Genomic DNA, 115,343 nt, shown 5'->3' on the forward strand with positions numbered 1-115,343 from the left:
CTGCGGGTAAATGGCAAAAAGCTTGTGATAAAATTAAAGTGATGGATAAAAGTTGTTTGACCGAAATTTCTGAATTAATGTGCGCAACTGGAGGAAAAATAACGATTCTGAAACATGGACAGCAAAGTGAAATTGGTAAAAAAAATGTAGAAAATGCGAGTTCTTTTGAGCAACAAATCTATAATCCCGTGATTGATTTTGATGAGTTTAAAGATCAAATTGTTCAGCAAAATGTAGATTATTATTAACGGTTTTACTATGAAGATAATAGGAGAGAAAAAGCCAATTGTAGGTGTTACAGAAATGTATTCGGTAATAGATTCGGACGGAGTTTTGTTCACAAATAATACGAACAATGTGACTTATGCATGGTATATTTTTAAGAAATATAAGAATGGTGCTTTTGTGAATGTTACAAAAAATAATGTTCCGAAAATAGGACAAACTGTTCCTTACTCGCTTGGCTATAATGTAGAGTATCGTTTGGATGTTTATAAGTTAGAGAAAGAATTATTGTCACAAAAAGATAAAGCAAGTTTTGTTGCGAGTTATTTTGTAACTCCAACTAAAAAAGGAAGTAAATCTGAAATAAAAAAAGTTGTTCTTTACAATAAAGGTGCAAAAAATGTAGATTTAGCAGGTATTGGCAATTCGTTGACGGTACGAGTAGAATGTATCAATATGATAAACAAACAAGTGAAAGTACATGTTTGGAATGTTGAGAATAAAAGCGAATCTAATTTTATAAATGCAGATATTAAAAGTGAACCTAATTTGATGAATTCTAGATTAATCGATATTAATGAAAAAGGAATTGGATTAACACAGTTTAATGTGATGCAATTATTATCGCCAACAGATAGTATGGATTTGATGATAGGTAATAAAAAAGCAATAGGATTCTACGTGACTGCAACCTATGAAGAACAATCTGTTACCAATAAAACAGCTGTCGTTGTAGTTTCTCAATATCAATCTATTGCTGATATTTTTGAGAATGCAAGGTCTATGTCTTCTTATAATGATATTGAAACTCCTGCACCTGAGAAACCTAAAGAAAAAAAATGTTTCTGTAATAGAGATTTTAAAGAATCGGATGTTAAAGAACTTGTTAAATTCTTAAAAGGAAGAGAAGCTATTTGGGAAGGTTATAAAAATGCTCCTTGTACTATTGATGACAAATCTTTTGCAACACTTACAAAAGAATTGAATGCAATGTTCAAGAAATATAAGATAAATCATTGTGCACAAAAGCTACATTTTTTGGCACAAGCTTGCCACGAAACAGATACGTTTACCTTGTCTGAAGAAACTAAAAGTAATCATGCCTCTAGTCAGAGTATTTACAAAGGGAGAGGGATTTTACAACTAACAGGAGTGAGAAAAAATGGTGAAAATTATTATGATTTACCAGGACCATATGAAACATATAGTGATTATATAGGGATAAATGCTATTAGAAAACCTCAGATTATAGCCGAGCAAATAAAATATTGTTTAGATAGTGGCGGATGGATGTTTAGTGTTTTCAAGAAAATGCCTAATGCTCCTTCTCAAGCAGTAGATAGATGGGGAATAGAAACTGCAGGTAAATCACTAAATGAGCTTGCTTTGGATGGAGATAAATATTTAGAACTAATTTCTGCTTTACTAAATGGTCGTCCTAAACCAGAAGCAATGCCCAATGGATGGAACAAAAGAAAAATGAATTATGATTTGCTAAAAACAGGATTTTTTAATTACGACTTTTTCCATAACAATGCTAAGCAAAAAACAGAAGTTACTGATGATGTTGTTACATACCATATTTACGCAAATGGAGAAATAGAACGACATATTCCCAAAACAATAAAAAGTGGTTATGAAGATAAATACAAATATGTGTATCATGACAAGGATGATAAGAAATACACTATTTGTACAGTGAAATGGCATGCCACAGGAAGAAAAGAAACAGGTAAAAATGAAGGAAAAGTTATGCCAACACACAGTAAAATTATTTCTGATGAAAAAGTTTCTGAAGGACAAACAACTAGAAAAGTAATATATGAAAATGGAGACGTTGCCGAATATGGATATAACAAAGGAATTTATTTTTGGAATTTATATAAATCACTGAAAGGTAAGATTGAATTAGTTAAAATGCCTAATGAATTGAATTATAATTACTCTGGTGTTGTCGTGAAGTATTCTTTTTCAAATACACAAAGACGATATACTAGCCCTAATGCATTAGCTGGTTTTATTGGGGCGTTGGCTGAAACTGGATTTACTAATATAATAACAACAGGAAGTTGTTTTGCAGAAGGTACTTGTTTTCCTAGTGTTGCACATGTTAATGGAAAAAGTATTGATACCTTGTATATAGATAGAGCTAATCAAACCGAATTTATCACAGCTATGAATAAATTTGGTTTTAATGATCAAATAACAGGAAATGATGGAACTCATACATATAAGGGAACAAAAAATAAATCAGATCATAATGATCATCTTCATTCAGGTTTTGATGAAAGCAAAATAAAGTTAATTAAACAATAATTTCATATGTTAAAAAATATAATTATAATACTAGTAATATCAATTTTCACTACAGTTTCTTGTCAAGAAAAGAGAAAAATACATGAACCAATAAATATAGTAAATGAACCAATTGAAAAAATAAATGATAGTTTATTGATAGGGTATTCTAAAATTTCAGATATAAAATTTATAGAAAATATCCATGATGGGGGATTTAAATATTTTGATATATATGAGGAGATACTACAAAATATGAATAAAAAATTTATAAATTTTCAAAAAGAAGATACAATTGTAGAAGAGAAACTAAATAATATTGTTTTAAGATTAGTTAAAAAAACTATAAAAGAAGATCATATAGAAATTGAATTACAAACTTTTAAGAGTAATAAAAAAATAGCTTCAATTCTATTTTATAAATATCAATGGGATGAAAATGTTCCTGATAATAAGCAAAGACTAGAATGTTTATCTTATATTAATAGTGATATGATTTTATGGCATTTAGAGACTTTTACTAATCATAGCGAAGATGCTTTAGGAATAGATGGATGGAATAAATATAAAATTAATCTAGAAACTGGCGATATAAAATTTATAGAAAAATTAGAGTATTGAAATCAAATTTTTAAAAAAAATCAACAAAATCAGCAGGTCATCACCATCACTTACATATAAGAAAAGAAGGGTATAACCCTAAATACAAAGAAATAATAGAATAAAAAATGACTCAATGTTAGTAAAATCTGTATCTAGTGCTAATTGTGATTATTTTGAAGACCATAAAGAAGAAACTAAATGGATTAAATGGAAAAATAATAAATGTAAAGAAATTGAATTAAGTTTTTGTTATTAAAGGGTGAAATCATTGCAGCTCTAATTGGCGCTTTAGCCAAGGGTAATTTCACCATTATTTCTGGAGGTGCTGCAGAAAGATGGAACATGTTTCCCTAGTGTAAGTCATGTTAATGGTCAAAGTATAGATACTGAATATTTATCTGGAAGTAAAACACAAGAATTTATTGATGCCTTAGCTTATTTCGGTTTTAATAGTTTCTATTACAGTGCTAATATGAAATTAATTCAACCCAAAAATGCTATAACATTTAAAGGAGAAGGTGGACATAAACATCATTTACATGCTGGTGCAGAAACAATAAAAGTAAAAGAAAAAACCTATAACAATATGAAACATCTATTCATTATTTTCACTATACTATTATCATTTTCTTGTAAAGAGAGTAAAGAAAATACAGTAATCGAAAAAGTAACTAACAATAAGATTGAACCTAATTTTGACAGTATTAAAATATCATCCTTGCCTTTTGGAAATAAAATATTAATTGATAATTTTAAAAAAATATTTGAATGATAAATTTGATGAATGGTATGGAGAAAAACCAGAAAAATTACTTGGATCAGGTTCTTATTGGCAAGAAAACAACTATTATGGTCTACCAAAACTAGAAGAATATGTTCGTGATTTTATTATAACTCATCATTGGACTCAATATTAATGAAAAAAAATTAAACAAAAGCTCGAGAAAATTCTCGAGCTTTTGTTTAATTATAATCTCCTATATGTTCCATTTCACTTTCGAAACTTAGTACTTTAGTCGCATATTTTTGCAAACATTTTTGCTTGATTTCTGATAAAAAATTATTCTTGAATTTATCTAAAGTCAATTCATCATTCACAAATAATTGCAACGAATAAGAAACTGCACCTGGTTCTACATGAGAAGTTATTTTTCCTAAACGAGCTCCAATAAAACAATTTGATTTCAAATAATCATTAATATGCTCTTTCTGAATCCACTCAAACCAATCGTCATGCACCTCTTGTTCAACAATAAAAGTTGTATTATATAATATCATTGTCTAATTTTTTGCAAAGATACAAAGGTTTTCGCATTATATTTTTCTTGAAAAAGAAAGTCTAATCAAGATTTTATTTTTAAATTTACCTATTATTCATAACAAACAAAGATGAACAATACGCAACAATTTATACAAGAGAATAAACAACGTTTTCTTGATGAATTAATCGAATTACTTAAAATTCCTTCAGTTAGTGCTGATCCAGCCTACACACAAGACGTAAATGATGCTGCCGAAATGGTTGCAAAATATTTAAAAGAAGCAGGTGCTGATAATGTTGAAGTATGCGAAACAGAAGGTTTTCCTGTTGTTTACGGAGAAAAAATAGTTGACGCTTCAAAACCTACTGTTTTAGTTTACGGACATTACGATGTACAACCAGCTGATCCTTTAGAATTATGGGAATCTGGACCATACGAGCCAGTAATCAAAAAGACAGAAATTCATCCTGACGGAGCAATTTTTGCTCGTGGTTCTGCTGATGATAAAGGTCAAATGTTTATGCACGTTAAAGCTTTTGAGGCTTTAAACAAATCAAACGAATTACCTTGTAACGTTAAATTTATGATCGAAGGTGAAGAAGAAGTTGGTTCTCCTTCATTAGTAAATTTCGTTAAAAACAATAAAGAGAAATTAAAGAATGATGTAATTTTGATTTCTGATACTTCTATGATTTCAAACGAACAACCTTCTATATCAGTTGGTTTACGTGGTTTATCTTATGTAGAAGTTGAGGTAAAAGGAGCTAATCGCGATATGCACTCTGGTGTTTATGGTGGGGCTGTTCCAAATCCGATTAATGTTTTAGCAACAATGATTGGAAAATTAATTAATGAAAAAGGTCACATTACAATTCCAGGTTTTTACGAGCCAATTCTTGAATTAACAGAAGATGAAAGAGCAGATTTAGCAAAAATTCCATTTGATGTTGAAGAATACAAAAAATCTATTGGTATCGCTGATATCCAAGGAGAAGAAGGTTTTTCTACAATCGAGAGAGCGTCTATTCGTCCTACTTTAGATGTAAACGGAATTTGGGGAGGATACATTGGTGAAGGTGCTAAAACAGTTATTCCTTCTCATGCATATGCTAAAATCTCGATGCGTTTAGTTCCAGGACAAGATCCAGAAGTTGTAACAAAACAATTTGCAGATTATTTCCCAACGTTAGCGCCATCTTCTGTAGAAGTTAAAGTAAAGCCACATCACGGAGGTAAACCTTATATTTTACCAACTAATCACCCAGGTTTTATCGCTGCTAAAAAAGCATTAGCTGAAACTTTTGAGAAAGAAGCGTTAGCTGAAAGAGCTGGAGGATCTATTCCAATTGTTGCTTTATTCGAAGAAGAATTAGGAACAAAATCTGTTTTAATGGGATTCGGATTAAACTCTGACGTTATCCACTCTCCTAACGAACATTATGGTTTATTCAATTTCTATAAAGGAATTGAAACTATTCCATATTTCTACAAATATTTTAACGAACAATAATTTTCGACAAAATAACTTAAGAAAAGCGAATCAATTTGATTCGCTTTTCTTTTTGGTTTATAGTAGAATGATTAATTTTGAACTTTATTTTTATCAATGAGTAAAAAATTTTTAATCGCTGGTGCAGGAATTGCAGGTTTAACTTTAGCAAAAGCTTTGCAAGATTTAAATTATGACTACGAAATCTTCGAAGCTTCGTCAGAAGTTCGTGGAATTGGTGCTGGTTTTGGTTTGGCTTCTAATGCAATGAAAGCATTTGAGATTCTTGGTTTAGCGGAAGAAGTTGTGCCTTTGGGACATATGTTAGAGGATTTTGAAATTCAAGACTGGAAAGAAAAAACAATTCTAAAAGCAGATACAGAACGATTAAGAAAAAACTATAACAACGGAAATTTTGCTATTCATCGAGCAGATTTACATCACTTTTTAGTTTCAAAAATTGATTCCAATAAAATTAAAACGTCAAAAAAAATAAAATTATTTGAACAATCTTTTGAGAAAGTTGTGCTTCATTTTGAAGATGGAACTTCTACCGAAGGTGATTATTTAATTGGTGCTGATGGGATAAATTCTACAATTCGTCAACAATTGTTAAAACATTCAACACCTCGTTATGCAGGATATAATTGTTGGCGTGCCATTGTGGAAGATAAATCTTACAACTCAAAGAAAAGTATCGAAACTTGGGGACCGAATGGTCGATTTGGTTTGACACCATTAATTAATAATCAAATTTATTGGTATGCTTGTGTCAATACAAAACTAAATTCTGAAGTCTACAACTACACTTTAAGTGATATTAAAAATCAGTTCAAAGATTATTCGGGACAAATCAGAAATACTTTACAAAAAACAAATCCAGAAAGCATCATAGCAACACCAATTATGGATATTAAACCGATTAATAATTATGCATTTAATCGTGTCTTATTAATTGGAGATGCAGCACATGCAACCACACCAAACATGGGACAGGGCGCATGTATGGCAGTGGAAGATGTTTGTGTTTTGTATGATGAACTAATCAAAAAAGATACTGATGTTTTATTAGCTTTTGAACATTATAATTTACGTCGTTTGAAACGTACACATTATATTATCGATACTTCTCGTTTAGCTGGAAAAGTTGCTCAAGTTGATAATAAATTCTTAATGAATTTCCGAAATTTTGCTTTCCGAAATTTACCACAATCTTTGATGCAAAGTCCATTAGAAGACTTGTTGGAAGAAGATTTCATGAAGATTTAGTTTATTCCATTATTAATTTATCTAATAATTTTTTCATTATTTCTGTTCCGTTTTCTTGGTAAATAAAACCATGATTACCCTTTTCTAATGATTCTAAATGCCAATTTTTGTTATGTTCTTTTAAATAAATTGATTCCACTTCCTCAAATTTAAAAACGTTATCATCTTTAGTATTTAACATATAAAAAGGTTTTTTGATTTTCGAAAAGTTAATCTCTTCGATTTTTAGTTTTGGATCTGCAGAAAAAGCATAAAAACCTTTAAACAAATTTGAATGATTTGTAGCAAACCAAAATGTTGCTGAACCGCCATTTGACATTCCTCCAAGATAAATTTCTTTCTTGTTTATAGAATATTTTTTTTCAACTTCTTTTACAATCGATAAGACATTTTCAAAAGCTCTTTCTTGATTTACCCATCCGAAATCTTTTTTTCCAAATGGATACAGAATAATAGCATTGTATTCATCTGCCAAAGAAAATATAGGTTCTTGCTGTATTTGATAATTATTATGAGTAAAATTTTCTGTACTCACCACTCCTCCATGCAAATAAACAATCACTCTTGAAGGCTTTTTAGACGAATAACTTTTAGGAATTAAAACTAAATAAGGAACTTTGATAGAATCTACATTGTTTGTATATAAAGCAAATCCTGCATTTGGCTGATCTGTTTTATTTTTTACTCGATTGTTAGTTATACTTTTTAACCAATCTGCATTTAATTTTTCTTCACGAAGTTCTTTTTCTTTTAATTTCTCTTTCATAACAGAAACTAAATTATTCCATTTTGAATCAGAAAAAATTTTAGAAAAATTTTCATCATTAGAAAGATAATCAACTTCTTCTTTGGTAGAACCTAAACCTTTTTGAACTGCCATTTCTAACCAATCTAATGCTTGAGTTGGTTTATTACAATTTACGGAAGAGATTGCTCCATAATAAAAATCATAAGGGTTTCGATTTTCATTATTCAGAATTTGTTCAAAAATTTTATGTGCTTCACAATATTTTTTATCTTTTAACAATTCTTGAAGTATAATTGTTTTTTCCTCATAAGATTGAGCATTAAGAAAAGTAATAAAAAAGAATATAATTAGTAAGAATATTTTTTTCATAATCATGTTTTTTTAGTGATGTTATTTATAATTCAAAATCAATAGAATTAATCCAAACTTGTTCTTTGTCAATGTTTTTATTGAAATTTTCTTTCATAAAAAATGAATTATAATCTACTTTTTGATTGTATATCAATTTATTATTTGCATAAATTTTCAATTTCTTACTTAGATTAATCATCTCAGGAGAAATATATAATCGAAATGATTTTACAGAAGATGTTTCAATATCAAATCTATTTTTTGAATAAATTGCTTTGATTAAACCTGATTTACGAGGAAAATTAAAAGCCATTTTATCCACATCTTTTATTTGTAGACTATCATTATTATCATATTCTAACCATTTAGTTATTTTGAAATTATAATTTTTTTGCCACTCTTTTTTAGTTGAAATTGTATCCAGTTTTGTGATCTCTATCCAATCTACTTTTCCATATTTCACATCATCTGTTTCCCAAATTAATTTCTTCGGAAATGGATTTCTTTTTCTATTCATTAAATCATCAAATAATATTTTATACGCAGCTTCTGAACCATTAAATTCTGGAAACCAATGTGGATAACCATTATATCGATAATCTTTATAATCAATATTTAATGATTGCATCAATGCAGTTAAATCATCGTTTGCTTGTGGTGGAAAATAATAATCTAAATCTGTAGAGAAATTTATATAAGAACGATTCAATATATTTTGAACAAACGTTCCTCCTGTTCTAACAATTGGCTGCGTATTAAAGCCATAAAAACCTGCAAAAGAAGTGGGTTGTTTTACTAAATAATTAAAAGAACCACTTGCTCCATTAGAATGTCCCGTTAAAAATACTTTATTATCATCTACATTAATTGTTGATTTTATTTGACGAATTATTTCTGGAATCATGTAGAATCCTTTATCTGAAGTTAACCAGTTGTAATTTTTATCAGCTTGAGGAAATACTAAAATAACATCATGTTTATTAGCATATTTTGTATAAAATCTATTCCAACCTTTTAAATTATCATCTGTAGAAAATGTTCTCAACTCATTATAATTTACAGCTCCATGAAGAAAAATAAGCATTGTATATTTCTTATTTGGATTATAATTTTTAGGTAAATGAATAAAATAAGAAGATTTTAAAGTGTCATTGATAGGAAAAAAAATAGAATAATTTTGTTCTTTCTTCGATAAATAAGATGAAGAATTTCTTAAACTTTTATAAAGTTTTTCCTTATCATTAATATCTACATTACTTGATTTCTTAGTTCTAAAAAATTCATCATTTGTCAATTGAATACTATCATAAAATTTTTTAGATATTTTATTTGAAGTTTCTACTAAATTCAACCAACGGTTATCTTTTAATAAGTTTTTAAACTTTATTCTAGAATCTTTATCTAAAATAAAATACCAACCAGGAAAAGGTTTAGAATTTTTCTTAACTAACTTTTCTAAAAAATCAAAACATTGAGTAGCTTGATTAACTTCGTTAGAAAGTTCCGCAGCATCATATAAATCGAAACTATTAATACTGTCTTTATGTAGATTAAATGCTTTTGTATAGTAATCTAAGGCTAAATCCTTTTTGTCTTCTTCAATTAGATTTTCAGCTTTTGAAATTAAATTTGAATAAGTTTCTTGGCTAAAAATCTGTGTGGATAGAAATGTAATAATTATAAAGATATAATTTTTCATGGGTTGAATTTTGTATAAAAATAGAATCAACAAACATAAAAAACTTGTAAAATTGGGACATTTTTAATCTTTATAGAATCTCCAAAAAGTATCTTGCTCCCCTATTAGTTGTCCATTTTTATAAAATTGATTGGGTGATTCTGAAACAAATTTTTTATACAATCTATTAAAATGAGATTGATCCGTAAAATTTAATTTATGTGCAATCGACGTAAATGTCTCATCAGGATTATGTAACAATTTCTCTTCAATAGTTTTTCTAAATAAAACTATTTCATGAAAATTTTTAATGGAAACTCCAATATTTTCTTTGAAAACTCTATTGATATGTTTTCGACTAAAACCTAAATAATCAGCAAGTTGATTAACTGTAAAATCATCATAATGTTTAAAAATATAATCTATTGAATTTTCTATAATTACATTTTCAATTCTAGTTATTTTATTCAATAAAATAGTCTCAATTATTGAAATAAATTCTTCAGATTTTATGTGATTAAACAAATGATTGCATTCATCTTCATTGAAAAAATCTAAATCATCTATAATACTTGAGAAATCTATATTAGTCAGAAATTGATTGATTCCAAAAGGTTTAAAAACCATTACAAACCGTTCAACTGAACCAATTTGCTGAATGTGTAAAACATCTGATCGTAGAGGAGTAAAAATTTGAAGAGGAATGCCATTTTGTTTGTAAACCGTATTTTCTTCTATATATTCATGCGATTTGTAAACAGAAATCGTATTATTATAATGTGGAAAACAATCATATACAGTTAATGTATTATCATGTTTAATATCAACATAATAATAATCAATATACTTTTTTAGTAGTTTGTTATTAGGTTTAAATGTTGTGAACATTAATAATTTTTAATCTAGATATTTATTTAGCAGTTATGCAAAACAAATTTTACATTACTTCTTAACGTATATTTCTTGTTGATATAAGAAGTTAACAAATCTCCAAAACTCATATCAAGAGTTTCTCTTTGATTAGTTGAAAATAATTTCACAATCTTAATCAAATATTTATTTAGGTTAATCAGATCAAAAGTAAATTCTTTTATTAACCAAAACAGAGAATATAACGGAAGAAAAACCATATTGAAGAGAACTTGGAATCCATTCGCTAATTCTCCTTCTGACAAAAAATGTTTTGAATAATCAAATTTAGAAAAATCAATATCATATTTTTCTATAAACGCTATCAAAAGTGATTCATTATCTAATCCTGATAAAAATAAATCTTCCTCAATCAGAATATCAACATTTTCAACTTTTTCTTTTGTTGTTTTTTCTAGAAAATTTTTAACTTCTATATACGATTGTCTTAAAGTTGCGAAATCTACATATAAAATCTGTTTTTCTTCCATAATCACTTACTTCAACAGTACATTATCTTCTAATTCTTGCTTCGAAATCTGAAAATGTTTGACAAATTCTTGCTCAAAAGATTCTAAATCCATTGTAATTTCCCAATCACCAAATTCATTTTCGAACAAATCAATCATATGTTCTTTTAAATCATCTAATTTTTGTTGAATAAATTCATTTTGCTGAATATCTTCTGCATCTTTCTTATCTAATACAACTTGTTGATTGATTTTTCTCAGAATTAAAGCATTGATAAATTCTTCATGCATATTCATAAAATCCTCAATCGTACCTGTAAATTGTGTCATTTTTAATATTTTTTCCTACCACTTTTCGAGAATAAATATAGAACTATTTTATTAACAAACAATTAAATTTAAGATTTCTATAAATGAGTTTTAACATAAGAATTAACGTCTACTAATTATTGAAATTGGTTGTTTTGAGATAAATTTGAATATATAAATATTGAAAAAATGGAAAACTTTAAACTATCAAATGGAATCGAAATTCCTGCAATCGGATTTGGAACATGGTTATTAGAAGGTGAAAAAGTTACAGAACCTCTAAAAATAGCGCTAAAAAAAGGATATACTCATATTGACACAGCAGCAATCTACAAAAATGAAAAAGAAATTGGCGCTGTTCTCAAAGCTGAAAATGTAGATCGTAGCAAATTATTTATAACATCTAAATGTTGGAATTCTGAGCGTGGATACGAAAAAGCAATGGGTGCATTTGAGCAAACTTTAGCTGATTTACAGACTGACTATTTGGATTTATATTTGATTCATTGGCCTGCAAATGAAACACAATTTCCTGATAATTGGGCAGAATTGAATGCTGAAACTTGGCGAGCTTTTGAGGAAATTTACAAATCTGGAAAAGCAAAAGCTATTGGTGTAAGTAATTTCAATATCAATCATTTGGAAGCTTTATTTGAAACAGCTAAAATCAAACCAATGGTTAATCAAATTGAGATTCATCCAGGTCATTCGCAACCAGAATTAGTCAATTTTTGTAAACAACACGATTTGTTGGTTGAAGCATGGAGTCCACTAGGTTCAGGAAGAATTTTAGAGAACGAATTAATTGTTTCTTTGGCGGAAAAAAACAATGTTTCGGTTGGTCAAATTTGTATTAATTATTGTTTGGCGAAAGAAATTTTACCACTTCCTCGCTCCTCTTCAGAAAAAAACATTGAAGCAAATTTAACTTCTAATAGTTTTAAATTGAGCGCAGAAGATGTAAAAGCGATTGATGAAATGTCAGCTGATGGTTTTTCTGGATTGAATCCTTCAATGGTTGAATTTTAACAAGTTAAACAAATTCACTAAAATAAATTTCAAAAACCTCTGTAAAACAGAGGTTTTTTCGTTTTAAATCTTCAAAAAATCAATACTTTTACTTTTTTAAATGATAAAATAAAATTATTCGATATGAGCCAAAATCCTGAAAATCCATTCAAAACTTATTTTGATCAAACCCTTGAAAGATGTGGTTTTGATGAAGATTTGAAAGCTGGTATTTTATTTTTTTTAGGTGAAAGTATTATTGCTGCGAACACCAATCAATTGATGAATATGTTTACGGAAGAAGAAAAGATTCAGCAAGAATTTCGTCGTTTGTTTACGTTGTATGCTACGCCAAATGCTGACATTAATCCTCTTGAAGCTTTAGACACAGCTCCAATCAAGCAAATTATTTATACATACAATGAAATTTATGTAAATTCAATTAGAAATAAATCATTTGATTTTGATAAGGTTATCAATGATAATTTAAAGTCAGAGTTTAAATTAGATTTTATCGAAGAATTTAAAAATAAACAATATAAATTAGTTACAAATCATAACTTAAATACTTCTTTTTTCAAACAAATTGGATCATATCTTAATCAATTTGAATTGAGCTATGAGGATATTTATTTGACTGGAATTAATTATTATCAAACAAATCAGAAAATAGATTTTGAAGGGATAAATGTATTGAATTTGAACATTATTGATAGTTTTTCGCCTTTGTATACAACATTGTTTCATTATCCATTATTGTACACATATTATCCTGCGAATCTGAATGCAAATCATTTGTTTAGTTCGATTTTGCAGTTTCTATATTTACATACCAACACGGATATTGCGAAACATATTCACGCTTTCCACAACCATATTTTTTATGAAAATAATCCGAGAAAAGTTCGTAAAGGTTGGGAATTCGAAGAATTGGAGCGTGGTATTTTGATTTCGCAAACTTTCCATAATGCATTAAACATTCGTAAATCTCCTATTTTTGGAACTCGTGCAGACTTTTTAGCTTCGGATAATTATTTATTAAATGAACTGAAAGATCAAAATATTCCGTTGGAGAATTTTAAAGCCTTAATGACCAAAACAATTGAAGAATATTACGAGGCAGATATTGATGAAGTGGTTGCTGGAAAGCTAAATCATGCTGAATTTTTACAACTTTTAGCAATTATTTTCTACGAAACTTCTGCAAATACAATGATTGTAAAAGGATGGAAAAACTAACTATTAATCAAGAAAATCGAATCAAATTAGAAGAACATTTTGACGAACTTTTGCCAAGATTACCTTTTGAAATGGTTTCATTTTACGAATCGAGTAATTCTTGGGAAGGACAAATTGAATATAATTTGAATTTGGAAACGGGAGAATTGACGTATAATACCATTGAAAATGTAAAACATCAAATCGAAATTTCGCCTGAAATGATACAACGCATCGAAAGTGAAATGATCTTGATGTTGGAGAATTTATAGATATTAAATAAAAAGCCACTTCGTTTGAAGTGGCTTTTTATGCTATTAAAAATTATAATTACTGGGCTTGAGTAAACTCTAAATTCACCAATAATTTTACTTTATCCGAAACAACTAATCCTCCTGCTTCTGTTACTTGGCTCCATCCTAATCCGTAATCTTTACGATTGATTTCTCCTGAAAATTCGAAACCAGCTCTTTCTAATCCCCATGGATCAGTGATAACTCCACCAAAATCTGCATTCAAAGTGATTGGTTTTTTCTCTCCACGGATTTCTAAAGTTCCGTCAATTTTTCCATTTTGAATACCTGAAGTACTTTCAAATTTCATTTCTGGAAATTGTTCAGCAGCAAAAAAATCAGCTGATTTTAAATGTCCATCACGGTCTGAATTTTTTGTATTAATTGAATCTACTTTTGCATCAAATTCAAATTTTGCATCAGAAAAATCGTTGCTATTACTTTCTACACCAGCATTGAAATGATCAAAATTTCCTGTTACTGTAGAAATTACCATATGTTTTACTTTAAATTGAACTTCTGAATGAGAAGGGTCTAAATTCCATTTTGTTACCATAATGTTTTGTTTTTATTTATTATTTAAATTGATTTTTATCCTATTTTGAATGATAACATTCCTAATGATCCGTAAATTAGTTTATCATTAAAAATTGTTATTTCTTCTTCTTTTCCTTGTAATGCTAATGCGTAAATAGATGGTAAATAATGTTCCATAGATGGTACAGCAAGATTAAAAGCACTGCCTTTTTGTACAAAATTGAACAATTCGTCATGATTGCCTATCTGTACAATATTCTTGAAGGTATCATTTACTTCGTAAGCCCAATCGTAACCAGCATTTGGCTCGTTCCAATTTAATGCTCTCAAATTGTGTACAACATTTCCACTTCCTACTATTAATACACCTTTATTACGCAAAACGTCTAATTCCTTCGCTAATTCGTAATGTTCTTTAGGCGTTTTATAAACATCTAAACTCAGTTCTATCATCGGAACATCTGCTTCTGGATACAAAAATTTAATCACACTCCAAGAACCATGGTCAAATCCCCACATTTTATCTAAATCGACATCTGTTGTTTTAATTAAATTTTTGATCTCTATAGCCAATTCCGGACTTCCTGGTGCTGGATATTCAACATTGAATAAAGCTTGCGGAAAACCATAAAAATCGTGAATCGTTTTGGGTTGTTCTAAAGCTGTAACTTTAGTTCCTTTCGTTTCCCAATGTGCCGAAATACAAACAATTGCGTTTGGTTTTGGAATTGTTTTTCCAATATTCTTCCAACCTTCTACAAAAATATTTTCTTCAATTGCGTTCATCGGAGAGCCATGTCCTAAAAATAACACTGGCATTTTATCAGTTGTAGAAAAACTTGAAGTTATTGATTTTAATGTATTGAAATTCACGATTTTTATAGTAAATTTTATTTATTATTATTTAGCTTTTGGAGCTGCAAATTCTAAGTTTGATATTAATGTAACAACATCACCTACAACAGCTTCTGGGAAATTACCACCGATATTAAAATCACTTCTTTTTACATCTCCTTTTACTGTAAATCCATACGTTTTAACTCCGTTATTGTTGATACTTCCGTTATAAACTAATTTTAATGCAACTGGTTTAGTTACTCCGTTTAATGTTAAATCACCAACCATTTTAAATTGATTTCCTTTAACACGTGTAATTCCTTTTGAAGAGAATTCTAGTTTTGAATTTTTTGCTGCATTGAAAAAATCTGGTGATTTTAAATGATTATCACGTGCCTCAACTCCTGTATTGATTGAATTGATATCTGCAACTACATGAAATTTTGCATCGCTTAAATCTTCTTTTGTAAAGTTTAAATGAACATCAAAATTTTGAAATTGACCTTCAACATCAGAAATAGTCATATGAGATACCGAAAAGCCTAATTTTGAATGCGCTTTATCATTAGTATAATTTTGAGCGAATGCAGACATTGAAGCTGCTGATAACATTAACGTGAATAATAATTTTTTCATAACGAATGATTATTTGATTGTTTTTAATTAATTATTTTGATAAGACAAATTTAGCTCAGTCATCAACTAGATTTCATTGACATAAGATAAGAAATCAAAAAACATGATTTTTTCAACTAAAAAACATTCAAATTGTATCAATTAATATTCCAAAAAGTAAAGATTTTGAATTCGTTAACAATAAAAAAACACTTCAATAGAAGTGTTTAATATTATTTCACTGGACTGAAATACCAGTAGGTAGATGTTTTTTTATTTTCAATTTCCAAATATTCTGGAAATGCTTGCGGTAATAAATGTAATTCTTCCGATTTTTTCAAATCTGTTAGAATTTGACGCAAAGGATATCCTTTTTTTCGATCGTGAGGAAAATATCCTTTTTCAATTAAGAAAGGCATCATATCCTTCGTTTTTACACGTTCCAACTTATTTTCTGTTAAATAAGCCTGAATATCTTCGCTCATTTTTTTGACCACTTCTCGGTCTACTTTAATATATTCGTTTCTCTTCATATAATTTTACCAATTACCATTCATGTGCGTCAAAATCATAGGACCTTCTGAAGTAACCAAAACAGTATGTTCGTGTTGTGCAAAAACACCAGGAGCATTTCCTATCATTGTCCAACCATCAGCTTGTTCAATTGCTTCATAAGAATTTTCTGAGATAAAAGTTTCCAACGCAATCACAGAATTTTTACGGAATCGACGTTTATCATCTGGATCTCTGAAGTTCATCAAATCTAACGGTTCTTCATGTAAAGAACGACCAACTCCATGTCCTGTTAAGTTTTCGATCACATGATAATGATGTTTTTTTGCTTCTTTTTCTATAATTCCACCAATATCAGCAATTTTAACACCAGATTTTACAGCTCCAATAGCTTTTTGTAAAGCAGAAATAGATGCATCAACAATTTTTTGATACCCATTTGCATCTTCTCCAACAACAATAGACCCCCCATTGTCTGCCCAAAAACCTCCTAATTCTCCAGAAACATCAATATTAATCACATCCCCGTCTTTCAAAATTTTATCGGTTCTTGGAATTCCGTGACAAATTTCTTCATTCACGCTTAAGCAAGTATAACCAGGAAATTGATATGTTTCGAAAGGAGCCGATTTGCAACCAAATTTGTGCATAATCTTCGCACCAAAATCGTCCAATTCTTTTGTTGACATTCCAGGTCTTACATAATCTTTCATCTCTTTAAGAGTAACGGCCACAGCTTCGCTGACTTTTTTCATTCCGATTAACTCTTCTTCTGTCTCTATAATCATCGCTTAAATTCTTTTGATTTCAAAAAATTGAAATCGTGTACAAAAGTACAACATCTTTAAATAGATTTTTAAATCCTAAGGCTGTATTTTGAAATGATTCTAAAAGTATGATAACAAATACCGAAAAACTAAATGATTTGCATCTGAGAGTTGTGAATGGTTACTTATAAATTTTCAAAAAATTCTAAAAAAAGATAATATTTACCTTTTGGAAGTGATTCTCCTTCCATTATTAATTCACGAGATTGGATATTATAACTTAAAACATTATTCACTATACGTGTACTTTCTTGATGAATTAATCGTGCATTAATTATCTTTGGATTAGATGATAAATCAATATCTTTTGGAATAATAAAACGATTAATAGAATTATCAAGTATTACTTCAATCGTAGCTTCTTTAATTGAAGCTCCATTAATCCATTTTTTTTCAGTATCCTGAACTTGATTAGAATAATTTAGCTTGTTATTTCTTAACTCACTTACATTTTTCCATTCTAATTGGGTATAAGAAGCTCCTGTAGGTATTTCTCCTACACTAAGAACTTGTCCTTTTGTTCCTATTGTACGAGGAAACATATAACTATCTGTATTCACTTCGTTTCCAGAAGCTCCATTTGTATTAAAATTAAACTTAATTCCTCTTGCTCCATCCAAAATGATTTCAGATTTAAAATGATTACCTGTGAGTATTGGAGAACTTGATGCAATTGAATATAATGTTATTTCTTTACTTGATGGATTAAGACTTATATTAAGTAAAGACCTCAGTGCTCCCATTACATCATTATTAGCTCCTATACTCAAACGATTATTTAATATATTTACAGATGAATTTAAAATAGAACTACGACCGCTTCTCAGATTAATATTACTTGTGCTCATATCAATAGTTGAACCCAATCCAGCGGTTTGAGTATTTTTATTATACAAACTTATTAATTGAGTTCCTGTTGAAAAACCTGAAGTTTCAATCCCTACATTTTGTGCTGATTGACTAAATGCAGCTTTGAAATCTCCTTTAACTTCAAATTTCTTTGAAGATTCTAAATCATTAGATTTAAATCCTATAGCAACATTTCCTTCTTGATAAATGGAATTTAAATTTGAAATAGCAGGTATTTGAGTTCCTTGTATATTCCATGGTTCTTCTAAGTTATTACTTAATCTAACCCACTCTCCTGTATTGTCAGTCTTTTTTGACCAATAATAATATCCAGGTGAAACTGCATTTCTTCCTAAACCATTATTAGATAAATTGAAAATCAGCAATGAATTTTCAGGATTATTAATAGGTGATGGTAAATTAGTAGCTAATAAATTAACCCTAGGAATTAGAACTCCTGTATTTTGACTAGAAATATCTAAAGAAGAAGAAATATTTGGAGATTCAGTCCCTATTCCCACTTGAGCTTTAACATTATTAAATGAACAAATTACACAAATAGCAATTACATTTCTGGCATATAAATTCATCATAATAAGGAGCTTATAAATTAACAAAAATAAGATTATAGTTTATTTCTTCTTTAATTTTTTATAAATAATCTTTAATTAAACTAAAAGTTAATCTGCATCATATATTAATACTCGTTTTGCTAATTTATTTGGACCATTCAAAAACTCGATATGTTGTGGATGTTTTTGATATGTTTCAAATTGATCCATTGTTTCGAAAGCTGCAAACAAAGAAAACGTATACGAAGCGTCTATAACATCTCTTTCTATATTTGCTGGTGTTCCAACATGAAAAAATGCTGAAGGAGCAATTGGTTCTAAATCTTTCAAAGCTTGGTGAAAAGTATGTACTTCAGCTTCTGTAGCGTCGTCTTTTAACCAAAATAATACGTGGTGTGCTAACATAAAATTCTATTTTAGTATGCAATTTGCATTTTTACTTTCTTATTTTTTACTTTTTGACCGTTCAATTTTTTCAATAAATCTGGAACTTTTTTACGGTTAATCGCAACATACGAAGTGGTATCTTTTACTTCAATAATTCCGACATCGTTTTTTTCTAAATCTCCTTTTTTGAACAAAAATCCAACAATATCAACTTTGTTTACTTTGTCTTTTTTTCCTGCAGAAATATAAATCGTTTGGTAAGGTGTACGTTCTGGAATTTTATATGTTCCACCTAAATTTTCGATCGGTAAATTTTCATTTACAAATGGAAAATGTTCTTCATTACTGATAATTAAATACACAAAACCTTTCGCGTTCATACGTGCTGTACGACCATTACGGTGAATAAAAGCAGCTTCTTTTGCAGGTAATTGATAATGAATAATCGAATCTACTTCTGGAATATCCAAACCACGCGCAGCCAAATCTGTTGTAATTAAAACTCGAACCGAATCATTTCTGAATTTCAGTAACGCACGTTCACGTTCGTCTTGTTCCATTCCTCCATGAAAACTTTCGCGCGCAATTCCTTTTTCATGCAACAAATTACTTATACGGTCAACAGCATCGCGGTGATTACAGAAAATCAACATACGTTTGCTTCCAATTTTACAAATCAAATTGAATAATGTATCCAATTTTTCTTCTGAAATGGTATTCACCACTTTCATATGTAAATCTGGTTTTACCTCGATTTGTTTTAGATAACTCACAATTTTTTCATCATTCAAACCTACAAATTCTGGAATGTTTTCCATTTCTGTAGCAGAAGTCAAAATACGTTGTTTCAAGCCAGAAAGTTGCTCAACAATAAAACTCATGTCTTCTTGAAAACCTAATTCTAACGCTTTATCAAACTCGTCTAAAATTAAAGTCTGAACAGTTGAAGGATCAAAATTTTCGTTACGTAAATGATACGCAATACGTCCTGGAGTCCCTATTAATACAGCCGGAGCTTCTAACAAAGTATTTTGCTCAACTTTTGTATTGTGTCCACCATAACAACACGTTACTTTATAATCAGATTTCATCGATTTGAAAACTGATTCGATTTGTAAAGCTAATTCACGAGCAGGAACTAAAATTAAGGTTTGAACACCTTTTACATCTGGATTTAAATCTCTTAAAGTCGGAAATAAAAACGCCAATGTTTTACCAGAACCTGTTGGTGATAATAGAATTAAATCTCGTTGATTTTCGGACATTTTGAATGCTGAACGTTGCATTGCATTCATATCTTTAATGCCCAAATTTTTATAAAGTAAATCGATCTGCATGCTGCAAAAATAGTCTATTCTTTCGAATTAATCATTTTTTGACGTTGTAGAAATCTTATAATCTTCTATAAATTCATCAAAAAGATTCATAACTTCAAAGTGATTTTTATCTAATGTATTTGCATCAAACGAAACAACAGCACCATACATTTTATTCCAAAATCTCATGCGTGCTTGTAAGATTTTTTGTGTTTCGTTATTTATAAACTTATCTGCATCAACAACTTTTATATTAATGACACGTTGACGAGGTAATTTCAGCTCTTCAATTTCCAAAATTTTTCCCCATTCAATATAATTCAATTCATCAGAAGGTTTGTAAACGATTCCTTTTTTATCAATCAATAAAATCAATTGTTTTTTCATCAACTTTTTGATTGAAATTATGATAAATAGTAAACTTGGAACAAATAAAATTCCACTTAAAACTTTTGCAGTTTGCGGAGAATTAACTTGATTGGCGTTTAAAAATAAATAAATTGAACAAGCAAAAAATAAAAGACTACCGAATAATAATCCCCAATTGCTTGTTTGTTTTGCATAAACTTTAACTGAATTCAATTGATTTTGTTTTTACAAAAATATAGATTTTAATCCTAATTAAAGGTTATAAAAAAGAGCCTCAAAAACTGAGACTCTTTTTAATTATCCAAAAATTTCTTGATATTGTTTTTTATATTTTTCTAAATTAATTTTTCGTTTAAACTTTAGTGTTGGTGTCAATTCACCACCTTCTACAGTCATTTCATTTGGAATAATTGCAATCTTTTTGATTTGCTCCCAATGTCCAAAATTAGTATTCAGTTGATTGATTTCTTCTTCTAATTTCTTTTTGACAACATCATTTTTCTGAAAATCATCATGAGAAAAATTTACAATTTCTGGAGCATTTGACTCCGCCCATTTTTTGAGATTTGTATAACTCGGAACCACGAAAGCACCAGGAAACTTCTCACCTTCTCCAACAACCATCAATTGCTCGATGAATGGCGATTCTACCATTTTCATTTCTATTTGTTGCGGAACAATATATTTTCCTCCCGAAGTTTTGTACATTTCTTTTTTACGGTCAACAATTTTCAAGAATTTATTGTCAACCCATTCTCCAATATCCCCAGTATATAGCCAACCATCTCTAATTTCTTCAGCAGTTTTTTTTGGCAAATTATGATAACCCATCATCACAATATCACCTTTTACTAAAATTTCGCCATCATCGGCCAATTTTACTTCAACACCTTTCAGCGGAGGTCCAACAGTTCCAATCTTTTTCCCTCGACGAAAACAATTCACCGCAATTACTGGCGAAGCTTCTGTCAATCCATAACCTTCATAAATTGGAATTTCGGCGGCTAAAAATACCCGAACAATTCGTTGTTGAATTGCTGCACTTCCCGTTACAATGGCTTTTAATTCGCCTCCAAGACCATCATACCATTTGTGTAAAACTAATTTTCGAGCAATTGCTAATTTCAAATTATAAATTGCAGAACGCTGATTATCTTCTAATACAAACTCATCACCAACTTTTACAGCCCAATCAAAAATAGACTTCTTAAAACCTGATAATTGTGCTCCCGTTTGCATGATTTTTTCGTACACTTTTTCAATCACACGAGGAACTGCCGTAATCATATGCGGTTTGATTTCTTTTAAATTATCGCCAATCTTCTCCATCGATTCTGCAAAATATATCGAAATTCCCATGTATACATACAAATACTGAATCGTTCGTTCATATGCATGACAAGCTGGAAGAAAGGTCAAAGCACGATCGTAAGGATTAAGCGGTGTTGAATATTCGCAAGCAATAACATCTGCAATAATGTTTTTATGCGACAACATCACACCTTTCGGATTTCCTGTTGTTCCTGACGTATAGATTAAGAAAGCTAAATCTTCGTGCTTTACATTTGTGGCACGTTTATCTATTTCTTCTTGTTGAATTGTTTTTCCTTTTTCGATCAAAACATTCCAACTTTCTGTATTTTCAAATTCATCAATCGAGTATAATTGCTCTAACGAAGGCAACTTTGTTTTGAGTTGATTGATTCGCGTGTACAAATCGAGGTTACTTGTAAAACACAATTTTATAGCAGAATCGCTAAAAATATATTCGTAATCGTTGTCAGAAATATTCGGATAAATCGCTACCACAACAGCTCCGATTTGTTGTATCGCATAATCTATCATATTCCATTCGACACGATTTTCTGAGATTAATCCCACTTTTTCACCTGGTTGAACTCCACAAGCGATTAATCCTTTTGAGATTGCATCAACATGATCTAAAAAAGTTGTGGTTTTCATTGGTTTCCATTCTCCATTTTGTTTGGATACAAACATGGATAAATTAGGAAACTTATCCAGCTGACGTTTTGGTAAATCAAAAATTCTGGTTGCTTCCATAGCGCACTTATAGTTTTGTAATTTTGAAAAGAATTTGTCGAAAATAGCGTAAAATGATGAGTTTTTCAAAAATTTATTTCATCAAATCAATAAAAACTAAAATCCCTCAATTCATGATGAGTTGAGGGATTTTTTTATTTATAAATTTCTTCGAATTCTTTCTGATATTTCTTTAGAATAACTTTACGTTTTAATTTCAAAGTTGGAGTTAATTCTTCACCTTCAATCGTAAATTCGTGCGCTAAAATTGCTGGTTTCTTAATCTGTTCCCAATTTCCAAAAAACTGATTTGCTTTACGAACTTCTTGATTAATTACTTTATGAACTTCTGTAGATGCTATGAATTCATCACGAGAAAGATTACTAATTTCAGGTGCATTTTCTTTTGCCCATTCTTTCAGATTTACATAATTCGGAACAATAAAAGCTGAAGCAAATTTTTGCTCATCACCAACAACCATTGCTTGCTCAATAAAATTTGATTCGACAAGTTTTGTTTCGATTGGTTGAGGAACCACATATTTTCCTCCAGAAATTTTGAACATTTCCTTTTTACGATCAATAATTTTCAAGAAATGACCTTCTCCTTCTTCCCAAACTCCAATATCACCTGTGTGCAACCATCTATCAATAATGACCTCATCAGTCGCTTTCTGATTTTTATAATAACCCATCATCACATTAGGACCTTGAACCAAAATTTCGCCATCTTCGGCTAATTTTACTTTGACATCTTTTATTGGCGAACCCACAGTTCCGATACGAACACCTAATTTGTGCGGATTATTTACGGTAATTAAAGGCGAAGTTTCCGTCATTCCATATCCTTCAAAAAATGGTAAACCAGCCGCCATAAAAACTCGCGCAATTTTACCTTGCAACGAAGCACTTCCCGAAATAATATATTTGAAATTACCTCCTAACGCTTCATAAAATTTATTCAAAACTAATTTTCGAGCTAACGCTAATTTCACATTATACACCAAAGATCGTTTCTTCGCATCAGGCTCATATTGAGAAGCAATATCAATTGCCCAATCAAAAACTTTTCGCTTTTTTCCTGTTAAAGTACTACCTGTTTTCAGAATTTTCTCATAAACTTTTTCCATTACACGAGGAACAGCAGTCATGATATGAGGTTTTACTTCATTGATATTATCACCAATTTTTTCAAAACCTTCGGCGAAATAAACCGTTACACCAATATACAAATAGGTATAGATTACAGTTCTTTCGTATGTATGACAAGGCGGTAAAAAAGTCAAACTTCTTGTTCCTTCTTCTAACACAACAATTTCTTTTGCTGCAATAAAATTCGAAACCAAATTATTATGAGACAACATTACACCTTTCGGTTTTCCTGTTGTACCAGAGGTATAAATTAAAGTTGCTAAATCTGAATTTCTAACAATTGAGCTAAGATTATTTACATATTCGTCTGTAATATCTTTTCCAATTTCTTTTAATTCTGACCAATTTCTAGAATCTGGAAACTCATTAATCGCAAAAACATATTCTAAACTATAAATTGTTCCAAACATACTATTAATACGTTCATACAAATTTTTTGTACTTACAATACACAATTGTATTTCTGCATCATTGAAAATAAATTGATATTCAAAATCTGTAATATTTGGATAAATCGCTACCACAACAGCGCCAATTTGCTGAATTGCAAAATCAATCACATGCCATTCATAGCGGCTTTCACATACAAGTCCTACTCGATCGCCAGGTTTAACTCCCAAAGCCAATAAACCTTTAGAAATTTCTCTTGTTTGCGCAATAAATTCGGCTGGTCTTGTAAACTTCCATTCGCCATCAATTTTACTTGCAAACATATTATGATTGGGGTAAAGTTCTTGTTGACGATAAGCTAAGTCAAAAATTCGTGTAGGATTATTCATCTTCTAAATGCTAAACTTTATAAAAAAGAGTGCAAATTTGGTGTAAAATTTTTATAAATCAGTTTTATTTCAAGAAAAAAGCAAGGTTTTTATTAATCTTGCTTCATTGTTTTTCAAAAAATTGATGTTTTTATTGATAAATTCCGTCAATTTCTTTTTTATATTTTTCTGAAATGATTTTACGTTTCATTTTCAAAGTTGGTGTTAATTCTCCAGCTTCAATTGTGAATTCATAAGGTAATAAATGAAATTTTTTAATCTTTTCCCAATTTCCAAAATTGACATTTAATTTATTGATTTCATTTCCTATCAATTCATAAATTTTTGGATGCGTTAAAAACTCTTCACGAGGTAAATTAATTAATGAAGATTCATTTGCTTTTCCCCAATCAATGCAGTTATCATACGAAGGAATAACCAAAGCAGCAGGGAATTTTCGTCCTTCTCCAACCACCATAATTTGTTCGATATAATTAGATTCAGAAAGAATTTTCTCAATTTGTTGTGGCACAACATATTTTCCTCCAGAAGTTTTGAACATTTCTTTTTTACGATCGATAATTTTTAAAAATTTATTATCAACCCATTCGCCAATATCGCCCGTATACAACCAACCATCTCTCAAAACTTCAGCAGTCGCTACAGGATTTTTATAATATCCTTGCATGATATTTTTTCCTTTTGCTAAGATTTCTCCATCTTCAGCTAATTTAATTTCAATATCAATCAAAGGAATCCCTACAGTTCCGATTTTCATTCCACGTTTGATACAATTTACAGATAAACAAGGTCCGGCTTCTGTTAAACCATAACCTTCGTAAATTGGAATTCCGGCAGCTAAATACAATTTCAATAAACGAGTTTGTAAAGTTGCACTTCCCGAAGCAATTCCTTTTACATTACCACCAAGCGCTGCTTTCCATTTCGAAAAAATTAATTTTCGAGCAATGTTTAATTGAAATTTATACCAAGCAGAAAGCTTCGATTCGTCTAAATCATACTGTTCTCCTAACGAAATTGCCCAAAAGAATAAAGCTCTTTTAACTCCTGTTAATTGTTCACCAGTCGCCATAATTTTATCGTAAACTTTTTCTAAAACACGTGGAACAGCCGAAAAAATATGCGGTTGAACTTCTTTCATATCTTGCCCAATCGAATCCATTGATTGCGCAAAATAAATTGGTAAGCCCATTTTAATGTACACATATTGAAAAACGCGTTCATACGCATGACAAGCAGGTAAAAAAGACAACGCTTTATCATACGCTTTTACAGGAAAAGAATATTCGGAACTATTAACATCAGCCAATAAATTTTCGTGAGAAAGCATCACACCTTTCGGATTTCCAGTTGTTCCAGAAGTATAAATAAGAGTTGCTAAATCAGTTGGTTTTACATTATCCATATTTGTTTGTAAAACCTCATCAGAAATAGAAATACCTTTCGAAATTAACTCAATCCAATTTGGGGTATGCGGATAAGTATTAAATGTATAAACTTGTTCAAGATTTGGAATACGATCTTTGATTCCTAATAATCGTTGATATAAAGCATCATTACTCACAAAACAAAGTTTGATTTCGGCATCATTTAGGATAAATTCGTAATCATTGTCCGAAATATTGGGATAAATTGCCACAACGACAGCTCCAATTTGCTGAATTGCAAAATCTATTAAATTCCATTCCAAACGATTTTCGCTAATCAACGCAACTTTATCATTTGGTTGAACACCATTTGCAATCAAACCTTTCGAAATATTATTTACTCGATTGATAAAATCTGTTGTCGAAATTCCCTTCCATTCTCCTTTTTCTTTGTAATTAAAAATAGAAATGTTAGGTGTATTTTTTTCTTGAAATCGAGGTAAATCGAATACTCTTTGTGGTTGTTTCATATTCTTGAAATAAGGATACAAATTTCTGCTAATTCTTTCTACTTTAGAAATTATTTGCTCATTCTTTTCTCAAAAAAATTAAGTTTATTATCAATAAAAATCATTTTACTTTTTTGCAATAATTATACTATACTCTCTTTCAACTTTTTCGCCAGCTTTGCTAATCACACTTTCCGAAAATGTTTTTGTATCTTCAATAGAAAATTTAGCAGATTTCAATAGTTTTATCACTTCATCTTCTGTGTACAAATTAAAGCCAAATTGTGTAAAAGGTAAGGTTTGCATAAATTCCTTTTTAGCAAAAGCAAGTGCAAATTTTCCTTCGAATTTCAAGACTCTATAAATTTCGCTCAAGAAAAGTTTAGGATTTTTCCAAAAATAGATTGTATTCACAGTGAAAATTTTATCAAAGCGTTTTTCATAAAAATGAATTCTTTCATCCATAATTATTTCAAATCTAATATTTGCATTCAAATAATCAGAATTGTTCATGATAGCACTATTTTTCATGACCTGTGAAAGCTCTAAACCAATATATTCTAAACTCTTTGCTTGATTCAATACATATGGTAAATGCTTACAATTTCCATGACCTAACTCCAAAATTTGTTCTTGATTTTGCAACTGTAAATGATCTATTGTCATTTTTGTCATTCCAAAATTACTTTCACTCATTTGCTCACCAACTTCAATTCCTTCGTCTCCATTTGGACAACTCAATTGCTCTGCAAGACTTTGTAAATCAATATTATTTTTCATTAAATTTATTTATATAGAATAATTCTAAATTAATAAATATTAATCATTATACGCGTGATTTTAATCATTTAAAAATTACATCTTACCTTTGAAAAATAGTAAAATAGATGAAGGATATTATACGAACTGAAGACGAAGATGATTTCAAACTGTTTTGTTTGGAATCTGTAGCAGATATTGAAGAGCAAAATGATTCGCAATTATTGGAATTTTTGGAACATTTGGCGCGAGAATTTCAGATTACAAATGTTTATAAAACGACTGATAGCTTTGAAGGTTTCGAGGAAAGTTTGACCAATCTTCTTTATCATGATAAATATTTTAGAGATTATAAAATCATTTATTTAGTTTTTGAAGGACAAGGAAATCAAATTCAAATTGATGATTATTACTATAGTTTGGAAGAAGTAGCAGAAGTTTTTCAAGGAAAACTAACTGATAAAATTGTTCATTTTGCTAATACAATGAATTTGGATTTGGAAGACGAAAGTTTTCAATATTTTATTGATGTTACAGGAGCAAAAGCCTTATCGGGATATGTAAATTCTTCTCCAATTTTGAGTACGATTTTGGATCAATATTATTTTTGTTTAGCGAAAGAAATTGATGACGAAGAAGAGCTTGTACATGCGTTGTTTGATAAACATGCAAACATCTGCATGAAATTAGGTTTTAGATTGTATCATTAATAAGATTTAACAATAAGCTAAAATACTTCTCAGAAATAATCTATTCATTTACAAAAACAATAAAATGGATAGACGTAAATTTCTTAGAGGATCGGCATTAGTTTCTACTGCTTTAATTCTAAATCCTTTCGATTTATTTGCTCAAAATAAAATCAAACCAAATCTTTCTACAAATTCTGCAAAGAATATTATTTTTATGATAAGCGATGGAATGAGTTCTGGGACTCTTGCTATGGCTAATTTATACAACAAACAATTACACGGAAAAAATGGTAATTGGATTAATCTTTATGAAGAAAATAAAGTAAAAAGAGCTTTGATGGACACTGCTTCTGCAAGTTCTATTGTTACCGATTCTGCGGCTGCAAGTTCTGCTTTTGGAGGCGGAATTCGTGTAAAAAATGGTGTATTGAACATTGGTGCGAATGGAGAACATCATGTTCCAATTTGGCAAAAATTCAAAAAAGCTGGTAAAAGAACGGGGTGTGTGACAACGGTTACAATTACTCATGCAACTCCTGCTGGTTTTTGCGTAAATTCTGCTAGTAGAAATGCTGAGCCAGGGATTGCTGAAAAATATGCCGAAATTGGTATTGATGTTTTATTAGGTGGCGGTGACGAATTTTTTAATTCAGCCAAAAGAGAAGACAAGAAAGATCTGTATGCGGTTTATAAGAAAAAAGGTTATCAAATTGCGAAAACAAAGGAAGAATTAGCAAAATCTCAAAACAATAAATCTTTATTGGGAATTTTCAATACTGGAGCAATTCCTTATACAATTGACCATAAAAATCTCTCAAAAAATAAATCTATTCCTACGCTTGCAGAAATGACTAAGGTTGCGATTGATAATTTGAAAGATCATCAAAATGGTTTTGTATTGCAAGTAGAAGCGGGAAAAGTAGATTGGGCAGCACATGCGAATGATGTTGCAGGATTAATTAATGATCAACTTGCATTTGATGAAACTATCAAAACTGTAATGGATTTTGCTGAAAAGGATGGAAATACATTAGTTATCATCACAACTGATCACGGAAATGCAAATCCAGGAACAATTTATGGAGCTGATGTAAACAAAAATTTTGAAAGTATTCTTAATTATAAATATACCAACGAACATATTTTGAATGAAATTCACGAAGATTTTAATTTACAAGAAATCAAAGATTGGATTGTTGAAACAAATGGTTTTAGTTTGACTGATGATGAAGCAAAACATATGTTAGATTTTTACAAAGGTTTGGATAAGGAAGAAGGATTGTATAATTTCAAAAAACTTCCATTCAAATTTTTCTCTGAAATTCAGAAAAAACACAACAATGTTGGTTGGATAAGTATGGATCACTCGGGCGATTACGTAGAATTGGCAATGTATGGACCTGGAAGTGATTTGTTAAAGCCATTTGTAAAAAATACAGATCTTCATAAACTTATGTTACAAGCAACAAACGTAAATGTATAAACAGAAACCTCTCAAAGTTGAGAGGTTTTTTGTTATTTTTCTATCTTAATAATTACATCGAATGCGCTTTATTCCCTTCAAAATGAATCATCCAAGGTGTTCCAAATTGATCAATAAAAGACGCATAAAGTTCAGCAAAAAACTGTTCGGCTAAAGGCATTTCTAATGATTTTGCATTTACCGAAAGACGATCATATAATTGATGCGCTTCTGCGGGATTATCAACATCAAGCATAATGTAATTGTTATTTCCAGCCTTGTATTGATGTCCAAATTCTTCAATAATATCAGAACCCATTAACATTGTTGTTTCATTAATAAACAATGCCACATGCGAAACTTTATCCTTTGCACTATCTGGAATCTGAAATTCTGGACTTGGCGGCATATCACCCATTTTATACATCCCAATATTCTGCGTTTCAAAAACAGTTTCATAAAACTGAAATGCCTTTTCGCAATCTCCGTTAAAATTTAAGTAAGCGTGTACTTTAGCCATAATATTGTATTTTTTGTGATTATTTTTTTAGTATAATGGTTGACCATTTTCATCGGTTGTTAGAACCTCGGTCATATAATCTAAAAATGGTTGAAGAACTTGAATTGATTTTGCCACTTTCTGTGGAAAATCTTTTGCTAAAACTTCTTCATCCGTAAAATTCTTGATGAATAAATATTGCTTTTTACGTAATAATTCAATTCGTTCATGATCTTTAGAAAAACCTTTCGGTGCAGATTTCACTTCATCTCCTTGCATTTCTCCAAATTCTTTCTGAATCATTCTTGATTGCAAAATCTTTGCTAATTCATCCGAAACTTCAATATCTTTTCTGATACGAAGCAAATCATCCCGCTCTGGTCCCCAAAAACCAACACCAATAAAATTATGATTCGGTTGAATATGAAAATAATATCCACCTCTATTAAGTGGTTTTTTACGACCTGTTTGCGCAGAAAAATGAGTTTTATAAGGAGTTTTATCGTGAGAAAAACGAACATCTCTGTAAATTCTATAAATTTTGAGCGGTTCTAATTCTTCCTTTTTAGTTAATTCTTGGTAAATCGCATTGAAAATTGAATCTGCTTCCGCTTTTGCTGTATCAAATTCAACTTTGTGCTCCGTAAACCATTCGCGGTTATTATTTTTTTCTAATTTTTTTAAAAATTTATCGATTTGTGACATGATTTATTTTTTTCGATTAAGTAGAACTTTTTCATAATTTTCTATCCATTGTTGTGGCGTAATTTTTTGCGCTAATTCTCCGATTAATTCGAACGGAATATCATCCACTTTTTTGAAGCGAATACAACTTTTTCCCATATCTAATTTACGTTTCGAGTATTTTGGATATTCACCAACAAACCAATTCAGCAATTTGTTGTCCATATAAATTCCCATGTGATATAACGCAATAAAATTCTTTTGAGAAGCGATATTGATAAACGGCAACGGCGATTTCGGATCGCAATGATAACCATTCGGATAAAGTGAATGCGGCACAACAAACCCAAGATGACCATAGCTCAACTGCAACTCGAAACCAACGGGTAAATTATCTGCCAAAATTTTAATTAATTTCTCAATAGCTTCTTTTCTTTCTACAGGAATTGACGTTAAATATTCTTCTAAATTTGCGACTTCGTATTGCATTATTTTCGGTATTTATCATTCAAACCTTTGCCTTCCATAATCATAGGTTTTATTTTTTCGATGCGAGAAATTTTCGTTTTCTCTTGTTTTGCTCCATCAATATATTCGATGTATTCTTTTTGTTTTCCAGTAGTTAAAGCTTTAAATGAAGTAAACAATTTATTATCTTGATTTAGAGTTTCTTTCAAAATTTCATTAACTTCTTTAGGCGCAGATTTTTGAGGTTTAATTTCCTTTCCATCTTTCACCAATTGAATCGCTTCTAAGACATATTCTCTTACTTTTTCGACATCAATTTCATCGGAAAAATTAAATCTCCATTGACGCAAAGCTTTCGTTTTTTCCTCATTTGCATTTACCAAAACTTTGTATGGATCTTTCAAGAAAACACCATTATGAAACCACAACGCAAAATGATTTTTGAAGCCACTAAACGCCAACACATTTTTCTTATTGAACGTGTAAATATCTCCACCCCATTTAAACTCTTTTACCAATTCTGTTTCATTTACAACTTGTTGAATTTTCTCATTCGCTTCCGCCCAATTTTCATTGTATTTTGTCCATTCACCAGTTTTTTGATCTTTCATCAAATTAACTTTATACAACACAATTTCCTTCAATAATTTCTTTGGTAAAGCTTTATCCAAAGGAAGTTGTATTGCACCTTTTGATGTTTTATAATCGGTTAAATCATTTTTAAAATGTTCGATTGTTTCTGCTCCAGGATAAATTCCAACATGATTTTTGAACATCGCAAAATGAATCACATTTCCATTTAATCGGAAAGTAGGCATTTTATAATTAATCGTTTCTGTTGCTTGTGGTACAACTTCGTAAATAATTTTTCTTACGTTTTCTAAAATATCTTGTTTGGCTTGATCAAACCCAAGAATATATTCATTAATAGTTGTAAAATTATCTGTCATCATCATTAATCCTCGCAAATCTCTTTCAGCTTGCGTAGTGCATTTATCCACATTTCTCTGACTTGAGTTTCTGGAAAAACCTGATCATCTATTTCTACCGAACAAGTTAATCGTGTATGACCTTCAACATCTTCCATTTTATACGTTTCTTCTGTATTTTTCCATGCATCAATTTCTGGTCCATCAAAAATCTCTTGACCATCTTCGTTCAGCTTTCCGATGTGACGCATTTTGATTGATTTACCAATAATATTTTCCTCTATTGTAGCAATCATCGCAGCAGAACCTTTCTCGGTTTCATAAGTGAAATAAACGTGAGAACCTTCGGACCAATCTCCTTTAAAATCTGAAGTTTCACTAAAAGGTTTCGTCCAAATTTTATACAAATCTGGCGCAATCATTACTTTATGCACATGCTTAGGCTGCGCATAAATAACTTCTGTAAACGATACTTTTTTCATATTTTAAGCATTTGCTAATCCAAAAACAGCTCCAGCAGGATCTTCTACAATTGCAAATTGAAGATTTCCTTCTTTATTTTTAATCTCATGAATAGATTTCCCTCCCATTTCCAACGCTTTTTGCAAACTTTCCGCAACATTTTCTACACTAATGTACATAATCCATTGTGAAGGAATTCCTTTATTCATACCTCGTTTCGTACAAACTCCACCAGCTGCATTTTCAGGAGAAGACATCATTGCATAATCATTGTATTCCTCTTCGCCATCTTTCATCACAACATTTTTGACTTCCCAACCAATTACTTCTTTGTAAAAATCTTTTAATTCAGTCGAATTTTCAACAGTTAAATCAGCCCAAACCATTTGACCAATTTTCGATTTATTTTCATCCATCTTCAACTATTTTTAGCTTTTCGATTCAACATAATTCTTGAAACTATTCAAAATAGCTTGCCAACCTTGTTGCTGCATTTCAGTAGGATTTTGACTTTCTGGTTCAAATTTTTCTGTGATTTTGGTTAAATTATTCTCTTCATGAAAATTAATTTCAACCTTGCGACCATCTGCGATATAATAACGAATAAATTTATTTGGAATGATTTCGTCATATTTAGCTTCAAACTCGAATTGAAAACTGCCATCTTTCGCAGCCATTGTGCTGTTTAATTTTCCACCAACTTGCAAATCATTTTCTGCTTTCGGACAATGCCAATCATCAGAAGCTTGGTTCCATTTTACAATATCTTCAGGAGAATTAAAAGCTTTCCAAACTTGATCTATTGGAGCATTTATTATTGTTTCGATTGTGATCATACGTATAGTTTTTTTGTTGATTTTTAAGGTTTCATAAAATCAAAAGCACCTTTGCGCAAATTAATTCCGTATTCGAGATAAGCTTTCAGACACGCCAAAAAATTTGCCCAACCTTCTGTTTGTCCCATCAATTGCTTAATTCCAGCTTCATCATCATTCATTTCATGTTCAATGACTTTAACAATTGTCGAATCATTTTCTCCTTTTTCGAGAAAAATCTCTACCAACATATCATCAACTCCACCGCTCCAATCAAAAGAAATGTATTCATCTTGTTTTAAATCACCTCCCATTACAGGAAAAATATCATCAAATTCAGGAAATTTCCATTCAACAATTTTTCCAGTTTCGATAGCTCCTGATGAAGAAGCAATAAAATATTGATTCATTTTATTTGGATTAACAATCGCATCAAAAACTTCATTTTTAGGTTTCTGAATTTGAATTGTTGCTTTTGCAGTTAACTTCATATCAATTGATTTTGGCTAACTAATTTAATCAAAAAAAGTATTCAAATTTTCGAATTCATAAAAAATAATTAAACTTTATGGATATTGAAATCATCTGTTGAAAATAATTCAATTTATTTCAATAAAAGTCAAAACTTCTTTACATTTATAGTATTGTAAAATTGATACACACGTGAAAAAACTTACTCAAAAAGCAACTCTACTTAGTCTTATTTTGATGAGTGGAATTAGCTATGCACAAGATGCAAAAGCAGATTCTGCCTATGTTAGAGAGCATTATGAAAAGACCGAACAATTGATTCCTATGCGAGATGGAACGAAATTGTTTACGGCTATTTATACGCCAAAAGATCAAACCAAGAAATATCCTGTTTTACTTAATCGAACGCCTTATACAGTGGCGCCTTACGGAGCAAATAAGTATAAAAAATCGCTTGGAAATTTCCCTGCAGAAATGCGCGAAGGATTTATTTTCGTGTACCAAGATGTGAGAGGAAAATGGATGAGCGAGGGCGAATTTGAAGATGTACGACCAGTTAATAAAACGAAAAATAAAAAGGCAATAGACGAAAGTACAGACACATACGATACGTTGGAATGGTTGGCAAAAAACATGAAAAATTACAACCAAAAGGCTGGAATATATGGAATTTCTTATCCAGGTTTTTATTCGACAATGAGTTTGATTAATTCACATCCAACGCTAAAAGCTGTTTCGCCACAAGCACCAGTTACGAATTGGTTTTTAGGCGACGATTTTCATCACAATGGTGTTCTATTTCTGAATGATTCTTTCAAATTTATGTCGTCATTTGGTGTAAAACGACCACAACCAATTACGCCAGATAAAGGTCCAAAATCATTAGAATATCCAATAAAAGATAATTACCGTTTTTATTTGGAAGGAGAATCTGTAAAGGAATTGAAGGATAAATATTTCCAAGATAATATCAAATTCTACAATGATTTGTTTGCGCATCCTGATTATGATCAGTTTTGGCAAGATCGAAACCCTTTGCCGCATCTTACCAATGTGAAACCTGCCGTGATGACGGTTGGTGGTTTCTTTGATGCAGAAGATGTTTATGGTGCTTTTGAAACGTATAAAGCAATTGAAAAGCAAAATCCGAATGCGACAAATATTTTGGTTGCTGGACCATGGTTTCATGGTGGTTGGGTTCGCTCTAAAGCTGATACATTTGGTGATATGCAGTTTGGAACGCCAACAGGAGAATATTATCAGCAACAAATTGAGTTGCCTTTTTTCAATTATTATTTAAAAGACAAAGGAAATTTCAAACCGACAGAAGCGCAAATTTTTATCACAGGTTCTAATGAATGGAAACAGTTTGATAATTGGCCTCCAAAGAATGTGACAACGCAGAAAATGTATTTACAAGCTAACGGAAAAATATCTTTTCAACAGACTAATAATGCAAGTTTTGATGAATATGTAGCAGATCCAAATAATCCAGTACCGTATCAAGGTGGTGTCTTAGAAAGTCGTCCGCGAGAATATATGGTCGATGATCAACGATTTGCGTCAACTCGTCCTGATGTTATGGTTTATCAAACTGATATTTTAACTGAAGATATGACGATTACAGGTCCAATTATCAATCACTTATTTGTTTCATCAACGGGAACAGATGCTGATTATGTAGTAAAATTGATAGATGTTTTTCCTGAAGACACACCAAAATATAATGAAAAATTGATGGCTGGGTATCAAAATTTGATTCGTGCCGAAATTATGCGAGGAAAGTACCGCAATAGTTTTGAAAAACCCGAAGCAATGGTTCCTAATCAGAAAACAAATGTGACGTATTCTATGCCAGATGTTGGGCATACTTTCAAGAAAGGACATCGTATTATGATTCAAGTTCAGAATACATGGTTTCCTTTAGCCGACCGCAATCCACAACAATTTATGAATGTATACGAAGCAACTGCGAAAGATTTCTTGAAACAAACTCAACGAATTTATCACGATTCTTACATCGAAATTCCTGTTTTGAAATAACAAAAAAATCCAACAAGTTCCTTTTGTTGGATTTTTTATTTTTGAACCCAACAATTATTAAACTAAAACTGCCGAAACCAATACTTTTTCGAAACTAAATGAAACACTTATGGGACAAGTTTCTTCTGCTTCTTTTGCTATTTTCTGAAATTCTTCATCTGTAATTGAAGGAATTTTTGCTGTTAAACTTAATTCTGAGCGAACAACTTTCCCTCCTTCAAAAACAATTTTACAATCGGTTTCTAATTTTTCTGCTGTATATCCTGCTTCTCCTAATAAACCTGATGTTTTCATTGTAAAACAACCTGCATGAGCCGCTGCCAAAAGTTCTTCAGGGTTTGTTCCTACTCCTTCTTCAAATCGACTTTTGAACGAATATTGCGTATTATCTAATACTGTACTTTGTGTGGTTAATGTTCCTGATCCTTCTGTGACCGAACCATTCCAAACTGCTTTTGCACTTCTTTTCATTTTGAATATTTTTTTAGATTGAATTTTATTAAAGTTAAAGATTATGAAATCATAAGAATAATTAATTCTCAACTTTAAGAATAATTTTAACGAAAAAAGTTCAGATAAAAAGATTATCTAAACTTTTACTTAAAAAAACTACTAACCAACCTTTACTATGAAATGTATTAGGTTATTCAAATTTACAAAGAAACTAGTCATTTATAAAATTGAAAATCAATTTCTAATCTAATTTTAATTTTAGAAAATCTTTATAACGTAACTTTTCCAATCTTTCCTTTATTTCCCACCAAAATCACATATTTCTTATCTGGCGAAACTGTACACGTATTGTAACTATCTTTTGTGATATTTGTCCAATTATGTCCTCCATCTGCTGAATAATCCACTCCAGAATAGCCACAAACCAAGACTTTATCTTTTGAAATAATTGTTACACCAGATTTATATCCTGCTGGATATTTCCAAGAATCTTGAAAGGTTATTTTACCATTTAATAGTTTAAATTTATAGAAATTAAAGCTCGAATTTTCAGGTTTTGTAAAATCTCCACCAACCAAATAACCAACATTATTCGTTGCGTCATAAGCCATTCCATTAATTCCAGAAGTAGAACTTTTTGTCTTTTCTAACGCATACATTTGTCCACCTTTTGGTGTATAATAGTATAAATTCGACAATTCTCCTCCTGTAACAATCAAGGTTTGTTTCGCATCTACATACAAATTACTTCCACTTGAAGCAAAAAAAGCTTCTTTCGGATTTTTTAGACGTAAAGGTTGACCATGAAGCGATTTTGCAACTTCCCATTTTGAAGGATTAGTGATCGAAGAAGTTAATACAAATGGTTTGTCTGGTGACATTGGATCGCCCAAAACAGTAATTTTCTTTGAGGTTTTATCCACATAAATTGCATCTAAAAAAATACCTTTTTCACTATTCTCGTATACTTTATTCCATGATTTTCCGCCATCTTTCGTTTGCAAAATATAAGCAGGAGAATCAATTCCTAAAGCTAAATAGTTATCTTTTCCTAAAACTTCTACATCTCTAAAATCTCTATTTTCAATAACTTTCGGATTAATCCAACTAAATGTTTTTCCTCCATCTGTCGTTTTACCAATTGTATTTTTTGAGCCCGAAACAATAAACGTTTTTGCATCCTGAAAAGACAAACCTCGGTAACTAACAGACGAATTTTCTTCATTAATCACTTGATAGGTTTGCGCAAAAGACAAACTCGATAACAATAGGACGAAATATTTCATTTTTTTATAAATTTTAGATTCTACATTTTATATAAAACTATTTTATCTCGACGAATCAACCAAATATTTTTTAAGTTTGTGTTTTACATCAAATAAAATGAAACGATATACATTTTCAACATTACTATTAAGCCTTACCTTAACGTGTTTTAATCCAATCAATCATACGGTTTATGGACAGAATACATCAAAAAATAGTTCGAAAAGCTTACAGATTAATGAAAAAACATTAAGCGATATTTTGGAGAAAAATAAAGCTTTTTACAAAGAAGGAAAAGTTGCCGATTATATTCCAGAATTAGGAAAAATGCAGGCAGATAAAATTGCTTTTTCTGTGGTTAATGAAAATGGTAAAGTGATAAATGTTGGCGATGTCAACCAAAAATTTACGATTCAAAGTATCTCAAAAATCATTGCATTAATGATTGCTGTTACGGAAAAAGGAGAAAAAAATGTATTTTCTAAAATGGGTTATTTCGGGACAGATAAACCATTTAATCATTATGCGAATCTTGAAACAACAGGAAAACCTCTTAATCCGATGATGAATGCTGGTGCGATTTTAACAACTTCTATGATTGAGGGTGAAGGTGACATTCCTTTCAAAAAAATTCTTGAAATGGTTCGTTATATCACTAAAAATAATTCAATAGATTATAGTAAATCGGTTTATAATTCTGAAAAAGAAACGGGAAACAAAAATCGTGGAATGTTTTATTTGATGAAAAATAATGGCTTGATTGAAGGTGATGAAGAAAAGTTGAACAACTATTTTAAACAATGTTCTATCGAAGTAACTGCCGAAGATTTAGCTAAAATTGGTTATTTCTTCGCGCATCAATGCACACGTTTTGATGGTGATACAACGTATAAAAACGCCGAAATCTCACAATTAATTCAATCGCAAATGTTGACTGCCGGAATGTATGAATTTAGTGGCGAATATTCTCGCACCGTTGGTTTACCAAGTAAATCTGGCGTTGGTGGCGGAATTACAGTTTCCGTTGCAAATAAAATTGGTATCGGCGTTTTCAGTCCTGCACTTGACGAACATGGGAATTCTGCGGCTGGATATCATATGATTTTGGATTTGGTAAAGCAATATAATTTAAGTTTATTTCAATAATTTCTTATGTTTGATTTTAGATTAAAAGTTTTTGATACGGTTGCTAAACGATTGAATTTCACGAAAGCAGCAAATGAATTAAATATAACACAACCAGCTGTTACAAAACATATTAAAGAAATCGAATCAAATCTTAACATTAAGTTATTCGAACGAAATGGAACGAAAATAAAATTAACCAAAGCTGGTGAGATTTTATTAAAATATACAGAGGAAATTTTTTCTGTTTATCAAAAAATGGAATTTGAAATTGGACAATTGCAAGAAAAACAAAAAGGAACTTTGCGTTTGGGTGCAAGTACGACGATTGCGCAATATGTGTTACCTCCAATTTTAGCAGAATTTCGAAAAAGATTTCCTGAAATTCAGTTGAGTTTAGTGATTCAAAATTCTGAAAAAATTGAAGATTTATTAGCAAATCATAAAATTGATGTCGGTTTAATTGAAGCTCAAATCAAAAATAGAACGTTTCATTATTTTCCTTTTATGAAAGATGAAATTGTGTTAGTTTCTCGTCAAAATCATTCTATTTCTACCAAAAATAGCATTAAAATTGATGATTTAAAGAATATTCCGTTGATTTTTCGCGAACCTGGTTCTGGAACTTTAGAAACCATAGATTTAGCTTTAAAATCGAAAAATATGAAGCTAAATGAGTTAAATATCGAAATTCAATTGGGAAGCACAGAAAGTATCAAATCGTATCTGTTACATTCTGATTCGTTGGCTTTTTTATCGATTCAATCTATTTTACAAGAACTTAAAAATCAAACTTTAACTATTATTGACGTTAAAAACCTTGTGATAGAACGTCATTTTAATTTTATTGTTCCAGAAGGTGAACAATCTAAATTGGTCAATTTATTTATTGAATTTTGCAATCGCTATAACTTAAAGTAATAATAGATTACTTTTTATTATTTCTTTTTGAATAATAAGTACAAGAAATTTGTACCATAAAATTATTCAAAATCATGAAAATTATACATTCAGAAAAAGGCTTATTTCAACAATTCACAACACAAAAAGTTATCTTTTTAATATGTGCATTTCTATGTTTAATGCCTTTTATAAGCTCTCCTATCGCATTAGTTTTAGGATTTGCTGTTGCACAAATATTTGGAAATCCATACGAAATACAATCACGAAAAGTATCAAACATTTTACTAAAAGTTGCTGTGGTAGGTTTAGGATTCGGAATGAATATTTTTTCGGCTATACAAGCAGGAAAAGAAGGAATTGTATTCACTGTTGTGAGTATTTCTACGTTGATGATTTTAGGATTTTTATTTACCAAAATCTTCAAAATTGAAAAAGCTACAGGCTACCTAATTTCTGCAGGAACAGCAATTTGCGGAGGAAGTGCAATCGCAGCAATCGCGCCAATTACAAAAGCAAAACCCAACCAAATTTCGGTTGCTTTAGCAGTGGTTTTTACTTTAAACTCGATTGCCTTATTGATTTTTCCACCACTTGGTCATTTATTCAACTTATCTCAACATGAATTTGGCTTATGGTGCGCCATCGCAATTCACGACACAAGCTCAGTCGTTGGAGCAGCAAGTAAATACGGTGAAGAAGCTTTACAAGTCGCTACAACAGTAAAATTAGCACGTGCACTTTGGATTATTCCATTGTCATTTTTAACCTTATTGTTTTTCAAAAACACCACATCAAAAATTAATATTCCGTGGTTTATTGGATTGTTTTTAATTGCCATTTGTGTGAATACCTATATACCTTTTGTTCATCAATTTAGCCCAATTATTATCGATTTATCAAAAGCTGCACTTACGCTTACATTATTCTTAATCGGAACAAGTTTATCATTTAAAATGATGAAAAATATTGGTTACAAACCACTGTTAATGGCGGTTATTTTATGGATAATTATTGGAGTTGGAAGTTTAATTATGATTATGAATTTAGCTTAAAATCATTCAGATTTCTATATTTGTTGCTATCTTTAGAACAAGAAAATTTACAATGAATCATAGATTATTAAAAAATATTGCACTCGGAATTGGATTTTCAATTTCGAGTTTTGTTTCTGCACAAACTTATACTTTAAAATTCAAAACGAATTACGGAAAATTTGATGTGATGCTATACGATTTCACACCAAAACATCGCGATTTGATTTTGAGTGAAATTAATAAAGGAACTTATACAAATGCACAATTTAACAGAGTTGTAAAAGATTTTGTGATTCAAGGAGGTGAATTGGATGATCCTATTTTGGCGCGTGAAGCTGAACATCCAGAGCAAAAACCGATTCGTTTAGCACCAGAATTTAATCCGAAAGCTTTTCATAAAATGGGTGCTTTAGGCGCTGGTCGAGATGGAAATAAAGAGAAAGCATCGTATTACAATCAAATTTATTTTGTTGTTGGAAAGAAAATTACAGCAGAAGAATTAGATAACTTAGAAGCTAAAAAAGGAATCAAATTTACAGCAGAACAACGAGCTGAGTATTTGAAAAATGGTGGGCAGCCTCGTTTAGATCATGATTTTACAGTTTTTGGAGAAATTACAAAAGGGTTGAATAAAGTCATGAAAATTAGTAATGTTGAAACGAAGAACGAATTACCGTTAAAACCTGTTATTTTTTCAATCAAAGTAAAAAAGAAAAAAACGACTACGAAATATAACAAAACAAGTGTTTCTTTGGGCGGCACAGCGATTGGTTTTTAATTATTATTTTTACAAATCAATTACAAATTATGCAACCATCAATTCTATTAACGACTTTAAACGCAAAATATATTCATCTCAATTTGGCGATTCGTATTTTGTACGATTTAAATCATCATCGTGGAAATATTTTTTGGAAAGAATTCACGATTAAATCTGACTTTGATGAAGTTGCAGAAAAATGCGCTAAATACGATATTATCTGTTTTAGTTGTTATATTTGGAATATTACTCAGACGTTAGAAGTTTGTAAACGTATCAAACAAATTTCTCTCGAAACTAAAATTTTGTTGGGTGGACCAGAAGTTAGTTACGAATATGATGATATTATTGCAAATGATTATATCGACTATATCATTGTAGGTGAAGGAGAAATTCCGTTCGAAGAATTTGCTGCGAATTATCCAGCAATAGAAAATGTACCAAATTTAGTTTACAAAAAAGAGAACGAAGTTGTTTTCAATGCACAAAATATTCAGTTTGATATCAATCGATTAGAAGGTCGAAATCCTTATCAATACGATAATCCAGTGGATTTAGAGAAAAAGGTTTGTTACATCGAAACTTCTCGTGGATGTCCCTATAAATGCGAGTTTTGTTTGGCAAGTTTAGACAATAAAATGCGCTATTTACCAATGGAAACTATCAAAGAGAATTTGTTGTATTTAATGAAATATGGGAAAACGATTAAGTTTTTGGATCGTACATTTAACATCAAACGCGATTTTACGATAGAATTGTTTCAATTTATTTTGGATCATTACCGTGAAGGAAATGTTTTTCAGTTCGAGATTACAGCCGATATTGTGCATCCTGATATCATCAAATTCATCAACGAAAAAGTTCCAAAAAATCTTTTCCGTTTCGAAATTGGAATTCAAACTGTTAATCAACAAAGTAATCGAGAAGTTTCTCGCAAGCAAAATTTTGAAAAAACGTCAAATGTTATCAATCAATTGAAAGATCGAATTGAAATGCATTTAGATTTGATTGTTGGTTTACCATTGGAATATATTGATGATTTGAAGTTTAGCTTCGAAGAAACCTTCAAGCTTTATCCACCCGAATTACAATTAGGTTTTTTGAAATTTTTGAAAGGTACACCAGTTCGTCAAAAATACGAGAATTATGGCTATCATTTTGATCAGTTGCCTCCGTATCAAATTATAAAAAGTGATTTTTTAAGTGAAAAAGATTTAGAAAATATTACAGCTTTAGAAAATGCGTTGGAGATTTATTGGAACAAACCGCGAACGCCTGAAACGTTGAAATATATTGCACAAAAGTATTCTATTTTTGATTTTTTAATGGGATTAGGACAATATTTTGAGCAACATCATTTGTTCCATAAACATACATTGAATGATGTTTTCCAGACGATATTTGATTTTGCAAAAACATTTACAAACGATAAAATTGTGTTAGAATTAATTGCGATTGATTATTATAGTTTCCATAAGTCGAAGCCAAAAGATTTGTTTGAAATGGAACAACAAATAGAGGAAGATTTGAGTGAACTTGCCTCGCATCCGAAAAGTAAATTCGTTTCGATTCCGATTTCATTTGATTATCAAATTTGGAAAGACGAAGATCGAATCGAAAAAACAACAGAAAATTGGTTAATAGAATTTGTAGGAACTTCACACAATATTATTCATTGTGAAGTTTTAGAATAAAATAAAAATGATGTCTTTATAGACATCATTTTTATTTTATAAAATTCCCATCAATTCTACTTCGAAAATCATGGTAGAATAAGGTCCTAATTCTTTTGAAATTTCGCGATCTTTGTAACCTATTTCTGGTTTTACAACAAATCTAAATTTACTTCCAACTGACATTAATTGTACTCCTTCTGCCCAACCTTTTATTACATTTTCCAAAGGAAAAGCAGCAGGTTTCTTGCGTAGAACCGAACTATCAAAAACTTCTCCATTGATATTTGTTCCATGATAATGACACAAAACTGTGTCAGATAAAGTTGGCTTCACTCCTTCTCCCAATGTGATTACTTCATACAACAATCCACTTTCGGTCTCAGTTACACCTTCTTTCAATTTATATTCTTCTCGAAAAGCTAAACCTTCAGTTTTGTTTTTTTCGATCAATTCTTGCTTGCGTTTTAATAATAATTCAGCTACTCCCATGACGCAAATTTAAAAGGAAAAATTTTAATATCAGAATATTAATCATTTCTACAAATTAGTTTACTTTTAATGAAACAATACAACTAAATGAAAAAGATAATATTTTCGTTACTTTTTACTATTATTTCAATTACTATTTTCGGTCAGAATATGGTGAAAGAAATACCTTTTCGATTAACTAAATACAACAATATTTTAGTACCGGTTGTTGTCAATCAAAAAGATACGGTGCAATTGATGTTACACACAGGCTCTGATTATATTACGATTATTGAAGATTCGTACAAAATGATGAAATCAATTTCGATTTCTGATACCTTAAACAATGTGACATCTTGGGCTGGATATTCGGATATGAAAATGAGTCAAAACAATGTGATTAAATTTGGTGATGAAAAATTCAATAAAATTCCAATTTTTATTGACAAACAATCTGGACATGAAAGTGACGGAAAAATTGGTTTGAAGTTTTTCGAAGGAAAATATTTAGAAATCAATTTTGATGAGAATAAATTATATGTTTATGATAAAGCTCCTACCAAACTAAAAAAGTATACAAAATTAAATTCGAGATATTCTCAAGAAACGCTATATGTAAAAGCTTTTCCATTCATTGACAAAAAACCGATTGAAACAGAATTTATGATTCACACAGGTTTTTCTGGTGCATTGATGATTTCAGATGATTTTGCAAAAGAATATAAATTATTGGAAAAATTTGAAATTATTGGAGAATCAAAACTAAGTGATGCTGCTGGAAATGTAATACTTTCCAAAAAATCAATTCTACCTGATTTTGAATTAGCAAATCAAACATTCAAAAATGTACCAATGTCATTTTTTGATAGTACAATAAAAATTCAATACAAAAATATTATGGGAGGAGATTTGATCAAACGTTTCAATCTAATTCTCAATCCAGAAAAAGATATTTTATATGTAAAGAAAAGTAAATATTATAAAGACGAGTATTTTAAATTATAAAAAAATCCACTTCAGATGAAGTGGATTTCTTATATAAACTATAGTTGTCTTTTATTTTGCTTTGAATTGATTAATCGCGTTAATCGTAAATTCTGATAAAACTAATTCACCCGAAATTTTGGCACGCTCAATTAATAACTCATCCCAATTTTCTGTTCCTTCCCAAGAAACACGTTTTAAATGTTTCATTGCTTCTGGATTAGAATTAGCTAACCTTTCAGCTAAAATATGAATTCCTTTATCCATTTCTTCTGCATTTGCATAAACTTCTGCATACAAGCCTTTTTCTTTCGCCCATTCAGCCGACTGAAATTCAGTTGCATTAATCGCCATTTGTGTAAAAGCAGAATTTCCAACTTTACGTTCTACAGCAGGTCCAACTACAAATGGTCCGATACCTACAGCCAATTCTGATAATTTTACAGATGCAAATTCTGTTGCAAAAGTATAATCTGCTGCTGATGCAATTCCAACTCCACCGCCAACTGCTTTACCTTGAATACGTGCTAAAACAAATTTTGGTGCCTTGCGAATCGCATTGATTACATGTGCAAATCCAGAGAAAAACTCTAGACCAGTTTCACGGTCTTTGATTGAAATTAATTCGTCAAAAGATGCACCAGCACAAAATGTTCTGTCTCCAGCACTTTTTAAAACAATAACTTTTACTTCGTCTTCGTTTCCTAATTTCTCGATTTCAGTTGCCAAGTTTCTTAATTGAGAACCTGGCATTGAATTACTTTGAGGATGAAAGAATTCAATTGTACCAATTCCGTTTTGTATGTCTGATTTTACGTATGCTTCCATAGTAATTTGAATATATGTTAATGTGAGAATTTGAAAATTATTAGCTAATTAACGAATTATCACATTATCTAAATAAATTAATCTTGATTTAATTTTTTAACCATTGTTAAAATTGTTGCGATACCAACTGTTTCTCCTGTTTCGTCATAAATATCAACCAACCAACGGACAATTCCTTTTGCCACATCATTTTCATCTTTTTTCTCTTGATCGATTTTTTCTTTACATGTAAAACGAACTCCGATTGTAGATCCTGGATAAACAGGCTTCACAAAACGACATTCATCTAAACCATAGTTTAATAAAACTGGACCTTTTTTCGCTAAAACAAATAAACCAGCCGCTTTTGACAATAAATAGTATCCGTGAGCAACATTACGCTCGAAAATAGTCCCTTCTAAAGAAGTTGCATCAACGTGTGCATAGAAATTATCGCCAGATAAAGCCGCAAATGCATTAATATCTGATTGTTGAATCGTATGTTTTGCTGTAATTAACGTATCTCCAACTTTTACTTCTTCAAAATGTTTTGCAAATGGATGTTTATCTTCTTCAATATAATCTGCTCCGTATTGATATTGTTGCGTAACTGCTGTTAATTTATTTGGAGAACCTTGGATTGCTGTACGTTGCATATAGTGTAACACTCCACGTTTACCACCCATTTCTTCTCCTCCACCCGCACGACCTGGACCTCCGTGTACTAATAAAGGAAGTGGTGAACCATGTCCTGTAGATTCTTTGATACATTCAGCATCTAAAATAACGATTCGTCCGTGTAAAGAACCTGCATTCAATACAAATTCTGTTGCTATATCATTATCCGCAGTAACAATCGAACAAACTAATGAACCTTTACCCATACGAACTAACTCAATTGCTTCGGCAGTTCCGTTGTAAGGAATAATCGTAGAAACCGGTCCAAAAGCTTCGATATTGTGAACATCAGTTTTATTAAATGGATCGTTGTTTAAAAATAAAATTGGAGAAATGAAAGAACCTTTGTTTTTATCAGCTCCTTTCACTTCAAAATTATCTAAGTTTCCAAAAATAATTTCTTGCGATTTCGCTAATTCTTCTACTTTCTCACGAACTTCTTTCACTTGTGCAGCACCTGCTAAAGCTCCCATACGAACACCTTCCACATTTGGGTCTCCAATTGTAGTAGTTGATAAACGTTGTCCTAAAGCAATTTGAACATCCTCAACTAAATGAGCTGGAACTAACGCACGACGAACTGCAGTACATTTTTGTCCTGCTTTAGTTGTCATCTCACGAGTTACCTCTTTAATGAAAATATCAAATTCTTCTGAACCAACTTGTACATCTTCTCCTAAAACACAAGCATTTAAAGAGTCAGCTTCTAAGTTGAATGGAACACCTTCTGATGTAATTCTCGGATGCGCTTTTAACATTTGTCCTGTCCAAGCAGAACCTGTAAATGTTACTACATCTTCTGACTCTACATTATCTAAAATTCCGTTTGCAGAACCTGTGATTAATTGTAAAGCACCGTCAGGTAAAATTCCAGATTCGATGATTGCACGAACAACAGTTTCCGTTAAGAAAGATGTAATTGTAGCAGGTTTTACGATAGCTGGAACTCCAGCCAATAAGTTAACTGCAACTTTTTCTAACATTCCCCAAACTGGAAAATTGAATGCATTAATATGAATTGCAACACCTCGTTTTGGAGTTAAAATATGTGAACCTAAGAATGTTCCGTTTTTTGATAATTTATGCGTTTCTCCTTCCACATAAAATGGTTGATCTCCGAATTGACGACGTAAAGATGCATTGGCAAATAAGTTTCCAATTCCACCCTCAATATCAACCCAAGAATCTGCACGTGTTGCTCCTGTTGCCCAAGATACTGTGTAAAATTCTTCTTTACGATCCATTAAGTATAAGGCTAATTTTTTCAACATTAAACCTCTTTCTTGGAACGTCATTTTACGTAAAACTGGTCCACCAACTGTACGTGCATAATCCATCATCGCGCCAAAATCTAATCCAGCTGATGATGCAGTTCCAATTTCTTCGCCATTGATGGCGTTATATAACATTTGCCCTTCAGACGAACCTTTTGTCCATTGTCCTAAAGCATAATTTTCTAATTGTTTAGCCATTTTTATGTTGTTTGTGTATTTTTATTAGTATTGAGATGATAGATTTTAGTAATTAGATTTCTAACCGTCATTTCGAGTAAATGTTTAATTTTTTAAATTGAACATTTGTATCGAGAAATAAGATGGTTTTACAAATTCTTTCGTCTAAGTTCTCGATACAATTTTTAGATAAACTAAAAATCACTCGAACTGACGAAATTTATTACTCACAACTTTTTACTTTGTTTCGTTCCACGTTTTATAATTATTCGCCATTGACTCGTAATAATAATCTGGAACTTCGGTTAATGGTTCACAAGGTTTTAAACTTTCATGACAATCACTTGGTAATTGCATATATTGTTGAGTACCTTGATCTTTCCATTCTATCATTTGATCCGAAACTTGTTTTACGATTTTGGCAGGATTTCCAACCACTACACTTCTTGTCGGAATATGTGTATCAGCTTTTACAAAAGCTAAAGCTCCAACAATACATTCGTCTTCTACCACAACATTATCCATTACAACTGCATTCATCCCAACCATACAATTGCGACCAATTGTTGCTCCGTGAATAATTGCTCCATGACCGATATGCGCTTTTTCTTTTAATCGTACAGTAGTTCCTGGAAACATATGAATCGTACAGTTTTCTTGTACGTTACAATTATCTTCGATAATAATTTGTCCCCAATCACCACGCAACGCACAACCCGGACCGATGTAAACATCTTTCCCGATAATCACATTTCCTGTCACCACCGCCTGTGGATGAATAAATGATGTTGGATGAACAACTGGTTTATATCCTTTGAATTCGTAAATCATATTTGTTAGATATTAGTAATTAGATTTTAGTAATTAGATTTTAAAAACTGTCATTTCGAGTGAATGTTTAATCTATAAATTGAACACTTTTATCGAGAAATAAGATGGTTTTATAATTCCTTTCATCTAACTTCTCGATACAATTTTTAGATGAACTAAAAATCACTCGAATTGACGAAAAGATAATCTCAATACTAAAATCTATTTTTATGCTCTTTCAATAATTACAGCGTAACCTTGTCCTAAACCTATACACATTGTAACTAATGCATAACGTTTTCCTGTAGCTTGTAACTCGTATGCAGCAGAATTTAAGATACGCGCTCCTGACATTCCAAGTGGATGACCTAAAGCAATTGCTCCACCATTTGGATTGATACGAGAATCCTTATCTACTAAACCTAATGCACGCGTACATGCCAAAGATTGCGCTGCAAATGCTTCATTTAATTCAATTACATCAATATCATTCATTGTTAAACCAGCTTTTTCTAATGCAATTTTCGTTGCATTCACTGGTCCAATTCCCATGATACGAGGCTCAACACCTGCAACACCAGAAGAAACAATACGAGCCATTGGTGTTAAACCAAAATCTTTGATTGCTTGTTCAGAAGCTAAAATATTAGCAGCAGCCCCATCATTCAAACCAGAAGCATTACCAGCAGTTACTGTACCATCTGCTTTGAAAGCTGGACGTAACTTCGATAAAATTTCCATTGTTGTATTATTCTTTGGGAATTCATCAGTATCAAAAATGATTGCATCACCTTTACGTTGTGGAATAACAACAGGAACAATCTCTTTCGCTAAACGACCATTAGCTTGCGCAGCAGCCGTTTTTTGTTGTGACCAAACCGCAAATAAATCTTGATCTTCGCGTGAAATATTATCACGTTCCGCTAAGTTTTCTGCAGTATTTCCCATTCCATCAACACCCCACATTTCTTTCATTTTAGGGTTGATAAAACGCCAACCAAAAGTTGAATCATAAATCTGAGCATCACCACCAAATGGAGAAGCCGATTTAGAAATTACTAAAGGCGCACGAGTCATCGATTCTGCTCCACCAGAAATCATTAATTGTGCATCTCCTACTTGAATTGCTCTTGAAGCAGCAATTGCAGCTGATAATCCAGAAGCACATAAACGGTTCACTGTTTCACCTGGAACTGTGTAAGGTAAACCAGATAATAAAGCCGACATACGAGCTATATTACGGTTATCCTCTCCTGCTTGATTTGCATTTCCTAAAATTACATCGTAAAATGTAGCAGGATCGATTGATGGATTTCTTTTTAATAATTCGGCGATTACCATTGCACCCATATCATCTGGACGAACAGCAGATAATCCACCTTTTAATTTACCAATTGGAGTTCTAACTCCATCTATAATATATGTTTGGTTCATTTTTATACGTTTTACGTGATACGTTTTACGCTTAACGTTCAAAAAACTTAGAACTTACAACGTAGAACTTATAACATTTTACTCTTGAATTAAAGGTTTACTTGTTCTGAAACAAGTTCCTTTAAATAAAGCAATTAACTCATTGTTTTGATTTTTAACTTTGATATCGTAAATACCTGTTCTTTTTGTCGAAGAAACTTCTTGCGATTCGATTGTAAAAATATCTCCTTCATATCCAGCTTTCGTAAATGAAATATGAACATCTAAAGCAACTGAAATATTATTGTACATATTACATGAAAAAGCAAATGCAGAATCTGCCATCGCAAATGTCACTCCTCCGTGAACAGAGCCTACTCCGTTCATCATTTCTGGACGAATTGCTGCTTGTAATTTTGCATATCCTTCTCTAACTTCAATTACTTCTAAACCTAACCATTCACTAAATTTATCGTGGTCAAGCATTTTATTTAATAACTTTTGTGGTTCCATGTTTTGATATTTTTTTAGTAGAATGTTTTGTTCTCTTTGACGAAATTTCTGATAATTGGACTTAAACGGTAACGATCTTCGTGATAATAATTGTACAATTCATCTAAATCGTTTTGTACATTTTCTAATCCATATTCATCTGCCCATTTCAATAATCCTTTAGGATAATTTACCCCTTTTGTCATCGCTGTATCTAAATCCTCACGATTCGCAATGTTTAAAAATAAAGCATCAGCTGCTTCGTTGATTAACATCACTAAAACACGTTTGTAGATTTTTTCTAATAAAGCTTGATCTTGAGATGGTGCTTTTTTCTCCACTCCTTCTGCATAATTGTAAAATCCGCGACCAGATTTACGACCGTAATATCCAGCTTCGAATAAACGTTTTTGAGAAAAAGATGGTTTGAAACGAGGATCATAAAAGAATGATTCGAAAACAGATTCAGTTACACGATAATTCACATCATGTCCAATAAAATCCATTAATTCGAAAGGTCCCATACGGAAACCTCCAACAGAAGTCATCGCAAAATCGATAGTTTCTGCATCGGCTTCGCCTTCTTCTAGTAAACGAATTGATTCACTGTAGAATGGACGAGCCACACGATTTACAATAAATCCTGGTGTATCTTTCGTAATGACAGGTAATTTACCAACTGATTGAATCAATGCTTTTACTTCATCTGCTAATCCTTCGCGTGTTTGTACGGCTGGAATAATTTCTACCAAAGCCATTAATGGAGCTGGATTGAAAAAATGAATTCCAATTACACGCTCCGGTTTTGAACACGCAGATGCTATTGATGCAATAGATAATGAAGAAGTGTTTGACGCTAAAATACATTCGTCAGAAACGATTTCTTCCACTTGTTTGAAAACTGATTTTTTTATATCTAAGTTTTCAATAATTGCTTCAATCATCAAATCGATAGATGCAAAAGCTGATAAGCTATCTGCATATTCGATATTATTTTGAATTTCTTGTGATTTTTCAGCAGTATATTTTTCTTTCGCTACTAACTTCTCGAAAGTCCTTGCTAGGTTTTGTTTAGAACGATCTAAAGCTTCTTTATTTGTGTCATATAAAACAACAGGATGACCAGATTGAGCAAAAACTTGCGCAATTCCAGAGCCCATTGCTCCTCCACCAATAATTCCTATTTTTTTCATTTCTTACTCGCCTTTAAAAACAGGATTTCTTTTCTCGATAAATGCATCTACACCTTCTTGATAATCTGATGTATTCCCTGATTTAGCTTGAAATAATCCTTCTTGAATTAATTGTTCTTCGATTGAATTATTAAATGTTTGATTCAATAATTTCTTTGTATAAGCCAAACCTTTTGTTGGAAGATTTGCTAATTTATCAGCAATTTTTGCAACTTCAGTATCGAAAATATCATCAGCAAAAAACTCATAAATCATTCCGATTTCTTTTGCTTGATGCGCCGAAACTTTATCCGCCAGCATCATTAAAGCAGTTGCTTTTTGAAGTCCAATTAAACGAGGTAAGAAATAAGTTCCTCCACAATCTGGGATTAAACCAATTTTAGAAAAAGCTTGAATAAAATTTGTCGATTCTTTCGCGACAACAATGTCACAAGCCAAAGCTAAATTTGCTCCCGCTCCGGCAGCAACACCGTTTACAGCAGCAACAACTGGTTTGTCCATGTTTCTAATTTTAAGAACCAATGGATTGTAATTTTCTTGAACGATTTTATTAAAGTCGATTTCTTTTTCTTCTAAAACTTCGCCTAAATCTTGACCAGCGCAGAATGCTTTCCCCGTTCCAGTTAAAACCACTGCACGAACAGAAACATCTTGAGCTGCAACATCCAAGTGATGTTGAAGAGCTTTAATCATTTGCTGATTAAAACTATTAAAAACAGAAGGACGATTCAACGTAATCGTAGCAATTCCTCCCTCTTGTGTGTATAGGATTGATGTTGAATTTTCCATAATTTTTTAGTGATGACATTTGAAATAATCAAATGGTTCGTGGCAACTATTACATTGATACATAGCTTTGCAGGCCGTAGAACCAAATTGACTGATAAGACGAGTATTATGTGAGCCACATTGCGGACACTCAATATTTTGCTCATCTGAAAAGAGCTCATCGCTCGAAGGGTTTTTAGTTGGAGGCGCAATTCCATACGCTTTCATTTTTTGTTTCCCTTCTTCAGTCATCCAATCAGTAGTCCAAGAAGGACTTAACTGATTGATGACATTAATATTTTTTAATCCTTTTTCGATTAATTTTAATCGAATAGAAATTGAAATAGCATTCATTGCAGGACAGCCTGAATAAGTTGGTGTAATCGTTACATTAATTTTTTCATTATCTGTAATTTCAACGTTACGAACTACTCCTAAATCCAAAACACTAATTACTGGTATTTCAGGATCTGGAACTTCCTCCAAATATTGCCATATTTCTTTTTCTGTTACCATTGTAAATTAGGGTAAGTTCTTTGCATATATTGCAACTCTGATAAAATGAATCCCATATGTTCTGTATGCACTCCTTGTTTTCCTCCTTTTTGAACAAATGTATTTTCTATATCAGCCTTCAAAGTTGCTTCTTCTAATATTTCATTTACTTTCGCCATCCATTCAGATTTAAAATCATTAGGGTTATCAATTAAACCTTCTTCAATTAAAACATTTTGGTAATCTGCTGTAGCAAACATTTCTCCTACATAAGGTAAAATTTCATTGACAGCTTCCTGAATTTTATCATGAGATTCTTGTGTTCCATCTCCTAAACGAATCATCCATTCTGATGACCATTTTAAATGATATTTCACTTCTTTCAAAGATTTTTCAGCAATAGATTGTAGTTTTAAATCTTTCACTTTTAAAAATTGTTCTAATAATAAAACATGGTAAGAATCGTAAAAGAATTGACGCACAACTGTATTTCCAAAATGACCATTTGGCAATTCACTTAATAATAAATTTTTATAATCACGTTCTTCACGAGTCATAGCCAAAGTATCTTCAGTTGCCCCATTTCCAATCATTTCGGCCGCATAGTTGTAATAGTTTGAAGTCTGTCCTAACAAATCTAATGCAATATTTGATAATGCAATATCTTGTTCTAGTATAGGACCATGACCACACCATTCACAAAGACGTTGTGCCAAGATCAAATTAGTATCCCCCATATGAAGAATAAAATCAATGTAATTCTGATTATTTTGATAAGCTGTAGCTGTCATAAATTACATATTTTTGATTTCTTCTGGTACTGTATAAAAAGTTGGATGACGATATACTTTATCTTCAGCCGGATCAAAGAATTCTCCTTGTTCTTCTGGATTAGTTGCATGAATATTTTTTGATTCTACAACCCAGATACTCACTCCTTCCAAACGACGTGTATAAACATCACGTGCATTTTGTAAAGCCATTTCTGAATCAGATGCATGAAGACTTCCCACATGTTTGTGGTCTAATCCTTGTCTACTTCTGATAAATACTTCCCATAAAGGCCAATCTTTATTTTCCATCTTTTTATGCGTTTTTTAGTTGTACTTGTTCTTGTTGTCTTTGTTTTCTTTTCTCATGATAAGCTGTCGCAGCTTCTCTTACCCAAGCTCCTTCGTTATGAGCATCGCGTCGTGCATCTAAACGTTGTTTATTACATTTACCGTTTCCTTTCACTACATTCCAGAATTCTTCCCAATCAATTTCTCCAAATTCATAATGTCCAGTTTCTTCATTCCATTTTAAATCTGGATCAGGAATTGTTAATCCTAAATATTCAGCTTGAGGTATAGATATATCAACAAAACGTTGACGTAATTCGTCATTCGAGAAACGTTTGATTCTCCATTTCATTGATAATTCAGAGTTAGATGAATCTTCGTCTTTTGGTCCAAACATCATTAATGTTGGCCACCACCAACGATTCATTGCGTCTTGTAACATTGCTTTTTGCTCTGGAGATCCTTTAGAAAGAACAACTAAAGCTTCGTATCCTTGTCTTTGGTGGAATGATTCTTCTTTACATACTCTTACCATTGCACGCGCATAAGGTCCATATGAAGTACGACACAATGGAACTTGATTTAGAATAGCAGCACCATCCACTAACCAACCAACTATTCCAATATCAGCCCAAGTTAAGGTTGGATAATTAAAAATACTTGAATATTTTGCTTTTCCTGAATGTAAATCATTTAACATCTCAATACGCGAAACTCCTAAAGTTTCAGCTGCACAATAAAGATACAATCCATGTCCTCCTTCATCTTGAACTTTAGCTAACAAAATTTTCTTTCTATTTAAAGAAGGAGCTCTCGTTAACCAATTTGCTTCTGGTAACATTCCTACTATTTCAGAGTGGGCATGTTGAGAAATTTGTCTAATTAATGTTTTTCGGTATGCATCAGGCATCCAATCTTTTGGTTCGATACGAACCTCATTTTCAATCTTATCATCAAAGACTTCTTGAAAATTAATTTCTTTTGCACTCATTTAACTTGTTTTTTTACAGTTTTTACTTGGCATCAAAATCTACTACAACTTCTTCAGATCTAGGATGTGATTGGCAAGCCAATACAAAACCTCTTTCTATTTCATCTGGTTCTAGTGAATAATTGATATCCATTTCTACTTCACCTTTTAACACCTTACATTTGCATGTGGCACAAACACCACCTTTACAAGCATAAGGCAAATCGGCACCGTTTTGCAAAGCCGCATCCAAGATTGTATCTCCATTATAGCCTAAATCGATTTGAAGAGAAGTTGCATCCAATTGGATTGTCACCTTACTAATAGTATCATCAGATTTAATAGCTGCATTTTGACGTTCAACCTTTTTAGCTTCTGCTGTTTCACTAAAGAATAATTCGAAGTGTAATTTTTTCGAATCTACTCCAGCTTCAATAAAAGCTTCACGACTACTTAAAATCATTTCTTCCGGTCCGCATAGAAAAACTTCTCCAACTTGTTTTGGATCGATAATATTCTCCAAGAAATATTGGATTTTTTCTTTATCAATACGTCCACTTAAAATTTCAGCATCTGCCGTTTCACGACTCAAAATATTGTACACACTCAAACGTTCCATGTATGTATTTTTCATTGCTTCAATTTCTTCTTTGAAGATAATAGATCCTTTATTACGGTTTCCGTATAACAGTACAAATTGACTGTTAGGCTCTGCTTTAAGTACTGTTTTTACAATCGAAAGTACAGGTGTAATTCCAGATCCGGCTACAATACCTACATATATTTTTTTATTGTTTTCATCTAATTCTGTAAAGAAATTTCCTTGAGGAGTCATTACTTCTAAGATATCTCCAGCTTTCACTAGATCATTCATATAAGTAGAAAAAATCCCATCCTCTATCTTCTTTACAGCAACTCTTAACTCATTATCCAATGGACTTGAGCATATTGAATATGAACGTCTAATCTCTTCATTGTTATGAAAATTTTTAAACGTTAAATATTGCCCATGTTTGAATTTAAATTCATTATTTAATTCTTCCGGCACATCAAATGTAACTGAAACACAATCTGCTGTTTCTCTTTTTACATTTTTAACTCGTAAAGGGTGAAAATTTATTGCCATATTATTTTTGAAATCCGTTAATTAATAGTGTCATCAAATCATCTTCTAGTTGTTCTGGAGAAATCTCTCTCCCTGGTTTATACCACAATTCTATCCAACGTAATGATGATAATAAAGTAAATAGAGCAACTGATACATTTAAATCTTTGAATTCTCCAGCTACAATTCCTGCTTTTATTAGATTTGCGATTCTTTTTTCATAACCTTTACGGATTGTTTTATACAATTCCTTCTTAGTTTCTGATAGATTCTTCCAATCATTATTTGCTACAGAGACTTCATTTGGCTCATTAATAATCATTCGAACGTGCAGCTGAATAAGTTCTCTTAATTTTTGTATATTAGATTCTTTCGTATCCTCTATTGTACTTATATGAGAAACATATTGGTTTGCAACTTTAAAACATATCTCTTCTAAAATTTCGTCTTTAGATCGAATATGATTATATAAACTTGCAGCTTCCATTCCAACTTTTTCTGCTAATTCTCGCATCGATGTTGCTGAATAACCTTTTTGCTTAAAAATTATAGCAGCTTCTTTAATAATCAGTTCTTTTTTACTTTGTTTAGGCATCTTTTTTAGTCATGTCTATGATCAACAATACGGTTTAATTTTCCTCCTTCACTTTTTGGAAGACCGTCTGCTTGATATAATTTGACATTCATACCTAATCCAATATTATCTCTAATTTTCTTTTGAATATTTGAAATTAAATGATCTATATCAGCATTTGCCTCTGCACACAAATTATCACAAGCTATTCCTTTTTCAAGGAAATAAGTTGGATTAATCTCAAATCCGACTTCCACGGCATCCATATTTTTCGGTTTTGTCAAAACTACTTGATAATTTGGAGATAATTGTGGAAATTCTGGAATAAAATCAGCAATTTGTGTATGAAAGAAGTTTACACCACGTATAATCATCATATCATCAGCTCGTCCAATGATTGGTCCCATTTTAATATGAGTTCTCTTTCCAGAGTGTTCATAAGTTAAAGTAGTGATATCACCAGTCCAATAACGAACCAATGGTAACGCTTCTTTTGTTAAAGTTGTTATTACTAACACACCGGGTTGTCCGTATGGTACAGGCTCACCTGTTTTTTCATCTACTATTTCTGGAAAGAAATGATCTTCCCAAATATATGACCCTGTTCCTTGTTCTTCAAAATCTTCATTTGAAACTCCAGGACCAATAATTTCACTTAATCCATAAATATTTGATGCTTTAATATTTAAATTACTTTCCACTTCTTGACGCAATGCTTCCGACCAAGGCTCAGATCCTAAAATGGCAAATTTTAAATTAAAATCATCTAAAGACTCACCTCTTTTTCTTATCTCTTCTGCTACAGTTAGAGCGTACGAAGGTGTTGCACAAATTGCATCAGCTTGAAAGTCTTTTAAAAGCATAATCTGCTTTTCAGTATTACCTCCTGAAATAGGAACTACTGTCATTCCTAATTTTTCCGCTCCATAGTGTAATCCTAACCCTCCTGTAAATAAACCATAACCATATGCATTCTGCAATGTCATTCCTGGTTCACATCCTGAAGCAGCTAAAGATCTTGCTACAACTTCTGAAAATAAATTAATATCATTTCTTGTGTAACCTACAACAGTTGGTTTTCCTGTTGTACCACTTGAACAATGTAATCTTATTACATCACTTTTTGACTCTGCAAATAATCCAAATGGATAATTTTCTCTTAAATGCGTTTTTTTAGTAAAAGGTAATTTGTTTAGATCTTCTACGCTTTTAATATCCTCTGGTTTTACGCCTGCCTTATCAAAAGCATCTTTATAAAACGGTACTTTCGCATACACTTTTTGCAGCATTTTTTGTAGTCTCTCACTTTGAAGCACGCGCAATTTGTCAATTGGCATTTGCTCAATATCAGGATTAAATATCATAACTTTTGCAGATTTTGATTTTTGATTATAACAAATATAATTAAAAAAAATAAAAAAACTAACGTTTGTTAGTTTTTTTGGTGTAAAATGTACAATTATTATTAATCACCATCTCTTTAATAGGTTAAAACACTATTAATCAATGCTTTTAATTTTTCTGAATTAGGTAACATTTCTGCTTCTAAAGTGGAATTTAATGGAATTGCTGGCATATCCTGTGCTCCTAACACACGAATTGGCGCATCTAAGTACTCAAAACACTCTTCATTAATTAAGCCTGCAACACTCTGTGCAAAAGAGTTCTGCTTCGCTTCTTCTGTCAAAACAATACAACGATTGTGTTTTTTTACACTATTAAAGATTGTTTCTTTATCTAACGGAACTAATGTTCTTAAATCGATAATTTCGACTTGATTAGGAAAATCCTTAGCCGCTTGCTTCGCCCAATACACACCCATTCCATAAGTAATAATCGTTACAGAATTATGATTTTGAGAAGATTCAACCATTAAAACTTCACGTGCTTTACCAAAAGGCAATACATAATCTTCATCTGGCTCAACTGTCGCCGCATCTTCTGTTCCTTTTATTTTACTCCAGTACAAACCTTTGTGTTCTAACATCACCACAGGATTTGGATCATAATAAGCTGCTTTCATCAAACCTTTTAAATCTGCTCCAGTAGATGGATAAGCAATTTTGATTCCTTTAATATTCGTCAAAACACTCTCAACCGAACTAGAATGATAAGGACCTCCGCTTCCGTACGCACCAATTGGCACACGTAAAATCATCGAAACTGGCCATTTACCATTTGATAAATAATTAGAACGTGCCACTTCTGTAAATAATTGATTAAGACCTGGCCAAATATAATCGGCAAATTGCACCTCAACTATTGGTTTTAAACCTACTGCAGACATTCCAACTGTAGATCCGATTATAAATGCTTCTTGAATTGGTGTATTAAATACACGATTTTTGCCATATTGTTTTGCTAAAGTTGCTGCTTCACGAAAAACTCCTCCTAAACGCAACCCAACATCTTGTCCATATAATAAAGCTTCTGGATGTTCAGCCATCAATTCACGAATCGCAAACAATGCAGAATCTACCATCACTGTTTTTTCTTTTCCTTTTGGAGAACGATTTCCTTTTTCTTCAGTAATCGGTGTTGGCGCAAAAACATGCGTATATAAATCTTCAGAACGAGGATCTTCTGCTTTTAACGCTTCTTGATATTCAGCCTGAACTTGTTCTTTTATCTTATTCTCAATTTCGATTAAATCATTTTCTTCGAAACCTTCATTTAATAATGTATTCTTTAATTTATCGTAAGGATCACGAGATTGCGCTTCTTCCAAATCATCTCTGTACCATTCTTTGCGAACACCAGATGTATGATGATTCAATAAAGGAACTTTTGCATGAACCAAAATCGGACGACGTTCTGTGCGAATAATTTCAATTGCACGTTGAATAGTTTCATAAGAAGCTAAAAAATCCGTTCCATCAACCACAAAAACTTCCAAACCATTGAAACCTTTTGCATAATGAGCGATATCTTGTGCACGAATTTCATCCGCCGAAGCAGAAATATCCCATTCATTATCTTGAACCAAATATAAAATCGGTAATTGTTTCAAAGCTGCCATTTGGAAAGCTTCCGCCACTTCGCCTTCTGTACAAGACGCATCTCCTAACGAGCAAACTGCGATTGGCTTCACTTCTTCGTCACAAAGACCTTCTAACTCTTTGTATTGCATTCCCATCGCAATTCCTGTTGTTGGAATTGCTTGCATTCCTGTCGCACTACTCTGATGTGGAATTTTCGGCATATTATCACGGCGCAAACTTGGATGAGAATAATAAGTTCTTCCTCCTGAAAAAATATCGTCGCGTTTTGCTAACAATTGCAACATCAATTCATAAGGTGTAATTCCTATCGATAGTAACATTGCATCGTCTCGGTAATATGCGCTTAAATAATCTTGTGGTAATAATTGTAATCCTGTTGCAATTTGAATTGCTTCGTGTCCACGCGCTGTTGCATGCACGTATTTACTTGTTACAGATTTATTTTCTTCGTATAATTCGGTTAAAGATTTTGCTGTAACCAATAATTTATATGCTTGTTTAAGTAATGTTGTTGTTGATAATGTGGTTTCCATTTTAATTAAATTTGTGTATTAACATCCCAATTCTCCATATAATCTGAAATTCGTTTCAAGAAAACTCCTCCCAAAGACCCGTCTATCACACGATGATCAAACGAAAGTGACAAATACATAAATTGTCTTGCTACGATAATATCTCCAAATTCAGTTTCCAAAACTGCTGGTTTTTTCTTGATTACACCAGTCGCTAAAATTGCCACTTCGGGTTGATTAATAATTGGCGTTCCCATCAAATTACCGAAAGTTCCCACATTACTTATTGTGAACGTTCCACCACGAACATCATCTGGAGAAAGTTTATTATTTCTTGCTTTATCTACAATTGAATTTACACCTTTTGCTAAACCTTCTAAATTCAATTCATTGGCTTGACGAATTACAGGCACAATCAAATTATTATTTGGTAAAGCAGTTGCTATCCCAATATTTATCTCATTGTGTTTGATAATTTTAGTCTCAGTATCATCAACTGATACATTAATCATTGGGAAATCTTTAATTGCACGAACAACACAATCTACAATTAACGGCGTAAAAGTTAATTTTTGTTTGTATTTTCCTTCAAAAGCAGCTTTATTTTGTTCGCGCCATTTCACAAAATTCGTAACATCAGGTTCTACATAAGCAGTCACATGAGGCGAGGTTTGTTTACTTTTCTTCATGTGTTTCGAAATCAATTGACGCATTTTATCCATCTCAATGATTTCATCTTTAGCTCCAAAAGAAGAACTTGAAACTATATTATTTTCAGTTAAAGTATCACTTAAGTTATCATTCGTAAATGATTTATTTTGAATATAATTCAACACATCATTCTTAGAAATTCGACCATCACGACCAGAACCTTTTATTTGTGAAATATCAGTTGATTGAAGGTTTTCTTTTTGTATGATACTTTTTACTAAAGGTGATAAAAATTGATTTGTATCGATTGAATTTACAGTTTGCGAAGTAGTGACATTTTCAATCTTTTTTTCTTCAATATTTTCAGTTTTTTGAGCTGAATGTTGTTGATTTTCTGAAGGCTCAATTAAAGCGAAAACTTCTCCTATTTTTATTTCATCTCCTTCATTAAATCTAAACTCAATAATCTTTCCAGCAATTGTAGAAGGCACATCAGAATCTACTTTATCCGTCGAAACTTCGGCAATTACCTCATCCTCTTGAATGAAATCACCAACGTTTTTTGTAAAACGAACCAATTGTACAGACTCAACACTTTCTCCCAATTTTGGAATTGTTACTTCTATATTCTTCATTTTATTTTTTTGCAGTTTTTTGAGCGTTGAAGATAATGAATTTTTATAAAAACTAATGAATGTTAGTTAAAATATTCATTAGTTTTTAACTTTTTAATGTAGCTATTACATTATCAACGATAAAAAACTCAATTATATTAAAACCTCATCACCAAACCAACTCCCGCTTGATTATTTTGATAAACAGGGAAAACCATTGTCGCTATTTTTGATTCTTTATTCTTTGGGGAAAACCAATTGTTAATCGTAGGAAATAGCCAATATGCCAATTCCGTCGATAAAATTCCTATTCCCGCTCCTGCAACAACATCTCCAACCCAATGACGATTATTGATAACACGATAAACACCTGTAAAAGCAGCCAAAGGACACCCAGCCAAACTCAACCAAAAATTAGAATCTTGGTATTCTCGAAACATAAATTGAGCCGTAGAAAACGCGTTCGCAGTATGTCCAGAAGGAAAAGAAAGATTATTTGTACCATCGGGTCTTTCCTCTTGTACAGTGTGTTTTAATCCCATCACCAAACCTGTATTGATTATTTGAGATGTTGCAAAAATTATTGTACGATCTCGTAAATCATGTTTCCCTTGAACGCCAGCTAAATTCAATCCATAGACCGCTGCTGCAGGTAAATATTGTGTATAATTATCAAATTTATTTCCTTTTGTTTTATCTTCTAAAATTTCGTTTTGAGTAGATTTATTCAAATTATCCAACGCTGGAATTGCTAAACTCAAACTTCCATACGTAATTAAAGTCGCAGGAATAATTAACTTTTTAGCATTAAAATGATAAACTTTATCTTCGGGATTAAATGTTTGCTTTGGAATAGAATCAAGTTGAATTGAATCCGTTTTAGTTTGCTGAATCGTATCTTGTGCATTTCCTTTTATCGAAAACATTGAAAGTAATACATAATTCATTAGTATCGTTTTTGTTTTAATTTGGTTCATTTTCACATTCATTTTATTGAACAAATGTATTTGAAACCTCCTTACACAAAACTTAAGATTTGATTAAGAAAAAAGCCATTAGAAATAATCCAATGGCTTTTAAAAAATATTTATTTATAAATTTCCTCGACGTTCTTGCTCTCTTTCTAATGCTTCGAACAATGCTTTGAAATTCCCTGCCCCAAACGATTGTGCTCCATGACGCTCGATAATTTCATAGAATAATGTTGGACGGTCTTCAACTGGTTTTGTAAAAATTTGTAACAAATAACCTTCTTCATCACAATCAACCAAAATTCCTAAATCTTGTAACTTCTTGATATCCTCATCAATTTCACCCACACGTTCTGGAATCATATCGTAATAAGCCTCTGGTGGCGCAGATAAAAACTCAACTCCGCGAGATTTAAGTTCTGTCACAGTTTTTACAATATCCTTAGTTGCAACTGCAATATGTTGCACACCTTCTCCTTCGTAAAAATCTAAATATTCCTCAACTTGAGATTTCTTTTGACCTTCTGCAGGCTCATTAATTGGAAATTTTGAATAACCATTCCCGTTACTCATCACTTTCGACATTAATGCCGAATATTCTGTATTAATTTGTTTATCATCAAACGATAAAATATTTACAAATCCCATTACATCCTGATACCAAGCTACACACTCATTCATACGATTCCAACCTACATTACCAACGCAATGATCCACATACAATAAACCACAATCTGTTGGTTGATATGTTGATTCAGATTTCACATAACCGGGCATAAAAGGACCTTCATAATTTTTACGCTCAATAAACATATGAATCGTTTCACCATATGTATAAATTCCAGACATTTTTACTTCACCAAACTCATCTGTAATCGTAGTTGGCTCCATATATGGTTTCCCTCCACGTTTCGTTGTTTGTTCAAAAGCATCGTACGCATCGTCCACCCAAAGTGCCAAAATTTTAACTCCATCACCATGTTTCATTGCATGTTGACAAATTGGAGAATCTGATTTTAAACCAGAAGTTAAAACTAAACGAATCTTTCCTTGTTGTAAAACATAAGAAGCTCTATCTCTCACTCCTGTTTCTGGGCCAGCATATGCAACTTCCTGAAACCCAAAAGCTGTTTTGTAATAATGTGCAGATTGTTTTGCATTACCAACATAAAACTCGATATAATCTGTTCCATTTATTGGAAGAAAATCTTGTGCTAATGCTATTTTTTCTGCAAATGTTTGTGTACTCATTTTTATTGTGTTTTTATTTTTATGTATTATGTAAAAAGTAAAATGTATTAAGTTTTACTATAATTATTTAGATTCTTCGACAAGCTCAGAATGACAACGAACTTAGAACTTAGAACTTAGAACTTAGAACTTAGAACTTAGAACTTAGAACTTAGAACTTAGAACAAAATTAAAATCTCTTAATAAAGCCAAGATTTATAATAATCTGGATCTTCAATTTCTAACGCTTGCTCTGTTAACATCAAAGGTCTGAAAGGATCAATCATCACAGCTAATTCATGTGTTTCTTTTGCTCCAATCGATTTTTCAACTGTACCAGGATGTGGACCATGAGGAATTCCTGCTGGATGCAACGTAATTTGTCCTTTCTCAACCGATTTTCTTGACATAAAATCTCCATCAACATAATATAAAATCTCATCAGAATCTACATTACTATGATTATAAGGTGCGGGAATCGCATTTGGATGATAATCGAATAAGCGAGGAACGAAACTACAAATCACAAAACCTGCACCTTCGAAAGTCTGATGAACAGGTGGCGGCTGATGAATACGTCCTGTAATTGGTTCGAAATTATGAATAGAAAAAGCCCATGGATAATGATAACCATCCCAACCTACAAAATCGAAAGGATGAGTTCCATAGACGTAAGGATAAATTAATCCTTCTTTTTTAATCATAATCTTGAAATCTCCGTGTTCATCATTGGTTTCAAGATTTTGAGGACGTTTAATATCGCGCTCACAAAAAGGTGAATGTTCCATTAACTGTCCAAAATGATTTCGATAACGACGAGGCGTTTCAACTGGACTAAAAGATTCTGTAATAAACAATCGGTTATTAGAATCATTAAAATGAAGTTGATAAATAATTCCGCGTGGAATCACTAAATAATCTCCATATCCAAATTCAATTTGTCCATAACCTGTTTTTAAAACTCCTGAACCTTCATGAATAAAAATTACTTCATCTGCCATAGAGTTTTTGTAGAAATAATCAGTCATCGACTCTTGCGGTGCAGCTAACGAAATATGTAAATCATTGTTTACCAAAACTGGTACACGCGATTCTAAATAATCTTTTGTTGGTTTTACTTTAAATCCTTTTAAAGATGTATGTTTTAAATGTTTTGCGCGAGCAATTTTTGGTTCCACCGAATAAGGGTCGTTAATTGCTTTTACCAATGTTGGTGGATAACAATGATAAACATTAGAATACGTACTCGAAAATCCATGTGTAGAAACTAATTCTTCTGCATATAATTCTCCATTTGGTTTTCGAAATACCGTATGTCGCTTTTGTGGGAATTCTCCCAAATGATGATAAAGTGGCATATCGTACTTTGTTTGTTGTTTTAATGAAAAAGGTAGAATAGATGACAAAATCTGTCAACAAATAATCTGCAATATTCTAATGTGAATATTGTGCAAATACAATTTTGGAAAGTAAAGCAGAAGTTTGCTTCAACATTCCAACAAATAAAGGTTTTATATTTTCTTTAATTGTTTGCATTTTTTTCTGTGGTTATTCCAAATGTATGAAGTTTTTTTTATTGTAACAAATACACTATTCATTTTTGTTTAAGATTTTGATTTGTATAATTATTAATTAAATAATACTTAACCATTTCCTAAAACAAAAATCATTTATTAGTTTAAAAACAATTAGTAATTTACAGAATATTTAACACAAACCTTAAACATGAAATTACAAAAAGGAATTACAGGCTTTGAAGCTAAACCAGTTTATACAACAGATGATCTATCAGAAATTCTAAAAAGAATAAGATTTCCTTATACAAAAACAGAAGTTATTCTAAAGCCTATTGATTCTTCAAATTTTTATCAAGTAAAAATAAAAAATGAGAAGACAAAACAAGAATTTTATTTAATTATAAATTCTACATACTTAATCTTCTCTTGTATTGAAAAAAATAGATGTTTTGATCTTAAATTTATTGAGTTTCCTATTGATTTAATTACACAATTAAAAAACCACGTAAATTCTAGTTTAATTCTTCTAAATCCTAAAGAATTAAATAAAAAGGTAGACGCTAATGATCTAGAATTATTAGGAGAGATCGAATTAAAACAAATTAATTATTGGAAAACTAAAACATTAGGAGAAATTGTATTCAATTGTTTTGATTAAATTTTTCTTTTAATAATTTTATTACGTTTTCTTTTTTTAAAAATAATTCGAATTAAACGATATCCATAAGTTATTTTTTTGTTCTTCGTAATTATAGGAAAAGCCATTGTACACATTAAAGCGATACATGCTGTCGTTCCTAAAGCTCCTCCATAACCATTAAATATTTTACTTGTATAATGTAATAAGACAGCAAATAATATAGGAGAAAAAATCAACGAAAAGTAACTAATATTTATTGTTGAAGAAACCATCCCAATGAATGTTCCTCCGATTACATAAAGAGGAATATTTTTTGAATAGAATTCAGATAAAATTGTAGGAAAAAAATAAAAAAAACCTCCAACAATCATTGCGATCATTGCAGAAGCTCGAACTGGCCCTTGCTTGAAACGAATGTTTAGTTCATAAGTTGTAAGAGAAGATACTATTGAACATATCATTAAAATTAAAAACTCAATAATCATTAGCTGATAATTAATTTAAACAATAACATGCTTAACAAAACGCCAATAAATGCTAAGGTTCCAAGTTTTCCTCCAACTCCTACAAATAATGTCTTAGTAGCAAAAAATAACAAAGCTGTAAAAACTCCAGCTGTAATTATCATCCAATAGACATATTGAAAGTCAAGTGAAGTCATACCAATGAAAGCACCACAATAAATAGGTCCAGCAATTTGTTTTAGATATTCTGATCTAGAATTAAATTTAGTTAAAAATGAACCTAAAGTTCCAATTATTCCGGCTGAAAAAACACCTCCCAAACCAAGTTGATTATTAATTAAATAAGTAATTATTGCCGCAATAGGAATCCATAAAACCAATGTTTTTCGATCAAAAGAATATTCATGATGATGCAAAGGAAACTTTCGGTAAACGACTAATAATAAAGCACAAATCATAATAATAATGTATGGCACAAGATAATGTTCTATTCGCTCGTTCATTATTGCAAATAGAAACAAAAACTGAATAACAAAAATAATCAGTATTGTAACAAATTTTATGATGCGTTTGCTTTGCACAGTTAATTTTTGATGTTGCAAAGTTAATGACTCATTCTAACAAAATAGAATAATTTTTATCATTAAAGTTGTAGAATTTATTCATAAAAACATTTTCATCGAACATCAAAAGTAATCTATCTTTGTCAAACATTTTCTAACACATGAAATACATCAATTATTTTCTATTATTTACATCTAGTATTATCAGTATTTTTCTATTTTTTATAAGCGCCAATCAAATTGAACTTGTTCCGAATAAAAATGAAGGATATAAAAGAGAACAAATTATGCTGATTGAGAAATCGAACGATATACTATTTGTAAAAAATATGGCTGAAATTTCAATTGAAAAGTACGATTTGTTATACAATCAATTATCAGATTTTGCTGCTAAAATAAATACATGGATTATTTTATTGTTTATCATACAATTAATAATGGGATTACTTTTCTTTCTTCAATTTCGAAAAAGTAAAATGAAAAATCCCAATTCAATACAAGATTGAATCGGGATTATATTGACTTAAATTATCACAAAAAATAAGTCATTCTACCTAAAAAACTTTATTCCTTAATTAATTCAGCTTCAAAACCTACTTCTTCAATTGTATCAATAATTTCTTCATCTGTTGCTTGAGAAATCTTTACTGATAAAACTTTATCAGGATTTTCAGTATCTACTTCCCATGCTTCCAAACCTTCTAATTTATCTAAAAAAGGTTTTACTTTACTCACGCAACCACTACAATTTATATTTGTTTTGAATTTCAATTCTTTTGTTTCCATGATTCATTGATTTTGTATTACAAATTTCGTTATAAAAACTTCTCTTATTTTATATAATTAGCATTTACTTTTATAAGATTATATCATCCGTATATCTATGGTAATCTACCATTCATCAAATTGAATTTTTACATCAAAAACTTCCTCGTTGTTTTGTCTCTGAAATTTAAAAATTCGTATAATGAAAAAACAAATTGTTCTATTCAGTTTACTATTGTCTTGTATCTCTTGCTCAATAAATGTGAAGGCTCAGACATCATTACCAATCCATTTGGGTATAAAGGCTGGTGGAAATTTAACCAACATTTCTTCTACACAAAGTTTTGAAGGAAAATACAGTTTTGGTTATCAAGCTGGTGCAATAGCTAGATTAGATTTAGGAAGTGCTTATCTACAAGGAGAAACGTTGTTTAATAAAAGAAAAACTAGTTTTGAAGGAGAGTCTGAAAGCTCGAAATTAAGTTGGAATTCTATTGATATTCCTGTCACAATAGGGTATAAAATTGTAAATACAAACGAATTTAATTTACGTGCTTTTACAGGTGGACTTTATAGTTATTCTTTCGGAAAAGAAATTACTGGTGCAGATGACATCAAACAAGCTTTTTCAAAATTTGATAAATCGTCTATTAGTTTAATCGCAGGATTAGGATTCGATATTCAGCGATTATCAATTGATTTTAGCTATGAAAATAGCTTATCCAATGTGAGTAAGAACTTCAAATCAAAACCTAAAAGTTTTTCTATTGGAATTGGCTACTTTTTGTTTTAATTCGGATAACAATACTTAATTTTAGAAACTACAATAGATATTGTGGTTTCTTTTATTTTTTTAATTTACTTTAATACAATGAATTTTAAATTCTTTAAAAAACATCTTTTCATTACCATTTTTTGGATTGTTTTAGGCATTACACTTTGGCTTAACTTCCAAGCAAATGATTCAAAATATGATGCTTTACTACAAACTATTGCAATATTATTTTATTCAATTATATTAACCTATTATCTTACAGAAAAATTACTTCCAAAAGCATTGCAAAAGAAGAAAATGAAACAGTTTTTAATTCTCTCAATTTTCTTTATTTTGACATTGTCTATTTTTAACTCTTTTGTTTTTACCTATATCAGTGTTAGCTCAAAAAAGCCTTTACCAGTTCATTTTTCTGATCAAATTCCTATATTGTGGAAAGGATTTTATCTTTCTATACCTGCATCTTTATTAATAATTGGTACAGCTTGTGGAATTCGTTTTTATCAAGAACATGGAAAAATTGAGCGTGATCATATATTACTTCAACAAGATCATTTAGAAAATCAACTCAAATTATTACAAGATCAGGTTAATCCTCATGTGATGTTTAACATATTGAATCATATTCATATTTTATTGAAAAAGGATACCGAACTAGCTTCATTCTTACTACTCAAATTCTCGGATATTTTACGTTATCAACTTTATGAATGCAACAAAAACGAAGTCATATTAGAAAATGAAATTCAGTATTTAAAAGATTTGATTGATGTAGAAAAATTACGATGGGGAAATGAAATTGATGTTTCCACTTCATTCGCTATAATGAATAAAAAAGCGATGATTGCTCCTTTGTTATTGGTTCCTTTTATAGAAAATGCTTTTAAATATGTAAGTAGAGTTCCCGATTATAAAGGATTTATCAAAATAAATTGCAGCGAAAATAACAATCAAATTCATTTGAGTATCGAAAATACATATGCTAAAATTCCTATTCAATCTAAACATGTAGGTGGAATTGGATTACAAAATGTAAAAAAGCGACTAAATTTAATTTATCCTGCTGCTCATCAATTAAATATTACAGAAAATGGACAATTATATAAAGTCGATTTAACTATTAATTTATCTTCAACATGATTACAACACCTCTAATTTCAAGAAAAATGAAATGTTTGATTATTGATGATGAACCTTTGGCTCGTCAGCATATCAAAGATATGGCAGAACAAATTGATTTTCTAGAAATTATACAAACATGTTCAACAGCTCTAGAAGCAAATAAATATGTTACAGAAAGCACAATTGATCTAATTTTTTTAGATATTAATATGCCCTATCTTTCTGGTCTCGAATTTTTGGAACAAATCGAAAATCCACCACTTTGTATTTTCACTACCGCTTATTCCGAATATGCTCTTGAAGGATTTCGATTACAAGCTGTTGATTATTTACTAAAACCAATTGCATTCAACCGATTCTATCAAGCTGTTAATAAAGCTTATCAAACATTTTTACTTAACGAAAAAATAAAACATGGGACTATTGTCAATGATCCCTTTCTATATGTACGACAAGGAGATGCTTTTACCAAAATTTCTTGGGTAGATATTTTATATATTGAAAGTATGCAAAATTACGTAAAACTACATTTCAAAGATAAATCGATTCTAATTCACCAAACCATGAAAGTATTAGAAGAATCTTTACCAATGAATCATTTTTTTCGAATACACAAATCTTTCTTAGTGAATGTAACACATATAGAAATAATTTCTGGAGGTCGAATTTATATTGGCAAACATGAACTCCCTATTTCTAGAAATAAAAAGGATGAGTTACTTAATCAAGTAGTCTATAAAAAATTAATTAGTAAATAAAAATAGCCTCAATATTTATTGAGGCTATTTCATGTGATTAAGGTAAGTTCCAACGTAAACTCAGAGCTGAATAAAAGGTTGTTGAAAAACGAGGATCTGCAATTTCCTTTTTTCTAAAAAGACTCTTTAAACTTCTTTCATTTTCGGAAAAAGATCGTACCAAAGTCGTTCCTCCTGTTAATTGGATTTTCATCGAATTACTCAATTTTATTTCTGGACGTAAACCAGCTACAACTTGCTGATAACCTACTAATAATGATTTACCTTCTTTAGATCTTTCAGCAACCATCCCACTAAGATTTACAACACCTTTCAAAGCAAAGTTTGTTGTCATTTGGTAACCTGCTTCTACTCCTTCTGGAAAATTAATTTTCACATTGAATTTGTCACCTCCAGTTTTCCAATCAAAATAAATTCCTGGCATTACCATAGGAACTCCAAAGTTATTCGATAATACAGGTCCTATTCCTAAAGCTAATTTTGGATTAAAATGTTTAATAAATAAAACACCTCCTTGCCCCAAAATATCATCGGCAGATATATTTTCCATATCAGTGTAAATACCTACTGAAGCCATTGTCAAAATAGACCATGAAGAGCTAATAGGTGAAAAATATTGAAACCCAATTTGAGTATTCAACATTTCTGATGGAAATAATTGTTCTTCATAATTTTTATTGTTCATTCTTGCATACACAGTACTAAATAGCAAAGACCAGTTACTGTATTTTCCATTTTTCAATTCTTTTGTATATAAAGGAATTTTCAAACTTACTTCTGCTTTTTTGAAATCGCTTTTCGAATCCGTTTTTAAACTATCTATCGGGCGTATATAATTGGAAAATGGAATATATTCCATTTTTAATTGACCTCCAATTTTATTTTGTGCATTCAAGAAAGTCGTTAATAAACTAAGTACAGAAATTAAAATGTTTTTATTCATCTTTTTTTATCAAAGGGAAGAGTTTTAATAGTAAAAAAATAAATTAATTGATGAATTGCTATTCTTGGTTGATATATGGTGATAGAAGAACGATATCTTAATTTATATCTAAAACTAATTGATATATATTTAGATTCAATTACTTTTGTATTCAAACAAAACAATTTTCAATTTCTTTTTAAAATGAGTCAACAAAATGACCAAAATATTGTACTAGCTATCGATGAAAAACCGAAGTTAGGACAAGGTATACTATTAAGTATACAACATCTTTTTGCTATGTTTGGAGCAACAGTTTTAGTTCCTGCTTTAACAGGAATGTCACCAGCAATTGCATTAATTTCTAGTGGAATCGGAACCTTAGTTTTCATCTTAATTACCCGAGGAAAAGTCCCTTCTTACCTTGGTTCTTCATTTGCTTTTATCAATCCAATCATCGCAATGAAAGCTTTAGAAGCAAACCCAGAAAGTGGAATTGCTACAGGAAGCTTTTTAGTTGGAAGTTTTTTAGTTGGAGTTACCTATTCATTGGTTGCACTACTTATCGCAACAGCTGGAACAAAATGGTTAATGAAGCTTCTTCCTCCTATCGTTGTTGGACCAGTAATTATGGTAATTGGCTTAGGATTAGCCTCTACAGCAATCAAAATGGTTACAAATAATCCATCTAATGAATATGATTTAACTTATGTCACAATTGGTTTTGTAACGTTAATCATCACAATAATTACAGCGATTTTCAGTAAAGGTTTTTTGAGTGTAATTCCAGTTTTAGTCGGAATTATTGGTGGATATATTTTTGCAATTACAATGGGAGTTGTAGATCTAAATCCTGTCATAGAAGCTAAATGGTTTGTTGTTCCAGATTTTACGGTTCCTTTTGTAGATTACAAACCTACGTTATCTTGGTATGTTATTTTCTTAATGATTCCGGTTGCAATTGTACCAATAGCAGAACACATTGGACATCAATTAGTTTTGAGTAAAGTCGTAAACAAAGATTTGATCGAAGACCCTGGTCTAGATCGATCTATGTTAGGAGATGGAGTTGCAACAATGATTGCGGCTTGCTTAGGTGGACCTCCAAATACAACGTATGGCGAAAATATTGGAGTTTTAGCCATTACAAGAGCTTTTAGTATTTATGTATTTATTGGAGCAGCTTGTTTTGCTATTTTATTTGGGTTTTGTGGTAAAGTTTCAGCATTATTAAGTACAATTCCAACACCAGTTATGGGTGGCGTTTCTATTTTATTATTTGGAATTATTGCTTCGAGCGGATTAAGAATGCTAATCGAAAATAAAGTAGATTTTAAGATTAAGAGAAACTTAATCATTTCATCAGTCATTCTTATCATTGGAATTGGTGGTGCTGCAATCCATATTGGAGATTTATTTTCTTTAGAAGGAATGGCTTTAGCTTCTATAATTGGAGTTGTTTTAAATCTGATACTTCCGGGTAGAGAATTTGTATCGTTCAAGGAAATGTTCGATGAAGAAAATTAAAATAGGTTATCTTAAAAGATAACCTATTTTGTTATGACAATTTTATATACTATAAATTTCTTCTTTCAAAATTCCAGACTCTACTTCAATTGGTTGTTCATTTTGTCTAAATATTCGTGCAGATAATTCGCCTTTCAATTCTACTATTCCTTTTTCCACTCTCAACCAACTACCTTCTCTTAAGCCAATCACAACCTGACGATTAAATTTATGAAACTCATTAATCCTTGTCTCTCTTGTTTCTCCTTTATGTGTAGAGCTTGGATCTGGATCTAAATAATGTGGATTAATATTAAATGGTAGAAATTGTAATGCATTAAAACTTGGAGGATAAACGATAGGCATATCATTCGTTGTACCAATCGTTAAACCTGTTAAATTACTTCCTGCACTTGTACCAATATATGGAGTTCCGTTATGTACAGCACTTCTTAATTCTTCTACTAAGCCTTGTTCATATAAAGTTTTAAGTAATAAAAACGTATTCCCTCCTCCAATAAAAATTGCTTTTGCATGTAAAATTGCTTCTTTTTTATTTTCAAAGGTATGTAACCCTTTAACCGAAATTCCTACAGTTTGTAAAGCATCCTTTACATTCTGCGTATAATCATCATAAGAAATTCCTGATGGACGAGCATAAGGTACAAACACTATCTCATCTGAATTGACAAATTCTTTAATTTCTTCTTTGATATATTCTAAAAAACTATAGCCATGAATTGTACTTGTACTAATTACCAATAGTCTATCATTCGGGTTTATCATATTGCTGTATTTTTATCAAAAGTAAGTCAAAAAACATAAAAAAATCTTCTATTTTATAATCTTTTAATCAGCTTTCATTACAAATAGATTCATTTATAATTTAATTAAAGTAAAATAGAGGTTTTTATAAACCTATGCGACTTTTACCTAAAACCTAGTTAGGTTTCAATCAAAAGCTGCGCGGCTTTCACTTAAAACCTGCGCAGGTTTTGTTTGATTACTGCTTAGGTTTCTAAATACAGCTAATTATCTTTGAGTTAATTCATAACAAAAGCCTCCCAAATGGGAGGCTTATTATTTCTAAATTCTATTCACTAAAGTAGTGTAACTAAATATAAAACCGCGAGATTATTGTTTATACAATACCTCGGGGTTTTATTAATTGAATGATTAATAAAACTAATTCTTATAATTAATCCATTTAATCATTTCTTTTACAGTCGGTTTTTTGCCATAAATCAAAATTCCAATTCTGTATATCTTTCCTGCAATATAAACCATAAATATGGTACTAATTAACAATAAAGATAAGGATAATGCTAATTGCCAAATTGGAACATCAAACGGAATCCTTGTAATCATTGAGATTGGTGATGTTAAAGGAATCATTGATAACCAAAATGCAACTGGTCCATCTGGATTTTCGAATGTTGTCATACTTCCATATAAACCAATCATCATTGGAACCAAAGGGAAATATGTAAATTGCTGTGTATCTGTATCATTATCTACTGCAGAACCTATTGCAGCGAAAACAGAACTATAGAATAAGTATCCTAATATAAAATAAGCAATGAAAGTAAAAATAATTAAAGGATAATTAAATGTCAATAACACTTCGCTAATTTCTGTTACTTTTTGCATCATATCAGGATTAGATTCAACTAATTGAGTTTGATTCATCATTTGTTGAGACATATCCATTCTTGATGCTGCAATTGTGGGAAATAGAATCAAGAGAGCCATTGTCATTCCAATCCAAATTGCGAATTGAGTTACAGCGACCATTGTTGTTCCTAAAATTTTTCCCATCATTAATTCGAAAGGTTTTACAGAAGATATTATAATTTCAACAACCCTATTATTTTTTTCTTCTACAACAGAACGCATTACTTTTACTCCATAAATCATTACAAACATGAAAATTATATAGGTTAAGAACATTGATAAACCAATCTTTAGTTCCATTCCCTTATCCTCTTTTCCATCTGATACATTGAAAACATTCAAGCTTACTTTGGCTTTAGAAGATTCTAAGGCTGCTTCATCAATTCCAGACTTAGCTTGTTTTTCTTTTTCAATTTTATCACTAATCGTTCTCGAGAGTTTTTCACGATCGGTAATTCCAAGATTACCATTTGTGATTAATTCTGTATTTTTTTCAATGTTTTGATACTTTCCATCAGTATTTTTAGGAATATGGAGAATTGCATTCAAGTATTCACTTCCCTTCAACGTATCTTTTATGGATTGCAATTCTTGAGGTGTATAAATACTAAACATCATTTGTTTAGTCGATTTAAACGAGGTTACAAACTCTGAACTTTCATCAACAATAGCAATATTTTTTACTTCAGAATTATTAGCTGAACTTAAGAAAAAAATCACTGCTCCTGCACCAACAATTAATAATGGTGAGAGAAAAGTCATTACAATAAACGCTTTGTTTTTTACTTGAGAAAAGAACTCACGTTGCGCAACTAAAAATATATTTTTCATTTAATTTATCTTAAAGATTAGGATTTGAACTTTGTTTAACGGCTTCTAAAAACACGTCATTCATCGAAGGAATAATTTCTTTGAATTGATGAACTTGTCCAACTTGCATTAATTTTTGTAGAATTTCATTTGTTGGAGTTTCTTTATTATAAAGAAGATTAAATTCAGTTCTTTGATTAAAGTTTCTTATATCAGAAATATCAAATTCATTTGCTAGGTTCTGAAGGTTATCTACAGGAATTTCATCTAATTGAATCGCGAATTTACCTGTTTTAAATTGATTTCTTACTTCTTCTATCGTTCCATCTAAAACTTTATTCGATTGATTAATCAACGCAACATGATCACACATTTCCTCAACGGATTCCATTCTATGCGTAGAAAAAATAATTGTTGTACCCTTCTCTCTTAATTCTAAAATTTCATTTGCGATAATTTGAGCATTAACAGGATCAAAGCCACTAAAAGGTTCATCAAAAATCAACAAAGAAGGGTTATGAATTACGGTAATAACGAATTGAACTTTTTGCCCCATTCCTTTTGATAACTCACTTAATTTCTTGTTCCACCAAGACATCATTCCAAGTTTATCAAACCAATACTCTGTACGTTTTCTTGCTTCAGCAGAAGAAAGTCCTTTCAATTTAGCAAAATACAATGCTTGTTCTCCAACCTTCATATTTTTGTACAAGCCACGTTCTTCTGGCATGTAACCAACTTGACCGATTGATTTTTTTGTTAAAGGTTCTCCATTCAACAAAATAGTTCCACTATCTGGAGCCGTAATTTGATTGACAATACGAATAAAAGTTGTTTTCCCTGCTCCATTAGGCCCTAAAAGTCCATAAATAGATCCTTGTGGTATATTGATACTAAAGTCGTTAAGCGCAACTTTATCTTTATATTTTCTTGTTAAACCTTTGGCTTGCAATAAAAATTCCATTTTCTATATCATTTGATTTGTAAAATTAGTAAGAAGAAAGTAGATTTTGTTACAGTTTTTAATGAGATTCATTTGGATCCCAAACAATTTTTTTGAAATTTATTACTTTATCATCTTTTATTTCCACTCCTTCATTTTCTAATAATTGTTGCATTAGACTTGATGGATTAAAATGATGCTTTCCTGTCAACAAACCATTTCTATTTACAACTCTATGAGCAGGAATATCTTCTTCTAAAAAAGCATTATTTAAAGCATAACCAACAACACGAGCAGAAAACTTTTCTCCTATAGATTTAGCTATTAATCCGTAAGTTGAAACCCTACCTTCAGGAATCATTCGTACGATTTCATATATTCTCTGATAAGTATCAGAAATGATTTTTGTCATAATCTAAACATTTGTTGTAAATTTAAAGAAAAGTAAAATATTATGAATCAAAAAGTTCCTATTAAATCTCTTTTGAGTCGACCTCGTTTTAAAGTTTTTACTCATTTATCAAAACAAGAATTTATTGATTTGATTAAAAAACATTTAGAAAATAATTCTCATGAATATGGTGGATATGCTAATACAGAAGTTGCAATGATTCGTGTACGAAAAGATAAAGACAAATATTGGCATCCGCAATTGCAAATTCGCATTGAAGAAGATGAAGACCATTCTAATTATTTGGTTGTAAGAGGTATTATAGGTCCTAAACCAAGTATTTGGACATTTTTTGCTTTTTTATATGGCTTAAGCGGAGCAATTATTCTAACACTAGGCTTATATGCTATTTCTGAATATATTGTAAAAGGTGAAAGTACTTGGGTTTGGAGTATTCCTGGTGCAATATTATTAGCTCTTGGAACATATTTAGCTAGTTTATATGGACATTATTTAGCTAAATTTCAATTAGGTAGATTATTCCATTTTGTAAATAGTTTGCTAAATGATGCAGAATTTTATGAAAATAATGAGAATATTAAATAAAAAAAAGCGACCTAAATTAGTCGCTTTACAAGAAATATGTTGAGATAATATATTCTTAAATTACTTTCACATTAATGGCATTAATACCTTTTTTTCCTTGTTCAAGATCAAATGATACTTTATCATTTTGAGCTACTTTGTCTGTTAAACCAGAAACGTGTACAAAGTACTCTTTTCCTGATTCGTCATCTTTAATAAATCCGTATCCTTTTTCTTCATTAAAGAATTTTACAGTTCCTTTATTCATAGTATTTTATTTACGACGATAAAGATATAAGATTTATTTACAAAACCAATACTAATTCTTATTATTTTTTTAGATTTTTTTAATTTGTATTTTTTTAGATTATATATTCAAGCTAATTTTGCTTTAAACAGATAGAATTTTGGCAGGAATTTATATTCATATCCCCTTTTGTAAACAAAAATGTAGTTATTGTGACTTTCACTTTTCAACAAATCTTCAATCAAAATCTACTTTGATTGAAGCAATTAATAAAGAATTAGAAATACGTAAAAATGAAATCAACCAACCGCTTGAAACTATCTATTTTGGAGGTGGAACTCCTTCTATTTTAACAGAAAATGAATTAGATAGTATTTTTAATACGATTTCAAAAAATTATGTAACTTCTTCTATCAAAGAAGTTACATTAGAAGCTAATCCTGATGATTTAAATAAAGAAAAACTAAATTTCTTAAAATCAACTCCGATTAATCGTTTTTCTATTGGTGTACAATCATTTTTCGAAGAAGATTTGAGATTAATGAATCGCGCACATAATGCACTAGAAGCTGAAAGTTCGATAAAATTAGTACAAGATTTTGGTTTCGAGAATATCACAATTGATTTGATTTATGGCTCTACAACCACAACCAACGAAATGTGGAAGCAAAATTTGCAAAAAGCAATCGAACTAAATGTTCCACATATTTCTTCTTATGCATTGACAGTCGAAGAAAAAACAATTTTAGATCATCAGATCAAAAAAGGTGTCACAAAACCAGTTGATGAAGATCGTCAAAACGAACAATTTCAACTTTTAGTTGATACCTTAACTGCGAATGATTTTATTCAATATGAAATCTCCAATTTCGGAAAAGAAAATTATTTTTCTTTACACAATTCTAATTATTGGAAAGGAATTCATTATTTAGGAATTGGACCTTCTGCTCATTCTTATAATGGAAAAAAACGCGCTTGGAACATTGCAAATAATTCAAAATATATACAAGCAATTCAAGAAAATAATCTACCTCAAGAAATTGAAGTTTTAAATGAAATAGAACAATTTAATGAAATGATAATGATAGGCTTAAGAACAATTTACGGAATAGATTTAAATCGAATTAATTCTGAATTCTCTCAACCTTTAGTCGATTATTTTCATCATGAACTTAACCAATTAATTAAAGAAAATCTAGTTGCGCAACTAGAAAATAAAATCATTTTGAAACCAGAAGCAAAATTTTTTGCAGACGGAATTGCTTCAAGACTATTTTACATCGATTAATTTGTTAAATTTGCGATATGAATGATAACAGACCAATTGGTGTTTTCGACTCTGGAGTTGGCGGTTTGACGTTTGCAAAAGAAATAAAACGTCTACTACCAAACGAAAGTTTAATCTATTTTGGCGATACTCAAAATTTGCCTTATGGAGAAAAATCGAAAGAAGCGATAACACAATTTTCGGTAGACATTACTAATTTTTTAAAAAATAATGATTGTAAAGCGATTTTAGTTGCATGTAATTCTGCAACTGCCAATTCGTTGAAAGAAATTAGAGAAGCTGCAGGAAAAGACATTCCTGTTATTGATGTTATTTCTCCTGTTGCAGAAAAAGTTTCGTTCGAATTAAGAGAAAAAATTGGTGTTATTGCAACAAAAGCAACTGTAAATTCAGGCGCCTACAAAAAAGCAATTCGTCGTCGAAATAAACATATTACGGTTATTGAAATGGCTACTCCGCTCTTAGTTCCTGTTATTGAAGAAGGTTTTACAAATTCGAATATATCCAAAGCTGTTTTAGAAACGTATTTGTTAAACAAAAAATTAGAAGGAATTGATTCGATTATTTTGGGATGTACGCATTATACGCATCTAGAAAAAGAAATCAATCAAGTATTTGAAGGAAAGATTGATATCGTAAATTCACCTTTAATTGTTGTTAATCAAGTGATTTATCAATTAGCAAAAGAAGGGAAATTAGCGTCCAAAGATGCAACTGCAAACTATACTTTTTATATTTCTGATAATACAGATAATATTATAAAAGTTGCGAAAAAATTCTTTGGAAAAGATATTCAATTAATTGAGAAAAATTTAGAAATAAAATAGAACCGACCATTATTTGTCGGTTTTTTTATAAAATATTACAAATAAGCAAAAACAAATCATTACATGGGAAAATCAGCAGAATTAATTGCATTAGAAGAAAAATACGGTGCACATAACTATCATCCACTTCCAGTTGTATTAGAAAAAGGTGAAGGTATTTACGTTTGGGATATTGACGGAAAAAAATATTTCGATTTTTTATCAGCTTATTCAGCTGTTAATCAAGGCCATTGTCACCCTCGAATTATTAAAGCTTTAAAAGATCAAGCTGAAAAATTAACTTTAACTTCTCGTGCTTTTTATAATGCAGAGTTAGGAAAATACGAAAAATTTATCACAGAATTATTCGGTTTCGATAAAGTATTACCTATGAATACTGGAGCAGAAGCGGTAGAAACAGCGCTAAAAATTGCTCGCAAATGGGGTTACGAAAAGAAAGAAATTCCTGCAGGAGAAGCGATAATTGTGGTATGTAAAGACAATTTCCATGGTCGTACAACTACCATTATTTCTTTCTCAAATGATGAAGATGCACGAAAAAACTTTAATCCTTACACAAGTGGTTTCGAAGCTGTAGAATACAATGATGTTGAAGCTTTGAAACAGTTATTTGCAGACAAAGCAGACAAAATTTGTGGATTCTTGGTAGAACCAATTCAAGGGGAAGCTGGTGTTAATGTACCTTCTGAAGGATATTTAAAAGCTTGTGAAGAATTATGTAAACAACATAATGTTTTATTTATAGCTGACGAAATTCAAACAGGAATCGCTCGTACAGGAAAAATGTTGGCAATTGATCACGAAAATATTGATGCTGATGTTTTAATCTTAGGTAAAGCTGTTTCAGGTGGAGCTTATCCAGTTTCTGCGGTTTTAGCAAATGATGAAGTAATGAATGTTATAAAACCAGGTCAACATGGATCTACTTATGGAGGAAATCCATTGGCTGCAGCTGTTGCTATGGAAGCTTTGCAAGTTGTTTTGGATGAAAAGTTAGCTGATAATTCTGAAAAATTAGGTCAAATCTTTAGAGCAGAAATCACTAAAATGGCAGAAGAATTTCCATTATTCAAATCAGTTCGCGGAAAAGGTTTATTAAATGCAATTTTAATAAACGATACACCTGAATCTGAAACTGCTTGGAATTTCTGTGTTGCAATGAAAGATAACGGATTATTAGCAAAACCTACACACGGTAATATTATTCGTTTCGCTCCACCATTAGTAATGAATGAAGAGCAACTAAACGAATGTTTAGCTATCATTCGTAAAACTGCTGAAGAGTTTCAAAAATAATTTATTATATAATTATTGTTAAATAAAAAAAAACAGATTAGATGAATATCTAATCTGTTTTTTTTTTATACAAACTCTATAGTTGTTTTAACTTCATGACCTTTTTCTAGTACTTTATGTACTGGGCATGAATTTGCAACTTTTAATAATCTTGTTTGTTGTTTTTCATCAAAATTTCCTTCGATAATAACATGACGATTAAATTTTATTGATTCTGTAGTTACCACATCAAAATTAACATCTACTTCAACCTTTTTATATGGAAACTCTTTATGATTCATATACATTTGCAAAGTAATTGATGTGCAAGAGGCCAAAGAAGCTCCTAATAGTTCACTTGGTTTTGGTGCAGTATCTAAACCTCCTTTATCAATTGGTTCATCTACAATAAATTCGTGTTTACCAGCCTTTATATTTGAAATATAATTTTTATCCGTCGATGTTGACGTTACATTTACATCACTCATTATTCTTTATTTTTGGTTTCCTTTTACTTTAGAATTTATTTGTGCTTGAGGCATTGGAACATAATCATTATCTCCAGGAACTTTTGGAAAACGATGATTTACCCAATCTTCTTTTGCTTTTTCAATAGTTTCTCTTGAAGAACTTACAAAGTTCCAAAAAATAAAATGTTCTTCTGGTAACTCTTCTCCACCAAAAATATAAACTGTAGAACCAGCAGCTATTTCAAACTCACATAATTTTGCATCTTTTGCTACTAATAATTGTTTTGTTCCATAAGTTTCTTCACCATCTTTTATAGAACCTTCTAACACATATAATGCTGATTCTCCATATAAATCTTTTCCTAAAGATACTTTGAAATCATTTTTAGCTTTAATTTCAATAAAATACAATGGAGAATAAACAGGAACTCCAGAAGTGTATTCTTTAAATTTTCCAGCAATTAATCTATAATCTGCATTGCCATCAGACCAATGTGGTAATTTTTCTGCTTCTACATGTACAAAACTTGGTTCCATTTCTTCTAGCTCCTTAGGTAACGCAACCCAAATTTGAAGACCATGAAGTGTTTTATCTGTTGTTCTTAAATATTCAGGTGTTCGCTCTGAGTGTACCACGCCTTTACCTGCTGTCATCCAATTAACTGCACCAGGTTTTATTTCAAGTTCTGTTCCTAGACTATCTCTGTGCATAATTGCTCCTTCAAACAGATAAGTTAAGGTTGATAAACCAATATGGGGATGTGGGCCGACATCAAGATTTTGATAATCTTTTAGTTTTGTTGGTCCCATATGATCAATAAATACAAATGGACCAACATGTCTTTTTTGACGAAAAGGTAATAATCTACCCACTAAAAAGTTACCAATATCTGCTGCTTTTTCTTCTAAAATTAATCCAACGTTAGACATAGTTATTTGTTTTTTATTTTTGTAAAGTTAGTTTTATTCATTTTTTAAAATCTTGATTTAAGTTAATAAATAAAAAAAGGTTAACCAAAGGCTAACCTAATTTATAACTTTATATTAACGATTCTTAATAATCGTAACTATTCTGAGTTTCACCTCCAAAGTTCCATGCTATTCCAAAACGTAATGTATTTTCTAAAGCATTATTTGTATTTGACATTGGAATTAAATAAGATGCATTAAATGCAAATGCGTTATATTTAAGTCCTAAACCTAAAGTAAGATGTTGACGGTCTCCTTTCATAGGGCTTTCATGAAAATAACCTGCTCGAATAAATAAAGCATCATTATAAGAATATTCAGCACCTACTGAGTATGTTATTTCTTTTAACTCTTCTTTTCCTCCGCCTGGAGCATCACCAAAAGAACTAAACATACTTCCCATAACACCTTTATTAGGAGTTTCTCTTACAATATCATATCTTGTTTGTCCACTAGCATCAGTATATTCTTCTATTCTAACATCTGGTGTAGGAACTAATAATTTAGAAAATTCTGTTGTAATTCCAACTTTATTATAATCATCAAACTTGAAATCATATCCAACTCCTAAACGTAATGTAGTAGGCAAATAAGACGCATTATCTTCAGAATTTGAATAGTCTAGTTTTGGTCCTATATTAGAAATTTGAAAACCTCCGCGTAATTTTCCTTCAAAATGATTTGTACTCATTGTTTCTGATTGATAGTAACCTGCCAAATCTACTGCAAATGTATTTGCTGGTTGAACCGTTCCATCATTTACTCCATTAAATATATCCGAACGTATAAATCGTCCTGTTACAGCCATTGAGTAATTATCTGTTAATCTTAATCCATATGATAAATCAATAGAAAATTCGTTTGGTTTTGATGTTCCCATAGGATAGATTGTACCTCCATGATCTTCATTCAGCTCAATATCTCCCATTTTGAAATAGTAAATACTAGCCGCTAAAGTACTACGTTCTTCAGAACCTAAAAATGTGTAATAACTTGCATTTAGCAAAAACACATCGTTTGTTAAAGAACTCATATATGGAGTATATGTGAAGGCTACTCCAGAATAGTCTTGAGCAAAAGCAAATTTTGCAGCATTCCAATATTGAGAATAATTATCTGCAGAAGTTGCAACACCTTGATCTCCTAAACCTCCAGCACGAGCATCTGGAGGAATCCTTAAGAAGGGTGCTCCTGTCAAAATTGGATTAGGTTGTTTTAATTCTTGTTTTAATGCATTTTCTGCATCAGGTAAATTGTCAAATGATTGAGCAAAAGTAAATCCTGATGCTAAAATCAATAAGCTTGCAGTTATTTTTTTCATTCGTGTTATTATTGATTATATTTTTTTTTCATTGTTATTTTAATATGACAAGTTTTTCAACTGCTGTTGCTGATCCTTTACAAATCGTACCATCAACACCTTTTACATTGACCTTGTAAATATAAACACCTTTTCCTATTTTATCTCCAAAATCATCCAATCCGTCCCATTCTATTGCATATTTTCCTGTACGATAACCTTCTCGAAAAGGTTCTGCAGAAACAGTTTGACGGATTGTCTTAACTAATTTTCCTGAAATTGTAAAAATTTGTACCATTACATCTAGTTCAGAATCACAATTATGCTCAAAATGAAAATAAGTGTTTTTTGTGAATGGATTTGGCCAGTTCAACAGTTTATCGATATGCAATTGCCCAGTTCCATTTTCCATTACTACAAAGTCTAACGTTGCAGTATTCGAATTATTGTTAATATCCCAAAATTTAAGATTTACGGTATGTTGGCCAAGTTCTAAATTCTTTAGTTGATACATTACTTGTCCTTTCTGATAGTCTTCAAAATCTTTGTTAATACAAGGATTAGAATCTCCACCATCATAATAATCATTCAATACATAAGCCTCTTGAACTTTTCCATCGATTGTTGCTACGATATCATGTCCAATACTAGATCCAGTTGCATTAATTCCTGTATTATCTGTTAGACATCCTACCAAATAAGGTGAACGATCTGTAATTCCACCATTTGCAAAATGAAGATTATTCATATATAGTTTTCCTTGTGGACGTTCGTCGTCATTAAGACCTTCTTCATTTATTCCTTCTATTGCAATAGTTCTTAATGCTGAAGCATCTTTTCCATCTTTTTCATCCCAAGCATAAAACTTCATTTTACGATCTCCTAACTCATAATTAATATCTTTAGGAACATAAAATTGGATCGTAAATTCTCCATTTTCTACTTTTCCTGTTCCTTTATAAATCGTTTTATCTTCAGTTTCGAAAGTTTTTCCAGTATTACTACCTTCATTTAAAAGTGTTTTTATTTCTTTCTTCTCAAAAAGATTTACAGCTATTTTACCTGAAAAAGTATTATCTATAGATAATGACGATAATTGATTAACTTTTCCTTTAATCGTCACAAAATCTAAAGCTTGTAATTTACCTCCATTTAAAATATCTATGCCTTTTTTATTTTCAATACTTAAAATGTCAATTTCTTGCTGTGGACGATGTGCTGCTAACATTGGATCTCCTAAGATACTAACACTCTTGTTATTTTCATGAGATGGCCAATAGTTAATTTTAGCTTGATTCAAAGCTCTACCAATTGTTTGATTTTCGGGTCCTTCTTTCTTGAAAAATTCTTGAATTAAATACTGATTCATTGTATCACCATATCCAGTACCAATTGGACGATTTGTTGTAATCATTGATAAAGCCCCACCATTTGAATTTTTTAACATCATTTCTCCTGCTGAATTATATTGTGGTAAATCCCATATTGTAAAATCACACGTAACAGTAGCTACAATAGGTAAACGAGAATAAGCAGCATTAAAATTTGATAAACCTGTTAATTCTTCGGCTGTTAAAATACGTTCTTGCGCCCAACTACGAGGTCCTCCATGGCCATAATACATCAAAAAATTAGAACCTAATTCGATACTATTCAAAATTGCTTGGTTTACAGTTGGGTATCTAACACCAGCAGAGGTACTTTCTGGTTGATGAGCTCCAGAGTATATCTTATTTATTGTATAAATTTGATTTTCAGGTTTAATAAACTCATTATCAATAGAAGTGTCAAAGTTTGGTGTTTTAACATTATCATCATTATCAGTAACCGCAACAATTTTTGTTCGCCAATCACCATAAGATGTTCCTTTTCCTTGAACTTTATCGTAATATGAAATTATTTTATCAACCAAAACTTTTGCTTCAGTAGAATTAGAAGCAGGAATACGACCTACAGCAATGTCAAACCAATTTGCATTATAAGCATATCCTCCTTCTACACTATTACCTAACATTTTTACATTATTATCTAACATAGCAAAATAATCATCTGTAGCAATTGAACCATCTATATTTGCTGAAGGTTCATCGGTAAAAGTTGGAATATAACTTGTAAAATCTTTAATTCTATTCTTAGGATCATAAGTTGTTGCTCCAAACAAAACAGCATATTCCAAATTAGGACTTTGTCCATCTTTTAAGAATTTGAAGAAATCACGAATCGCAATAGGATCCTGACTCCCAGATGAAAAATCATTGTAAACCTGATTCGTTGTTACAACAGCTACATTTATTTTATCATGCTCTTTTCTGAAATTTGCCAAACGTGTAGCTTGATCTAAAAATTTTGGGTGCGTAACTACTATATAATTTATATCTATTAAACTTCGTATATCTTGGTTTATTACTCGTCCAACAAATTTTGCATCCGTAAAAACTTTATCATCTTTAAAGGCTACAAACTGATTAAGATTTGTTGTTTGAAATTTATATAAATTATTCTCAGGAATGATTGCGGAAACTCCATGAATATCTGAAATATTCCAAACTGAAACATTAGAAGAATTACTTAATGAAAAAGCATTCACACTATTATCATTAATATTCTCTAAAAACTGAAATGTAAACTGTTCATTATTATAAGTTAGACCATCTTTGAAACGCAATTGTAAATAATCCAAATATGCTAATCCAGAAGGATTTGTTCCATTTGAATTAACAGTAATATCTATATTATTTGAATTTAGCGAAATTGGTTTATCTTGAGGATTTCTATCAAAAGCCGAATTCCCAAAATTATTTGAAAAAGTTTGTCCATTTACATTAACATTATACGATATATTGTTTGCATTTTTCCCTACAATAGCATAACGTAAATAAGCCTCTCCTCCATTTACGATTGAATTAGCTTTGAATGTTTTTTTAAAACCATCTTTCAAACCAATATTTTCTCCAACCCAAATTTGTCCAAGACTATTTAAATTAATCGAATCTTTTTCGTGAAACTGTAAATTATCAAAAGTAGAAAATGTTCTAATTGGATTACCAGCAATCGATGCTTGTTCTTTTACTCGTTTTCCGTCTTCACCATTAAAACTGATAAAATAATAGGCTGCTTCATCATATAAATTATAACGTACTTTTGCATCTTGCAATGTTGTGGTATTATTTCTATACCATTGATGTGGCCCTTTTGCATAAAACAATACATAATCACCATTATCAAAATTCCCATCATCACCTCCTACAAATTTAATTGGAATTTCATTTAAAGCACCTTTTCTATCTTCTGTCAAATTTTCCATCAAACGACCTTCGCCATTTCCATAAATTTTAAGCGATTTTGGATTAAAGTTAGTTGGAATTCCATTTTTTGTAAAAAAACTTTTATCTAATTTGAAGATACCATCTTTTGAAACTTTAATCTTATACCAATCTCCCGACTTTAAGACACTTGTTGTAGAATTATCAATTAACTTTCTACTAGAACTTCGTTGATGACTTACTTGTTTTGGAACAATAGAAAATGATTCAATTCTTAGAAATTTATCATTCTGTCTAATAAAGGGTAAAACTTTGACAATTAGTTTTTGTTGTCCATTTTTATCAATAATGTTATATGAAGAAAAATTGATTCTATCCGAAATAGAAGATGTATTCAAATCAATTAATTCGTTTTGAACTTCTTTATATTGAATATTTGTTAAATCAACATCTTGACTAGATGAATTTAATTCAACAACAAATTCAGGAAGAAAGTATCCTCCAATGAAATAATTATCTTTATTTGAAAAATAAGGTACATTTACTTTATTTCCATTCGTCAAAGAAATTGTTTGATTATTCTCCCAATTTATTTTGTAATTTTGACCATATAAATGAGAGAATTGAAGCAAAGTTGCAACTAAAATAAAATATTTCTTCATCTTTGTTTAACGCTATTTTAGCAAATATATTTTCAATCGTAAAATAAAAAAATAATTCTCACGTTAGATACAAGAAATAAAGCATTTTTTCGTTGTAAGATTAATGTCAAATGCTTTTATTTGCATTAAATTTAATATTTGAAAACCAGAAATATTCTATGAAAATGAATAAAGGACGTATTTTTTCTCTTGCGCTTGCAGCCGTTACAATGAGTGTATTTATAGGCTGTGCAAGTAGCTCAGGTAAGAAAAAAGGAGGTGGAACAAAAAATTTCACAAGTCGTACAGGTTGGAAACCAAACTCTCCTAATGGTTGGTTTTTTTCAGGTAAAAAGAAAGAAAACATCAAAGCATGGCCTGGAATGGTTTTCATCGAAGGTGGATCTTTTACTATGGGAATCACTAAAGATGATGTACTTCACGATTGGAATAACTCTCCTGTTCGTATGCAGGTAAAATCTTTCTTTATTGGCGAAACTGAGGTTACAAACTACGAATACAAAGAATACTTAACTTGGTTGAAAGTTGTTTTCCCTCCAGAAGACACTCAATACAAGGATATTTATAATGGAGCTTTACCTGACGAAACTGTATTTAATAATCAATTATCAAGAGATGATTTCTCTACAGAAAATTATTTATTTTCTCCTGAGTTTAGTTATTATCCAGTTGTTGGTATTTCATGGCTACAAGCGGTTAACTATTGTGATTGGTTAACTGATCGTGCGAATGAAAAAGCCTTAATGAATAAAGGAATCTTATCAAAAGATTACTATAATAATGAGGAATATAATTACGGGAATAAAACATTTAATGCCGAACAATATAAGTTAGGTGATACAAATGTAAATGAAGCAATTGATTCAACTAAGATTATGAGAGCGAATCAAATCAAAACTCAAAATGCCCGTATTTTAAAAGCTAACCGTGCAACAGGTTCATTAGAAGTTCAACCATTCCGTCTACCAACGGAAGCTGAGTGGGAATATGCAGCTTTAGCTTTACCAGGTAATCGTGAATACAATGAATACAAAGGTAAAAATGTTGCTCAAAATAACTTAAGAACTTTAAAAGGAGCTCAAAGAGGACAATATTTAGATAATTTCAAACAAGGTCGTGGAGATTATTCTGGTATTGGAGGATTTGGTAACGATGGTTCTGCAATTACAAGTGATGTTCGTAAATATCCATCAAATGATTTTGGTCTTTATGGAATGTTAGGAAATGTTGCTGAATGGGTTTCTGATGTTTATCGTCCTATTATTGATGAAGAAGCGAATGATTTCAACTATTATCGTGGTAATATTTTAAAAACAAATATTGATAATGGTGCAGGAGGTTTTGAAAAATATGATGAAACTAATGTAGAATACGACACATTGGATAATGGTAAATTGGTTTATAGAGGTTTACCTGGTTCTTATAAAAAACAAACAGAATACGACTTAACTAATTATCGTGATGGGGATCCAAATTCTTCTTTAAACCCTAGAATTGAAGAAGGAAAATCTGCTGATCAAGCAACAGAAGATATGTACAATTCTCCTCAGCGTAAATTTAGAGTTGACGAAAAAGGACGTGTAATCTTAGAAAGAGATACAACCAAACGTACTTCTGACATATCTGATGAAACTCGTGTTGTAAAAGGTGGTTCTTGGAAGGATCCTATATATTGGATTGATGCTGGGCAAAGACGTTACCTACATCAAGCAAGCGCAACAAATTGGATTGGTTTCCGTGTAGCTCAAGAATATTCTGGTAGTTTCGAATCAAAACGTAAGCGTAGAGGATAATTAATAATATCCTTTCATAATAAAAAAACTCGGTAATAATTATTACCGAGTTTTTTTATTTTTAATATTTCTACTATTGAAGTAATGACCAATATGTAAATTCCTTATACTCAAAAACCTTTTCAAAACCTAACTTCTTCAATAAATTAACTGATTTAAAATTATCAGAATAAGATTTAGCCGTAATTTCTTTAACAATTCCTTGATCAAAAGCCCATTTTATAAGCTCTCTACAAGCTTCTTCAGCAAATCCTTTTCTTCTCTCCTCCTTAATTATTCCATAACCAATATCTACACTTTCTTCTTCGGCATTAAAACCTTTAAAACCTACATCTCCTATTATTTCTTTCGTGTCTTTTTTAATAATCATCCACGATTCAAACCCTGTAACATAATTATGAATTAATAATTTCTGAATAATTTTTGGTATTGTATCCATCATATCTTTATCTGGCCACTCCTTCCCTCTTGCAAAACCTTTTTCATCTAAAATACGATAATCGTTGTACAACATGTCTTCGCAAATATCAATTGTAAAAGGAACAAGAATCAATCGTTCAGTTTCTAATTCATTAATGGTAATTTCGTTTATTTTCATTCTTTTTTTTATAAAATCAAAGAGATAATTTCTTAATATAATAAATAAAACAGATTAACAAACTATGTAAAGATTTATCTCATAAAATATTTTGCAATAATCGTAAAATACTTCCTTTAAATCACAAAAAGGATTCAATATATTTTATATTTGTACGAAATAATAATAATCATTTCTTTATATTTTTATTTAAAGATAATTTTCATCTATTTTATTTAGATAACATGAATACATCAGAAATATTTGAGCAATTTCTAAAATCGAAAAATGTTACAACAGATACGCGTAACATTACAGAAGATTGTATCTTTTTTGCTTTAAAAGGAGCAAATTTTAACGGAAACACATTTGCACAAGAGGCTATTAATCAAGGAGCAATGCTAGCAATTGTAGATGAAAAAGAATATGAAAATACAAATCAAAACATCTTCCTTGTTAACAATACTTTAGAAACATTACAAGACTTAGCAAGAATCTATAGAAATTACCTAAAAATTCCATTTATTGGCTTAACAGGCTCTAATGGAAAAACAACTACAAAAGAATTAATCTCAGCTATTTTAAAAGAAAAATTTAAAACACATTATACTTTTGGAAACCTAAATAATCATATTGGAGTTCCTTTAACAATACTCTCAATTCCTGCTGATACAGAAATTGCAGTTATTGAAATGGGCGCTAATCATCAAAAAGAAATTGAATTATTAGCTTCTATTTCTCAACCAGATTTTGGATATATTACAAACTTTGGAAAAGCTCATTTAGAAGGCTTTGGAGGTATTGAAGGTGTTATAAAAGGAAAATCTGAATTATATGATTTTCTTCAAACAAATAATAAGACAGCTTTTGTTAATTTAAACGATTCAATTCAAGCCGAAAAGACTATTGGTATTAATCGAATTACATTTTCTGATAAAAATAATGCTGATGTTCAAATTGAATTAATTGAAAACGAAACTGAATATTTAACTGTAAAATACAACGATTTAATTATACATTCTCATCTAACAGGAAACTATAATTTTAGTAATATTTCTTGTGCTATTACAATTGGACAACATTTTGGAATTAGTGCTGAATTGATTCAACATGGAATAGAAAGTTATTTTCCTTCAAATAATCGTTCTCAAATTATAAATAAAGAGAGTTATAAAATAGTGATGGATGCTTATAATGCTAATCCTAGCAGCATGGAAGCCTCATTAAATAATTTCGTGAAATTTGAAGGTTCTAAAACAATTATAATTGGTGATATGTTTGAATTAGGCGAAGAATCTAAAACTGAACATCAACGTATTTTAAATTTGGCAGAAAGTTTAAACTTTGATCAAATTTTCATTTTAGGTCATAATTTTAATGAAGCAATTACAACCAATTCTAAAGTCCAAAAGTTTGAAGATCGCACTTCCTTTGAAGTATATTTAGAAGAAAATCCGATTAAGACTCAAAATATTTTAATAAAGGGCTCTCATGGTATGAGACTTGATTTATTAGAAAATCATTTAATATAAAATTTTAAAAATCAATGTTAAAATCAGTTTTCTTATTTTTCATTTGTTCATTCTCTTTTGCCCAATCTCAATCTATAATTCATTGGAAAAAAGATTTTAGATTGAATTACGAAAATTTCAAAAAACAACCTAACCAAACAAAAATTCCTCAAGGATTTTTAGATTCTAAATTAGGATGGCAAATTGCTGAAATAGAAGGAGAAATCCCAGAGCTTAAAGTTTTTAATAAATTTGATGAAAATAATTCTTGGATTTCAATGAAACATTCTGGAATTTTAAATGAAATGCAATTACAATTTGATTTATCTGAATTATATGCACGAAAAATAAGAAAAGATTTTGAAAATCTTAGATTACAAAAAATAGTAAATAAAGAAGCTTATCAAGCTAGATTTGCATTAGGATCAAAAAATTTTCAAAAAAAATTAAAATCAATTGCAGGAGTTTCTCTCAATCAACCTGATTTATATAAATTACTGAATAAACAAATTCAAGATTCATTAGTAATTTATCAAGCTTATATATTAAATTAATTTAACAATATATAAACTTTTATTTTTTTAATTTTGAAAACAATATAAGCTGTGATTTTTCACAGCTTTTTTAAACATATTTAGTTTATGAAAAAATTTTTATATTCTTTAAGTTTTTGTGCTTTGGGTGTTATTGCTCTAGCACAAGCTCCAAGCGGTTATTATAATACAGCTACAGGCTCTGGTTATGGATTAAAAACTGAGTTATATAACATTATTAAAGGTCACAATACAAAAAGTTACGATGCTTTAAAAAGTTTATACAGACAATCAGATGCGGATAATGGTTTTCAAGATAAATATTATGAGAAAGATAATACAATCTTAGATATATATTCTGAAATTGCTGCAGCAAAAGATCCATATAATTTTACGCCTGGTCAGAAAGAGTGCGGTAGTTACAAAAATGAAGGAGATTGCTATAATAGAGAACACTTAATTCCTCAAAGTGTTTTTAATAAAAACTCTCCTATGGTTTCAGATCCATTCCATATTTGGCCTACAGATGGTAAAGTAAATGGAATGAGAAGTAACAATCCTCATGGAGTTGTTGGAAGTGCATCTTATACTTCAAAAAATGGTTCTAAATTAGGAAGTAATAAAAACTCTGGATATTCTTCTGGATATTCTGGAACTGTTTTCGAACCTATTGATGAATTTAAAGGAGATGTTGCACGTGCTTATTTTTATTTTGCAACACGTTATCAAGAAAACGGTATCCAAGGTTGGTCTTATGCAATGTTTAATAAGACAAAAGATAAAGTTTTCACTGATACTTTTTTGAAAATATTAATGACTTGGCATTTAAATGATCCTGTTTCTGATCGAGAAAAAGACATTAATGATTTAGTTTATAGATATCAAGGAAATAGAAACCCATTTATAGATCATCCTGAATATGCAGAAAAAATTTGGGGTTCTAATTTAGGAACTGGAGATTTCGAATATCAAAAACGTGATGATATTTCAGTTTATAATAAGACTGCTAAATCTGTTATTGTAAGATTAGAAAATAAATCAAAGTCAGTTCAAAAAATTTCGGTATTCAATTTTAATGGACAATTAATTAATGAAGTTTCTAATTCATTAAACCAAAAAGAAATTGAAATTACTTTTAAAAATCCTGGAGTTTATATTTTGAAAGTTGTTGGACCAGAAATGGAAATCAATAAACGAGTAGTTATTAAATAGTAGTAAAAACTATAATACATAAAAAAATCCTTCGCAAATAAGTGAAGGATTTTTCATTTTAGTAAATGGGTAAGATTATTAGTCATTATTGATATTTTTCTTAAAAAAAGTGCTTCCATAAAGAAACATGATTAATAAAAAAGGAATGCCGAGTATAACTAATAATAAAAGAAATAGTTTTAACATATTGATAAAAGAAATTTAATTTTTAATATATTTATCAATATACAAATTATAAAATTATATTATCTTTAATAAAAAAGCTTTTTTTATGAAATAAGCTCATTTTTACCAACTTGATAATTTTCAGCTTATCAAAACTAAAATTTCACAAAAAAAACCACTTAAAATTAAGTGGTTCTTTATATAGTTTTTATTCACATTTATCCGTTACCTTTTGCGTAATCAGCTAAGAATTGTGCTAAACCTGAATCTGTCAAAGGATGTTTTAATAATCCTAAGATTGAAGATAAAGGTCCTGTCATAACATCTGCACCAATTTTAGCACAATTTACAATATGCATTGTATTACGAACTGAAGCTGCTAAAATTTGGGTTTCATACAAATAGTTATCATAAACTAAACGAATTTCTTCGATTAAGTTTAAACCATCTGTAGAAATGTCGTCTAAACGTCCTATAAATGGAGAAACATAAGTTGCACCTGCTTTTGCAGCTAATAATGCTTGTCCTACAGAAAATACTAATGTTACATTAGTTCTTATTCCTTTTGTAGAAAAATATTTACAAGCTTTTACTCCTTCTTTTGTCATTGGAATTTTAACTACAATTTGAGGATTTAAAGCAGCCAAAGCTTCACCTTCTTTTACCATTCCTTCAAAATCAGTAGAAATTACTTCTGCAGAAACATCTCCATCAACTAATTCGCAAATAGCTTTGTAATGATTAAGAATATTCTCTTCTCCTGTAATTCCTTCTTTTGCCATTAAAGACGGATTAGTTGTTACACCATCTAAAACACCTAAATCTTGCGCTTCTTTAATATCAGCCAAATTAGCTGTATCTATAAAAAATTTCATTGTTCGTTTGTATTTCGTTTGAGCAAAATTAAGCATTAAATGCTAAAAATCCATTTAATACTTAGAGATAACATTAAAAAATATTTTAAATAGCTGTGTATCCTCCATCTACAAGATAATAACCTCCTGTCATAAAAGAAGCTTTATCAGAACTTAAGAATAAAACTAACTCAGCTACTTCTTCTGGTTGCCCCAAACGACCAATTGGATGTTTTGTTACAAGTAATTCTAAATAATCTGCACTCAAATTATTCGATAATAACGGCGTCATTATATAACCTGGACCAACAGCATTACATCTAATATTTTTCGGTCCATATTCTGCTCCAATGTTCTTCGTCAAACCTACTACTCCGTGTTTTGCAGAAGTATAAGCAGAGCTCATAGGCGCAGCGACTGTTCCATGAATAGAAGCCATATTAACAATAGAACCTCCTCCATTTTTTTCCATTGCTTGTAGCTGATATTTACATCCATAAAAAACACCATTAAAATTAATATCAATTACTTTCTTCCAACCATCTAAAGGATAATCTTCAGTCAACTCTGCGGGACCTCCTATTCCAGCATTATTGCATGCTATATCAAGCTTTCCGTAAACTTCAAGCGTTTTATTTACTAACGCTTCATTGTCTTCTGGCAACGATGTATCTGCCTTAAAAAATGTTGCTTCTCCTCCATTCTTTTTAATAATTTCTACAACTTCATACCCTCCTTTTTCATCAATATCAGAAACTACAACTTTTGCTCCTTCTTTAGCATACAATTCAGCAACAGCTTTTCCTATTCCAGAACTTGCACCTGTAACTATTGCTACTTTATTATCTAAAACTCCCATAATTTATTTTTTATATTCTTCTATAAATTTACCAATTAATCCTAATAATTACTATGTATGAGAGAATTAATATAATTAATGATGCTTATTTAAAATAACAATATATTTTTTATCTTTATCAAAACACACAATATAGATATGAAAAATATTATAACAGCATTCTTTGTACTCACTTTATCTTCATTACAAGCACAAAATGTTAGCGATTTTAAATATGTAATTGTTCCACAAAAATTTACTGATTTTGAAAAAAATGATTTCAAGTTAAATGTAAGATTAAGAACATATTTGAAAAGAAAAAATTATGAGGTAATAAACGAAGGTTCTACAGAAAAACCTATTGAATTACAAAACAACTCTTGCTTAGCTACAAAAGCTGATATCCAAAAAATAAAAAGTACCTTCAAAAATAAACTCAAAGTTGTCTTTACTGATTGTAATAATAAAACGATTACAGAATATGAAGGAATTTCACAAATAAAAGATTTCGAAAAAGGTTATCAAGAAGCTTTAGAATTTGCTATGAATCAAGTTCATGCACAAAATGCTTCAAATCAACTCTCTATTCAAAAAAAAGAAAGTATGATATTAGATTCTGATAAAAAGAAAAATATTGATTTTAAAGAAATTAAAAAGTTTGAAGAGCCAAGTATTAATCCTCCTCAACCTACAACAGAAAAATTAGTTTACCAATCTAATGGTAATGATTTTTACCAAATTTTTACAAAAGATAATCAATTCTTACTTGTTGATTCAAAAAGTAACAAAATTATTGCCACTTTCTTCCCTTCATCAATTAATCAAATTTATCATGTAGAAGTTCATGCAGAACCAGCAAACTACCAAACAATTGGATATTTAAATGGAAATAATATTATTATCGAATACAAGACAAGTGACAAATCTTGGTCACCTACAACTTACTCAAAGTAAGATTTTATAGTAAATTTGTACATTAAATATTAGAAAATGCAAGCACCTATTGCGAAAAAAATTGAACAAAAATTAGAAAAACATGGAGATATCCGAATTGATAATTATTATTGGTTAAATGATCGAGAAAATCAAGAAGTTATTGATTATTTGACTCAAGAAAATGAATATACAAAAACTGTTTTACAAACAACTGAAGAGTTACAAACCAAGCTTTTTGAAGAAATGAAAGCACGAATCAAAGAAGATGATTCGTCTGTTCCATACAAAATGAACGGTTATTGGTATTTGACAGAATTTCAAAAAGGCAAGGAATATCCAATTCACAAACGTAGAAAAGATAGTTTAGAGAATCCTGATGAAATTCTTTTCGATGTAAATACAATGGCAGAAGGTCATACGTATTACAAATTGGGTGGACTTTCTATTTCTCCAAATAACGAAATGTGTACGTTTGGAGTAGACGATGTTTCACGTCGAATTTATACAATTCAAGTGAAAGATTTAAGAACAGGTGAAATTTTATCAGATAAAATTGAGAATACAACTGGAGGTTCTGTTTGGGCTGCAGATAATCAAACGTTGTTTTATACAAGAAAAGATGAAGCTTTACGAGCTTACCAAATATGGAAACATAAATTAGGCACAAAACAAGAAGATGATGTTTTAGTTTTTGAAGAAACAGATGACACATTTTCTGTATACGTTTATAAGTCTAAATCAAGAGATTATATCATAATCGGAACTTCAAGTACAGTTTCAGATGAATATAGATATATTAATGCTAATCAACCTAATGCTAATTTCAAAATCTTTCAAGAAAGAGAACGTGATTTAGAATATTCAATCGAACATTTTGGAAATGAATTTTATATTCAAACCAATAAAGATGATGCATTTAACTTCAAATTAATGAAAACTCCGATCGATAAAACGGAGCAAGAAAACTGGATTGAAGTAATTCCACATCGTGAAGAAACCTTCATTGAAGGTTTCGAAATCTTCAAAAACTATTTAGTCATTGAAGAACGTACAAATGGTTTAATCCAAATGAATATCAAGGCTTGGGATAAATCTGAAGATTATTATTTACCATTTAATGAAGAAACTTATACAGCTGGATCTGGTACAAATCCTGATTTTGATACAGATACTTTACGTTATGGTTATACATCATTAACTACTCCTACGTCTGTCATCGATTTTAATATGAAAGACAAAACTTCGGAAGTAAAAAAAGAACAAGAAGTTTTGGGTAGTTTTGATAAAGATAATTATGTATCTGAACGTATTTGGGCTGAAGCAAGAGATGGTGAGAAAATAGCTATTTCATTAGTTCGTCACAAAGACACGAAGCTATCTGTTGAAACGCCATTGTTATTATATGCTTACGGCTCTTATGGTTATACAATCGAACCTAACTTTAGTTCAGTTCGATTAAGTTTATTAGATCGTGGTTTTATCTATGCAATTGCGCATATTCGTGGAGGTCAATATCTAGGTCGCGAATGGTATGAAGACGGAAAAATGTTAGAAAAGAAAAATACATTCTTTGATTACATTGATTGTGCAAAATATTTAATCCAAAAAGGTTACACTTCTACTCCACACTTATACGGGATGGGAGGTTCTGCTGGTGGATTATTGATGGGAGCAGTTATCAACTACGAGCCAACTTTATTCAACGGAATCGTAGCCCAAGTTCCTTTTGTAGATGTTGTAACAACAATGTTAGATGATACAATTCCTTTAACAACAGGAGAATACGACGAGTGGGGGAATCCTAACAAAGAAGAATATTATTTTTATATGAAAGAATATTCGCCTTATGATAATGTCGAAGCTAAAAATTATCCAAACCTTTATGTTTCTACAGGTTTACACGATTCTCAAGTACAATATTGGGAACCTGCAAAATGGGTCGCGAAATTAAGAGATTTAAAAACAGATAATAATATTCTACTTCTAGACACAAATATGGATACAGGACACGGTGGTGCTTCTGGTCGATTTGAGTCGTTAAAAGAAGATGCTAAAGAAAATGCTTTCTTATTTATGTTAGAAGGGATAACAGAATAAACCAAATACTAAAAGTCAACAAATTTGTTGACTTTTAGTATTTTTAACCAAATCTACTCTATGACTTTTATTTTCTTGATGTTTGGATTAGCAATTGCAGGATTTCAAACACTCGTTCTCAAAGAAATTTGGCAAATAAATCTTCGTCCAAAATGGATTTTATTTCTTATAACTCCTCTATTAATAACTATTACAGATTATTTTTACGATGATCAAATCACAGCTTTTGTATTTTTTGGAACAATAGCATCTATATTTTTTATTGCAGTTTCTGGTATAATTTTTCATAATTCCACAAATTTTTATGAAGAATCGCGCAGTTTCAGACATCAAAAAAATTATAATGAAGTTTTACAAGATTATAATCAACCTTTTTACCTGAATCCTGTTTTGGGAATTGTATATCAGCTCTATGTCGTTGCTATGATTGGAATTTATATTTTTGTACCAAATGAAGTTTATAAATCTGATTTAAATTATAAATTGATTGAACAAGATTTAGTTTTACAACTATTATCACTTTTTATATTTACTGGATTTTCCATTATTATTTTGTTGTACAATTATTTAGACGGAAACAAAAATTATATTCCTTCCATTTTCACCGGAAAAAGATTAGTTGCAACACCAAAAGAAAGCAGAATTAATAAGGCAATTACGATAAGTATTACGCTAATTTCATTCATAATTTTCTCTAAATTTTGTTACGATAAAGGAATTTATTCCAACTTAAAATCAATCTTTCAATCATTTGATTCATCATCATTTCTATCGATAAACACAGGAATTATTGCATTTATCATTTTCAATTCTATTATTTTGATAATTAATCCATCACAAGTTGCAAAACGAAATATGATTCGCATTACAACGCTTATTCAATCTGCTTTTTTCAGTATTTTTTTATCAGCCGCAATTGCAATTCCTTTTATGATTTTGCAAGATAGATTGGCTTACTTCAATATGAGTTCGGAAATTCTTTTATTTTTAGGATTTAATATTGTTTTATTAGTGAACGAAATTTCACTTTTTGTAAAATACAGAAAAGGTATAATCGATTAATTCTTCTAATAAATCGCTGATTTTACCTAAATTTACAACAAAGCTTTGTAATTTCTAGAAACTGTTTTAAAATGAAATTTAAACTTACACCGATTTTAATTGTATTGAGTATTTTAGAACTCTTCCTTTTATTTATGTCTATAAACTATCTTTTTATTGATAATAATGGTGGAAATGCCTTGGGTGGAACAATCGCTTTTTTTGGATTAATTATTTTCTTTTTTATTTTATTAATTGAACAACTTATTATAATAAGTATAAAAATTCCGATAAAATTTATTTGGATCATTGAATCTATAGTCTTATTGATTTCAATTATTTATGTTTATTATAATGGGATATCTATCGGATAATATAAAAAATGATAAATTCATTGATTAAGTAATTAAACTAAAATCACCCCATTATTTTTCCTATAAAAGCATAAAATTAACTAATGAAGTTTTAAGTTTAAACATAAAATCACAGATTTTACTTAAATTTACAACAAAGCTTTGTAATTTGACACCAAAAGAAATTCTTTTTAAGTATTGGAATTATTCTTCTTTCAAAACGCCGCAAGAGGAAATCATCTCAAGTGTTTTGGAAGGGAAAGATACGTTGGCAATTTTGCCGACTGGTGGCGGAAAATCTATCTGTTATCAAGTTCCAGCAATTATTTTTGATGGATTAACATTGGTCATTTCACCGCTTATTGCGTTAATGAAAGATCAAGTTCAGAATCTAAAATCTAAAGGAATTTCTACGGCATATATCACCAATGAAATTGATCAAAATACAATTGGGAAAATTTTGGACGATTGTCAAAACAACAAAATCAAATTATTATATGTTTCGCCAGAGCGTTTGCAAAATAGAACTTTTGTCGATCGATTAAAACAAATCAATATTAGTTTGCTTGCTGTTGACGAAGCACATTGTGTTTCTGAATGGGGACACGATTTTCGACCTGCATATCATCGAATTTCAAGATTAAAAACTATTCTTCCTAAAGTTCCAATCCTAGCTTTGACAGCAACGGCAACAGAAAAAATTCAGCAAGAAATTGTAGAAAAACTTGAATTAAATCAACCCGATGTTTTTAAATCTTCTTTAAAAAGAGAAAATCTTTCATACAATGTTTTTCTTTCTGCTGATAAGAAAAATGATTTGATTTATTATTTAAAAAAATATCCTGGTTCGAGTATTATTTTTGTTCGAAATCGAAAATTAACCTACGAAATTGCAATTTTTTTAAGTCAAAATGGATTTGATGCCGATTTTTTTCATGCAAAATTAACGAAAGACGAAAAAGAACAAAAGCAACAAGATTGGATGTTGAGTAATTCGCGAATTATGGTTTCGACAAATGCGTTTGGAATGGGAATCGACAAACCAAATGTTCGTACCGTTTTTCATATCGATTTGCCACAAGGAATAGAAGCGTATTATCAAGAAGTTGGGCGCGCTGGGCGTGATGAACAGGAATCCTATGGAATTTATTTGTACAATCCTGATGATCGAATTCAAGCAGAAAATATTTTCAAAGCAAATTTACCTTCGCAACAAGATTTTATCAAAATTGGAAATTGTTTATTTAGTCAATTGCAATTGGCGGAAGGCGAATTAACGGAAATGAATTATCAGTTGGATATTCCAAAATTTACAGAAAAATTTGGTTTAAATCTTAAAATGGTTCTTCAATTTTTAGAATTTCTCAATACGAAAGAAGTCATTCAGCAAAAAAATTATTCACAAAATAGTAGTATTCAAATTTTGGCGTCACCACATTCGATTAATTTGAATGAAAACCGAATTTTTGATTATTTACAACGTCATTATCCTGGAATTTATACTTATAATAGAGAAATTTCGGAAAGTAAAATGGCGTTTGAGTTGCACATGAGTATTGGCGACATTAGAAATAGCTTACACGAATATGCAAAAAATGGTTCTATTGATTATTCGGATCGATTTTTAGCGCGATTTAGATTTCTTGTTCCGCGCGATTCGAATGCGTTTAAAAATAAATTGTGGAAAGATTTCGAATCAATTCAAGTAAATAACTGGAAACGTTTGCAAGCAATGGCTTATTATGCCGAACAAAATACAATTTGTCGAGAACGTTTGTTATTTGGATATTTTAATCAAAAATCTGATCAAAATTGTGGTAAATGTGATGTTTGTCAATCCAAAAAACAAAATGAAAACTTTAATTCATCTGATTTAATTGAATATTTGAAAGAAGGTACAAAAACGCAAGCCGAAATCCTTTCAAAATTCATAAATTCGCCAAAAGATAAAATCGTCGAAGAATTGCAATATTTGATAGACGAAATGCGAGTTCAACCAATTGGATTCGATTCTTATAAACTAATAGAATAAAAATGCGAGTAGTCTTTATGGGTACGCCCGAATTTGCGGCGACATCTTTGAATGAAATCAATACAAATAGTCATCACGAAATAGTTGGAGTTGTTACTGTTCCAGATAAACCGTCTGGTAGAGGGCAAAAAATGAATATTTCTGATGTCAAAAAATATGCAGTTGAACATAATTTGCCTTTAGCACAACCAGAAAAATTACGCGACGAAGCTTTTATCGAAACATTAAAAAGCTGGAATGCGGATGTTTTTGTTGTAGTGGCTTTTCGTATGTTGCCGCAAGTTGTTTGGTCAATTCCGTCGAAAGGAACTTTTAATTTACATGGTTCACTTCTTCCACAATATCGTGGTGCAGCTCCTATCAATTGGGCTGTGATGAATGGTGATCAGGAAACTGGAGTAACGACCTTCTTAATTGATGAAAAAATTGATACTGGAAATATCTTAATTTCTGATAAAGTAGAAATTGGAGAAAATGATAATGTAGGAAAAATTCATGACGAATTAATGCATATCGGTGCAAAATTAGTTGTGAAAACTTTGGATGGTTTAGAAAATGATTCATTAAAACCGCATCCACAAGACGAAACAACAGAATTGAAACATGCTCCAAAAATCTTTAAAGAAGATTGTAAAATAGATTGGAACGATTCAATCAATGCTATTCACAACAAAATTAGAGGACTTTCTCCTTATCCTTGTGCGTGGACAACTTTTGGAAATGGCGAAAATTACAAATCGTTAAAAATATATGCTGGTCTAAAAACGGATATTGTTATTGATGGAAAAGATTATCAATTGATTTTACAAAAAAATAACCTTTATATCAATCTACCTCAAGGAGTTTATGAAATTTTAGAACTTCAACCGGAAGGAAAGCGTCGTATGACAGCCAAAGATTTCATCAACGGACATCAAAACGAGGATACCTTATTCGTAAAATAAGTACTTATTTACTGATTTTTGACACAAATTTCATAAAATTTTGCATTTTTATTGAAATTTTTTGCGTTGAAACTTGCACAAATAAAGGGAAAGAGTATATTTGTGTATAAATTAATTTAAAAAGTTACAACTATGAACAAATCAGAACTTATCGATGCGATTGCAGCTGACGCTGGAATTTCTAAAGAAGCTGCTAAAAAAGCCTTAAACTCATTTACAGAAAATGTAACTAAAGCTTTAGCAAAAGGAGACAAAGTTGCTTTAGTAGGATTCGGTACTTTCTCAACTTCTGAGAGAGCTGCAAGAACAGGTATCAACCCACAAACTAAAAAAGAAATCAAAATTGCTGCTAAAACAGTAGCTAAATTTAAAGCTGGATCTGAATTATCAGGAGCAGTTGATACAAAAAAGAAAAAATAATATTTCTGATAAAATAAAAAAATCCACTCGTTTGAGTGGATTTTTTTATGCCTTGAAATTTAATTAATTCCTCAAAAAAAATCCTTCAAGTATTCTTGAAGGATTTTTACATTTTGTCTATTTTGATTTTAATTATCTTCTGTTAAATCTGTTTTGTATGTTTCTGGAATTGTAAAGTAATTCACTAAAATTGCAATAAAGATTAATATCAACGGATAAGCTAATCCGATATAAGGTGACATGGCGGCTGAAACAATAATTGTACTTTTGATTAATTCCGTTACAAAAGTTGTTGCTCCTCCAATAAATCCATTCCCCATATTTTGTGCAAATCCCATACTTGTATAACGAATTTTAGTTGGGAAAATTTCTAACATAAATGCACCAAGCGGTCCGTAAGTTGCTGCTCCTGCAATCGAGGTAATTAAACTTACAACTACAATTCCGAAAACTGCTAAATTCGAAATATCATGAACTTCTTTCAATCCTTCTGGATTTCCTAATTTCATGTACAAGAAAAATGATAATGGAATTAAGATAAAACTACAAATCATTCCACCTAACATAACTGGTTTACGGCCTATTTTATCACTTAATGCACCAAACCATTGATAGAAAAATGAACTAAATAATGTAGAGCATAAAACAACAATTAAAACTGTTTCGTAAGGTAAATTAACCGCTCTTTGCAAAAAGAAAAGCGTTACAAATAAAGTTGTTTGCATAATTGTACTTTGTGCTGCATTTCCTCCAAAAATTGCTTTCAACATCAATTTTACATTTCCTGGTGTTGTAAAAGCATCTTTAATTGGTGTTTTAGATGTTTTTCCTTCTTTTTTTAATTGTTCGAAAATTGGACTTTCATGTAAACGTTGACGAATAAAGTAGCTCAAAATTACCAATATTCCACTAAATAAAAATGGAATTCTCCATCCAAAACTTGCAAAAGCCTCTTCTGATAAAAATGATTGTGTTAAGAAAACAACTGATAAACATAATAATAATCCAATTGGAACAGTTGCTTGAATAAACCCTGTGTAAAATCCTCGCTTCTCTGCTGGCGCATGTTCTGCTACATAAATTACCGCACCTGCATATTCTCCACTAATTGCAAGTCCTTGCATAATGCGGCAAAACAATAATAAAACAGGAGCAAACCATCCTACATTATCAAAAGTTGGAATACAACCAATCAAGAATGTTGCTGCTCCCATCATAATTAAAGAAACTAAGAATGAATATTTTCTACCAATACGATCTCCAATACTCCCAAAAATTAATGATCCAATCGGACGGAACATAAATGATGAAACCACTACGGCAAGTGTTTCTAAGAAATGTGACGAACCATCGTTAGGAAATAATTGTGTTGATAATACACTAGCTAAGATGATTGCCAAGAACATATCGTACCATTCGATTAAGGTTCCGACAGATGATGCTAAAATAATTTGGAAAATATTATCCTTCTTCGCAACTGTTTGCGAAGTATCTAAAGTATTTGTACTCATGTTTTTTGTATGATATTAGAAGTTAAATAATGTTGTAAGTTGAAATCTATTGTTATTTGCTAAGTATTTATTCTCTGTTCCAGTTCCTTTAATTGTTGCATCTGCCCATTGCGCTGTACTACGATCATATTCTAATCTAAATTTTAAAGCTTTGCTTAAGGTAAGATCTAAACGAGGAACTACTTTGTACAAATAATTTACAGTACGTGTACCTGGAGTTGCCGAAATTGCGCCCCAATTTGTCGTTACACCATAAGATGTTGATGCAATTGCTCCTTCTACAGGATCTTTGACACCATTATTTCTAACGTAACCTGCAAATAATCCAAATGAAAATTTACCTGTTGAGTTTTGTTGCAAATCAATCCACATACTATGCGTATTCATCGGTTTGTAGGTTTCAACCGCAGTCGGACTCGTTTGATATCCTACAATTCCTCCAAGTTGTACAAAAGATGACGCATCTTGCATCAAATATCCCGCAACAGTTATTTGAAAAGGTTTTGTATTTAACTTAGAATAAGCCATAAACGAAATATTTTCAACTCGTTCGTTAGATTTAACAGGAGGATTTCCTGAAGATAATTTTGGTTTAAGATTTTCATATTGCGCACCAATCCCCGCTGTAAAAACTTGAGATTTATATTGAAATTGAAGATGAGCGGCTGGCATTCCACTATTTCGGAAAGGCTCTGTATTTGGTGTAAAATCTCGTTGCGAATGTAAAGCTGCAATGACTTTAAATTTGTCTGTGAATTTATGTGTCAAACGAACTTGTGGATTACGATTCAAAGCATATACAGGTGCTCCTGTTCCGTAATTCGCAACATTTGGTAAAGCTTCTAAAACTACAAAAGGATGCCAATATTGTCCAATCCCTAATTGTGTCTTTTCCCAATCTAACATTACATAAGCATGTCGCAAACGAAATTCATTGATTCCTCCTTCTGTTGCTCCAAAAAATTCTCCCTCTAAAATACCAGAAGTTTTAGCTCCTAATAATTCTGGCCCTTTCAAATTAGCTCCTGCTCTCGAAACAATTGATAACATATGAAATTTAGATGCATCATTTATATCAGCACCGTTAACATCCAATAATCTATCTTTAGGATATAGTGGTACCAAAACCTCTCCTGCTCCAATCATTTGGCGAGTATCCATGAAAATATCATTTCTGATAAAACCATAAAACTGAACATCTACTTTGTCTTTGTTTTCTTTTTGTAGAATTGGTTCAACTTTGTCTACAGTTACACTATCTACTATATTCTGTTGAGCAGAAACATAGGATGAACTGCAAAAAAGGGCTAAATAGACCAATTTTGTAAACTTTTTACTCATTTTTTTGTGATAATTTTGAATGACTAAAATAATAAAAAGAAAAAAACTAACAAATGTTCGTTATTCATTTATTAATAAATTATTCTAACTTTATCAAATTAGTGATTATTCCCTCGATTTTTTAGGAAATAAATATTTTTAGAAATGATTTTGAAAGATATTTTATGAATATCATATTAAAATTAGTGTACAAAATACACTTATAGACTCGCCTATTAAGAGGAAAATTTAATTAAAAATCGAGAGAAGAAATATAATTTCACAAATGAGGAGAAATTTATCTTCTCTCGTAGTTTTAGTTTTAAAAATGTATGCAAATTTATTAAAAACAGAATTTTATTCAGAATAATAGATAATAAGCTTATGTTAAATCATTACTAAAAGAATATTTTCTAATTATATTTAGTTTTTTTTAAACAAAAAACAGAATTTATGTATAAATATTCAGTCAGTATTATAAAATACTTCTTTTTTTTATTATATTAAGAATTTATAGTAATGAAAAAATTCATTTTTAGTTAATTTTTTAAGTTTTTTTTTAGAAATAAATTAAATGTTGGAGCTATTTTTGCTCTGCAAATTATAACTATGCAAACAAACATTCAAATACATTCTTTAGCTAATGTTGATTTAGAAGAATTATCAACATTATACAACCTTTCTTATCAAAACTATTATGTCTCTATTAATCTTTCTCTTGATCAATTTCGCGGAAAATTGAAAATGGAAGATATTAATCTTAACTTTTCTATTGGTGCGAGTATTGATGGAAAACTGGTTGGCTTTTTACTTTATGGAATAAGAGATTATAATAATATTAAAACTGCTTATATTGGTGGTACTGGAGTTTGTCCTGAACATCGTGGAAAAAAAATCACACAACAAATGTTGGATTTTAGCTTTCCTAAATTAAAAGAACAAAATATAAAAAACATCTTTTTAGAAGTAAATACTAAAAATGATTTTGCTATTAACGCTTATGAAGCTTGTGGTTTCGAAAAAACAAGAACTTTAAATAGCTACAAAGGAATTCCTATTTTGGTCGTAAATCCATTACATGAAATTGTAGAATTTAGTGATTTAGATTTGATTACAAGTGAAAATTTTTGGGACATAAAACCTACTTGGAAAAATGATATTCAAAGTGTAAAAAATATCATCGAAGATTGTCAAATAAATGGAATTTATGAAGATGGAATTTTAGTTGCTTACAAAATTATCAACAAAAATAATACACGTATTTATCAATTTGGTGTTCATCACGATTATAGAAATCGTTATTTAGCTTCAATTCTTTTCAGCGATTTGAAAAATAAAGAGATCAAAATGATTAATGTTGATGAAAGAGAAATCTCTACAAATGATTTTATTCAATCGATGGGATTAGAATTGTATGACAAACAATACGAAATGAAAAAAGAATTATAATAAAAAAGCCTCTAAATAGAGGCTTTTTTACACTACATTACTAAAATATATATTCTCCGGATTTTGAGGATCTATTAATATATCCACATCTCTTCCTTTTTTTAGAATCTCATTAGCATTTACATCTCCAAAATACTCAAATTCTGTATAATAAATTTTTTCAGTATTTGGATGTTTATAAAAAACTTCGATGATATAATCTGGTAAATGATTTTCTCCTAACAAACCTCTTTTTATTTCTATAATATGAGCTTTTACTTTCAGTCCTTTCTTAATTAATCTTGAATGGTTTAAATAATCAAATAAGTAATTAAATCCTAAATATCCCATTAACAAACTACAGAATAGAAAAATTATTCCAAGAAGTTGATTAAAAAAAATTCCAAGATTTAGAAAGGAGCATAAAAGGATAAAACCTAAACTTAAGATTAAACATCCTATACTTATTGACAACTTCATTTTCTTACATTTGATTTGTATTTTTCACAAATCGTACCAAAACAATGAATTTGTCTCAAAATAATAATATTATTTGTTTTTTATTATTAGTTTAATAAGCTGCTGTAAATCTTTTATTTATATGTTTTGCATTTTCAATTTCATCTGCAATAACAACTGCAACATCTTCAACAGACAAAATACTACGTCCTTCTGCATTGAAAACTGGTACATCATTTCCTAAACGATACGTACCTTTTCGCTCTCCAGAAGTTCCTTGATGCATTTCTGGAGCAGGTGAAAAAACAGTCCATTCCAAATCATTATTTTGTTTCAAAACATTGTAATAATCTCTTGCAGCCAAAGCTCCTTGTTTTATTTCTTCAGGAAAACCTGGCGCATCAACAATTTGCAATTCTTTTTGATCATTTACATATAAGCTTCCAGCACCACCAATTACAATCAAACGTTTTACACCAGCTAATTTAGTTGCTTCTTCAATTGCTTTTGCTCCTTTCATATAATCTTCATAAATGTTAGGGTTTGTCCATCCAGCGTTAAAAGCACTCACAACCACATCAGCTCCTTTCAAATCTGTTGCTAAAGCTTGCACATCGTTTACATCTAACGCCACCTTTGCTACATTTTTACTATCTAAAACCTTGTCTGTATTTCGCGCAAATGCTTTGATAGATTGATTTCTATTTACCAATTCTTCTACGATATGTGAGCCTACAAAACCTGTTGCTCCAATTACTGCTACTCTCATTTTATTTAATTTTTAATTTATATTGTAATTATTTTTGTTACATTTAAAAATAAAAAATTTTACTGAAATTCATCAGAAAATTGTTTTAAATTTTTATGATTTAACGATTTAATTAAATCTGATTCAGCATTATCAAATAATTTTTCAAGATTGTTATTCATTTGTTTACCAACAGGACATTCTGGGTTTGTATGATTCATACGACCAAAAATATTTTCTTGATTGACAATTTTATACACATCTCCAAGAAAAATATCGTTAGAATTTTTTACTAAAAAAATTCCTCCTTCTTTTCCTTTTTTTGAATCAATAAAACCAGCTTCTTTTAAGAATTTTATCTCACGACGAACCACAACAGGATTAACATTAATACTTCCCGCAATAAAATCAGAAGTAATTAATTGTCCTTTAAATTTTTCAGCCAAAACTAAAATATGAATCGCCGTTGCAAATCTTAAATTATTCATTTTTATGATTTAATGATGCAAAGATATATTTAATTTTTAAATGTAACAAATTTTGATACATTTTATTAATTAATTTCTATTAAATTTGTAGAATACTACTATACGTATGGAAAATTATAAAAAACATTTATCAAGTATTATTGATCTTACCGAAGAACAATGGACTAAAATTGAAAATGCTTTAGTTGTAAAACATTATAAAAGAAGTGAATTTATTTTACAACCTGGTGAATACTCAGAAGATTATTTTTTTGTTGAATCTGGTGTTATCCGATCTTATACAATTGACGATAATGGAAAAGAACATGTTTTGCAATTTGGCACTGAAAACTGGATTGTAAGCGATAGAAATAGTGCCTTTTGTAAGCAACAATCAAAATTTTATATTCAAGCAATTGAAGACTCTACAGTTATATTATTGAATGAAAAATTAAATGATTTAATTATAAGTCTAAACCCTAATTATTTAGCAGCTCAAAATAAATTAATTCAAAATCATGTCCGTAGTTTGCAAGATCGTATTAATTTGTTACTTGGAGCATCTGCTAAAACTCGTTATTTGGAGTTTATGCGTCTTTACCCTAACCAACTTTCTCGTATACCACAATGGATGATTGCCTCATATTTAGGTATTACTCCCGAAAGTTTAAGTAGAGTTCGTAAAGAAATAGCACATGGATAAGTATAGTTTTGAAATTTTTGTACCAGAAAAACCTAAAAAAAATAATAAACAGATTGCGAAAGTAATCTTATCATTTCTCGCCGTAACTGTAATTAGTTTTGTTTTTTTAGAACTAAATGTATTTAAAAATCAAACCTATTATTATATTTTTATTGGACTTTTAGCAACAGCTGTAGCATATTGGAATGGATATTTCAAGAAACCTTCAACAGAATTGAAAGGTAATTTTGATGGAAAATTAACTTTCTCAAATGAAGGTATTTCAGTAAAAAATCAATTTTATCCAATCAATGAATTGTATTCTATTATCATTGATAATAAAGATTATAAAGGAAAATCTGTTAAAGAGTTTGGTGAATTTGACAACCCAAATGGATCACATGGAATTAGTAACTTGATTACATTAAAAACTAAAGATAATCAATTTGTTGAAGTTTATTTTTTACAAAAATCATTAAGCGAGTTTTCTAAAATCGAATCATTTTTAATTCAATATTACAAAAGCAATTTACTTTCTGAAGATGATTTAATTTCAATCATGCATTTAGAATATGATATTGATAAGAACGAGTTGAGAAAAAAATTAAGATAATTTAATTTTTCACTAACATATAAAAGTTGAGCTATTCTTCATTATTTAATGTAATTTTGTAGCACTTTAAAACAATAATTTATGCAACCAACAGCAGAATGGTTAAAAACTTGGGAATCTAAAAGAGAATTCACTTTAGCTCCTAATGATTTAGAAAAATACTTTACAGATAAAGAAATTGGAGGTGTAGAAATCGACCAAATTGAAATGGGAGAAGTTTCTTTACCATCTGGTAAAATCTTTGTAAACGATCCTTTAGGTGAATATTTATCAATGGATAAAGATCCTTATTTCCTTGAAACACCAAAAGGTAATTTTCCTGTAACTGCAAGTATCGTAAAATTTGAAGACGATGGAGATGTTGAAAATTTGATTGGTTGTATCAAAGTTACTTTCACAAACGAAAAACCTGTTCGTTACGAAGAAGCAATGAAAGGAATTGAGTTGATTGACGAATTACAAGAAGGAGAATACTTTGGTTTTTCTATTGAAAGTGGATTAGCTACAATTGTTGATGCTGAAGCGAAAGATTCTTTTGTGAAATTCATTGATGAATTCGAAAGCAAAGGTGATGTTAATTTATACGATGATTATTTTAATGCATTATTCGTAGAAAATGCTAAAAATAACCCGAAATATCAATCAGAAGAAGGAGATTGGATCAATTGGACAATTCCAAATACAGAATTCAAATCGCCAATTTTTCAAGCTGGTTTTGGAGAAGGAATTTATCCTGCTTACTTTGGATACAATGAAAAAGGAGAAATTGTTGCATTTTATATTCAATTCATCGATGCTGAATTAGAAGATTCAGAAGATGATGACGAATGGTTATAATTAATTTTTCGATCAAATAGTATTTAAAATCCTTCAAGAAATTGAGGGATTTTTTTTCAAAAATATGTATATTAACGTATTGTATATCATATTTAAACAGAATGAGAAAACTTCTACTTTCTATCCTACTTATTATAGGAACAATAAGCTGTTCTAAGAAGATTGATTATCAAAAGACTATCAATGCAATAGAATCCAATCAAAATTTATTTAATAATAATTATAGTTTACATGGAAAAGCAAATCTTTTTTTTGACGATTCTGTCCAATACTTTTATTTTGAAAATGATACAATTGAATATGTAAAAGTTTTTAAATCTAAATTTCTGGATGATTATAAAAATATTATTAAAAATTACGAGCACTTTCCTGCAAAAGTTAGTTTCTATAAATACAAGAATTTTTATTCGATCAAAGTTCAATACATAGCAAATAGTGTAGTACAAACAGATAGTTTACCAGTAAATAATACCCCAGAGTTATCTAAATTATTTTTTGATTCCAAAAAGAAAACTGATTTTTATAAGAATAATCAAATTGTTGGCTTCTATTTTAATAAAAAACTTGAAACTAAAACATATAGATTAAGTAACTATAATAAACTATTTTACATTAAAAGTCTAGAGAATAAAAATAGTTATGAGTTTCAAAATGAATATAAAATCTCTCAAAAATTAAAAGATAATTGGTATTTATTGGAACGAATTGAGTAAAAACAAAAACTCCCGCAAATGCAGGAGTTTTTTAGTTTATAATAAATAATTATTTCGTTTTATACTTCGCGATTCCATCTTGTAACCATTTCAAGTAAACTTCCACATCAAGTTCGGCCTCTAAAGGTTTAGAAAAACGATTTAAATCTTTGTCTACCAAAATATAATAAGGTTGTGCATTTGCATTAAAATGTTCAATCTCAAAAGAAGTCCATTTATTACCAACTGTTTTTAAGACCCTATTATTTAAATATTTAGAAAAAACTTGTTCACTTTCGGGTAAAGGAGTTTGCTCATCAACGTATAACGAAACTAAAACAACATCTTCAGCCAAAATTTTCTTTACACGTTCATCGCTCCAAACACGTTCTTCAACTTTACGGCAATTTGCACACGCATGCCCTGTGAAATCTAACAACATTGGTTTTCCAACTTTCGTTGCGTAAGCTGCGGCCTTATCAAAATCTTTGAATGCAGGAATTCCATGAGGTCCTGCAACCATATTAGGATCATCAAATTTAGCTGTCGCTTGTCCACCACCTACACCTTCGTGGAAACCTCGTGGCGCTTCAGAATATGTCATTGGAGGTGTTAAACCACTTAATAATTTTAATGGTCCACCCCATAAACCTGGAATCATATAAACTGCAAATGTTATTGAAACTAATGCAAATAGCATTCTTGGAACACCAATAGTTTGGACAGGTGAATCTAATTCTAATCTAAATTTACCTAAAAGATATAATCCTAAGAAGATAAAAATTGCAATCCAAAATGCTAAGAAAATTTCTCTTGGCAACCAATTCATTTGCCAAACTAAATCAGCATTAGATAAGAATTTTAAGGCAAAAGCTAATTCAATAAACCCTAAAGAAACTTTGATTGTATTTAACCATCCTCCAGATTTAGGCATTGAATTTAACCATCTTGGAAACATTGCAAACAATGTAAACGGAATAGCTAATGCTAAAGAAAAACCAAACATACCTACAATTAGAGATAAACGACTGCCTCCTTGTGTCGCTTGTACTAACAATGAACCAATAATTGGTCCTGTACAAGAAAAAGACACTAATGCTAATGTGAATGCCATAAAGAAGATTCCAATTAATCCGCCTTTATCAGCACCTTTATCAGCTGCATTTACCCATTTACTTGGTAATGTCAATTCGAAAGCTCCAAAAAATGAAATAGCAAATACAATGAAAATTGCAAAGAATGCTAAATTCACCCACGGATTTGTTGACATTTCATTTAGGACTGATGGTCCAAAAATAACTGTCGCCAATAAACCTAATGCAACATAAATAACAATGATTGATAAACCATAAATAAAGGCTTTACCAACTCCTTCTCCTTTCGATTTACTTTGTTTTGTAAACATACTTACAGTCAAAGGAATCATTGGAAAAATACAAGGCATTAATAGCGCTGCTAATCCTCCTAAAAATCCCAAAGAAAAGATTTTCAATAAACCATTATTTTTCTTTTCGTTATCTGCTAATAAAGAATCATCAACTTTTTTGATTGTATCTTGTGTTGTCGCAACAACCGCTGTAGAATCCTCTTGAACAGAATCTTGTGTAATTTCATTTACTGCAACAGTATCTTTTGCTTCTGTAGCATCTGCTGGCTTTGCCTCTTCTTTCGTCTCTTCAACTTTTGCGGAAGGCGTTAATTTTATCGTTCCGCTTGTTTCATCTGGTGGCAAACAACGTTCGGCATCACACATTTGAAATTCTATTGTGTACGATACATTTACAGGTTTATCACCCGAAACTTTCACTTTTTGAACAAATTTTACTTGATTTTCGTAATATTTTTCATCTTGTTCAAAAATTTGGCTGTATTTATCTATACGTTTTCCAACTTCGCGCGTACCTCCAACCAATTTTGCATTTGCAGCTGGTTTAAATGATGCACTTGCTGGAATTCCAATTCCTCCATCAGGATGTTTCATTGAATAAAGGTGCCAACCTCTATCAATTTTTCCTGTTACCTCGATTTCAAACTCATTTTGTCCAACCTCCTTCACCGAACTCGACCATTTTGCAGGACTAAATAATTGTGCGTTGACTAAAATTGGAAACAAAAAAAGTATCCAAAGTTTCTTTAACATACTGTAATGTTTAAAAAGTTTTTACTTGTTTCTGTCGTTTTGAAACGTTCATCCAAACGATGATTTACCACCCAAATAATCTGATCTTTTTGGTCACAAAGCAACCAAACCTTCTCTTTTTCTAACTTAGAAAGTTTCAAATCTTTCATAAACTTACTCAACAATTTTTTTTGACCTTTCATTCCAATTGGATAAAAGAAATCTCCCTCTTTCACTTTTCTAAGTTTAAGCGGAAACAAAATTGATGTAAAGTCTACTATTTCAGTAGCGTTTTCGTGTGGATTTATCGATTTCACGAACTTCAAATTTAACGAATTGATTTCAATTAACTCATCAAAAATCGTTAATTCATCTTCATTTTCTTCTTCTATTTTTTGCAACAACAAATTTTCTCGATTTTTAATTAATCGATAAGTTGCTGATTTTATTTCACTTCCAGTTTCTGCATCCAAAAATTTAAAAATTTCTTTGCTCGACGAAAATGCATATTTTTCGAACAAATAATGTAAAAATGTTTCTAATGGTTGAAGTTTTTTTAATGCTGAAATTTCAATTTCAATCGGATTATCTCCTGAAAATAAGTTACTTCTAATTTCTTCAACTTTATTTTGTACAATTTGATAATTATCGTTGATATGATTTAAACTTGACAAAAAATTCTCATCAAATTGCGGATGAAGCTCTTTTAGGATTGGCGTAATATGATGACGAATCTTATTTCTGGTATAATCATCCGTCGCATTCGTATAATCTTCTCGCCAATTAATTTCATTTGATTTTGCATATTCCAACAAATCATTTTTCGTGAAATTCAAAAGAGGACGAAAAATTTTTCCATTATCAATTTGCATTCCGACCAAACCTTTCAAACCTGTTCCACGAGAAAGATTAATCAAAAATGTTTCGATATTATCATCTAAATGATGCGCTGTCACCAAAACGTCCAAACGATTTTGTTTTTGAACTTGTTCAAACCACTCATAACGCAAATTTCGGCAAGCCATTTCGACCGAATAATTTCCTGTTTTCTGATAAGCTGCAATATCAAAACGAACTGAATGAAATGGAATATTATATTTTCCGCAATATTCTCTCACAAACATTTCATCACCATTTGCGTCTTCTTCACGCAACTGAAAATTACAATGTGCTACCTGAAAATTTGCAGCAGTTTGACGAAATAAATCTAACAAAACCATGCTATCAATCCCTCCACTAATCGCCAATAAATAACGATGCCTAGAAAAAGAATGTTGTTCTAAAAGTTGCTTAAACTCTTGTTGTATAGATTTATTTTTCATGAAATATAAATGTTCGAAATTAGGAAGAATTCTCGAAAAAGAGTTATACTTTTTTTCTTCGTTCTTATAAAATTTTCCAATAAAAAAGCCTGAAAAACTCAGGCTAAAGATTTATTTTAAACTTTCTAAAGATTTATTTTCAAGAATTTCTAAAGTCGAATCTCTCAATTCAACCATCACCTTATTCAATGTACAAACGCCTTCATTAGGACAATCATCACATTTTTCGTAGTAATTTTTACTTACACATGGCAATAGCGCTATTGGTCCTTCTAAAACACGAATCAAAGAAGCTAAACTAATATCTTTTGGTTCACGTGCTAAGTAATATCCACCACCTTTTCCTTGTTTCGAATTGACGAAACCTAACTTTTTTAAATCCAATAAAATAGCTTCCAAGAATTTTTTAGGAATAACTTCTGTTTCAGAAATCTGGCCAATTAAAACTGGTTTGTTACTTTCTTGTCTGGCCAAATGAGCCATCGCTTTCAGTCCGTATTTTGTCTTTTTTGATAACAATTCTATAAGATTTAACTACAAAAATAACGTTGATTGTT

General features: G+C 30.5%; 118 protein-coding genes. 45 read left to right on the forward strand and 73 right to left on the reverse strand.

Annotated features, from left to right (window positions below):
- From E4J94_RS14250 to E4J94_RS17655, 5 genes are all read left to right on the forward strand, one after another.
- On the forward strand, window positions 1-248 hold a 248-nt coding region (locus E4J94_RS14250; protein ID WP_135836463.1), incomplete at its 5' end, for a PAAR-like protein.
- A 10-nt stretch (window positions 249-258) separates the two neighbouring features.
- On the forward strand, window positions 259-2,541 hold the full coding sequence (locus E4J94_RS14255; protein ID WP_135836464.1) for a hypothetical protein: 2,283 nt from the start codon (window positions 259-261) through the stop codon (window positions 2,539-2,541).
- Window positions 2,542-2,547: 6 nt separating this feature from the next.
- On the forward strand, window positions 2,548-3,141 hold the full coding sequence (locus tag E4J94_RS14260) for a hypothetical protein (protein ID WP_135836465.1): 594 nt from the start codon (window positions 2,548-2,550) through the stop codon (window positions 3,139-3,141).
- A gap of 304 nt (window positions 3,142-3,445) precedes the next feature.
- Window positions 3,446-3,895, forward strand: coding sequence for a hypothetical protein (locus tag E4J94_RS14265; RefSeq protein ID WP_135836466.1), 450 nt, complete (start codon window positions 3,446-3,448; stop codon window positions 3,893-3,895).
- Window positions 3,888-4,040, forward strand: coding sequence for a hypothetical protein (locus tag E4J94_RS17655; RefSeq protein WP_168801890.1), 153 nt, complete (start codon window positions 3,888-3,890; stop codon window positions 4,038-4,040). The genes E4J94_RS14265 and E4J94_RS17655 overlap by 8 nt, the downstream gene beginning before the upstream one ends.
- A gap of 46 nt (window positions 4,041-4,086) precedes the next feature.
- Here the strand turns inward: E4J94_RS17655 and E4J94_RS14270 are convergent, their stop codons facing one another.
- The gene (locus E4J94_RS14270) at window positions 4,087-4,401 is read right to left on the reverse strand and encodes a DUF4286 family protein (RefSeq protein ID WP_135836467.1); all 315 of its coding nucleotides are present in this window, start codon (window positions 4,399-4,401) and stop codon (window positions 4,087-4,089) included.
- 111 nt (window positions 4,402-4,512) lie between these two features.
- Here E4J94_RS14270 and E4J94_RS14275 point away from each other — a divergent pair, with 111 nt between their 5' ends.
- The gene (locus E4J94_RS14275) at window positions 4,513-5,895 is read left to right on the forward strand and encodes a dipeptidase (RefSeq protein WP_038334410.1); all 1,383 of its coding nucleotides are present in this window, start codon (window positions 4,513-4,515) and stop codon (window positions 5,893-5,895) included.
- A 96-nt stretch (window positions 5,896-5,991) separates the two neighbouring features.
- Window positions 5,992-7,143 (forward strand): FAD-dependent monooxygenase, encoded by a 1,152-nt coding sequence (locus E4J94_RS14280; protein ID WP_135836468.1) that lies wholly within the window; start codon window positions 5,992-5,994, stop codon window positions 7,141-7,143.
- 1 nt (window position 7,144) lies between these two features.
- Here E4J94_RS14280 and E4J94_RS14285 read toward each other — a convergent pair whose 3' ends face one another.
- From E4J94_RS14285 to E4J94_RS14305, 5 genes are all read right to left on the reverse strand, one after another.
- A complete protein-coding gene (locus E4J94_RS14285; protein ID WP_168801891.1) occupies window positions 7,145-8,260 on the reverse strand; it encodes a dienelactone hydrolase family protein in 1,116 nt (371 codons plus the stop codon).
- Between the two features lie 25 nt (window positions 8,261-8,285).
- Window positions 8,286-9,941 carry an alpha/beta hydrolase-fold protein gene (locus E4J94_RS14290; protein ID WP_135836470.1) on the reverse strand — a complete coding sequence of 552 codons (1,656 nt, stop codon included), beginning with the start codon at window positions 9,939-9,941 and terminating at the stop codon, window positions 8,286-8,288.
- 63 nt (window positions 9,942-10,004) lie between these two features.
- Complete coding sequence (locus E4J94_RS14295) at window positions 10,005-10,808, reverse strand: helix-turn-helix domain-containing protein (RefSeq protein WP_135836471.1); 804 nt, start codon at window positions 10,806-10,808, stop codon at window positions 10,005-10,007.
- Window positions 10,809-10,834: 26 nt separating this feature from the next.
- Window positions 10,835-11,320, reverse strand: a complete 486-nt coding sequence (locus E4J94_RS14300; RefSeq protein ID WP_135836472.1) for a DUF1493 family protein — start codon at window positions 11,318-11,320, stop codon at window positions 10,835-10,837.
- A 6-nt stretch (window positions 11,321-11,326) separates the two neighbouring features.
- Window positions 11,327-11,629, reverse strand: coding sequence for a hypothetical protein (locus E4J94_RS14305; RefSeq protein WP_135836473.1), 303 nt, complete (start codon window positions 11,627-11,629; stop codon window positions 11,327-11,329).
- Window positions 11,630-11,797: 168 nt separating this feature from the next.
- Here E4J94_RS14305 and E4J94_RS14310 point away from each other — a divergent pair, with 168 nt between their 5' ends.
- The 3 genes from E4J94_RS14310 (at window position 11,798) to E4J94_RS14320 (ending at window position 14,106) form a co-directional block, all read left to right on the forward strand.
- The gene (locus tag E4J94_RS14310) at window positions 11,798-12,637 is read left to right on the forward strand and encodes an aldo/keto reductase (RefSeq protein ID WP_135836474.1); all 840 of its coding nucleotides are present in this window, start codon (window positions 11,798-11,800) and stop codon (window positions 12,635-12,637) included.
- Between the two features lie 123 nt (window positions 12,638-12,760).
- Window positions 12,761-13,855 (forward strand): hypothetical protein, encoded by a 1,095-nt coding sequence (locus E4J94_RS14315; RefSeq protein WP_135836475.1) that lies wholly within the window; start codon window positions 12,761-12,763, stop codon window positions 13,853-13,855.
- Window positions 13,843-14,106, forward strand: a complete 264-nt coding sequence (locus E4J94_RS14320; RefSeq protein WP_135836476.1) for a hypothetical protein — start codon at window positions 13,843-13,845, stop codon at window positions 14,104-14,106. Before E4J94_RS14315 ends, E4J94_RS14320 begins: the two co-directional genes overlap by 13 nt.
- Window positions 14,107-14,164: 58 nt before the next feature.
- Here the strand turns inward: E4J94_RS14320 and E4J94_RS14325 are convergent, their stop codons facing one another.
- The 13 genes from E4J94_RS14325 to E4J94_RS14385 form a co-directional block, all read right to left on the reverse strand.
- Complete coding sequence (locus E4J94_RS14325; RefSeq protein ID WP_135836477.1) at window positions 14,165-14,683, reverse strand: YceI family protein; 519 nt, start codon at window positions 14,681-14,683, stop codon at window positions 14,165-14,167.
- A gap of 35 nt (window positions 14,684-14,718) precedes the next feature.
- Window positions 14,719-15,537, reverse strand: coding sequence for a 4,5-DOPA-extradiol-dioxygenase (ygiD, locus tag E4J94_RS14330; RefSeq protein WP_394346083.1), 819 nt, complete (start codon window positions 15,535-15,537; stop codon window positions 14,719-14,721).
- Between the two features lie 27 nt (window positions 15,538-15,564).
- Window positions 15,565-16,137, reverse strand: a complete 573-nt coding sequence (locus E4J94_RS14335) for a YceI family protein (RefSeq protein WP_135836478.1) — start codon at window positions 16,135-16,137, stop codon at window positions 15,565-15,567.
- A 212-nt stretch (window positions 16,138-16,349) separates the two neighbouring features.
- Window positions 16,350-16,649 carry a hypothetical protein gene (locus E4J94_RS14340; RefSeq protein ID WP_125350083.1) on the reverse strand — a complete coding sequence of 100 codons (300 nt, stop codon included), beginning with the start codon at window positions 16,647-16,649 and terminating at the stop codon, window positions 16,350-16,352.
- A gap of 6 nt (window positions 16,650-16,655) precedes the next feature.
- Window positions 16,656-17,417, reverse strand: a complete 762-nt coding sequence (gene map, locus E4J94_RS14345; RefSeq protein WP_135836479.1) for a type I methionyl aminopeptidase — start codon at window positions 17,415-17,417, stop codon at window positions 16,656-16,658.
- A gap of 164 nt (window positions 17,418-17,581) precedes the next feature.
- Window positions 17,582-18,898, reverse strand: a complete 1,317-nt coding sequence (locus E4J94_RS14350; RefSeq protein WP_135836480.1) for a hypothetical protein — start codon at window positions 18,896-18,898, stop codon at window positions 17,582-17,584.
- Window positions 18,899-18,985: 87 nt separating this feature from the next.
- Window positions 18,986-19,282, reverse strand: a complete 297-nt coding sequence (locus E4J94_RS14355; RefSeq protein ID WP_135836481.1) for a Dabb family protein — start codon at window positions 19,280-19,282, stop codon at window positions 18,986-18,988.
- An 11-nt stretch (window positions 19,283-19,293) separates the two neighbouring features.
- Window positions 19,294-20,601 carry a DEAD/DEAH box helicase gene (locus E4J94_RS14360; RefSeq protein ID WP_135836482.1) on the reverse strand — a complete coding sequence of 436 codons (1,308 nt, stop codon included), beginning with the start codon at window positions 20,599-20,601 and terminating at the stop codon, window positions 19,294-19,296.
- Between the two features lie 27 nt (window positions 20,602-20,628).
- Window positions 20,629-21,162, reverse strand: coding sequence for an STM3941 family protein (locus E4J94_RS14365; RefSeq protein WP_135836483.1), 534 nt, complete (start codon window positions 21,160-21,162; stop codon window positions 20,629-20,631).
- Window positions 21,163-21,246: 84 nt separating this feature from the next.
- Window positions 21,247-23,010 (reverse strand): AMP-dependent synthetase/ligase, encoded by a 1,764-nt coding sequence (locus E4J94_RS14370; protein WP_135836484.1) that lies wholly within the window; start codon window positions 23,008-23,010, stop codon window positions 21,247-21,249.
- Between the two features lie 134 nt (window positions 23,011-23,144).
- On the reverse strand, window positions 23,145-24,920 hold the full coding sequence (locus tag E4J94_RS14375; protein WP_135836485.1) for an AMP-dependent synthetase/ligase: 1,776 nt from the start codon (window positions 24,918-24,920) through the stop codon (window positions 23,145-23,147).
- Between the two features lie 130 nt (window positions 24,921-25,050).
- Entirely contained in the window at window positions 25,051-26,817 is a 1,767-nt protein-coding gene (locus E4J94_RS14380; RefSeq protein WP_135836486.1) for an AMP-dependent synthetase/ligase, read from the reverse strand.
- 105 nt (window positions 26,818-26,922) lie between these two features.
- Window positions 26,923-27,576 (reverse strand): class I SAM-dependent methyltransferase, encoded by a 654-nt coding sequence (locus E4J94_RS14385; protein WP_135836487.1) that lies wholly within the window; start codon window positions 27,574-27,576, stop codon window positions 26,923-26,925.
- A gap of 107 nt (window positions 27,577-27,683) precedes the next feature.
- Here E4J94_RS14385 and E4J94_RS14390 point away from each other — a divergent pair, with 107 nt between their 5' ends.
- Together E4J94_RS14390 and E4J94_RS14395 are read left to right on the forward strand one after the other, a co-directional pair.
- Window positions 27,684-28,265 (forward strand): DUF6642 family protein, encoded by a 582-nt coding sequence (locus E4J94_RS14390; protein ID WP_135836488.1) that lies wholly within the window; start codon window positions 27,684-27,686, stop codon window positions 28,263-28,265.
- 64 nt (window positions 28,266-28,329) lie between these two features.
- Complete coding sequence (locus tag E4J94_RS14395; RefSeq protein ID WP_135836489.1) at window positions 28,330-29,730, forward strand: alkaline phosphatase; 1,401 nt, start codon at window positions 28,330-28,332, stop codon at window positions 29,728-29,730.
- Window positions 29,731-29,782: 52 nt separating this feature from the next.
- Here E4J94_RS14395 and E4J94_RS14400 read toward each other — a convergent pair whose 3' ends face one another.
- Genes E4J94_RS14400 through E4J94_RS14435 form a run of 8 tightly spaced genes read right to left on the reverse strand, consistent with a single transcriptional unit; the run spans window position 29,783 to window position 34,057 of the window.
- Window positions 29,783-30,229, reverse strand: a complete 447-nt coding sequence (locus tag E4J94_RS14400) for a VOC family protein (protein ID WP_135836490.1) — start codon at window positions 30,227-30,229, stop codon at window positions 29,783-29,785.
- Window positions 30,230-30,256: 27 nt separating this feature from the next.
- A complete protein-coding gene (locus tag E4J94_RS14405) occupies window positions 30,257-30,913 on the reverse strand; it encodes a DUF2461 domain-containing protein (protein ID WP_135836491.1) in 657 nt (218 codons plus the stop codon).
- 3 nt (window positions 30,914-30,916) lie between these two features.
- Entirely contained in the window at window positions 30,917-31,381 is a 465-nt protein-coding gene (locus tag E4J94_RS14410; protein WP_135836492.1) for a DUF1801 domain-containing protein, read from the reverse strand.
- Window positions 31,381-32,361, reverse strand: a complete 981-nt coding sequence (locus tag E4J94_RS14415) for a DUF1801 domain-containing protein (RefSeq protein WP_135836493.1) — start codon at window positions 32,359-32,361, stop codon at window positions 31,381-31,383. Before E4J94_RS14415 ends, E4J94_RS14410 begins: the two co-directional genes overlap by 1 nt.
- Window positions 32,316-32,771 (reverse strand): SRPBCC domain-containing protein, encoded by a 456-nt coding sequence (locus E4J94_RS14420; protein WP_135836494.1) that lies wholly within the window; start codon window positions 32,769-32,771, stop codon window positions 32,316-32,318. Before E4J94_RS14420 ends, E4J94_RS14415 begins: the two co-directional genes overlap by 46 nt.
- Before the next feature lie 3 nt (window positions 32,772-32,774).
- Window positions 32,775-33,167 carry a VOC family protein gene (locus E4J94_RS14425; protein ID WP_135836495.1) on the reverse strand — a complete coding sequence of 131 codons (393 nt, stop codon included), beginning with the start codon at window positions 33,165-33,167 and terminating at the stop codon, window positions 32,775-32,777.
- A gap of 12 nt (window positions 33,168-33,179) precedes the next feature.
- Window positions 33,180-33,587 carry an SRPBCC family protein gene (locus E4J94_RS14430; RefSeq protein WP_135836496.1) on the reverse strand — a complete coding sequence of 136 codons (408 nt, stop codon included), beginning with the start codon at window positions 33,585-33,587 and terminating at the stop codon, window positions 33,180-33,182.
- Window positions 33,588-33,610: 23 nt separating this feature from the next.
- Window positions 33,611-34,057 (reverse strand): SRPBCC domain-containing protein, encoded by a 447-nt coding sequence (locus tag E4J94_RS14435; RefSeq protein WP_135836497.1) that lies wholly within the window; start codon window positions 34,055-34,057, stop codon window positions 33,611-33,613.
- Between the two features lie 172 nt (window positions 34,058-34,229).
- Between E4J94_RS14435 and E4J94_RS14440 the strand changes: the two genes are divergently transcribed.
- Window positions 34,230-36,080, forward strand: a complete 1,851-nt coding sequence (locus tag E4J94_RS14440) for a CocE/NonD family hydrolase (protein ID WP_246034347.1) — start codon at window positions 34,230-34,232, stop codon at window positions 36,078-36,080.
- 57 nt (window positions 36,081-36,137) lie between these two features.
- On the opposite strand, the gene E4J94_RS14445 is transcribed toward E4J94_RS14440, so the two are convergent.
- A complete protein-coding gene (locus E4J94_RS14445; protein ID WP_135836498.1) occupies window positions 36,138-36,551 on the reverse strand; it encodes an OsmC family peroxiredoxin in 414 nt (137 codons plus the stop codon).
- A gap of 251 nt (window positions 36,552-36,802) precedes the next feature.
- Window positions 36,803-37,819 (reverse strand): YCF48-related protein, encoded by a 1,017-nt coding sequence (locus tag E4J94_RS14450; protein WP_135836499.1) that lies wholly within the window; start codon window positions 37,817-37,819, stop codon window positions 36,803-36,805.
- 97 nt (window positions 37,820-37,916) lie between these two features.
- Between E4J94_RS14450 and glsA the strand changes: the two genes are divergently transcribed.
- From glsA to E4J94_RS14475, 5 genes are all read left to right on the forward strand, one after another.
- Window positions 37,917-38,945 carry a glutaminase A gene (gene glsA, locus E4J94_RS14455; protein WP_135836500.1) on the forward strand — a complete coding sequence of 343 codons (1,029 nt, stop codon included), beginning with the start codon at window positions 37,917-37,919 and terminating at the stop codon, window positions 38,943-38,945.
- A gap of 6 nt (window positions 38,946-38,951) precedes the next feature.
- The gene (locus tag E4J94_RS14460; protein ID WP_135836501.1) at window positions 38,952-39,845 is read left to right on the forward strand and encodes a LysR family transcriptional regulator; all 894 of its coding nucleotides are present in this window, start codon (window positions 38,952-38,954) and stop codon (window positions 39,843-39,845) included.
- A 74-nt stretch (window positions 39,846-39,919) separates the two neighbouring features.
- Complete coding sequence (locus tag E4J94_RS14465) at window positions 39,920-40,879, forward strand: YeiH family protein (protein ID WP_135836502.1); 960 nt, start codon at window positions 39,920-39,922, stop codon at window positions 40,877-40,879.
- A 52-nt stretch (window positions 40,880-40,931) separates the two neighbouring features.
- Window positions 40,932-41,639: a peptidylprolyl isomerase gene (locus tag E4J94_RS14470; RefSeq protein ID WP_135836503.1), complete on the forward strand. Its 708-nt coding sequence runs from the start codon at window positions 40,932-40,934 to the stop codon at window positions 41,637-41,639.
- A 29-nt stretch (window positions 41,640-41,668) separates the two neighbouring features.
- Window positions 41,669-43,315 (forward strand): B12-binding domain-containing radical SAM protein, encoded by a 1,647-nt coding sequence (locus E4J94_RS14475; RefSeq protein ID WP_135836504.1) that lies wholly within the window; start codon window positions 41,669-41,671, stop codon window positions 43,313-43,315.
- Between the two features lie 36 nt (window positions 43,316-43,351).
- Here E4J94_RS14475 and E4J94_RS14480 read toward each other — a convergent pair whose 3' ends face one another.
- Window positions 43,352-43,786 carry an FKBP-type peptidyl-prolyl cis-trans isomerase gene (locus E4J94_RS14480; RefSeq protein WP_135836505.1) on the reverse strand — a complete coding sequence of 145 codons (435 nt, stop codon included), beginning with the start codon at window positions 43,784-43,786 and terminating at the stop codon, window positions 43,352-43,354.
- Between the two features lie 87 nt (window positions 43,787-43,873).
- Between E4J94_RS14480 and E4J94_RS14485 the strand changes: the two genes are divergently transcribed.
- Entirely contained in the window at window positions 43,874-44,770 is an 897-nt protein-coding gene (locus E4J94_RS14485; RefSeq protein WP_135836506.1) for a pepsin/retropepsin-like aspartic protease family protein, read from the forward strand.
- Window positions 44,771-44,821: 51 nt separating this feature from the next.
- On the opposite strand, the gene E4J94_RS14490 is transcribed toward E4J94_RS14485, so the two are convergent.
- The 19 genes from E4J94_RS14490 to E4J94_RS14580 all read right to left on the reverse strand — a co-directional run bounded on the left by E4J94_RS14490 (window position 44,822) and on the right by E4J94_RS14580 (window position 64,904).
- A complete protein-coding gene (locus E4J94_RS14490; RefSeq protein WP_135836507.1) occupies window positions 44,822-45,577 on the reverse strand; it encodes an enoyl-CoA hydratase/isomerase family protein in 756 nt (251 codons plus the stop codon).
- A gap of 77 nt (window positions 45,578-45,654) precedes the next feature.
- A complete protein-coding gene (gene paaZ, locus E4J94_RS14495) occupies window positions 45,655-47,706 on the reverse strand; it encodes a phenylacetic acid degradation bifunctional protein PaaZ (RefSeq protein WP_135836508.1) in 2,052 nt (683 codons plus the stop codon).
- Between the two features lie 216 nt (window positions 47,707-47,922).
- On the reverse strand, window positions 47,923-48,516 hold the full coding sequence (locus E4J94_RS14500; RefSeq protein ID WP_135836509.1) for an acyltransferase: 594 nt from the start codon (window positions 48,514-48,516) through the stop codon (window positions 47,923-47,925).
- 207 nt (window positions 48,517-48,723) lie between these two features.
- Entirely contained in the window at window positions 48,724-49,929 is a 1,206-nt protein-coding gene (pcaF, locus tag E4J94_RS14505) for a 3-oxoadipyl-CoA thiolase (RefSeq protein ID WP_135836510.1), read from the reverse strand.
- Between the two features lie 78 nt (window positions 49,930-50,007).
- Window positions 50,008-50,421, reverse strand: coding sequence for a hydroxyphenylacetyl-CoA thioesterase PaaI (paaI, locus tag E4J94_RS14510; protein ID WP_135836511.1), 414 nt, complete (start codon window positions 50,419-50,421; stop codon window positions 50,008-50,010).
- A gap of 14 nt (window positions 50,422-50,435) precedes the next feature.
- Window positions 50,436-51,593, reverse strand: a complete 1,158-nt coding sequence (locus tag E4J94_RS14515; RefSeq protein WP_135836512.1) for a 3-hydroxyacyl-CoA dehydrogenase NAD-binding domain-containing protein — start codon at window positions 51,591-51,593, stop codon at window positions 50,436-50,438.
- A gap of 3 nt (window positions 51,594-51,596) precedes the next feature.
- Complete coding sequence (locus E4J94_RS14520) at window positions 51,597-52,382, reverse strand: enoyl-CoA hydratase-related protein (protein ID WP_135836513.1); 786 nt, start codon at window positions 52,380-52,382, stop codon at window positions 51,597-51,599.
- 6 nt (window positions 52,383-52,388) lie between these two features.
- The gene (paaD, locus tag E4J94_RS14525; RefSeq protein WP_135836514.1) at window positions 52,389-52,877 is read right to left on the reverse strand and encodes a 1,2-phenylacetyl-CoA epoxidase subunit PaaD; all 489 of its coding nucleotides are present in this window, start codon (window positions 52,875-52,877) and stop codon (window positions 52,389-52,391) included.
- A complete protein-coding gene (paaC, locus tag E4J94_RS14530; protein WP_135836515.1) occupies window positions 52,871-53,647 on the reverse strand; it encodes a 1,2-phenylacetyl-CoA epoxidase subunit PaaC in 777 nt (258 codons plus the stop codon). Before paaC ends, paaD begins: the two co-directional genes overlap by 7 nt.
- Window positions 53,648-53,650: 3 nt before the next feature.
- Complete coding sequence (gene paaB, locus E4J94_RS14535) at window positions 53,651-53,938, reverse strand: 1,2-phenylacetyl-CoA epoxidase subunit PaaB (protein WP_135836516.1); 288 nt, start codon at window positions 53,936-53,938, stop codon at window positions 53,651-53,653.
- A gap of 4 nt (window positions 53,939-53,942) precedes the next feature.
- The gene (gene paaA / locus E4J94_RS14540; RefSeq protein ID WP_135836517.1) at window positions 53,943-54,908 is read right to left on the reverse strand and encodes a 1,2-phenylacetyl-CoA epoxidase subunit PaaA; all 966 of its coding nucleotides are present in this window, start codon (window positions 54,906-54,908) and stop codon (window positions 53,943-53,945) included.
- A 22-nt stretch (window positions 54,909-54,930) separates the two neighbouring features.
- Entirely contained in the window at window positions 54,931-56,013 is a 1,083-nt protein-coding gene (gene paaE, locus E4J94_RS14545) for a 1,2-phenylacetyl-CoA epoxidase subunit PaaE (protein ID WP_135836518.1), read from the reverse strand.
- 1 nt (window position 56,014) lies between these two features.
- Entirely contained in the window at window positions 56,015-56,587 is a 573-nt protein-coding gene (locus E4J94_RS14550; RefSeq protein ID WP_135836519.1) for a TetR/AcrR family transcriptional regulator, read from the reverse strand.
- Window positions 56,588-56,592: 5 nt separating this feature from the next.
- On the reverse strand, window positions 56,593-57,930 hold the full coding sequence (locus E4J94_RS14555) for a phenylacetate--CoA ligase family protein (RefSeq protein ID WP_135836520.1): 1,338 nt from the start codon (window positions 57,928-57,930) through the stop codon (window positions 56,593-56,595).
- A gap of 116 nt (window positions 57,931-58,046) precedes the next feature.
- On the reverse strand, window positions 58,047-60,101 hold the full coding sequence (locus E4J94_RS14560) for an alpha-ketoacid dehydrogenase subunit alpha/beta (protein WP_135836521.1): 2,055 nt from the start codon (window positions 60,099-60,101) through the stop codon (window positions 58,047-58,049).
- A 5-nt stretch (window positions 60,102-60,106) separates the two neighbouring features.
- Entirely contained in the window at window positions 60,107-61,366 is a 1,260-nt protein-coding gene (locus tag E4J94_RS14565; protein WP_135836522.1) for a dihydrolipoamide acetyltransferase family protein, read from the reverse strand.
- A 137-nt stretch (window positions 61,367-61,503) separates the two neighbouring features.
- Complete coding sequence (locus E4J94_RS14570) at window positions 61,504-62,292, reverse strand: phosphatase PAP2 family protein (protein ID WP_246034348.1); 789 nt, start codon at window positions 62,290-62,292, stop codon at window positions 61,504-61,506.
- Window positions 62,293-62,436: 144 nt separating this feature from the next.
- Window positions 62,437-63,567 carry a 4-hydroxyphenylpyruvate dioxygenase gene (gene hppD, locus E4J94_RS14575; RefSeq protein WP_135836524.1) on the reverse strand — a complete coding sequence of 377 codons (1,131 nt, stop codon included), beginning with the start codon at window positions 63,565-63,567 and terminating at the stop codon, window positions 62,437-62,439.
- 179 nt (window positions 63,568-63,746) lie between these two features.
- Window positions 63,747-64,904, reverse strand: a complete 1,158-nt coding sequence (locus tag E4J94_RS14580) for a homogentisate 1,2-dioxygenase (RefSeq protein WP_135836525.1) — start codon at window positions 64,902-64,904, stop codon at window positions 63,747-63,749.
- 367 nt (window positions 64,905-65,271) lie between these two features.
- Here E4J94_RS14580 and E4J94_RS14585 point away from each other — a divergent pair, with 367 nt between their 5' ends.
- A complete protein-coding gene (locus E4J94_RS14585; protein ID WP_135836526.1) occupies window positions 65,272-65,721 on the forward strand; it encodes a hypothetical protein in 450 nt (149 codons plus the stop codon).
- On the opposite strand, the gene E4J94_RS14590 is transcribed toward E4J94_RS14585, so the two are convergent.
- Entirely contained in the window at window positions 65,718-66,164 is a 447-nt protein-coding gene (locus E4J94_RS14590; protein ID WP_135836527.1) for a hypothetical protein, read from the reverse strand. The two genes, E4J94_RS14585 and E4J94_RS14590, sit on opposite strands and share 4 nt — an antisense overlap.
- A 23-nt stretch (window positions 66,165-66,187) precedes the next feature.
- Window positions 66,188-66,670 carry a hypothetical protein gene (locus E4J94_RS14595; RefSeq protein WP_135836528.1) on the reverse strand — a complete coding sequence of 161 codons (483 nt, stop codon included), beginning with the start codon at window positions 66,668-66,670 and terminating at the stop codon, window positions 66,188-66,190.
- Window positions 66,671-66,891: 221 nt separating this feature from the next.
- Here E4J94_RS14595 and E4J94_RS14600 point away from each other — a divergent pair, with 221 nt between their 5' ends.
- On the forward strand, window positions 66,892-67,236 hold the full coding sequence (locus E4J94_RS14600; RefSeq protein WP_135836529.1) for a hypothetical protein: 345 nt from the start codon (window positions 66,892-66,894) through the stop codon (window positions 67,234-67,236).
- Window positions 67,237-67,294: 58 nt separating this feature from the next.
- Here E4J94_RS14600 and E4J94_RS14605 read toward each other — a convergent pair whose 3' ends face one another.
- Window positions 67,295-67,516, reverse strand: a complete 222-nt coding sequence (locus E4J94_RS14605; RefSeq protein ID WP_135836530.1) for a heavy-metal-associated domain-containing protein — start codon at window positions 67,514-67,516, stop codon at window positions 67,295-67,297.
- 181 nt (window positions 67,517-67,697) lie between these two features.
- Between E4J94_RS14605 and E4J94_RS14610 the strand changes: the two genes are divergently transcribed.
- The 3 genes from E4J94_RS14610 to E4J94_RS14620 all read left to right on the forward strand — a co-directional run bounded on the left by E4J94_RS14610 (window position 67,698) and on the right by E4J94_RS14620 (window position 70,150).
- Entirely contained in the window at window positions 67,698-68,288 is a 591-nt protein-coding gene (locus tag E4J94_RS14610; protein WP_135836531.1) for a porin family protein, read from the forward strand.
- 78 nt (window positions 68,289-68,366) lie between these two features.
- Window positions 68,367-69,410 carry a sensor histidine kinase gene (locus tag E4J94_RS14615; RefSeq protein WP_135836532.1) on the forward strand — a complete coding sequence of 348 codons (1,044 nt, stop codon included), beginning with the start codon at window positions 68,367-68,369 and terminating at the stop codon, window positions 69,408-69,410.
- 26 nt (window positions 69,411-69,436) lie between these two features.
- The gene (locus E4J94_RS14620) at window positions 69,437-70,150 is read left to right on the forward strand and encodes a LytR/AlgR family response regulator transcription factor (RefSeq protein ID WP_135836533.1); all 714 of its coding nucleotides are present in this window, start codon (window positions 69,437-69,439) and stop codon (window positions 70,148-70,150) included.
- A gap of 37 nt (window positions 70,151-70,187) precedes the next feature.
- Here E4J94_RS14620 and E4J94_RS14625 read toward each other — a convergent pair whose 3' ends face one another.
- Window positions 70,188-71,093 carry a DUF6268 family outer membrane beta-barrel protein gene (locus E4J94_RS14625; RefSeq protein ID WP_135836534.1) on the reverse strand — a complete coding sequence of 302 codons (906 nt, stop codon included), beginning with the start codon at window positions 71,091-71,093 and terminating at the stop codon, window positions 70,188-70,190.
- Window positions 71,094-71,276: 183 nt separating this feature from the next.
- On the opposite strand from E4J94_RS14625, the gene E4J94_RS14630 reads away from it, so the two are divergent.
- Complete coding sequence (locus E4J94_RS14630) at window positions 71,277-72,599, forward strand: solute carrier family 23 protein (protein ID WP_135836535.1); 1,323 nt, start codon at window positions 71,277-71,279, stop codon at window positions 72,597-72,599.
- A gap of 42 nt (window positions 72,600-72,641) precedes the next feature.
- Here the strand turns inward: E4J94_RS14630 and pepE are convergent, their stop codons facing one another.
- The 4 genes from pepE to E4J94_RS14650 all read right to left on the reverse strand — a co-directional run bounded on the left by pepE (window position 72,642) and on the right by E4J94_RS14650 (window position 76,417).
- Window positions 72,642-73,364 (reverse strand): dipeptidase PepE, encoded by a 723-nt coding sequence (gene pepE, locus E4J94_RS14635; RefSeq protein WP_135836536.1) that lies wholly within the window; start codon window positions 73,362-73,364, stop codon window positions 72,642-72,644.
- Window positions 73,365-73,763: 399 nt separating this feature from the next.
- Complete coding sequence (locus E4J94_RS14640) at window positions 73,764-75,083, reverse strand: ABC transporter permease (RefSeq protein ID WP_135836537.1); 1,320 nt, start codon at window positions 75,081-75,083, stop codon at window positions 73,764-73,766.
- A 10-nt stretch (window positions 75,084-75,093) separates the two neighbouring features.
- Window positions 75,094-76,026: an ABC transporter ATP-binding protein gene (locus E4J94_RS14645; RefSeq protein WP_135836538.1), complete on the reverse strand. Its 933-nt coding sequence runs from the start codon at window positions 76,024-76,026 to the stop codon at window positions 75,094-75,096.
- Between the two features lie 58 nt (window positions 76,027-76,084).
- Window positions 76,085-76,417, reverse strand: a complete 333-nt coding sequence (locus E4J94_RS14650; protein WP_135836539.1) for an MGMT family protein — start codon at window positions 76,415-76,417, stop codon at window positions 76,085-76,087.
- A 42-nt stretch (window positions 76,418-76,459) separates the two neighbouring features.
- Between E4J94_RS14650 and E4J94_RS14655 the strand changes: the two genes are divergently transcribed.
- On the forward strand, window positions 76,460-77,002 hold the full coding sequence (locus E4J94_RS14655) for a hypothetical protein (protein ID WP_135836540.1): 543 nt from the start codon (window positions 76,460-76,462) through the stop codon (window positions 77,000-77,002).
- 55 nt (window positions 77,003-77,057) lie between these two features.
- Here E4J94_RS14655 and E4J94_RS14660 read toward each other — a convergent pair whose 3' ends face one another.
- Window positions 77,058-77,249 carry a cold-shock protein gene (locus E4J94_RS14660; protein ID WP_135836541.1) on the reverse strand — a complete coding sequence of 64 codons (192 nt, stop codon included), beginning with the start codon at window positions 77,247-77,249 and terminating at the stop codon, window positions 77,058-77,060.
- Between the two features lie 139 nt (window positions 77,250-77,388).
- Between E4J94_RS14660 and hemW the strand changes: the two genes are divergently transcribed.
- From hemW to rocD, 3 genes are all read left to right on the forward strand, one after another.
- A complete protein-coding gene (gene hemW, locus E4J94_RS14665; RefSeq protein WP_135836542.1) occupies window positions 77,389-78,516 on the forward strand; it encodes a radical SAM family heme chaperone HemW in 1,128 nt (375 codons plus the stop codon).
- Window positions 78,517-78,533: 17 nt separating this feature from the next.
- Complete coding sequence (gene murI, locus E4J94_RS14670; RefSeq protein ID WP_135836543.1) at window positions 78,534-79,343, forward strand: glutamate racemase; 810 nt, start codon at window positions 78,534-78,536, stop codon at window positions 79,341-79,343.
- Between the two features lie 63 nt (window positions 79,344-79,406).
- Complete coding sequence (gene rocD, locus E4J94_RS14675; RefSeq protein WP_135836544.1) at window positions 79,407-80,639, forward strand: ornithine--oxo-acid transaminase; 1,233 nt, start codon at window positions 79,407-79,409, stop codon at window positions 80,637-80,639.
- Between the two features lie 65 nt (window positions 80,640-80,704).
- On the opposite strand, the gene E4J94_RS14680 is transcribed toward rocD, so the two are convergent.
- The 4 genes from E4J94_RS14680 to porU all read right to left on the reverse strand — a co-directional run bounded on the left by E4J94_RS14680 (window position 80,705) and on the right by porU (window position 87,282).
- Window positions 80,705-81,106, reverse strand: coding sequence for an OsmC family protein (locus E4J94_RS14680; RefSeq protein WP_135836545.1), 402 nt, complete (start codon window positions 81,104-81,106; stop codon window positions 80,705-80,707).
- Window positions 81,107-81,112: 6 nt separating this feature from the next.
- Window positions 81,113-82,018, reverse strand: a complete 906-nt coding sequence (locus E4J94_RS14685; RefSeq protein WP_135836546.1) for a pirin family protein — start codon at window positions 82,016-82,018, stop codon at window positions 81,113-81,115.
- Between the two features lie 124 nt (window positions 82,019-82,142).
- Complete coding sequence (gene porV / locus E4J94_RS14690; RefSeq protein ID WP_135836547.1) at window positions 82,143-83,378, reverse strand: type IX secretion system outer membrane channel protein PorV; 1,236 nt, start codon at window positions 83,376-83,378, stop codon at window positions 82,143-82,145.
- A gap of 34 nt (window positions 83,379-83,412) precedes the next feature.
- Window positions 83,413-87,282 (reverse strand): type IX secretion system sortase PorU, encoded by a 3,870-nt coding sequence (porU, locus tag E4J94_RS14695; RefSeq protein ID WP_135836548.1) that lies wholly within the window; start codon window positions 87,280-87,282, stop codon window positions 83,413-83,415.
- A gap of 158 nt (window positions 87,283-87,440) precedes the next feature.
- Here porU and gldJ point away from each other — a divergent pair, with 158 nt between their 5' ends.
- Window positions 87,441-89,075 (forward strand): gliding motility lipoprotein GldJ, encoded by a 1,635-nt coding sequence (gldJ, locus tag E4J94_RS14700; RefSeq protein WP_449390376.1) that lies wholly within the window; start codon window positions 87,441-87,443, stop codon window positions 89,073-89,075.
- 73 nt (window positions 89,076-89,148) lie between these two features.
- On the opposite strand, the gene E4J94_RS14705 is transcribed toward gldJ, so the two are convergent.
- A complete protein-coding gene (locus E4J94_RS14705) occupies window positions 89,149-89,673 on the reverse strand; it encodes a GNAT family N-acetyltransferase (protein WP_135836549.1) in 525 nt (174 codons plus the stop codon).
- A 224-nt stretch (window positions 89,674-89,897) separates the two neighbouring features.
- Between E4J94_RS14705 and E4J94_RS14710 the strand changes: the two genes are divergently transcribed.
- The 3 genes from E4J94_RS14710 (at window position 89,898) to E4J94_RS14720 (ending at window position 92,908) form a co-directional block, all read left to right on the forward strand.
- The gene (locus E4J94_RS14710; protein ID WP_135836550.1) at window positions 89,898-91,184 is read left to right on the forward strand and encodes a UDP-N-acetylmuramoyl-tripeptide--D-alanyl-D-alanine ligase; all 1,287 of its coding nucleotides are present in this window, start codon (window positions 89,898-89,900) and stop codon (window positions 91,182-91,184) included.
- Between the two features lie 14 nt (window positions 91,185-91,198).
- Window positions 91,199-91,717 carry a hypothetical protein gene (locus E4J94_RS14715; protein WP_135836551.1) on the forward strand — a complete coding sequence of 173 codons (519 nt, stop codon included), beginning with the start codon at window positions 91,199-91,201 and terminating at the stop codon, window positions 91,715-91,717.
- Between the two features lie 87 nt (window positions 91,718-91,804).
- Window positions 91,805-92,908, forward strand: a complete 1,104-nt coding sequence (locus tag E4J94_RS14720; protein WP_135836552.1) for an endonuclease — start codon at window positions 91,805-91,807, stop codon at window positions 92,906-92,908.
- A 383-nt stretch (window positions 92,909-93,291) separates the two neighbouring features.
- Here E4J94_RS14720 and fsa read toward each other — a convergent pair whose 3' ends face one another.
- The gene (gene fsa, locus E4J94_RS14725) at window positions 93,292-93,948 is read right to left on the reverse strand and encodes a fructose-6-phosphate aldolase (RefSeq protein ID WP_135836553.1); all 657 of its coding nucleotides are present in this window, start codon (window positions 93,946-93,948) and stop codon (window positions 93,292-93,294) included.
- An 85-nt stretch (window positions 93,949-94,033) separates the two neighbouring features.
- Window positions 94,034-94,786 (reverse strand): SDR family NAD(P)-dependent oxidoreductase, encoded by a 753-nt coding sequence (locus E4J94_RS14730; RefSeq protein ID WP_135836554.1) that lies wholly within the window; start codon window positions 94,784-94,786, stop codon window positions 94,034-94,036.
- 138 nt (window positions 94,787-94,924) lie between these two features.
- On the opposite strand from E4J94_RS14730, the gene E4J94_RS14735 reads away from it, so the two are divergent.
- The 7 genes from E4J94_RS14735 to E4J94_RS14765 all read left to right on the forward strand — a co-directional run bounded on the left by E4J94_RS14735 (window position 94,925) and on the right by E4J94_RS14765 (window position 102,588).
- On the forward strand, window positions 94,925-95,719 hold the full coding sequence (locus tag E4J94_RS14735; protein WP_135836555.1) for a hypothetical protein: 795 nt from the start codon (window positions 94,925-94,927) through the stop codon (window positions 95,717-95,719).
- Between the two features lie 36 nt (window positions 95,720-95,755).
- A complete protein-coding gene (locus tag E4J94_RS14740) occupies window positions 95,756-97,798 on the forward strand; it encodes a S9 family peptidase (RefSeq protein ID WP_135836556.1) in 2,043 nt (680 codons plus the stop codon).
- Window positions 97,799-97,858: 60 nt separating this feature from the next.
- On the forward strand, window positions 97,859-98,860 hold the full coding sequence (locus tag E4J94_RS14745) for a hypothetical protein (protein WP_135836557.1): 1,002 nt from the start codon (window positions 97,859-97,861) through the stop codon (window positions 98,858-98,860).
- Between the two features lie 71 nt (window positions 98,861-98,931).
- On the forward strand, window positions 98,932-99,213 hold the full coding sequence (locus tag E4J94_RS14750) for a hypothetical protein (RefSeq protein ID WP_135836558.1): 282 nt from the start codon (window positions 98,932-98,934) through the stop codon (window positions 99,211-99,213).
- A 148-nt stretch (window positions 99,214-99,361) separates the two neighbouring features.
- Entirely contained in the window at window positions 99,362-101,224 is a 1,863-nt protein-coding gene (locus tag E4J94_RS14755) for a RecQ family ATP-dependent DNA helicase (RefSeq protein WP_135836559.1), read from the forward strand.
- A 2-nt stretch (window positions 101,225-101,226) separates the two neighbouring features.
- Window positions 101,227-102,168 (forward strand): methionyl-tRNA formyltransferase, encoded by a 942-nt coding sequence (fmt, locus tag E4J94_RS14760; RefSeq protein ID WP_246034349.1) that lies wholly within the window; start codon window positions 101,227-101,229, stop codon window positions 102,166-102,168.
- Between the two features lie 132 nt (window positions 102,169-102,300).
- Window positions 102,301-102,588 carry an HU family DNA-binding protein gene (locus E4J94_RS14765; RefSeq protein WP_019975917.1) on the forward strand — a complete coding sequence of 96 codons (288 nt, stop codon included), beginning with the start codon at window positions 102,301-102,303 and terminating at the stop codon, window positions 102,586-102,588.
- Between the two features lie 128 nt (window positions 102,589-102,716).
- On the opposite strand, the gene E4J94_RS14770 is transcribed toward E4J94_RS14765, so the two are convergent.
- A complete protein-coding gene (locus tag E4J94_RS14770; protein WP_135836560.1) occupies window positions 102,717-104,099 on the reverse strand; it encodes an MFS transporter in 1,383 nt (460 codons plus the stop codon).
- Between the two features lie 15 nt (window positions 104,100-104,114).
- Window positions 104,115-105,440: a DcaP family trimeric outer membrane transporter gene (locus E4J94_RS14775; RefSeq protein ID WP_135836561.1), complete on the reverse strand. Its 1,326-nt coding sequence runs from the start codon at window positions 105,438-105,440 to the stop codon at window positions 104,115-104,117.
- A gap of 588 nt (window positions 105,441-106,028) precedes the next feature.
- Between E4J94_RS14775 and E4J94_RS14780 the strand changes: the two genes are divergently transcribed.
- On the forward strand, window positions 106,029-106,868 hold the full coding sequence (locus E4J94_RS14780; protein WP_135836562.1) for a GNAT family N-acetyltransferase: 840 nt from the start codon (window positions 106,029-106,031) through the stop codon (window positions 106,866-106,868).
- Window positions 106,869-106,895: 27 nt separating this feature from the next.
- On the opposite strand, the gene E4J94_RS14785 is transcribed toward E4J94_RS14780, so the two are convergent.
- The 3 genes from E4J94_RS14785 to E4J94_RS14795 form a co-directional block, all read right to left on the reverse strand.
- Window positions 106,896-107,327, reverse strand: a complete 432-nt coding sequence (locus E4J94_RS14785; RefSeq protein ID WP_135836563.1) for a hypothetical protein — start codon at window positions 107,325-107,327, stop codon at window positions 106,896-106,898.
- A gap of 91 nt (window positions 107,328-107,418) precedes the next feature.
- Entirely contained in the window at window positions 107,419-108,075 is a 657-nt protein-coding gene (locus E4J94_RS14790) for an NAD(P)-dependent oxidoreductase (protein ID WP_135836564.1), read from the reverse strand.
- Window positions 108,076-108,134: 59 nt separating this feature from the next.
- Complete coding sequence (locus E4J94_RS14795; RefSeq protein ID WP_135836565.1) at window positions 108,135-108,542, reverse strand: RrF2 family transcriptional regulator; 408 nt, start codon at window positions 108,540-108,542, stop codon at window positions 108,135-108,137.
- A gap of 106 nt (window positions 108,543-108,648) precedes the next feature.
- Here E4J94_RS14795 and E4J94_RS14800 point away from each other — a divergent pair, with 106 nt between their 5' ends.
- The 4 genes from E4J94_RS14800 (at window position 108,649) to E4J94_RS14815 (ending at window position 111,366) form a co-directional block, all read left to right on the forward strand.
- Window positions 108,649-109,224 (forward strand): Crp/Fnr family transcriptional regulator, encoded by a 576-nt coding sequence (locus E4J94_RS14800; RefSeq protein ID WP_135836566.1) that lies wholly within the window; start codon window positions 108,649-108,651, stop codon window positions 109,222-109,224.
- Window positions 109,217-109,816, forward strand: coding sequence for a hypothetical protein (locus E4J94_RS14805; RefSeq protein WP_135836567.1), 600 nt, complete (start codon window positions 109,217-109,219; stop codon window positions 109,814-109,816). Before E4J94_RS14800 ends, E4J94_RS14805 begins: the two co-directional genes overlap by 8 nt.
- Before the next feature lie 81 nt (window positions 109,817-109,897).
- Window positions 109,898-110,653 (forward strand): DUF4241 domain-containing protein, encoded by a 756-nt coding sequence (locus E4J94_RS14810; protein WP_135836568.1) that lies wholly within the window; start codon window positions 109,898-109,900, stop codon window positions 110,651-110,653.
- Window positions 110,654-110,754: 101 nt separating this feature from the next.
- Complete coding sequence (locus E4J94_RS14815; RefSeq protein WP_135836569.1) at window positions 110,755-111,366, forward strand: hypothetical protein; 612 nt, start codon at window positions 110,755-110,757, stop codon at window positions 111,364-111,366.
- Between the two features lie 49 nt (window positions 111,367-111,415).
- Here E4J94_RS14815 and E4J94_RS14820 read toward each other — a convergent pair whose 3' ends face one another.
- From E4J94_RS14820 to E4J94_RS14830, 3 genes are all read right to left on the reverse strand, one after another.
- Window positions 111,416-113,485, reverse strand: a complete 2,070-nt coding sequence (locus tag E4J94_RS14820; protein WP_135836570.1) for a protein-disulfide reductase DsbD family protein — start codon at window positions 113,483-113,485, stop codon at window positions 111,416-111,418.
- On the reverse strand, window positions 113,479-114,786 hold the full coding sequence (tilS, locus tag E4J94_RS14825; protein WP_135836571.1) for a tRNA lysidine(34) synthetase TilS: 1,308 nt from the start codon (window positions 114,784-114,786) through the stop codon (window positions 113,479-113,481). Before tilS ends, E4J94_RS14820 begins: the two co-directional genes overlap by 7 nt.
- A 111-nt stretch (window positions 114,787-114,897) precedes the next feature.
- Complete coding sequence (locus E4J94_RS14830; protein WP_135836572.1) at window positions 114,898-115,305, reverse strand: RrF2 family transcriptional regulator; 408 nt, start codon at window positions 115,303-115,305, stop codon at window positions 114,898-114,900.
- Window positions 115,306-115,343 lie beyond the last annotated feature (38 nt).

Origin of the sequence: Empedobacter tilapiae (assembly GCF_004785645.1) — a bacterium.
Taxonomy (GTDB): domain Bacteria; phylum Bacteroidota; class Bacteroidia; order Flavobacteriales; family Weeksellaceae; genus Empedobacter; species Empedobacter tilapiae.

Coding starts and splice junctions, on each gene's coding strand:
- E4J94_RS14255 (WP_135836464.1), top strand. CDS start 259: ATGAAGATAATAGGAGAGAAAAAGCCAATTGTAGGTGTTACAGAAATG.
- E4J94_RS14260 (WP_135836465.1), top strand. CDS start 2,548: ATGTTAAAAAATATAATTATAATACTAGTAATATCAATTTTCACTACA.
- E4J94_RS14270 (WP_135836467.1), bottom strand. CDS start 4,401: ATGATATTATATAATACAACTTTTATTGTTGAACAAGAGGTGCATGAC.
- E4J94_RS14275 (WP_038334410.1), top strand. CDS start 4,513: ATGAACAATACGCAACAATTTATACAAGAGAATAAACAACGTTTTCTT.
- E4J94_RS14280 (WP_135836468.1), top strand. CDS start 5,992: ATGAGTAAAAAATTTTTAATCGCTGGTGCAGGAATTGCAGGTTTAACT.
- E4J94_RS14285 (WP_168801891.1), bottom strand. CDS start 8,260: ATGAAAAAAATATTCTTACTAATTATATTCTTTTTTATTACTTTTCTT.
- E4J94_RS14290 (WP_135836470.1), bottom strand. CDS start 9,941: ATGAAAAATTATATCTTTATAATTATTACATTTCTATCCACACAGATT.
- E4J94_RS14295 (WP_135836471.1), bottom strand. CDS start 10,808: ATGTTCACAACATTTAAACCTAATAACAAACTACTAAAAAAGTATATT.
- E4J94_RS14300 (WP_135836472.1), bottom strand. CDS start 11,320: ATGGAAGAAAAACAGATTTTATATGTAGATTTCGCAACTTTAAGACAA.
- E4J94_RS14305 (WP_135836473.1), bottom strand. CDS start 11,629: ATGACACAATTTACAGGTACGATTGAGGATTTTATGAATATGCATGAA.
- E4J94_RS14310 (WP_135836474.1), top strand. CDS start 11,798: ATGGAAAACTTTAAACTATCAAATGGAATCGAAATTCCTGCAATCGGA.
- E4J94_RS14315 (WP_135836475.1), top strand. CDS start 12,761: ATGAGCCAAAATCCTGAAAATCCATTCAAAACTTATTTTGATCAAACC.
- E4J94_RS14320 (WP_135836476.1), top strand. CDS start 13,843: ATGGAAAAACTAACTATTAATCAAGAAAATCGAATCAAATTAGAAGAA.
- E4J94_RS14325 (WP_135836477.1), bottom strand. CDS start 14,683: ATGGTAACAAAATGGAATTTAGACCCTTCTCATTCAGAAGTTCAATTT.
- E4J94_RS14335 (WP_135836478.1), bottom strand. CDS start 16,137: ATGAAAAAATTATTATTCACGTTAATGTTATCAGCAGCTTCAATGTCT.
- E4J94_RS14340 (WP_125350083.1), bottom strand. CDS start 16,649: ATGAAGAGAAACGAATATATTAAAGTAGACCGAGAAGTGGTCAAAAAA.
- map (WP_135836479.1), bottom strand. CDS start 17,417: ATGATTATAGAGACAGAAGAAGAGTTAATCGGAATGAAAAAAGTCAGC.
- E4J94_RS14350 (WP_135836480.1), bottom strand. CDS start 18,898: ATGATGAATTTATATGCCAGAAATGTAATTGCTATTTGTGTAATTTGT.
- E4J94_RS14355 (WP_135836481.1), bottom strand. CDS start 19,282: ATGTTAGCACACCACGTATTATTTTGGTTAAAAGACGACGCTACAGAA.
- E4J94_RS14360 (WP_135836482.1), bottom strand. CDS start 20,601: ATGCAGATCGATTTACTTTATAAAAATTTGGGCATTAAAGATATGAAT.
- E4J94_RS14370 (WP_135836484.1), bottom strand. CDS start 23,010: ATGGAAGCAACCAGAATTTTTGATTTACCAAAACGTCAGCTGGATAAG.
- E4J94_RS14375 (WP_135836485.1), bottom strand. CDS start 24,920: ATGAATAATCCTACACGAATTTTTGACTTAGCTTATCGTCAACAAGAA.
- E4J94_RS14380 (WP_135836486.1), bottom strand. CDS start 26,817: ATGAAACAACCACAAAGAGTATTCGATTTACCTCGATTTCAAGAAAAA.
- E4J94_RS14385 (WP_135836487.1), bottom strand. CDS start 27,576: ATGAAAAATAATATTGATTTACAAAGTCTTGCAGAGCAATTGAGTTGT.
- E4J94_RS14390 (WP_135836488.1), top strand. CDS start 27,684: ATGAAGGATATTATACGAACTGAAGACGAAGATGATTTCAAACTGTTT.
- E4J94_RS14395 (WP_135836489.1), top strand. CDS start 28,330: ATGGATAGACGTAAATTTCTTAGAGGATCGGCATTAGTTTCTACTGCT.
- E4J94_RS14400 (WP_135836490.1), bottom strand. CDS start 30,229: ATGGCTAAAGTACACGCTTACTTAAATTTTAACGGAGATTGCGAAAAG.
- E4J94_RS14405 (WP_135836491.1), bottom strand. CDS start 30,913: ATGTCACAAATCGATAAATTTTTAAAAAAATTAGAAAAAAATAATAAC.
- E4J94_RS14410 (WP_135836492.1), bottom strand. CDS start 31,381: ATGCAATACGAAGTCGCAAATTTAGAAGAATATTTAACGTCAATTCCT.
- E4J94_RS14420 (WP_135836494.1), bottom strand. CDS start 32,771: ATGAAAAAAGTATCGTTTACAGAAGTTATTTATGCGCAGCCTAAGCAT.
- E4J94_RS14425 (WP_135836495.1), bottom strand. CDS start 33,167: ATGGATGAAAATAAATCGAAAATTGGTCAAATGGTTTGGGCTGATTTA.
- E4J94_RS14430 (WP_135836496.1), bottom strand. CDS start 33,587: ATGATCACAATCGAAACAATAATAAATGCTCCAATAGATCAAGTTTGG.
- E4J94_RS14435 (WP_135836497.1), bottom strand. CDS start 34,057: ATGAAGTTAACTGCAAAAGCAACAATTCAAATTCAGAAACCTAAAAAT.
- E4J94_RS14445 (WP_135836498.1), bottom strand. CDS start 36,551: ATGAAAAGAAGTGCAAAAGCAGTTTGGAATGGTTCGGTCACAGAAGGA.
- E4J94_RS14450 (WP_135836499.1), bottom strand. CDS start 37,819: ATGAAATATTTCGTCCTATTGTTATCGAGTTTGTCTTTTGCGCAAACC.
- glsA (WP_135836500.1), top strand. CDS start 37,917: ATGAAACGATATACATTTTCAACATTACTATTAAGCCTTACCTTAACG.
- E4J94_RS14460 (WP_135836501.1), top strand. CDS start 38,952: ATGTTTGATTTTAGATTAAAAGTTTTTGATACGGTTGCTAAACGATTG.
- E4J94_RS14465 (WP_135836502.1), top strand. CDS start 39,920: ATGAAAATTATACATTCAGAAAAAGGCTTATTTCAACAATTCACAACA.
- E4J94_RS14470 (WP_135836503.1), top strand. CDS start 40,932: ATGAATCATAGATTATTAAAAAATATTGCACTCGGAATTGGATTTTCA.
- E4J94_RS14475 (WP_135836504.1), top strand. CDS start 41,669: ATGCAACCATCAATTCTATTAACGACTTTAAACGCAAAATATATTCAT.
- E4J94_RS14480 (WP_135836505.1), bottom strand. CDS start 43,786: ATGGGAGTAGCTGAATTATTATTAAAACGCAAGCAAGAATTGATCGAA.
- E4J94_RS14485 (WP_135836506.1), top strand. CDS start 43,874: ATGAAAAAGATAATATTTTCGTTACTTTTTACTATTATTTCAATTACT.
- E4J94_RS14490 (WP_135836507.1), bottom strand. CDS start 45,577: ATGGAAGCATACGTAAAATCAGACATACAAAACGGAATTGGTACAATT.
- paaZ (WP_135836508.1), bottom strand. CDS start 47,706: ATGGCTAAACAATTAGAAAATTATGCTTTAGGACAATGGACAAAAGGT.
- E4J94_RS14500 (WP_135836509.1), bottom strand. CDS start 48,516: ATGATTTACGAATTCAAAGGATATAAACCAGTTGTTCATCCAACATCA.
- pcaF (WP_135836510.1), bottom strand. CDS start 49,929: ATGAACCAAACATATATTATAGATGGAGTTAGAACTCCAATTGGTAAA.
- paaI (WP_135836511.1), bottom strand. CDS start 50,421: ATGGAACCACAAAAGTTATTAAATAAAATGCTTGACCACGATAAATTT.
- E4J94_RS14515 (WP_135836512.1), bottom strand. CDS start 51,593: ATGAAAAAAATAGGAATTATTGGTGGAGGAGCAATGGGCTCTGGAATT.
- E4J94_RS14520 (WP_135836513.1), bottom strand. CDS start 52,382: ATGGAAAATTCAACATCAATCCTATACACACAAGAGGGAGGAATTGCT.
- paaD (WP_135836514.1), bottom strand. CDS start 52,877: ATGGTAACAGAAAAAGAAATATGGCAATATTTGGAGGAAGTTCCAGAT.
- paaC (WP_135836515.1), bottom strand. CDS start 53,647: ATGACAGCTACAGCTTATCAAAATAATCAGAATTACATTGATTTTATT.
- paaB (WP_135836516.1), bottom strand. CDS start 53,938: ATGGAAAATAAAGATTGGCCTTTATGGGAAGTATTTATCAGAAGTAGA.
- paaA (WP_135836517.1), bottom strand. CDS start 54,908: ATGAGTGCAAAAGAAATTAATTTTCAAGAAGTCTTTGATGATAAGATT.
- paaE (WP_135836518.1), bottom strand. CDS start 56,013: ATGGCAATAAATTTTCACCCTTTACGAGTTAAAAATGTAAAAAGAGAA.
- E4J94_RS14550 (WP_135836519.1), bottom strand. CDS start 56,587: ATGCCTAAACAAAGTAAAAAAGAACTGATTATTAAAGAAGCTGCTATA.
- E4J94_RS14555 (WP_135836520.1), bottom strand. CDS start 57,930: ATGATATTTAATCCTGATATTGAGCAAATGCCAATTGACAAATTGCGC.
- E4J94_RS14560 (WP_135836521.1), bottom strand. CDS start 60,101: ATGGAAACCACATTATCAACAACAACATTACTTAAACAAGCATATAAA.
- E4J94_RS14565 (WP_135836522.1), bottom strand. CDS start 61,366: ATGAAGAATATAGAAGTAACAATTCCAAAATTGGGAGAAAGTGTTGAG.
- E4J94_RS14570 (WP_246034348.1), bottom strand. CDS start 62,292: ATGAATTATGTATTACTTTCAATGTTTTCGATAAAAGGAAATGCACAA.
- hppD (WP_135836524.1), bottom strand. CDS start 63,567: ATGAGTACACAAACATTTGCAGAAAAAATAGCATTAGCACAAGATTTT.
- E4J94_RS14580 (WP_135836525.1), bottom strand. CDS start 64,904: ATGCCACTTTATCATCATTTGGGAGAATTCCCACAAAAGCGACATACG.
- E4J94_RS14585 (WP_135836526.1), top strand. CDS start 65,272: ATGAAATTACAAAAAGGAATTACAGGCTTTGAAGCTAAACCAGTTTAT.
- E4J94_RS14590 (WP_135836527.1), bottom strand. CDS start 66,164: ATGATATGTTCAATAGTATCTTCTCTTACAACTTATGAACTAAACATT.
- E4J94_RS14595 (WP_135836528.1), bottom strand. CDS start 66,670: ATGAACGAGCGAATAGAACATTATCTTGTGCCATACATTATTATTATG.
- E4J94_RS14600 (WP_135836529.1), top strand. CDS start 66,892: ATGAAATACATCAATTATTTTCTATTATTTACATCTAGTATTATCAGT.
- E4J94_RS14605 (WP_135836530.1), bottom strand. CDS start 67,516: ATGGAAACAAAAGAATTGAAATTCAAAACAAATATAAATTGTAGTGGT.
- E4J94_RS14610 (WP_135836531.1), top strand. CDS start 67,698: ATGAAAAAACAAATTGTTCTATTCAGTTTACTATTGTCTTGTATCTCT.
- E4J94_RS14615 (WP_135836532.1), top strand. CDS start 68,367: ATGAATTTTAAATTCTTTAAAAAACATCTTTTCATTACCATTTTTTGG.
- E4J94_RS14620 (WP_135836533.1), top strand. CDS start 69,437: ATGAAATGTTTGATTATTGATGATGAACCTTTGGCTCGTCAGCATATC.
- E4J94_RS14625 (WP_135836534.1), bottom strand. CDS start 71,093: ATGAATAAAAACATTTTAATTTCTGTACTTAGTTTATTAACGACTTTC.
- E4J94_RS14630 (WP_135836535.1), top strand. CDS start 71,277: ATGAGTCAACAAAATGACCAAAATATTGTACTAGCTATCGATGAAAAA.
- pepE (WP_135836536.1), bottom strand. CDS start 73,364: ATGATAAACCCGAATGATAGACTATTGGTAATTAGTACAAGTACAATT.
- E4J94_RS14640 (WP_135836537.1), bottom strand. CDS start 75,083: ATGAAAAATATATTTTTAGTTGCGCAACGTGAGTTCTTTTCTCAAGTA.
- E4J94_RS14645 (WP_135836538.1), bottom strand. CDS start 76,026: ATGGAATTTTTATTGCAAGCCAAAGGTTTAACAAGAAAATATAAAGAT.
- E4J94_RS14650 (WP_135836539.1), bottom strand. CDS start 76,417: ATGACAAAAATCATTTCTGATACTTATCAGAGAATATATGAAATCGTA.
- E4J94_RS14655 (WP_135836540.1), top strand. CDS start 76,460: ATGAATCAAAAAGTTCCTATTAAATCTCTTTTGAGTCGACCTCGTTTT.
- E4J94_RS14660 (WP_135836541.1), bottom strand. CDS start 77,249: ATGAATAAAGGAACTGTAAAATTCTTTAATGAAGAAAAAGGATACGGA.
- murI (WP_135836543.1), top strand. CDS start 78,534: ATGAATGATAACAGACCAATTGGTGTTTTCGACTCTGGAGTTGGCGGT.
- rocD (WP_135836544.1), top strand. CDS start 79,407: ATGGGAAAATCAGCAGAATTAATTGCATTAGAAGAAAAATACGGTGCA.
- E4J94_RS14680 (WP_135836545.1), bottom strand. CDS start 81,106: ATGAGTGATGTAAATGTAACGTCAACATCGACGGATAAAAATTATATT.
- E4J94_RS14685 (WP_135836546.1), bottom strand. CDS start 82,018: ATGTCTAACGTTGGATTAATTTTAGAAGAAAAAGCAGCAGATATTGGT.
- porV (WP_135836547.1), bottom strand. CDS start 83,378: ATGAAAAAAATAACTGCAAGCTTATTGATTTTAGCATCAGGATTTACT.
- porU (WP_135836548.1), bottom strand. CDS start 87,282: ATGAAGAAATATTTTATTTTAGTTGCAACTTTGCTTCAATTCTCTCAT.
- gldJ (WP_449390376.1), top strand. CDS start 87,441: ATGAAAATGAATAAAGGACGTATTTTTTCTCTTGCGCTTGCAGCCGTT.
- E4J94_RS14705 (WP_135836549.1), bottom strand. CDS start 89,673: ATGAAAATAAACGAAATTACCATTAATGAATTAGAAACTGAACGATTG.
- E4J94_RS14710 (WP_135836550.1), top strand. CDS start 89,898: ATGAATACATCAGAAATATTTGAGCAATTTCTAAAATCGAAAAATGTT.
- E4J94_RS14715 (WP_135836551.1), top strand. CDS start 91,199: ATGTTAAAATCAGTTTTCTTATTTTTCATTTGTTCATTCTCTTTTGCC.
- E4J94_RS14720 (WP_135836552.1), top strand. CDS start 91,805: ATGAAAAAATTTTTATATTCTTTAAGTTTTTGTGCTTTGGGTGTTATT.
- fsa (WP_135836553.1), bottom strand. CDS start 93,948: ATGAAATTTTTTATAGATACAGCTAATTTGGCTGATATTAAAGAAGCG.
- E4J94_RS14730 (WP_135836554.1), bottom strand. CDS start 94,786: ATGGGAGTTTTAGATAATAAAGTAGCAATAGTTACAGGTGCAAGTTCT.
- E4J94_RS14735 (WP_135836555.1), top strand. CDS start 94,925: ATGAAAAATATTATAACAGCATTCTTTGTACTCACTTTATCTTCATTA.
- E4J94_RS14740 (WP_135836556.1), top strand. CDS start 95,756: ATGCAAGCACCTATTGCGAAAAAAATTGAACAAAAATTAGAAAAACAT.
- E4J94_RS14745 (WP_135836557.1), top strand. CDS start 97,859: ATGACTTTTATTTTCTTGATGTTTGGATTAGCAATTGCAGGATTTCAA.
- E4J94_RS14750 (WP_135836558.1), top strand. CDS start 98,932: ATGAAATTTAAACTTACACCGATTTTAATTGTATTGAGTATTTTAGAA.
- fmt (WP_246034349.1), top strand. CDS start 101,227: ATGCGAGTAGTCTTTATGGGTACGCCCGAATTTGCGGCGACATCTTTG.
- E4J94_RS14765 (WP_019975917.1), top strand. CDS start 102,301: ATGAACAAATCAGAACTTATCGATGCGATTGCAGCTGACGCTGGAATT.
- E4J94_RS14770 (WP_135836560.1), bottom strand. CDS start 104,099: ATGAGTACAAATACTTTAGATACTTCGCAAACAGTTGCGAAGAAGGAT.
- E4J94_RS14775 (WP_135836561.1), bottom strand. CDS start 105,440: ATGAGTAAAAAGTTTACAAAATTGGTCTATTTAGCCCTTTTTTGCAGT.
- E4J94_RS14780 (WP_135836562.1), top strand. CDS start 106,029: ATGCAAACAAACATTCAAATACATTCTTTAGCTAATGTTGATTTAGAA.
- E4J94_RS14785 (WP_135836563.1), bottom strand. CDS start 107,327: ATGAAGTTGTCAATAAGTATAGGATGTTTAATCTTAAGTTTAGGTTTT.
- E4J94_RS14790 (WP_135836564.1), bottom strand. CDS start 108,075: ATGAGAGTAGCAGTAATTGGAGCAACAGGTTTTGTAGGCTCACATATC.
- E4J94_RS14795 (WP_135836565.1), bottom strand. CDS start 108,542: ATGAATAATTTAAGATTTGCAACGGCGATTCATATTTTAGTTTTGGCT.
- E4J94_RS14800 (WP_135836566.1), top strand. CDS start 108,649: ATGGAAAATTATAAAAAACATTTATCAAGTATTATTGATCTTACCGAA.
- E4J94_RS14805 (WP_135836567.1), top strand. CDS start 109,217: ATGGATAAGTATAGTTTTGAAATTTTTGTACCAGAAAAACCTAAAAAA.
- E4J94_RS14810 (WP_135836568.1), top strand. CDS start 109,898: ATGCAACCAACAGCAGAATGGTTAAAAACTTGGGAATCTAAAAGAGAA.
- E4J94_RS14815 (WP_135836569.1), top strand. CDS start 110,755: ATGAGAAAACTTCTACTTTCTATCCTACTTATTATAGGAACAATAAGC.
- E4J94_RS14820 (WP_135836570.1), bottom strand. CDS start 113,485: ATGTTAAAGAAACTTTGGATACTTTTTTTGTTTCCAATTTTAGTCAAC.
- tilS (WP_135836571.1), bottom strand. CDS start 114,786: ATGAAAAATAAATCTATACAACAAGAGTTTAAGCAACTTTTAGAACAA.